Source organism: Belnapia mucosa, from assembly GCF_016775475.1.
GTDB classification, from domain to species: Bacteria; Pseudomonadota; Alphaproteobacteria; order Acetobacterales; family Acetobacteraceae; genus Belnapia; species Belnapia mucosa.
This window is the reverse complement of sequence record NZ_JAEUXJ010000001.1, coordinates 606,350-715,471: the sequence shown is the minus strand read 5'-3', so window position 1 is coordinate 715,471 and position 109,122 is coordinate 606,350. Positions and strand designations below refer to the sequence as shown.

The window sequence follows — 109,122 nt, the reverse complement described above, 5'->3', positions numbered from 1 at the left end:
ACCAGGCGGCGGGGCCGAGCTGTGGGACGAGGCGGGGGGGTAGTGTCATGCGCCGCAGCCTAGCAGCACCGGGCGGCGAAGGCGCCCCATGGACGTAAAGCCCTGGCGGCCGCAGGCTGCGCCTCCCGGAACCCGGAGAGATGCCCGATGGACCAGCCAGTGCTCGACCTGCCCTTCGATGCCGAGGCCATGCTGCCCGGCCTCCGTACCTGGGTGGAATGCGAAAGCCCCACCTTCGACGCAGCCGCCGTGGCACGGATGATGGAGCTGGCGTCGCGCGATCTGGCGCTGATGGGCGCGCGGATCGAGACCATTCCCGGCCGCATGGGCTACGGCCCCTGTGTCCGCGCCACCTTCCCGCACGCGAATCCGGGCATGCCCGGCATCCTGGTGATGGGGCATCTCGATACCGTCCATCCGATCGGCACGCTGGAGCCACTGCCCTGGCGCGTCGAGGGCAACCGGGTCTACGGCCCCGGGGTCTATGACATGAAGGGCGGCAACTGGATCGCCATCGAGGCCATCCGCCAGCTCATCCGCGCCGGCATCGCCACCAGCCGGCCGGTGACGGTTCTGCTGACCAGCGACGAGGAGGTCGGCAGCCCCTCGACGCGGGACCTGATCGAGGCCGAGGCGGCACGCCATGCCGTGGTGCTGGTGCCGGAGCCGGCGCGGCCGGATGGCGGCGTGGTCACCGGCCGCTATGCCATCGCCCGCTTCAACCTCCGCACCACCGGCCGCCCGAGCCATGCCGGCGCCCGCCTCGCCGATGGGCGCAGCGCCATCCGCGAGATGTGCCGGCAGGTGGTGGCGATCGAGGCGCTGACCTCCGATGCGGTGACCTATTCCGTCGGCGTCATCCATGGCGGGCAATGGGTCAATTGCGTGGCGACGCATTGCGACGCCGAGAGCCTGTCCATGGCCAAGCGCCAGGAGGATCTGGATGCGGCGGTCGAGACCATGCTCTCGCTGCGGCCGACCGGAAACGATGTGCAGCTGGAAGTCCGGCGCGGCGTGACCCGCCCGGTCTGGGAGCCGGATGCGCGCGGGATGGAGCTGTACGGCACCGCGCGGCGGATCGCCCAGAGCATCGGCTTCGACATCAACCACCAGAGCGCGGGCGGCGGCTCGGACGGGAATTTCACCGGCGCGATGGGCATTCCGACTCTGGACGGGCTCGGCGTGCAGGGTGCCGGCGGGCATACGCTGGAGGAGCACCTGCTGCTCGACAGCCTGGTGCCGCGGGCGAAGCTGCTGGCGGGGCTGCTGCAGACCGTCTGATCAACGGCCGCCATCGACGCTGAGGACCTGGCCGTTGATGAAACCGGCCCGGTCACTGGCGAGGAAGAGCACGGCATCGGCGATATCCGCGGCCGTGCCCAGGCGCTTGAGCGCGATGCGGTCAAGCGTGCGGCGCTGGCCTTCCTCGCCATAGCCTTCCCACTGGGCGATGCTGGCGGGGTTGGAGAGCATCAGCCCCGGCGCCACGCTGTTGACGCGGATGCCATGCGGCCCAAGCTCCCTCGCCAGCTGCTTGGTCAGCCCGACCAGCCCATGCTTCGCGGCCGTATAGGCCTGGATGCCGGTGAGGCTCGGCTGCAACCCGGCGCCGCTGCTGGTGGTGATGATGGCGCCCTGCCCTGCCGCCTTCATCGCCGGCGCCGCGGCGCGGACCAGCAGGAAATGGGCATGCAGGTTGATGCCGATGACGGCGTGCCAGTCGGCTTCGGGCACCTCCTCCACCGGGCGCATGGTCTGGCCGCAGACGCCACCGGCATTGCTCGCCAGCACGCCGATGGCCCCGCCCGTCGCGCGCTCGATCCCCTGCACCCAGGCCGCGGCGGCGCCGGGGGCGGTGAGATCGAAGGCCGCGGTCTCGATGCGTGTGCCGGTGGCGGTCTCGGCCAATTCCGCTTCGGAAAGGTCGCAGGCGAAGACGCGGGCGCCGAGCTCCGCGAAGCGCCGGGCGATTTCGCGGCCAAAGCCATGGCCGGCGCCGGTGACGGCGACGGTGGTGCCGTCGAAACGGATCTGCATGGGCTCCCCCGGGGCTCAGGCGATGATGATGTGGTCGGTATAGGCGCCGGACGCCTCGGTGGAGTGCAGGATGCCGTGAGCGCCCAGACTGATGGCTGCAGAGCCAAGGTAGATCCATGAGCCGCTTGCCACCAGCGTGCCCGATGCGACAGCGCCAGCATTGGAAACGATCGTGCCCATCGTCGAGCCGGCCGGTGCCCCGAGGATAGAATTGCTGAGGACGACCGACCCGCCGCTCGGCACTGTCAGGATTGGAATGCCGGGATTGGATGGGGCCGCTACCGGCGCCGTCAGATCGACCGATGGGGCAGTGATGACGAGGTCCGCGGCCAGCAGGCTGCCTTCCAGCTGCAAGGTCCCACCAGCCTCGATGCGCAGGCCGCCGTCGATGACCGTGATCTCCCCGGGATGCCCGGCCTGCTCCGTGCCGGCGCCGGTGAAGCGCAGCCCGTCCGACAGCAGCGCGCCGCCGGCATCGCGGAAGCGGATGACGGCCTCGCTACCCTCCCAATGAAGCTCGACGGCGGCGAAACCCTCGAAGAGCAGCCGGTCTTTGGCCGGGTTGTAGTCCAGGATCCGATCGACGCCGCTGCCGGGGGCGAAGCGGAACAGGTCCGGCCCGGCGCCACCGCCCAGCATGTCTGCGCCGCCCCCGCCATCCAGCGTATCGGCGCCGGCCTCGCCGATGAGCCAATTCGCCCCGGCATCGCCGGTCAGGGCATTGTCCAATGCGTTGCCGAAGCCATGGGTCGCCGTGCCCGCGAGGATCAGGTTCTCGATCGTCTTCGGCAGACGGTAGGCCTGGCCGGCGAGGTCGGCGATGACCGTATCGATGCCGCCGGCTTCGATGATCAGATCGGCGAGGCTATCGATGCGGTAGGTATCATTGCCCATCCCACCGAGCAGCAGGTCGTCGCCGGCACCGCCATCCAGGCTGTCATCGCCCGCGCCACCGAACAGCCGGTCGGTGCCGACTCCCCCGTCGAGGGAATCGTCCCCCGCCCCGCCTTTCAACAGATCCTGGTTCCAGCCACCAGCCAAGCTGTCGCTACCATGGCTGCCGGTCAGCGTGTCGTTGCCGTCGGAGGTCGCGACGGAACGGACATCGATCAGGCTGTCCGCCTTGCCGGAGAACAGGTTGACCGCCGTCCCAGCCTCGAGATCGATGCGGAAGTCCGCATAGAAGCCGGTGTAGTCCACGGCGACCAGCCCGCTGCCCCGGCCTTCGATCCGGTCATGGCCAAGACCGGCGCGGAAGGTCAGCACCTCGCCCGCGCCGGGGGCGCCGATCAGCGTGTCGTCGCCGGTGGTGGCGTCGATCACCGCGATGCCGGTGAAATGCTGCACATCGCCCTCGGGCGAGACCGCGGCGCCGGAGCGCGGGCCGCTGAGGGTGATCAGCATCCCCGCCTGCCCGACGCGGTTCAAGGGATCGTAGAAAAGCTGGTCGGTACCGCCTCTGCCGATGATCGTGTCGTCCCCGCCGCTCAGGTAGAAGATCTCGTTCGCGCTGCTGCCCGTGATGCTGTCATTCCAGGCCGAACCGAAGACCGAGCGGATATGGCTCAGATGGTCGGTGCCGCCGAAGCCGTCCTGGGCGAGGCCGCCGGCGAGGTCCACCACGACGCCGGTGGGGCTGCCGGTATAATTCACCGAGACAACCTGCTCCGCCCCACCATCGATGCTGTCGTCCCCGGCGCCGCCGATCACGACCGGATCGTCCATCCGCATCTGATAGTGATAGACGGTGGCGGCGTAGCGCCCGCCGATGCCGCTGAAATGGCCCTCGACCGTGAAGCTGTCGGCCCTGCCGCTCAGCACGAAATACTGGAAGGCCCCCAGCAACGTATCCGAACCGAGGGCAAACTTATCGACCTTTGCCGCCCCCGTCGGCCCGTCCTGGACGATGGCGACGGGACCGGCCAGGAGGAAATAATCGATGCCGTCGCCCTCGCCATAGATGCCGCCACCGGAGCCGTTCAGCGTATCGCGGCCGGGCGAGCCGTAGAAGAGTTCGTAATGGTTGGGCGAGGTCCAGCCGCCATAGACTCCGGGCGAGGCATAGCCCGGCGAGATGAGGTCGTTGCCGGCGGTGCCGAAGTTGGTGGTCAAGCCATAGTCGAGAACGGGCAACCCGTAGCGGTATATCAACTGCAGCCTCGTCTGGCCGGATGACAATGCAGCCTACAGGTTTTTCAGACGCTTTCCATTCGTTTCAGGGCCGCCTCCAGCGGCGCCGGGTCGAAGCCGAAATCGCGGTAGCCCTGGCGCAGTCGGCCGACATACTCGGCCGAGGGCGGACCGGGGCGGAACTTGATCTCGTGATAGACCCAGGCCTCGCCGCCATCCGGCAGCGCCAGGCGCGACCGCTCATAGGTATGCGGCCCTTCATAGCCATCGAGGGCGCGGAGATGCTCCTCCGTCACCTGCCAGAGGCCGATCGGGCAGATGGAATGGGGGGCGGGCTCAATCAGGGCGAATTTGCGCAACACCAGGCGCCAGCCGGGCAGCAGCAGCGCTGCGGCCACCGTCGCGCCAGGGCAGCGCGCCTGCATCTGCGCATGGGAGAGGTTGCTGCCATAGGCGGCATAGAGTTCGGGCATGGGCGAAGCCTCGCGGCCCGTCCGGCATGGCGCAAGGGGCGCGGCACGGATAGAAGCGGTGCATGAGCGACATGGCCGGCATCAGCCCCAAGGAGACCACCCGCCCCGACTGGTCCCGCGCCGAGCGGGCGCTGCGGCGCCACCCCGTGCTCAAGCCCGTCATCAAGCAGATCGGCCCCTGCACGCTGGAGCCGGTGATGCGCGAGCCCTATGAGGCGCTGGTCCGCGCCATCGCGCATCAGCAGGTGCATGGCCGGGCGGCGGAGGCGATCCTCGGCCGGCTGCTGGCGCTGCATCCGAACCACCCCTTCCCGCCACCCGAGGCAATCCTCGCCATGGAGGTGGAGGCGATGCGGGGCTGCGGCTTCTCCGGCTCCAAGGTCGCCGCCATCCGCGACATCGCCGAAAAGGCGGCGGGCGGGCTGGTGCCGACACGGGAGGGCTGCGGGCGCCTCGACGACACGGCGCTCATCGAGCGGCTGGTCGCCATCCGCGGCGTCGGGCGCTGGACGGTGGAGATGCTGCTGATCTTTACCCTCGGCCGGCCGGATGTGCTGCCGGTGGATGATTTCGGCGTGCGGGAGGGCTGGAAGGTCGCGGCCGGGCTGGAGACCCAGCCGAAGCCGAAGGAGCTGGCCACGATCGGCGAGGCCTGGGCGCCCTGGCGCAGCGTCGCCGCCTGGTATCTCTGGCGCGCCGCCGATGCGGCGAAGCGCACCACCTTCAAGCCGCAATAGCCGCGTTCAGCGGGCGGCATCCTCCCGCGCCATGCGCCCCCGCGCCTCGCCGGCGACGCCGGTGCCCTCCATCACCGGGGCATAGAGCGAGCCGGTGGTGGGCGGGGCGGGCGGGGCGGTCTCGATCTGCACCCGATGCACCACATTGCCGGCGATATGCTCGGCGAGGCCCGGCCAGATCCGGTGGCCCAGCACCGCGCCATTGGCCTTCCAGCCCACCGCCAGCTCCTTCTGCGGGTGGATCGAGACCCGGATGATGGCCCGCACCACCTCCTCCGGCCCATCCATCGTCACCATGCGCGGGGTGCCGCCGCTGTAATTGGCGGTATGCTGCCAGAAGGGCGTGTCCACCGCCCAGGGCAGCACAGTGGAGACGGCGATGCGGTTCTGTCGCGCCAGCCGCAGCTCCTGGTTCAGCGCCGCGCCGAGGCCGATGATCGCATGCTTCGTCGCCGCATAGCTCGCATGGTAGGCGAGCGGCACGCGGCCCTCGACCGAGGCGATATTGACCAGCGTGCCGAAGCCCTGGCGGCGGAACTGGCGCAGGGCGGCATGGCTGCCATGGATCACGCCCTTCAGGTTCACATCCACCACGCGGTCGTGGTCCTCGACCGGGATCTCCTCGAACCGGCCGATTGCGGCCACCCCGGCATTGTTCACCCAGGCATCGATCCGGCCGAATCGGCCGATGGCGGCGGCGGCCAGGGCCTCGACCTGATCGGCCCGGCTGACATCGGTCGGGACCACCAGGGCCTCGCCGCCCGCGGCGCGAATCTGGGCCGCCACCTCCTCCAGCACCTGGGCACGGCGGGCGGCCAGCACCACATGCCCGCCCTGGGCACCGAGGCCGAGGGCGACGCCGCGGCCGAAGCCGCTGGAAGCACCGGTGACGACGAAGCTGCGGCCGGCGATCTCCGGCCGGCCGGGCTGGGCCGCGCAGGCGCCGAGACACAGGAGTGCGAGCAGGATCGAGGGGCGCAAGGCGGCCGGCTCCAACCGAGAGGGGGATGGGACCGCAACGCGGCAGAACGGGCAGCGACTTCATGCTTTGCTTGAAGCGCGACCCGTGTCATTCGGGCGCCGCAGGTCTTTCGCATTCCGGCAAGGATGCATCGCCTAGGCTGAGGCCGCACCCGCAGGGCGCGGAGAAGGGACAGAGTTGGGCATGATCGGTGACGCAGCGGCTTATGCCGGGACGGCGGGGGTGCAGACCCTGGCGCGGGTGGCGCATCCCGGACGTGGCCGGCGGCGGCTGCTCGGCTGGCTGGGCGGCGTCGGGGCCGGGCTCGGCGGCGGCCCCGCTTTCGGGGCCGTGCCGGAGCGGGAGCTCGCCCTGGTCCGCCATCGCCTGGCGCCGGCAAGCTGGCCGCGCGGCCTGCCGCTCTCGATCGCCCTGATCGCCGACCCCCATGCCGGCGGGCCGCAGACCCCGCTGGAGCGGCTGCACCGCGCCGTTGCCCTGACCAATGCGCTGCGTCCCGATCTCGTGGTGCTGCTGGGCGACTACCTGGCGGATGGCCGCTTCCATGCCGACCGGCCCAGCATGCGGCAGGTGGCGGAGATCCTGGCCGGGCTGCAGGCGCCGCTCGGCGTGCATGCGGTGCTCGGCAACCATGATTGGTGGGAATGCCCAGCGGCGCAGTCCGGCGCCCGCCCCCTGCCCGAGGCCGCCGAGGCCTTCGCCGAGGCCGGCCTGCCCATCATGCATAACGAGGTGCGCCGGCTGGAGCATCGCGGCCAGTCCGTCTGGCTGGCCGGGCTCGGCAGCCAATGGGCCTATCGCCGGCGCGGCGCCATCCACGGCGCGCATGACCTGGAGGGGACGCTGGGCGCCATCCCGGCCGGCGCGCCGACCCTGCTGGTGGCGCATGAGCCTGACATCTTCCCGCAAGTGCCGGACCATGTGGCGGTGACGCTCTCGGGCCATACCCATGGCGGCCAGATCCGCGTCCGCGGCTATTCCCCCCTGGTGCCGAGCCGCTACGGCAACCGCTACGCCTATGGCGCGGTGCAGGAGGATGGGCGGCACCTGATCGTTTCGGGCGGCATCGGCAATTCCATGCTGCCCGTCCGCTTCGGGATGCCGCCGGAAGTCACGATGGTGGAGCTGGGCTAACCCTCCTCGACCAGCAGTGCCTCGACGGTGATGCAGACCGGGTTCTCGCCCGCGCGCAGCACGCCCTCATGCACCCGGCCCCCCATATCGGCGAGGGCGATGCCGAGGCCGTCGCCGGAGAAGAGCATCTCGGTCGCGTAATCCTCGACCAGGCCGCCCCCCTCGAAGCGGGCGCCGATCAGGCTGCCGAGGCTGCCGCGCAGCCTGGCCCCGCGGAGGCCGTGCCGCGCCGCGGCCAGGGCGGCTGGGGCGTCCTCGTTCGGCCGGATGCGCAGCGCGACCGCCCGTGCCGCCCCGGCCGGCGCGGTATCCTCGGTCGGGACAGGATGGAAGATGGTGAAATTGGTCTCCGCATCCGGCTCCGACACCAGGGCGATGCCCGTCAAGCCCCAGGCGCGTGCCGCGATGGGAGCGGCGAGGATCGTCTCCTCCGGCAGCACATGCCCACCGCGGCGGCCTGAGGCCTCCTGCCAGACCGCATGGCAATGCAGCCAGGGCTGGCCGGCGCGGCGGCCGAAACTGATGCAGGCCCGCTCCAGCCGGGCGCCGCCGGGCGGGGTATGCGTCGCGCTGTAATAGGCGGCATGGGTCGCGTCCGGCGCCGGGGCCGGCAGCACGTAGGAGAAGGGGCCGAAGCCGCCGCCCGCCAGTTCCAGCGTCGCGCTGTCGAAACCCGCCGCATGGACGGCGCGGGTCACGGCCTCGAGCAGCGACAGGCCCGCCGCCAAGGTCAGCTCAAGCGGCACCGCATGGCCGGCGACGCACTCGATGCGCGGATTCAGCGCCGGGCCGGGCTGCCTCAGGTGGCGCGGGCTCATGCGAGGGGCAGCAGGCCGCGGGCCTCCATCTCCTCCCGCACCATCTTCTTGGTGATCTTGCCATAGCCCGAGCGCGGCAGCGCATCCCAGGCGAAGACGCGCTTCGGCATCTTGTAGCGGGCGACCCGGCCGTCGAGCCAGGCGAGCAGCGCCGCCTCCTCCACCGTCTCGCCCGGGCGGGGGACGACGATGGCGACGCCGACCTCGCCCCAATGCCGGTCCGGCACGCCGAGCACCGCGACCTCGGCGATGCCGGGATAGCGCAGGATCAGCTCCTCGATCTCGCGCGGATAGACGTTCGATCCGCCGGAGATGTACATGTCGGAGGCCCGGCCGGTGATATAGAGGAAGCCCTTGGCGTCCATGTGGCCGAGATCGCCGGTGCGGAACCAGCCGTCGCGGAAGGCCTTGGCATTGGCCTCGGGGTTGTTCCAGTAGCCGGCGAAGACGGCGGGGCCGCAGACGCAGATCTCGCCCTGGGTGCCGGGCGGCACCTCCCTGCCCTGCTCGTCCTGGATCTGGATCTCGATGCCCGTCCGGGCATAGCCGCAGGTGCCGATGCGCGCCGCTGGGCCATCCTCCTCCTCATGCAGGCCAGCGGGCAGGACGGTGATGTTGCCGGTCACCTCGCCCAGGCCGAAATACTGCACGATCACCTTGCCGAGCTTCCGCAGCGCGTATTTCTGGTCCTCGCGGTACATCGGCGCGCCGGCATAGATGACATGGCGCAGCGAGGCATGGTCGTGCTGATCGACCGCCGGATGCTCGACCAGCATCTTCAAGATGGTCGGCACGGTGAACATGTTGCTGATGCGATAAGCCTCGACCAGGCGCCAGGCCTCGGCCGCGTCGAAGCGCTCGCCGGGGAGGAGGATGCTGGCCGCGCCGCGCGCCACCTGGGTCAGCCAATGGATGCCTGCCCCATGCGAAAGCGGCGCGACCACCAGCGAGGCATCCGCTTCGGTGGTGCCGGGCAGCAGGTCGCAGAGATGGTTGGTGATGACGAAGGCGAGCTGGCCATGGGTCAGGACCGCTGCCTTCGGCCGGCCGGTGGTGCCGGAGGTGAAGAAGAACCAGCAGGGATCGTCATACTCCACGCCGGCGATGGGGCAAGGCTGGCTCTCTCCCGCTGCGATCAGCGCTTCATGGTTCGTCTGGCCGAAGGCGGCCTCGCCGATGCTCGCCAGCAGCCGCAACTCGGGCAGCGCCGCGGCAACAGCGGCGGCATGCTCGGGGAAGACGGATTGACAGAGGAAGGCGCGGGCGCCGGAGGCCTCGGCGAGATAGGCCACCTCCTCCGGCACCAGCCGAACATTGGTCGGCACCCAGACGGCGCCGAGGCGGAAGGTGGCGTACATCGTCTCCAGGATCTCGTTGCCGTTCCTGCAATGGACCAGCACCCGGTCGCCCCGTCCGATTCCCCGCGCGGCGAGGCCGGCGGCCAGGGCGGCGCTGCGGCGCTCGAATTCCCGCCAGCTCCAGCGCCGCTCGCCCCAGGCCAGCGCCAAGTGGTCTGGCAGCCGCCGGGCGGTCTGGGCCAGGAAGCCGGCTAGGTTCATCACCCGGCGGGAGACGGGCAGGCCTTGCGGCGGGGTCATGCGGGCGGTCCCTCCTTCGTTGCCGGGGAAAATACTGCCTCCCCGGCCCCGGCGACATGGCCTATGAGCGGATCGAAGGACCTATCCGGCCAAGACCGGAATGGAGGGAAGAGATGATCCAGTTCCATCGCCGCAGCTTGCTGGCCGCCGGCGTGCTGGCTGCCCCCGCGATCCGGCTGCGCCCGGCCCATGCAGCGGAGTTCAGCTACAAATATGCGAACAACCTGCCGCTGACCCATCCGATGAACCAGCGTGCGAAGGAAGCGGCGGAGGCGATCGCCAAGGAAACGGGCGGGCGGGTCGAGATTCAGATCTTCCCGAACAACCAGCTCGGCTCCGACACCGACATGCTGAGCCAGGTGCGGAACGGCGCAATCGAGTTCTTCACCCTGTCGGGGCTGATCCTCTCCACCCTGGTGCCGGCGGCTTCGATCAATGGCGTGGGCTTCGCCTTCCCCAATTATGCCGCGGTGTGGAAGGCGATGGACGGGGCGCTCGGCGCGCATGTGCGGGCGCAGATCGGCAAGGCCGGGCTGATCGTCATGAACAAGATCTGGGACAACGGATTCCGGCAGATCACGTCGTCGTCCAAGGCGATCACGACGCCGGAGGACCTGCGGAACTTCAAGATCCGCGTGCCGGTGAGCCCGCTCTGGACCTCGCTCTTCCAGGCCTTCGGCTCGGCGCCGACCAGCATCAACTTCGCCGAGGTCTATTCGGCCTTGCAGACGAAGGTGGTGGATGGACAGGAGAATCCGCTGGCCATCATCTCCACCGCCAAGCTCTACGAGGTGCAGAAGCACTGCGCGCTGACGAACCACATGTGGGACGGGTTCTGGATGCTCGGCAATCGCAGGGCCTGGGCAGCGCTGCCGGCGGATGCGCAGGCCGTGGTGGCGAAGCACTGGAACGAGGCGGCGCTGGCCGAACGCGGTGATGTCGCGGCGCTCAATGCCAGCTTGCAGGCGGAACTGGCGAAGCAGGGCCTCACCTTCAACACGGTCGATCCGACGCCCTTCCGCGAGGCGCTGAGGAAGGCGGGCTTCTATACGCAGTGGAAGCAGCGCTATGGCGATGAGGCCTGGGGCATCCTGGAACAGGATCTGGGCAAGCTGACCTGAGCCATGGCGGATATTGGGGTGGTCGAGCGGCGCCCGGAGGGCCGGGTGGAAGCCTTGCTCGGTGGCGCGCTGGAATTGGTCGCGGCGGCGCTGGTCGCGGTGGAGACGGTGCTGCTGCTGGCCGGCATCATCGCCCGCTACGTCTTCCATAGCTCGCTGGTCTGGTCGGATGAGCTGGCCTCGGTGCTGTTCCTCTGGCTCGCCATGCTGGGGGCGGTGGTCGCCTTCCGCCGCGCCGAGCATATGCGGATGACGGCGCTGGTGACGATGGCGCCGGCCCCGCTGCGCGGCTTCCTCGAAGCGCTGGCGGTGGCGGCACCGATCCTCTTCCTGCTGCTGCTGCTGCATCCCGCTTATGACTATGCGGTCGAGGAGAGCTTCATCGTCACCCCGGCGATGGAGATTCCGGGCAGCTGGCGCGCGGCGGCGCTGCCGGTCGGCCTCGGGCTGATGCTGCTGGTGGCACTGGTGCGGCTGCCGCGGGTCGCCGGCTGGGGTCGCGGGTTGGCAGCGCTCGCGCTGGTCGCGCTGGTGGCGGCGGGGTTCTGGTGGGCGGGGCCGGCCTTCCGCCCGCTCGGCAACCTCAATCTTGTCATCTTCTTCGTCGGGCTGGTGGCGGCGACGGTGCTGGCCGGCGTGCCCATCGCCTTCTGCTTCGGACTTGCTACCTTCGGCTATCTGGCGCTGACGACGCGGGTGCCGGTGATGGTGGTGGTCGGGCGGATGGATGAGGGCATGTCGCATCTCATCCTGCTCGCCGTGCCGCTCTTCATCTTCCTCGGCAGCCTGATCGAGATGACGGGCATGGCACGGGCGATGATCCGCTTCCTCGCCAATCTGCTCGGCCATGTCCGGGGTGGGCTGTCCTATGTGCTGGTGGGGGCGATGTATCTCGTCTCCGGCATATCAGGCGCCAAGGCCGCCGACATGGCGGCCGTCGCGCCGGTGCTCTTCCCTGAGATGCGCCAGCGCGGGGCGAAGCCTGGAGAGCTGGTGGCGCTGCTTTCGGCAACCGGCGCGCAGACCGAGACGGTGCCGCCCTCCCTCGTCCTCATCACCATCGGCTCGGTCACCGGCGTCTCGATCGGCGCGCTCTTCACCGGCGGGCTGCTGCCGGGGGCGCTGCTCGCGGTGGTGCTCTGCCTCGTGGTGTGGTGGCGGCATCGCGGGCTGTCCCTGGCTGGCGCGGCCAAGCCCGGGGCGGGCGAGATCCTGCGCAGCCTCGGCATCGCCCTGCCGGCGCTCGCCCTGCCCTTCCTGATCCGCGCGGCGGTGGTCGAAGGCGTCGCCACGGCGACCGAGGTCTCGACCATCGGCATCGCCTATGCCTTCATCGTCGGGCTGGTCTTCTACCGGCAGTTCGACTGGTCCCGGCTGCGGCCGATGCTGGTGGATACGGCGGCGCTCTCGGGCGCCATCCTGCTCATCATCGGGGCGGCGACGGGGATGGCCTGGGCGCTGACGCAATCCGGCTTCTCCCGCCAGCTCGCCGCCGCCATGGCGGCGCTGCCGGGCGGGCAGGCCGGGTTCCTCGCCGTCTCCATCCTCGCCTTCGTCGTGCTCGGCAGCGTGCTGGAGGGGATTCCGGCCATCGTGCTGTTCGGCCCCCTGCTCTTCCCCATCGCGCGCGACATGGGGGTGCATGAGGTGCATTACGCGATGGTGGTGATCCTCTCGATGGGGATCGGGCTCTTCGCCCCGCCCTTCGGCGTCGGCTACTACGCCGCCTGCGCCATCAGCCGGATCAGCCCGGATGAGGGAATGCGGGCGATCTGGGGCTATATGCTGGCGCTGCTGGTCGGCACCGCCGTCATCGCCGCCATTCCCTGGATCTCGATCGGCTTCCTCTAATCCAGGAAGGGATCGACCAGCGCGAGGAAGCCGGCCGGGTTCTCCGCATGCACCCAGTGGCCGACGCCCGCGACGGTGGCGAAGCGTGCGGCCGGGAAGAGCGCCTGGAAGCGCTGATGCAGGTCGAGCTGGATATAGCTCGACCGCTCGCCGTTAATGACAAGGGTCGGGCCTTCGTAGCGGCCCGGCAATTCCGGGAAGCCCTCGATCACCGGCATGGCGGCGGCGATCTCCTCGAGGCCGAGGCGCCAGCGCGGCGGGTCGTCCTGCATCCGGAGGTTCTGCACCAGGAAGGCGCGGATGCCCGGCTCCGGGATCGTGCCCGCCAGCGCCGCATCCGCCTCCCGCCGGGTCAGGCCGGACCGCAGCGGCACCGCCTGCATCGCCGCCACATAGGGGCGCAGCGCCGGCGGATAGGCGATCGGCGCAATATCCACGACGCCCAGGCGCGCCACCAGCGCCGGCTCTGCCAGAGCCAGTGCCATCGCCACCTTGCCACCCATGGAATGGCCGATGACTGCTGCCGGCGCCACCCCCAGCGCCCGCATCGTCTCCGCCACGTCGGCCGCCATGGCCGGATAGTCCATCTCGGCCGCGCGGCGGGAGGCGCCATGGTTGCGCAGGTCCAGCGCCAGCACCCGGTGCCGGGCCGCCAGGTGCCGCTGCACCCCGCCCCAATTCTGCGCCGAGCCGAACAGCCCATGCAGCAGGATCACCGGCGGCCCGTCCCCCGCCTCGACGCAGTTGAGCCGCATCCGTCCTCCCCTTCTCAGCCCCGGGCTGCCAGCAGCAGGCTGGCCGCGATCAGGATGCCACCCAGCACCACATCCCAGCCCAGCGCCTCACCGAGCCAGAGGTTCGAGATCAGGACGCCCAGCACCGGCACCACCAGGAAGCCGACCGAGGCGCGGATGCCGGACAGGCGCCGCCCCGCCTCGATGGTGGCCCAGGTGCCGATGGGGGCGGCGACCGCGCCGATGAAGGCGGCATGCGGCCAGGCCGGGCGCCCGATGCCGCCTCCCGGCTCCCGCCACAGCGCCAGCGGCAGCAACATCAGCGCGGCCAGGCCGAAGCACCACGGCAGCAATTCCAGCACCGGCCGCCGCGGCGGCAGGCGGCGCGTCACCAGGATCGACAGGCTCCAGAACAGGCTGCAGCCGAGCAGCATGAGGTAGCCCGGCAGCGCGTCGAGGCCCGCGCCGCCGATCATCGTCCAGGGCTGAATGAGCACAAATACGCCGAGCAGCCCGATCCCGACCGCCCACCATTGCGGGCGTGACACCCTTTCCCCCAGCACCCAGACCGAGAGTGGGATCAGCCAGAACACCGTGACATTGGTCAGGATCGCCATCCGCCCGGCCTGGATCCAGCCGAGCGCGATATGCGCCAGGGCGAAGAACCCGCCCAGCTGCAGCAGCCCGATCGCCAGGATGCAGGGCAGGTCCGACCGCACCGGCCAGCGCAGCCGCCGCATCGCCGCCAGCAGCAGCACCGTGACCGCCGCCGCCATGGCGCAGCGGTTGAAGGCGAACCAGAGCGGCGTCGCATGCGCCAGCGCATGCTTGGTGACCGGCCAGACGCCGCCGAACAGCAGGACCGAGACCGCGAGATAGCGGAACCCTTCGAGCGCACCCGCCCGTGGCGGATCGCTCAATCGGCGACCTTCAGCATGATCTTGCCGATATGCGTGCTGCTTTCCATCAGCGCATGGGCCTTGCCTGCCTCAGCCAGAGGGAAGACCTGGTGGATCGGCGGCGCGACCTTGCCGGCTTCCAGCAACGGCCATACCTTCTCGCGCAGCGCCGCGGCGATCTCGGCCTTCTGCGCCGTGGTGCGCGGCCGCATGGTGCTGCCGGTGACGGTCAGGCGCCGGGTCATGATCGGCCGCAGATCCGCCTTCGGCACCTCAAACCCGCCGAGGAAGGCGATGATGACCAGCCGCCCATCCATGGCGAGGCAGCGCAGGTTCCGGTTGAAATAGTCGGCGCCCACCATGTCGAGCACGACATCGAGCAGCTTGCCGCCGGTGATCCGCTTCACCGCCTCAACGAAATCCTCCGACCGGTAGTCGATCGCATGATCGGCGCCGAGATCGAGGCAGGCCTTGCACTTCCCGGCACTGCCGGCGGTGGCGATCACCCGGGCGCCGAAGGCCTTGGCGAGTTGGATCGCGGTAACGCCGATGCCGCTGGTGCCACCATGGATCAGCGCCGTCTCGCCGGCAGCCAGCCGGCCATGGCCAAAGAGGTTCGCCCAGACGGTGAAGAAGGTCTCCGGCAGGGCGGCGGCGCGGATGGCGTCATAATCCTTCGGCCAGGGCAGGCATTGCGTCGCGGGCGCCGTGCAATATTCCGCATAGGCGCCGCCATTGGTCAGGGCGCAGACCCGGTCGCCGACCCGCCACTGCGTCACCTCGGCGCCGAGCGCCACGACCTCGCCCGCGGTCTCGAGGCCGATGACCGGGCTGGCGCCGGGCGGCGGCGGATACTCGCCTTTGCGTTGCGCGACATCGGGGCGATTCACCCCGGTCGCCATGACGCGGATCAGCACCTCATCCGCGCGGGGCTGCGGCACCGGCGCGGTGGCGGGGACCAGCACCTCGGGCGGGCCGCCCTCGCCATGGGCGATGACGGTCATGCTCTGCGGCAGGCTGGCCATGGCGCTGTCCCCTTCCTTGGGCGCGCAGGTTCCGCGCGGGGCCCCGGCACGTCAAGCCGGGCCTTGCCATGCGCGCGGGGCATGCGATGAATCCGCCGCCGCGAAAGGAAACCCATGCCGAGGATCGCCCGCCGCCCGCTGCTTGGCGGCCTCGCCGCCCTGGCCGCGCCCTTGGCCGCGCCGCCTTCGCTGCGCGCGCAGGGTACGGCGTCGGCGAATGAGCTGCGGCTCGGCGCGCTCTTCCCGCTCTCGGGCGGGCTTGCGGTGCTGGGCGATGAAAGCTTCCGCGGGCTGGAACTGGCCGCCGAGGAGCGCAACGCTGCCGGTGGGCTGCTCGGCCGGCCGATCCGGCTGGTGAAGGGCGATGCCAGCAATGCCGACCAGGCCGCGGCCGAATTGCGCCGGCTGCAAGGGGCGGAAAAGGTGGCGGCCGCCTTCGGCACCACTGCCTCCCACCTCTCCTTCGCCGCGAGCCAGGCGGCAGAGCTGGTGGGGCTACCTTATTTCGAGCTCGGCGCCGTCGCCGACCCGATCACCGAGCGCGGCTTCCGCAACCTCTACCGGCTCTGCCCGCGGGCCAGCGACCTGGCCCGCGATTCGGTGGCGGCGATCCCGGATGCGCTGGCCGGCGCCTGGTCCGCCCCGCCCGACCTGCTGCGCATCGCCATCCTGCATGAGGACGGGCTCTACGGGCAGACGGTCGGCGGTTTCCAGGAAGGCCAGCTCAAGGCGCGTGGCCTGACGCAGGTGGAGCGCCTGGCCTATCCGGCGCGCAGCGTCGACATCCCGCCCATGCTGCAACGCCTGCGTGCGGTCGGCGCCGATGTGGTGCTGCATACCGGCTACCAGAACGACATCGTGCTGCTCTATCGCGGTATGAAGGAGGCCGGCTGGCGCCCGCGCATGGTGATCGGCACCGGCGCCGGCTACAGCCTGACCGATACGGCGCGCAGCCTGGGCCCGGAATTCGACGGCACGCTGGATATCGATTTCACCCAGTTCGCGGTGCAGGAAACCGTGGCGCCCGGCATCCCGGCCTTCATCGATCTCTACAAGCGGCGCTATGGCAGCGACCCGCGATCCGGCCATTCCCTGGCGAATTACGTCGGCGCCAAGCTGGTGCTGGAAGCGATGCAGCGCGCCGGCGGGCTGGAGCGGGACAAGCTCCGCGCCGCCCTGCTGGCGACCGATGTGGCGGAAGGCACGACCGCCACCGGGTGGGGCGCGCGCTTCGACGAGAAGGGGCAGAATCTCCGCGCCCGGCCATTGCTGGCGCAATGGCAGGGTGGGCGTCTGCTGACCGTGGCACCAGCCGAGGCAGCCGTCGCGCCGCTGCGGCCGGTGATGGGGGCGGTCGGTTAATCCACCTTGATCCCCGCATCGCGGATGATCGTCTCCCATTTCATGATCTCGTCCTGCAGCCAGCGCGTCGCTGCCTCGGGCGTGGTATCGCTGCGGAGCGTCATGGTGAGATCGGTCAGGCGGCGCTGCACGCTCTCCTCGGCGGCAGCCTTGTTGAAGGCGGCGTTGATCGCCTGGACCACCGGTGCGGGCGTGCCGGCCGGGGCGAAGACCATGTGCCAGGTATAGCTCTCGGCATTCGGCACACCGGCTTCGGCGAAGGTCGGGATGTCCGGCGCCTGGGGCAGCCGCGCGGCGGAGGAGATGCCGAGCGGCCGCGCATCGCCGCGCCGCGCATAGGGCAGGCCGCCCGCCGCCACATCCATGAACATCGCCAGCCGGCCCGAGAGCAGGTCCGGCATCCCCGCCGCCGAGCCGCGATAGGGGATGTGGTTCACCCTGAGATCGCCAGCCCGCTTCAGCAGTAGCTCCGTCGCCAGATGCACGGCGCCGCCGACGCCGCTGCTGCCATAGTCGTACTGCCCCGGCTTGGCGCGGCACAGTGCCACGAATTCCTGCAGGGTCTTCGCCGGCAGGTCCTTGTTGACCAGCAGGATCATCGGAATCACGCCGAGCAGCGCGACCGGCTGGAAATCCGCCACCGGATCGAAGGAGAGGCGCGGGAAGAGCGGGCGCAGCACCGAATGGGCGATGGTGCTGTAGAGCAGCGTATGGCCGTCTTTCGGCGCGGTCGCCACCGCCTCCGTGCCGACGACCACGCCGGCACCGGTGCGGTTCTCCACCACCACCCGCTGCGGCAGGATCTTCGAGACCTCCTCGGCGAAAAGACGGGCCGGGATATCGGTCGGGCCGCCGGCGGCGAAGGGGACGATCAGGCGGATGGGCTGGTTCGGCCAGGCCGGCTGCGCCCGCAGGCTGGTGGCGGGCAGGATGGCGGCGGCGGCAAGCAGGCTGCGGCGATTCATGGATGTCCCCCGGCGGGCTTCGATACCCTTGCGGGTCATCTTGGCCCCGGGAGGTTAGGGGTCAAGCCGCTTGCCGGTGGCGCCATCGAAGACGTGCAGCGCCGGTGCGGGAAAGGCCACCGGCAGGCTACCGGCATCCGGCGCCGGGCCGCCGAGCTTCACCACCAGCGCCTCGCCGCCCGGCAGCCGGCCGTGCAGCACGGTCTCGGAACCGAGCGGCTCGACCAGATCGAGCGGCAGGGCGATCCCGCCCTCGGCCACCTCCACATGCTCTGGCCGGATGCCGATCGTCACCGGCATCCCCTCTCCGCCCGCCCGTGGGCCATCGGCAAAGCGCAGCACCGGGCCCGCCTTCAGCGCCACGGCCTGGCCGCCCTCGGCGAGGGTGCCCTCCAGGAAATTCATCGCCGGGCTGCCGATGAAGCCGGCGACATAGGTATCGGCCGGGCGGGCCCAGATCTCCATCGGCGTCGCGATCTGCGCCGCATGCCCGGCATGCATCACCACCAGCCGGTCGCCGAGGGTCATCGCCTCGGTCTGGTCATGCGTCACGAAGAGCGAGGTGACGCCGAGGCGGCGTTGCAGCCGGCGGATCTCGGCCCGCATCTGCACGCGGAGCTTGGCATCAAGGTTGGAGAGGGGCTCGTCGAAGAGGAACAGCTTCGGCTCCCGCACGATGGCGCGGCCCATGGCGACTCGCTGGCGCTGGCCGCCCGAAAGCTGGCGCGGGCGACGCGTCAGCAGCGGCTCGATCCCGAGCAGCCCGGCGGCCTCGGCGACGCGGCGGGCGATCTCGGGCTTCGGCAGGCCGCGGATCTTCAGGCCATAGGCCATGTTCTGCTCGACCGTCATATGCGGGTAGAGCGCGTAATTCTGGAACACCATGGCGATGTCGCGCTCGGCCGGCTCCAGCGCCGCGACCTCCCGCCCGGCGATGCGGATGCTGCCGGAACTCGCGGTCTCGAGCCCCGCCACGATCCGCAAGAGCGTCGACTTGCCACAACCCGAGGCGCCGACGATGACGATCATCTCGCCATCCTCGACGGCGAGGTCGATCCCGTGCAGGACATGGGTGGCGCCGAAGGACTTCGTCAGTCCGGAGACCTCAAGGCTCGCCATTACTTCTCGGTCTCCGTCAGGCCCTTCAGGAACCAGCGCTGCATGAAGATGACGACCGCGACGGGCGGCAGCAGCGCCAGCACCGCCATGGCCATGATGACGTTCCATTCATTCTGGGCATCGCCCGTGCCGATCATCTTGGCGAGGCCGACGACGATGGTCTCGAGGCTCCGGTCGTTCACCACCAGCAGCGGCCAGAGATACTGGTTCCAGCCATAGATGAAGAGGATGACGAACAGCGCGGCGATATTCGTCACCGAGAGCGGCAGCAGGATGTCGCGGAAGAAGCGCATCGGACCGGCGCCGTCCATCTTCGCCGCCTCGACATACTCCTCCGGGATGGTGAGGAAGAATTGGCGGAACAGCAGCGTCGCAGTGGCCGAGGCGATCAGCGGGATGGTCAGCCCGGCCATGGAGTTGAACAGATCGAGGCTGACGATGACCTGGTAGGTCGGGATGATGCGGACCTCGACCGGCAGCATCAGCGTCATGAAGATGGTCCAGAAGGCGATCATCCGCCCGGGGAAGCGGAAGAAGACCACCGCATAGGCCGAGAGCAGCGAGATGACGATCTTCCCGACTGCGATGCACAGCGCCATGATGGTGCTGTTCAGCAGCATGCGGGAGGCCGGCGTCACCGTGAAGCGGCCGGACCCGCCGCTGACCCAGGCGGCGGTGTAGTTCTCGACCGTATGCGGCCCCGGCAGCAGCGGCACGTCGCCCCGCCCGATGGTCGAGGCATCATGCGTCGAACCGATCAGGGTGATGTAGATCGGCGTGGCGAAGACCAGCACGCCGAGCAGCAGCCAGAGATGGGGCCAGGTGCGCCGCATCAGTAATGCACCTTCCGCTCGATGAAGCGGAATTGGACCGCCGTCAGCGCGATGACCAGCACCATCAGAATGACCGACTGGGCGGAGGAACTGCCGAGGTTCACATTCTGCACGCCCTCGACATAGACCTTGTAGATCAACGTCTCGGTCGCCTTGCCCGGACCGCCGCCGGTCAGCGCATGGATCACGCCGAAGGTGTCGAAGAAGGCATAGACCAGGTTGACGACCAGCAGGAAGAAGGCGGTCGGCGACAGCAGCGGCAGGATGATGGTCCAGAAGCGCCGCACCGGCCTGGCGCCGTCAATCGCCGCCGCTTCCAGCACGCTGCGCGGGATCGATTGAAGGCCCGCCAGGAAGAAGATGAAATTATAGCTCACCTGCTTCCAGGCGGCGGCGATGATGACCAGCAGCATCGCCTGGTTACCGTTCAGCTTGTAGTCCCAGGCGATGCCAGCCTGGTTCAGCGCCCGCCCGACCAGCCCGATCGAGGGGTGGAAGAGAAACAGCCAGAGCACGGCGGCGACAGCCGGCGCCACTGCATAAGGCCAGATCAGCAGCGTGCGGTAGAGATTGGCGCCGCGGATCGACTTGTCCGCCTGGACCGCGAGGAAGAGCGCGGTGCCCATGGCGAGCACGGCGACGGAGGTGGAGAAGATCAGGGTATTGTAGGCGGCGCCGCGCCATTCCGGCTCCGCCAGCACTTCCGTGAAGTTGCGGAGCCCGACGAATTGCGAGCTCATGCCCCAGGGATCCTCCTGCAACAGGGACTGCCAGATGGCAGCCCCCGCCGGCCAGAGGAAGAAGATGCAGGTGATGAGGAGCTGCGGCGCGATCAGCAGCAGCGGCAGCGCCGTGCCCTTGAAGATGGTCTTGCGCACGGCGTTTCCCTGATCAGCCGCGGTTCTGCCGCTCGAAATTCCGCAGCACGGTATTGGCGCGCTGGGTCACGGCCTCCATCGCCTGCTGGCCGTTCTGCTGGCCCTGGAAGGACTTCTCCATCTCTTCCTGGATGATGTTGCGAATCTCGACATAGCCGCCGAGGCGGATGCCGCGGGTGTTCGGCGTCGTCTCGCCGCCGCGCAGCAGCTGCTCAATCGCCACTTCGGTGCCGGGATTCTTCTCATAGAAGCCCTGCGACTTCGCCACCTGGTAGCTGGCGCGGCGGACCGGAACGTAGCCGGTGTCCATATGCCACTTGGCATCGATCTCGGGCTGGCTGAGATAGCGGTAGAATTCCGCGACGCCCTTCCACTCGGCGGCACTGCGCCCGCCCTGCGGGCCGCGGTTCAGCGCCCAGAAGCTGGCGCCGCCGATGATGCTGTTGCGCGGCGCGCCGGCGACATCGCCGTAATAGGGCAGCATGGCAGTGCCCCAGGCGAAGCGTGCCTCCCGCAGCAGCCGGGCGCGCAGGCTGGAGGACCCCATGGTGATGCTGACCTCGCCGGCCGGGAGCAGCGAATCCGCCGCATTGTCCCGCCCGCCATATTTGAACAGCCCATCCCTCTGCCAGGCGATCAGGTTGTTCATATGCCGGACCATCAGCGGGTTGTTCACCTGCATGCTGGCGCCGAGCCCGTCGAAGCCGTTGCCGAGGCTGGCCAGTGGCATGTTGTGGATGGCCAGGACCTGCTCCACCTGGACCCAGGCGGGCCAGGAGGTGGTCATCGGGTTGGCGATGCCGGCCGCCTTCAGCTTCTTCAGCGCCTCGCCCAGCTCCTCCCAGGTCTTGGGCGCCACCTCGGGATCCAGTCCGGCCCGCTTGAAGCTGTCCTTGTTGTAGAACATCGTCGCGGTGGAGCTGTTGAAGGGCATGCTCATCTGCCGCCCATCGGAAGCCTGGTAGTAGCCGCGCACCGCCGGCAGATAGTCGTTGAAATCGATGCTGACGCCGGCCTCGGACAGCAGTTCATGCACCGGCTTCACCGCGCGGCCGGCGGCCATCATCGTGCCGGTCCCGACCTCGAACATCTGCACCACATGCGGCGCGGCATTGGCGCGGAAGGCGGCGATGGCGGCCACCATCGTCTCGGGATAGGAGCCGCGGAAGGACGGCACCACCTTTACCGCGCTCTGCGAGGCGTTGAAGCCGGCGACGATCTCCTCGAGCTGGCCGCCGAGCGGCTGCGCCAGGCCGTGCCAGAACTGGATTTCGACCGGCGCCTGGGCGGCGGCGGGACGGGTACGGGTAGCGGCAATGGCCGCGGCGGCCAGGCCGGCCTGGGCCAGGAAACGGCGCCTCATGGCGTGAACTCCCCCAAATGCGATGTCGTTGCCGGGCGCGCCGTTAGCGGCGCCAGGTTGCGGCTCCGTGCCAGTATTGTGACAGATAGATGAAGCCCGCGCAGGCCGGCAAGCGGCAGGGCCCGTCAGACCTGCGTCAACTTCGCATAGAGCTCGGGATCGGTCGCGCCTTCGGTGCCGAAGACCAGCACCCGGCTGTCCTCGCCGAGGCCAAGCGCCGTGCGGGCGAAGGGCTCCCGTGCCGCCAGCAGCAATCCGGCCAGGCCGGCCACCGCACTCTCGCCCGCGACCACCCTCGGCCGCCGCCGCGCCAGCAGGCGCATGCAATCGATGGCGCTGGCATCGGGGATGGCCATGAAGGCGAAGCTCGCCCGCTCCAGCTCCTGCCAGGCGAGCAGGCTCGGCTCACCGCAGGCCAGGCCGGCCATGATGGTATCCAGCTCGCCCTCGACCGAGACCGCCTCGCCGGCTTCGGCGCTCGCCATCAGGCAGGCGGCCCGCTCCGGCTCGACCACCACCAGCCGCGGCCCGTCCAGCCCGTAGCGGGCGCGCATCTGGACCGAGACGGCGGCGGCCAGCCCGCCGACTCCGCCCTGGATGAAGACATGGGTCGGCGGCGCCGGGATCGAATCCGCCGCTTCCTCCGCCATCAGCCGGTAGCCCTGCATTACGTCGCGCGGCACCTCCGTATAGCCGGGATAGGAGGTGTCGGAGACGACGAACCAGCCCCGTTCCGTCGCCTCGCGCTGGGCGGCGCGGACGGCGTCGTCATAGGTGCCGGGCACCACCCGGATCTCGGCGCCATAGGCCGCGATCGCGTCGCGGCGGCCCTGGCTGACACCCTCATGCACGAAGATCACGCAGCGGGCGCCGAAGCGCTTGGCGCCCCAGGCCACGCTCCGGCCATGGTTGCCATCGGTCGCGCAGGTCACGGTGATGGCCTGGGCGGCCTCCCGGTATTGGCCCGCGGCCAGCTCGGCGCCGGTCGCGTTGTTGGCCACGCCCCCCCGCGCCAGCTCGGCCTGGAGCAGCCGCAGCACGGCATAGGCCCCGCCCAGCGCCTTGAAGCTGCCGAGGCCGAATCGCCCGCCTTCATCCTTCCAATGCAGCGCGCCGATGCGGGCGGCGGTCGCCAGCTCCTCCAGCGGCAGCAGCGGCGTCGGGGCGTAGCCGTCCCAGCCGGTGATCTCCTCGCGGGCGCGGCGGAAGCCGCCCTCGGGCAGGACGGTGACGCCGGGGGTGCCGAGATGGCGGTTGAGGATCAGGCGGAAGGGGCGGTTCGGGATGCTCATGATGCCGGGTTATCGCCTGCCCACCGCGCGCCCGCCACTGGCGCCTTGCACGGGACGCCCCGCAGCGCGACATCATCCCGGGCAAAATCGGGAGAGCGCCATGCAGATCACGATCCTGGGTGGGGGCGGGTTCCTCGGCCGCAAGCTGGCGGCGCGGCTGGCCCACGACGGCGCGCTGGGTGGCGAGGCCGTCACCGGCCTCACCCTCTTCGACCTGCAGGAGCCCCCTGCCCCCTCGGCGCCCTTCCCCGTCCGCTGCCTCGGTGGCGATGTGGCCGACCCGGTGCAGGTGGCGAAGGCGATCCCGCCCGGCACGCGCGTCGTGGTCCATCTCGCCGCCGTCGTCTCCGCCCAAGCGGAGGCGGATTTCGATCTGGGCCTCAAGGTGAACCTGCACGGGACGCTGGCGGTGATCCAGGCCTGCCGGACGCTGGCCGCGCCGCCGCGGGTGGTCTTCACCTCCTCCGTTGCCAGCTTCGGCGGCGGGCAGGAGGCGCGGCTGGAGGATGATGCCCGGCAGATTCCGGGCAACAGCTACGGGGCGGAGAAGGCGGCGGCGGAGCTGCTGCTGCAGGATGCCAGCCGCCGCGGCTTCCTCGATGCGGTGAATATCCGCCTGCCGACGGTCATCATCCGCCCGGGCCGGCCGAACAAGGCGGCTTCTTCCTTCGTTTCGGCGATCCTGCGGGAACCGCTGCTCGGCCTTTCGACCGACCTGCCGGTGCCGGAGGATTTCGCCGTCTGGATCTGCTCGCCGCGCCGGGCGATCGACTGGTTCCTGCATGCGATGACGATGGACACCGCGCCGCTCGGCCTCGACCGCGGCATCAACCCGCCGGGACGAAGTGCGACCGTCGGTCTGATGCTCTCGGCCCTGGAAAGCGTCGCCGGGCCGGAGGCACGGGCTCTGGTGCGGCATGCGCCGGACCCGGGGATCCAGGCCATCGTCGAGGGCTGGCCGGCCAGCTTCACCGCCGAACGGGCGCGCCGGCTGCTCGGCTTCTCCGAACAGGAATCGCTGGAGGAGATCATCCAGGGCTTCATCGAGGACGACCTGGCCGCAACCCGCGCTGAGCGGGGCCTGTAGCCCTATTCCTCCCGCGCCCCCTGCTCGATCAGCCGGGCGCGGATGGCGGGCGGGATCGGCGCCTTCTCCCCGCTGCCATTGACGACGATGACGAGAAGGGTGCGACAGGCGAAGACCAGCCCGTCCTTCCAGACCGCGTAGTCATGGGTGAAGCTGCTGCGCCGCAGCGTCGCCGGCCGCAGGGTGACCGCCACCGCATCGTCGAAGGCCAGCGGCCGGTGGTACCGCGCCTCGAGCTGGGCAACGACCGGGCCCGGCTCCCCCGGCTCAAACCGTCCGCCGAGCGAGAGCCAGTGCGAGACGCGGACATCCTCGCAGAGGGTCAGGTAGGCGGTGTTGTTGGCGTGGGCGTACTGATCGCATTCCGACCAGCGGATTCGGTGCCGGCGGAGCATCGCCCAGTCGCCTTCGATTCCGAATTCCGCCCGTTCCGCACTGTCCATGGCCTGCCCCCTGCCTCCGGCGCAGTCTGGCTCGCCCGCAGCCCGGCGGGAAGCAGCGGCCCGTCCGCGAATAGACCACAGTGTTGTATTCTTGCAACGCCATGGCTTAGCCGCCAGGCGAGGTTGATTTTGGCGGATTTCCGCCATTTCTGAACAGCGCCGAGCCCTGGATGCCCTCCGCATCAGCCCGAAGGCAACGGATCACGCCCGAACCGGCCCTATGCAAACCATTAGGTTGAAATTACACTTCAGCTCTTCGCGATTGAACAGGGGTCACAGGTGGCTGTTCGGGATCTCCGGGCGCGGGACGATGCGCCTGCCGGCCTGATCTCCGCGTCAGCGGACCCTCGCCTGGCCGAGGCCAGGCGGCTTTCGCCCGTCCAGCCGCGGACCATGGTGGAGCAGGCCGCGGAGGCGATCGTCGCTGCCGCCGCCCGTGGCCTTTTCCTCCCCGGCGACCGCCTGGTCGAGGCGGAAATCGCCCGCGACCTCGGCATCAGCCGCGTGCCGGTGCGGGAAGCCCTCCGCCTGCTGGAGAGCCAGGGCATCGTCGTCAGCACGCCCTATAAGGGCATGCGGCTGATGCAGGTAACCAATGCCGGCGTCGCCGCGCTGATGCGGGTGCGCCTCGCGCTCGAGATGCTGGCGGTGCGGGAGGCGCTGGCCCAGCCCGGCGGACCGGAGCGTTTCAACGGACTCGCCGCCGCCGCCGCCACCTATGCCCATGTCGCCCAGCTCGGCGACCCGGCGCTGATCGTCGTCGCGGACGGCGATTTCCATGCCGAGCTCTGTCGCGCTTCCGGCAATGCCCCGTTGCTCGCGCTCTGGCAGAGCCTCTCGCGGCAACTGGCTGTGGTCTGGGGCCTGGCGCAGCAGACCGGTCCCGTCCGCACGCCCGAGGCCGAGCATCGCGCGCTGATCGAGGCGCTGGTCGCCGGTGACGAGGCGACCGCCCTCGCCCGGCTGGAGCAGCATGTGAACTGGAACCTCTCCTTCGATTTCGAGCGGGTCCTTGCCGAACGGCGGAAGCTGCCCGCCGGTCTCTGACACGGCGGGGCTTGCCGCCCCGGCGCGGCGGCGGGACGATGCCCGCCTGACCCGACGCCGGAGCACAGGCCACCATGCCGGATAGCTTTCCCCTCCCCCAGCACGACACGCAGAACTGGTCCATCCGCAAGCCGGGCGCCCAAGGCGCCGGGGGGATGGTCGTTTCCCAGGTGAAGGTCGCGGCGGAGGCGGGCGCCGCCATGCTCCGTGCCGGCGGCACCGCGGCCGATGCGGCCGTCGCCACCGCCTTCGCGCTGGCCACGCTGGAGCCCTGGAACAGCGGCCTCGGCGGCATCGGCTTCGCCCAGGTGATGAAGCCCGGCATGTCCCCCGCGGAAACCGTGGATTTCGGCCCGGTCGCGCCGGCGGGACTCGATGCCTCCGCCTTCCCGCTGACCGGGCGGATGAAGCAGGACCTGTTCGCCTGGCCGGAGGTGGAGGGCGACCGCAACATCCATGGGCCGCTCTCCTTCGTCATCCCCTCGGCCGTCGCCGGCTATGCCCTGCTGCATGAGCGGCATGGTCGCCTGCCCATCCGCGAGGTGCTGGCCCCGGCCGTTGCGCTCGCGAAGCGCGGCCTGCCGGCCGATTGGTACACCACGCTGAAGGTCGCCTCCTCGGCCAGCGTACTGCGGCTCTATCCCGAGAGTGCCCGAATCTACCTGCCGAACGGGCTGCCGCCGGTCGCGCCCTATCAGGGCTCGCCCGGCTTCTTCACCCTCGGCAACCTGCCGGCGACGCTGGAGCGGCTGCAGCATGCGGGGCTGCGTGACTTCTACGAGGGCGAGATCGCGGCCCAGATCGCCGCCGATGTGAAGGCGATGGGCGGCATCCTCTCGGCGGCCGATCTGGCGAATTGCCGTGCCCGGGTGCTGCCAGCCAAGCCTGTGCCCTGGCGTGGGCGGACGCTGATGCTCTCGAATGGGCTGACCGCCGCCCCCACCATGACCCGGGTGCTGGAGCTGATGGCGGATGCGCCGATCGACGGCGCAACACCCTCGGCCGAATGGTACGGCCGGCTGGCGCGGGCCATGCAGGCCGCCTATGCCGAGCGCCTGGCCGGCCTCGGCGATGCCGAACCGAAGGGTGCCGAGACCTGCACCACCCATCTGACCGCCTGCGACAAGGACGGCATGATGGTGGCGATGACGACGACGCTGCTCTCCTCCATGGGCTCGCGCGTCGTGCTTCCGACCTCCGGCGTCTTGATGAACAACGGCGTCATGTGGTTCGACCCGCAGCCGGGCACGCCGAATGCCATCGCGCCGGGCAAGCGGCCGCTGACCAATATGTCGCCGATCATCCTCGCTGCCGGCGATCAGCCGGAGATTGCGGCGGGTGCCTCGGGCGGGCGGCGGATCATGGCGGCGGTGTTGCAGCTGCTCTCCTTCGTCGCCGAATTCGGCATGGAGCCAGAGGCGGCGGCGCATCATCCGCGGATCGATGTCTCCGGCCCCGATGGCGTCACCGCCGACCGGCGCCTGCCGCCCAAGGTGCTGGCGGCGCTGCCCGGCGAGCCGGAACTGGTCGAGCATTCGGTCATGCCGTTGAACTTCGCCTGCCCGAACCTGATCCGGCGTGGGCCCGGCGGAACGCTCACTGGCATCAGCGATGCGATGAGCCCCTGGAGCGGCGCCGTCGCGGCATAGGGATTGCGTGACCGAGGGTGAGGCTCCGCCGGCTGAACCACGGATGCTGCCGCTGCGGCATCCTTGGGCAGGCCGGCGGGGACGCTGCCCTGACGGAGCGCATTCATGCATCGCCGCCATCTGCTTGCCCTCGCCGCCGCCACCCTCGCCAGCCCGGCCCTTGCCCAATCCGGTGCCTGGCCTGGCCGGCAGCAGGTCCGGATCGTCATCCCCTTCCCGCCCGGCGGCTTCGCCGACAGCGTGACCCGGGTGATGGTTCCGGCGATGACCGAGGCGATGGGCCAGACGGTGGTGGTCGAGAACCGGCCCGGCGCCGGCGGGACCATCGGCGCCGATGTCGTGGCGAAGGCGGCGCCGGATGGCTACACGCTGGCGGTCAGCCATGCCTCGCCGCATGGCATCGCGCCCGGCGTCTATCCGCAGCTTCCCTATGACCCGGTCAGCGACTTCGCCCATCTGACCCTGATCTGCGAGACGCCGACCGCGCTGATGGTGCAGCGCAGCTCCGGCATCGCCACGGCGCAGGACTATCTCGCCCGGGCGCGGGCCACCGGCATCCGCTTCGGCACCTCCGGCATCGGCTCCATCGGCCATCTCCAGGGCGAGGTGCTGGCGCGCGAGGCAGGCGGGGCGAAGCTGGAGCATGTCCCCTATCGCGGTACGGCGCCGGCCTTGCAGGACCTGCTGGCCGGCGCCATCGAGAGCATCTTCGAGCCGATCGCCGGCCTCGTGCCGCAGATGCGGGAGGGCGGGCCGCTGCGACCGCTGGCGGTCAGCACGCCGCGCCGCATCGCCGTCCTGCCGGATGTGCCGACCCTGGCCGAACTCGGCCTGGGCGAGGCGACGGCGACGGCCTGGATGGGCTTCTCCGCCCCGAAGAGCCTGCCGCCCGCGATCGGCGCCCGCATCACCGAAGTGGCGCAGGCCGTGCTCGGCCGGCCCGAAGTCCGGGCGCGGATGGAGGAGCTGGCCGTCTTCCCCGCCGAGCCGCCGCTGACCGGCCCGGCCTATGCCAACTTCATCGAGACCTATATGCGCAAATGGACCGGCGTCGCCCGCGGCGCCAATATCGTGGCGAGCTGAGGCGCCTCAGCCCGCCTGGTCCTTCACATATTGCGCCACCTCGGCATGGGTGGCGAACCAGACATCGCCCTTGGACCGCATGTATTCGATGAGCCGGTCCAGCAGGGCGATGCGGCTGCGATGGCCGATGACATGCGGGTGCATCGTCAGCAGGAACATCCCGCCTTCCGCATGGGCGCCGTCGAATTCGGCGCGGAAGATCTCCTCCACCGCCGAGGGTGCGGTATAGGGCCGGAGCGCGCTGAAGCGAACGAAGTTGAAGTAGGGTGCGTCGTCGCGGATCCATTCGGGCGGCAGCTCGACGATGCCGGTCGGCAGCCCCTGGTCGAGCAGCTCATAGGGATCGTCATCGGCCATCAGGCTGCTGTCATAGAGCAGGCCGAGCTCGCGGATGATCGACAGGGTATCGGTCGAGAAATCCCAGCTCGCGGTCCGGATGCCGACCGGGCGGCGGCCCGAGAGATGTTCCAGCGTATCGGCGGCGCGCAAGGTGAGCTCACGCTCGACCTCCGGCGGCAGTGCGGTGTTCGCCTCATGGATCCAGGAATGGATGCCGATCTCATGGCCCTCATCGGCCACCGCCCGAATCTCCTCCGGATGCAGCAGGCCGGAGACGGCGGGATAGAAGAAGCTGGCCCGGAGGCCGTGGCGGGCCAGCAGGGCGCGGATGCGCGGCACGCCCTGGCGGCTGCCATATTGCCCCTGGCTGATGCGCATCGGGCTGCTATCGGCATCGCGCAGCGGAATGGTCTCGTGATCCGCATCGAAGGAGAGGGTGACGCAGCAGCGCGCCCCGCCCGGCCAGGCGCGCGGCGCGAGGCTCCGCCCGGCGCGGGCATTGCCGACCAGGCGCCGCCAATGCGGCTCGGACCATTCCCAGGGCTTCTCCGTCATCGTCATCGCTCCCCCTCCTGGCATGCCGATTGCTGCGCCGAATGCCGCTGCGCAACAGGGGCGAAACCATGGATATCGGCGTCTTCATCCCGATCAACAACAATGGCTGGCTGATCTCCGCCACCTCGCCGCAATACATGCCGAGCTTCGAGCTGAACCGGCAGGTGGTGCAGAAGGCGGAAGCCTATGGCCTCGATTTCGCGCTGTCGATGATCAAGCTCCACGGCTTCGGCGGGCCGACCGAGTTCTGGGACCATGGGCTCGAAAGCTTCACGCTGATGGCGGGGCTCGCCTCCGTCACCTCGCGGATCAGGCTCTATGCCTCGACCGCGGTGCTGACGATCCCGCCCGCCATTGTCGCCCGGATGGCGACCACCATCGACAGCATCTCGGGCGGGCGGTTCGGGGTGAACATCGTCTCCGGCTGGCACAAGGTCGAATACAGCCAGATGGGCCTCTGGCCCGGCGATGCGCATTTCGCCAAGCGCTACGACTACAGCACCGAATATGTCCGGATCCTGCGGGAGCTGTGGGAGACCGGGACCAGCGACCTCAAGGGCGAGTTCTTCCAGATGGACCAGTGCAAGCTGAGTCCCCCACCCTCGGTCCCGATCAAGCTGGTGGCGGCGGGGCAGAGCGATCGCGGCATGGAATTCGCCGCCCGCTATTGCGACTTCAATTTCGCCCTCGGCGAGGGCGTGAACGCACCGCGCCAATGCATCGACGTGCCGCGGCGGATGCTGGCGGCGGCGGAGAAGACCGGGCGCGATGTCGGCTCCTATATCCTCTACATGGTCATCGCCGACGAGACGGACGAGGCGGCGTTGGCGAAATGGGATCTCTACAATCGCGGCGCCGACCGCGAGGCGCTGGCGCATCTGCTCGGCCATGCGGCCGCCGATGTGAATACCGAGGCGACCTCCATGGCGGCGGCGATCCAGCGCTCCCCCTCGCCAATCAATTTCAACATGGGCACGCTGGTCGGCTCCTATGCCAGCGTGGCGCGGATGCTGGACGAGGCGGCGACGATGCCGGGGGTGAAAGGCATCATGCTGACCTTCGACGATTTCCTGGCCGGCATGGATAATTTCGGCCAGCGCATCCAGCCGCTGATGACCTGCCGGAGCCATGTGCGGCTGGCCGCCTGAGAAGCACCAACCGGCGGCGTGAAAGGCTTGACGGCCCGCCGCGCCGCCGCGCAAGGATGGCCGGCCGATAGAACCAGCAGGCTGCCATCATGGACAATGCCCCGGCGGGACGGGTCGTATTCTCCCAGCTCTTCAACGAGTCTGAAACCTTCCTCCAGCCCTGCATCGAGACTTTCCTCGCCTATACCGGCCCGGAATCCGTCCTGGTCCTGAACCTGCCGCAGGGGCGGGCGATCGACCCGGCGCTGCATGCTCTCAGCGACCGGGTCTTCCTCATCAATGGCGGCTTCCAGCGCCGGCTCTGGGACCACACCATCCTGGCCGGGCATCTGGAGAGCTTCGGCTTCGCGCTGGAGCATGTGCCGGACTTCAGCCATTTCTCGGCCCTCGCCTCCAACAGCCTGATGGTGCGGCGCTTCGACCTGCCGGCGGCGCTCTCGGCCCTTGCCGCGAGCCATAACGAGACGCGGCTCGACCTCGAGGATCTGCCGAAGGAATGGCACTGGCGCTTCGTTCGGCAGATGCCGGAGTATATCGGCCTGCTGAAGCGCGAATGGGGTATCACCCACGCCACCAGCAACCAGATCGAGGGGCTTTTCGCCGCGCGGTCCGACTGGGCTCTGCTGCATGACCGCCTGGATGCGCTGGCCCGGCTCGGCGCCACGATGCGACCGGATCTGCCGGTGCCGATCGAGGAGGTGCTGCCCGGCACCTGCTTCGCCAGCCTCGGTTCCGGCCGCTACACCTATGTCTGCCATGTCTTCTGGGACCGCCAGGTGCCGTCCCAGTCGCGCAGCAGCAATGTCGATTTCGCCGACATCCTGACCATGGCGCAGCATTTCCCGCCGCATATCTGTGCCTTCAAATGGTTCGAGCGCAGTCCGCAGGCGATCGAGACCGCGGCGGTGGTGCAGCCCTGGAGCCGCGCCCTGCTGGCCGAGCTCGCCGATGCCGTCGCGGCCGGCGACCAAGACCGGATGCTGGTCCAGCGCGGCCTGCTGGAACGCCTGGCGGCGACGCTCCGGGCGCGGGAGGCCTGGCGGCCCTTCACGGCCCGCTGGTGGGGCCAGGGCGCCAGCCGAAGCGGCAGCCTTCCCGATCAGGTGATCGAGGCCACCGGCCAGAAGCTGCCGCTCGAGGACATCGGTGCGCCGGCCGGTGCCGCCTTCCTGATGATGGAGAAGACCGGTGCCAAGCTGCGCCTCGGCTTCGACATCACCGAGGACGGGGGCGCCACGCGCCTCCGCCTGCGCTGCGCCGGTCCGGCCGGTGATGGGGCACTGCAGGGTTTCCTCTATCTCGACCCACAGGTTCCGGGCCGGCTCCGTACCCTGCGCGTCCGGCTGGCCCAGGCCCGGGTGGCGGCGGAGGAGGAGGCGGTCCGGGCCTTCCGCTTCACCGCCGATACCGGCTACTGCCCCCCGGCCCGGCTGCGCTTCACCTTCGACACCGCCACGCATCGGGCCTACCATTTCCGCGAAGAAGGCTGGCACCCGACTGAGATCGGCTGGTACGGCATCCCCATCCTGCCGGGGATGGAGCTGGACCTGCTGCTGGAGATGCCGGCCGATGGGGAGGCGGCCGCGTCATGACCATCCAGGCGCTGGGCTATGTCGGGATCGAGGCCACGGCGCCTGAGGATTGGGTCGCCTTCGGCACCCGGCTGCTCGGCCTGCAACTCGCCGAGCGGGGCGCCGGCGGCTTGGTCTTTCGCATGGATGACCGCCGGCAGCGGCTGGTGGTGGTCCCGGGCCGCGGCAACGGCGCCCGGTTCTTCGGCTGGGAGGTGGCGGATGCCGCCGCACTCCAGGCCCTGGCGGCGCGGCTGGATGCGGCCGGGGTCGCGGTGGCCTGGGGTGATCCCGCGCTGGCGGCCCAGCGCCGCGTCGCCGGGCTGGTCGTCACCCAGGATCCGCTCGGCAACCGGGTGGAGATCCACCATGGCGCCGAGCGCAGCGACGAGCCCTTCCGCCCCGGCCGCTGCATCAGCGGCTTCCGCACCGGGCCGCTCGGCATGGGGCATGCGGTGCTGACCGTGCCGCGGATGGCGGATGCCCTGCCCTTCTACCGCGACCTGTTGGGCTTCGGCGTCTCCGACTACGTCACCAACCCCTTCCACGCCACCTTCCTGCATGTGAATCCGCGCCACCATTCCCTGGCGCTGATCGAGACCGGCCGTGCCGGGCTGCACCACCTGATGCTGGAACTGTTCAGCCTTGACGATGTCGGCCAGGGCTATGACTTGGCGATGCTGGAGGAAGGCCGGGTCGCCACCAGCCTCGGCCGCCACACCAACGACTTCATGACCAGCTTCTACGCCGCGACGCCGGGCGGCTTCATGGTCGAATATGGCTGGGGCGGCCGCGCCATCGACCCGGCGAGTTGGCAGGCTGTCGAGATGACCTCCGGCCCCAGCCTCTGGGGCCATGAGCGGCGCTGGGGCTCGCCCGAGATGCGGGCCGAGGCGCGGCGGCTGCGGCTGAAGGCCGCGGCCGATGGCGAGAGGGCCCCGGTGCAGGTGCTGCCGGGCAACCACCAGCTCATGCCCGGCGAATGCGCCTGGTGGGATGGACTGCGCGCCGCCGAATAGGATCATGAGGGAAGGATTGCCGATGCCCCGCCCGCCCCGCCGCCTGCCGAAGTCCCACGCCATGATCGTGGCGCCGCAGCCCGAGGCGGTGGAGGCCGGCGCTACCATGCTCGCCGCCGGCGGCAATGCACTGGATGCGGCGCTGGCCTGCGCCCTCGCCCAGGGTGTGGTCGATCCGCTGATGTGCGGCATCGGCGGCATCGCCACCTTGCAGATTCTCGACCCCGCCAGCGGCACGCATCTCGTCATCAACGGCCTCGGCACCTGCCCGGGCGCGGCGCGGCCGGAGATGTGGGCCGCGGACTTCCTCGGCGAATGCCCGGACGGCTTCGGCTACCGCGTGAAGGGCTATGTCAATGAATGCGGCGCCCAGGCTGTGACGGTGCCGGGCGCGGTCCGTGTCTATGCCGATGCGCATGCAAGGCTGGGGCGGAAGCCCTGGGCCAGCCTGTTCGACGGGGCGATCGGCTTCGCCGAGGAGGGCTGGATCATCCGCCCGCATGTCCATGCCATGCTGACGCTGGACGAGCGTCCCTATGGCCGGATGAGCTACCCGGAGAAGCTGGCCACGACCGAGGACGGAAAGCGGCTCTACCTGCGGCCGGACGGCACGCCGAAGCGGCTGGGTGAGACCGTGCGCAACCCGGAACTCGCCGCCACGCTGCGGCGGCTGGCCGCGGGCGGCGCCGAGGAATTCTACCACGGCAGCATCGCCCGGCAGATCGTGGCGGCGATGGAGGCGCGCGGCGGCCTCATCACCGCCGCGGACCTGGCCGGCTTCCGTCCCGCCATCGCGCCGCCGCTGCTGGTGCCCTATCGCGGCTACACCCTCGCCCTGCCGGAGCCGCCGGCGGGCGGCGTTGTGGTCGGGGAAATGCTCCGCATCCTGGAGCGCTTCGACCTCACTGCCCTCGGCCACAACACGCCCGACTATATCCAGGTGGTGGCGGAGGCGATGAAGATCGCCGGGATCGACAAGGAAGCCCATGTCGGCGACCCGGCCTTCCAACCCGTGCCGGTGGAGCGCCTCCTCTCCGACGCGCATGCCGATGCGGCCGCTGCGCGCATCCGCCGCGGCGAGCGGGCGAGCCTCAGCCGTGCCACCACCGATGCGCCGAACACCACCCATGTTTCCTGCGTCGATGCCGACGGCATGATGGTTTCGATGACGCATACGCTCGCGGTGCCTTCCGGCCTCATCCCGCCCGGCAGCGGCTTCATGCTGAACGGGGCGATGAACTGGATGGACCCGCGGCCGGGCCGGCCGGGTTCCATCGCGCCGGGCAAGCGGCGCTATTCCTCGATGACGCCGACCATCGTGCTGGAAGGCGGGCAGCCGGTGGCGACGCTCGGCGCGCCGGGCGGGGCCTGGATCACGGTCGCCGTCGCGCAGGTGCTGCTCAACCTGCTCGACTGGGGGATGGGCATGCAGGAGGCGGTGATGGCGCCGCGCTTCTCGGCGACCAGCGAGACAATCGACCTGTCCAACCGCATCCCGCGCGCCACCGAGCGCGCCCTGCAGGCCATGGGCTACCCGACCAAGCGCAGCTACCAGAGCTACGCCTTCGCCGGCGTCCATGGCATCACCCTCTGGGATGGCACCGCCGAGGGCGGCGCCGATCCGCAGCGGGACGGCTACGCCGCAGGGGTCTGACCCTTCAAGGGGCCCCCGCGACGGCGCGTAGCGACGTCGTGGGGATTACCGATACCCCGGATCGCTGAGATTGGTCAGCGGGAAGGCGCTGTGGACATGCGGCTGCACCACCGGCGCGACCGGGTGGAGGTAGCTGCCATCCAGCTCCCCGAAGCGGGTGACGCCGAGCAGGCCGAGCACCTCATGCACCTCGCTCTCGAGGATCTGGAACATGCGGGCGACGCCGGCCTCGCCCGCCGCGGCGAGGGCATAGCAATACATCCGCCCCATGCCGACCAGCTCGGCGCCGAGGATAATCGCCTTCACCACATCCGTGCCGCGCACGAAGCCGCCATCGACCCAGACCTTGGCCTTGCCCTCAACGGCCTTCACCACCTCCGGCAGCACGGCGATGGAGCCGCGGCCATGGTCGAGCTGGCGGCCGCCATGGTTGGAGACATAGACGACCTCCACCCCATGCTCGACCGCGAGCACCGCATCATCGGCGGTGGCGATGCCCTTCAGCGCCAGCGGCGTGTTGGGGAAACGGTCCTTCCAGCGCTTCACGTCATTCCAGTTCAGCGCCGCCTGGAAATGCTGACCGGTGGCGCGCACGCGCCAGGGCTTGATGAAGCGCTTGGCGATGTCGCGTTCGCGCCGGCTATAGATGGCGGTATCGACCGTGAGGCAGAAGGCGTCGTAGCCGGCATCGATGGCGCGCCGGGTGATCTCCTCGATCCAGGCCCAGTCGCCTCGGACATAGAGCTGGAAGACCTTGGGCCCCTTTCCGGCCTGCGCCATCGGCTCCAGCCCCGGCATGGAGACGGAGGAGACCATGATCGGCACGCCATATTCCGCTGCCGCCCGGGCCGCCGGCGCGCCGCCCTCGGGATCGAAATTCTCGAGCCCACCAACAGGGGCCAGCATGACCGGCAGGGTGATCTTCCGGCCAAGGAAGCGGCCGGAGCAATCGATATTGGAGACGTCGCGGAGCACGCGCGGGCGGAAGGCGAGGCTGTCGATGGCGGCGCGGTTGCGCATCATCGTCGTCTCGGTCTCGGTCGCGCCGACCAGGTAGTCCCAATTGCCGGGGCTCAGCCTTCCCTTCGCTTCCTTGACGAATTCATGCAGCGTCTGGAAGGGGCTTTCCGCCGCGTTCGACATGGCTCAGTTTCCTCCGAGAAAATCCTTGGTCCAGCGCTTGTAGTCGGCCTCGCGCGTGACGCGGCCCATCAGCCCGCCGGTCGGCAGACCGGGCAGGTCGGCGGGCTGCACGCCCTCGCGCAGCGCCTTCAGCGTGGTGTAGATGGCCTGTTGCGCCGCCATGATGGGCTGATGCCCCTGCAGCGCGATGCGGACGCCGCGGGCAGCGAGATAGTCGCGGTCCTTCAGCTCCGTGCCCTCGATCCCGCCGAGGATGATCGGGCGGGTGGCGACGGCGGCGACGGCATCGAGCTCGGCGCGGGTCTTGATGCCGGTGTAGAACAGCGCATCGGCGCCGCTGGCGGTATAGGCCCGGGTGCGGGCCACCGCATCCTCCACCCCATTGACCGAGACGACGCCGCTGCGGGCGACGATGACAAAGGAGGGATCGTCGCGCGCCGCGAGCGCCGCCTTGACCTTGCCCAGGCCTTCCTCGATCGGGATCAGCGTGACCTTGCCGTCGCCGTAGGGGCGCGGGAGGACGGTATCCTCCAGCGTCATGGCGGCGACGCCGGCATTCTCCAGCTCCTCCACCGTGCGCATCGCGTTGAGCGCATTGCCATAGCCATGATCGGCATCGACCAGCAGCGGCAGGGTGCGCACGGCGCGGCAGATGCGGCGGGCCTGCTCGGCGAATTCACTGAGCGTCAGCACGATCAGATCCGGCGCACCGAGCACGGTGAGCGAGGCGGTGGAGCCGGCATACATGCCGACCTCGAAGCCCAGCTCCTCGGCAATGCGGGCCGACATGGGGTCAAAGACCGAGCCGGGATGAACGCAGACGGGGCCGTCGAGGACATTGCGGAAGCGCAGGCGGCGGTCGGTGACGGAGTTCACGGCTTCATCCCTCCAGGGCGGGCAGGCTGACCCAGCGCCGCGCCGCATGGCTCTCATGGCAGGCCTCGATCAGCTGCAACCCGCGCGCGGCCTGGAGGAGCGAGGCGGTGTTCGGCGCATCCTCCGCGACATGGCGGAGGAAGAGTTCCCAGGCTTGGCGGTAGCTGTTCTTGAACGGCAGCATCTCCGGCACTTCCGCCCACTGGCTGCGGAAATCCATGGTCTGTGGCGCCTGCACCGGGAAGACGGGCTTTGGCGTATTGGCTATAGACTGCGTCCAGCACTGGTGCAGCGTGGCGACGGCGCTGCCCTCCGTACCCTCGGCCGTGACGGTCAGCATGTCGTCGCGGCGGATGCGGGTGGCCCAGCTGGAAAAGACCTCGCCCACCAGGCCGGCAGGGAATTCGAGGATGGCGCGGGCCTCGTCCTCGACATCCACGTCATAGGGCCGGTGCTGCTCGTCCCAGCGCTTTGGCTGGGCGGTGCGCATATGGCAGGTCAGCGCGGTCGGCGCGCCGAAGAGGTGGTCGATGACGTAGCGCCAGTGCGGGAACATATCCAGCACCAGCCCTCCCCCCGTCGCCTTCTTGTAGTTCCAGGAGGTGCGCTGGGCCGGGATGTGCTCGCCATCGAAGACCCACCAGCCGAATTCGAGCTTCATCGAGAGCAGCCGGCCAAGCGTGCCAAGGTTCAGCACCGTCTTCAGCTTGACCAAGCCCGGCAGGTGGATCTTGTCCTGCATCACCGCATGCTTGCGGCCCGCGGCCTCCGCAGCCTCGCGCAGGGAGAGCACCTCCGCCATGCTCTCGGCGACCGGCTTTTCCAGATAGATATGCTTGCCGGCCGCGAGCGCCCGCCGCGCCAGCTCTACCCGGCCGCCGCCATAGGCGCATTCGAAGAAGAGCTCGTCCTCAGGATCAGCCAGGGCGGCATCGAGATCGGTGGTCCAGCGGCTGAGGCCGAAGCGGGCGGCGAGTGCGGCCAGCTTCTCCGGCGTGCGGCCGACCAGGATGGGGTCGGGCATCAGCCGGTCGCCATTGGCCAGCGGCAGGCCGCCCTCGGCGCGGATCGGCACCAGGCTGTTCAGCAGGTGCTGCGTGGTGCCGATGCGGCTGGTAGCACCATGCATGATGATGCCGATGCGGCGCGTGGCCATGGCGTTTCCTCCGTTACGGCCTGTGTAGCACCACCGGCTGCCGCGTGAAGCTGCGCCGGCCGCGCTTGAAGGCGGCGAGCGTCGGCGCGACCTCCCGGATGGCTGCAACCGGATCGGGCGCGTCGATCAGCACCAGGTCGGCGGGCTTGCCGACCGCGATGCCGTACTCGCCGCGGCGCATCAGCCTGGCGGACTCCGTAGTGAACATCGCCCAGGTCTCGCGCAGGTCGTCCGGCATCGCGTGCTGGGTGACATTGGCGTAGAGATTGGCCATGCGGATGAGCTGCCCGTCGCCCAGCGGGGTGAAGGCGTTCAGGATGTTGTTCGAGGAGATGGAGCAGGTGACGCCGAGCCGGTGCAGCCGATTGGCATCCGCCACGCTGCGCTCGATCCGGTGGTCCTTGTCCCGCCCACCCAGATAGAGGTCGGTGGCGGGGAGGACGGTCAGCGCGACGCCGGTACCGGCCATGCGCTTCGCCATCTCATCGAGTTCCGGCAACGGCATGACCGAGAGCTTGGTCAGATGCCCGCAGGCGACGCGGCCGCCCCAGCCATAGCGCTCGGTCAACTCACAGACCAAGCGGGTGTCGAGCTGCGTGGCGGAGGAGCCGCTATCGACATGCATGTCGATATCCACGTCGAATTCCCGCGCCAGTTCGAAGACGCGACGGATCTGCCCGGCGGGGTCGCTGTCATAGGTCGGCGCGGCGCCGATGACGCGGGCGCCGCTGCGCAGCGCCGCCACCATCAGCTCCTCGGTCCCGGGATTGTTGAGCATCCCCTCCTGCGGCATCACGCAGATCTCGATATCGATGGCCCATTTATACTGCTCGACCAGGGCCTTCACGCCCTCGAAGCCGCGCAGTCCGACCTTCGGATCGACCTCGGCATGGGTCCGCATCAGGGTCGTACCGTGGCTGATGCATTTCTCGAGCGTGCGGCGGGCGCGGGAGGTGACGTCCTCGACCGTGAAGGTGTGCTTGATGGCGCTGGTCCGCTCCATCGCCCGGTGCGGGAAGCGAGCCGTCTCGCAGGCGCAGCGGTCGATGGTGCAGGTCTTGTCGAGATGGATATGCGTCTCAACGAAGCCGGGCGAAACCAGCCGGCCGCCGCAATCCAGCACCTCCGCCGCATCGCCCTGGAGATTGGGGCCGAGCGCCGCGATCAGCCCGCCAGCGATGCCGATATCCGTCGCGGTGCCATCCGGCAGGCGGGCATTCCGCAGCAGCAGATCGAACCCCATCACAGCTTCTCCGCGGCGGTCGCATAGGGAATGTTGCGCCCGCCATAGCGGCGGACGCGGATATTGGCCTGTTCGGCATGGCCGGCGAAGCCTTCGAGCATGCAGAGGCGCGAGCAGGCCTCGCCGATGGCGGCGCTCGCCTCATCCGTCAGCACGCGCTGATAGGTGCAGGTCTTGAGGAATTTCCCGACCCAGAGACCACCCGTATAGCGCGCCGCCTTCTGGGTCGGCAGCGTATGGTTGGTGCCGATGACCTTGTCGCCATAGGAGACATTGGTGCGCGGCCCGAGGAAAAGCGCGCCGTAATTGGTCATGCGGGTCAGGAACAGGTCTTCGTCCCGCGTCATCACCTGCACATGCTCCGAGGCGATGCGGTCGGCCTCCCGCACCATCTCCTCCAGGCTGTCGCAGACGATCACCTCGCCATAGTCGCGCCAGGACTGGCGGGCGATCTCGGCAGTCGGCAGGATGCCGAGCAGCCGCTCCACCTCGGCCATTGTCTCGCGGGCGAGTTTTTCGGAGTCGGTCAGCAGGATGGCGGGGCTGGTCGGGCCGTGCTCCGCCTGGCCGAGCAGGTCGGTGGCACAGATCTCCGCATCCACCGTCTCATCGGCGATGATCAGCGTCTCGGTGGGGCCGGCGAAGAGGTCGATGCCGACCCGGCCAAAGAGCTGGCGCTTGGCCTCCGCGACGAAGGCATTGCCGGGGCCGACCAGCATATCGACCGGGGCGATGCTCTCGGTGCCGAGCGCCATCGCGCCCACCGCCTGCACGCCGCCGAGGCAATAGATCACATCGGCGCCGGCCATGTGCTGCGCTGCGACGATGGCCGGTGCCGGCTTGCCCTTATAGGGCGGTGCGCAGGTGACGATGCGCGGCACGCCCGCCACCTTCGCCGTCACCACCGACATATGTGCCGAAGCCAGCAGCGGGTATTTCCCACCCGGCACGTAGCAGCCGACCGAGTTCACCGGAATGTTCTTGTGGCCGAGGACGACGCCCGGCAGCGTCTCCACCTCGATATCGCGCAGCGCCGCCTTCTGATGCTCGGCGAAGTTGCGGACCTGGGTCTGGGCGAAGCGGATATCTTCCAAGTCCTGGCCGGTGAGCTGGCCGAGGCAGTCCTGGATCTCGGCATCGGTCAGCCGGTAGTCGGCGCGGTCCCAGCCATCGAATTTCTGCGAGTACTCGCGCACCGCCGCATCGCCGCGGGCCGCGATATCGGCCAGCAGCCCCTCGACGATGCCGCGCACCTTGGTATCCGCATCGGCCTTGTCGGCGGCGGAGATGCTTGTCTTGAGCCAGCGGGCCATTGCGGCATTTCCCCTATTCGGCGGTCCAGCCGCCATCGATCACCATGGCCGATCCGGTCATCAGGGCCGAGGCCTCGGAGGCGAGGAAGACCACCGCCCCCATCAGATCCTGCACCTGGCCGACCCGGCCGAGCTTGATTTTCGAGAGGACCCAGTCGGCGAATTCCGGCCGTTCGAAAAAGGGCCGGGTCATCGGCGTCTCGATGAAGGTCGGGCCGATGGTATTGGCGCGGATCCCCAAGGGGGCGAGTTCCAGCGCCATCGCCTTGGTCCAGCCTTCCATCGCCCATTTGCTGGCGCAGTAGACGCTGCGATTCGGCCCGCCCACATGCCCCATCTGGGAGGAGATGTTGATGATGGAGCCGCGCACCCCCTCCGCCGCCATCCGCCGCGCCACCGCTTGGGCGGCGAAGAAGCAACCGCGCAGGTTCAGCGCCAGCACCGTGTCGAAATCGGCCTCGGTCACCTCGAGGAAGGGGGCATGCCGGGAGGTGCCGGCATTGTTGACGAAGGCGTGGTAGGCCGGCCGGGCGGCGATCGCCGCCTGCATCGCCGGCACATCGGCCACGTCCACCACCAGCGCATCGGCCGCCCCGCCGGCGGCGCGGATCGCCTCCGCCGCCGCCTCGATCTCACCGGCGCTCCGGGCGGCGAGGGTCACCGCCGCCCCGGCCCCGGCCAGCGCCGCAGCCGCCGCCAGGCCGATGCCCCGACCGGCTCCGGTGACGAAGGCACGGCGGCCATCGAGGCGAAAGCTCGGGGTCTCGGGCAGCGTGATCATGGCGGCAGGCTACACGGCTCGGCGGCGCGGTCCAGGCCCCCCTTGCCAGCGGGAGCGGCCTTGCCGACCATGCCGCCACCACCGCGCACTGCGCGGCAAAGGGAGGAAACCACGATGAAGCCCTTGTTCACCGCCCTGGCCGGGGCGGCGCTCTGCCTGTTCGCCCAATCCGCCGGCGCCCAGACCCGCTGGGTCATGGCGACCCCCTATGCCGAGGCGAATTTCCACACCCGCAACGTCCGCGCCTTTTTGGCGGATATCGAGCAGGCCACTAGCGGGAAGCTGACCGTCCAGGCGCATCACAACGGCACGCTGCTGCCGATGCCGCAGATCAAGCGCGGGGTGCAGACCGGGCAGGTTCAGCTCGGCGAGATCCTGCTTTCGGCCTATGGCAACGAGGATCCCTTCTTCGAGGTGGACAGCGTCCCCTTCCTCGCCGATACGGTCGAGGCCGCCGCCAAGCTGCACCAGGCGACCGAGCCCTATATCCGCACCCGGCTGGAGCGGCAGGGGCTGACCCTGCTCTACATGGTCAATTGGAACGGCCAGGGCTTCTACACCCGCACGCCCCTCACCTCGGTCGAGGAGCTGCGTGGCACCCGGCTGCGGGCCTTCAACAACCTGACCTTCCGCTTCGCCGAGCTGCTCGGCGCCCAACCGGTGACGGTGCAGGTGCCGGAGATCCCGCAGGCCTTCGCCACCAATGTGGTGAACGTGCTCTTCACCTCGGCCCAGACCGGGGTGGATGCCAGCGCCTGGGACTTCGCCCGGAATTTCACCGATGTCGGCGGCATGCGGCCGCGCAATGCCATCTTCGCCAATAGCCGGGCTCTGGCCGCGCTGGACCCCGCGACGCGCCAGGCGGTGCTGGATGCGGCGAAGCGGGCCGAGGCGCGCGGCGCCGAATATTCGCGCGAGGCCGAGGTGGAGATGGTGGAGAAGCTCCGCAGCCACGGCGTCCAGGTCGCGGCGGCGCCATCCGCCATGCAGGCTCAGCTGCGCGGGATCGGGGAGAAGCAGACCCAGGAATGGGTCACCCGCGCCGGCAATGACGGCGGGCAGATGCTGGAGCGCTACCGCGCCCTGTCCAGCCGCTGAGCCTCGCGCCATACTGCGCCGCAGCATGATGCAGGAGGCGGCGATGGTGGCCCTGGTGACCGGCGCACAGCAGGGAATCGGGCGCGCCTGCGCCATCGCCCTGGCCGCAGCCGGCTATGACGTGGCGGTCAACTGGCTGGACGACCGGGCGGCGGCCGAAGCGGTCGCCGCCGAGATCCGGGCGCTCGGCCGCCAGGCCGCCTTGGTCCAGGGCGATGTCGGCGCCGGCGCCCCGGCCTGCGCCGCCATCGTCGAGGCCGCCGCCGCGGCGCTCGGCACGCCGACGGTGCTGGTAAACAATGCCGGCATCTTTCCCCGCGCCGATTTCCTGGCGATGCAGGAGGCGGAATGGGACCGGGTGCTGGCGGTGAACCTGAAGGGCAGCGCATTCACCGCCCAGGCGGCCGCCCGGGCGATGGTCGCCGCCGGGGTTCCGGGCTGCATCATTAATCTCGCCTCCGCCGCCGTGCGGGGCACGCCGGTCGGGGTGCATTACAGCGCCACGAAGAACGGCGTGGTCGGCATCACCCGCTCCATGGCGCTGGCCCTGGCGCCGCATGGGATTCGGGTCAACGCCATCGCCCCCGGCCTGACCGACACCGCCCAGCCGCGTTATGGCAATACGGATGATGAGGTCCGGGCGATGGGCGCCGCCCTGCCGCTCGGCCGGCTCGGCCAGCCGGAGGATATCGCCGCCATGGCGGTGTTCCTGGCCTCAGCCGGGGCGGGCTGGATTACCGGGCAGGTCTATCACGTGAATGGCGGCGGCTATATGCCGTGACTATTCCAGCAGCAGCTCCCTGAGCCGCCCGAGCCGCGCCGCATCCAGCCCCAGCCCCCGTTCCAGCAGCAGGGGCATGGAGCCGCCATGCGCCTCGACCGCCGCATCCAGCGCCGCCTCGAGCAGCTCCGGATGGGTATCGTAGAGCGCATCCGCCAGCGGCTTCGGCGTCCCCGGCGGCATCGGCAGGTCGCGGCGCCAGATCCGGTCGGTGGCCCGGTAATCCTCCATCACGGTCTGCCGCGTAGCGCCGAGCGCCGTCAGCACCAGCGCAGCGCCGAGCCCGGTGCGGTCCTTGCCGGCCGAGCAGTGGAACAGCAGCGCATGCCGCGCCGGGTCCAGCAGCAGCTCGAACAGGTCGCGATAGGCGCCGATGAAGCGGGTCCCGTAATCGAGATAGGCGCGCCGCAGCAGCGCGACCACATCCTCGCCGGTCGAAAGCTCCCGCCGCATCAGATCGGCGAGGGAGGCGCCGACCGTTGGCTCGATCGCCAGATGGACCCGCTCCGCCCCCTCCGGCAGGCGGGAGGGGCGATGCGCCGCCTCCTCCACCCCGCGCAGGTCGCAGACGGTCCGGAGTCCGAGCCCGGCGATGGTCGCCACGTCCCGTTCCGTCAGATGCGCCAGCGTCGCCGAGCGGTAGAGGATGCCGCGCCGCACCCGGCGCCCATCCGCGACCGGCCAGCCGCCGAGGTCGCGCAGGTTCGAGGCACCATCGAGCGGCACGGCATGGGGTAGCTCAAGGGTCACGGCTGCGGCTCCTGCGGCAATGGTCGACCCGTTCTAGGCCGGGTTGACGCCGGACAAAACCGCTGCGGACAATCACCGCCAACAACCCAGGAGGAACGCCCCATGGCTTCGTCTTCGCTTTTCGACCTCAGCGGCAAGGTGGCGATCGTCACCGGCGGCTCCCGCGGCATAGGGCGCGCCATCGCCGAACGTATGGCGGAGCATGGCGCCAAGGTCGTCGTCTCCTCCCGCAAGCTCGATGCTTGCCAGGAGGTGGTGGACGGGATCACCGCCAAGGGCGGCGAGGCCTTCGCCATGGCCTGCAATATCGGTCGCAAGCCGGAGCTCCAGGCGCTGGCGGATGCGACCATCGCCCGCTGGGGCGGCGTCGACATCCTGGTCTGCAATGCGGCGATCAACCCGCATTTCGGCCCGGCGATGGGCATCCCGGACGAGGTCTTCGACAAGATGATGGCGACCAACATCAAGTCGAATATGTGGCTGTCGCATATGTGCATCCCGAGCATGGAGACCCGCGGCGGGGGCGCCATCGTCATCATCTCCTCGATTGGCGGGTACCGCGGCTCGGTCAATCTCGGCGCCTATGCGATCACCAAGGCGGCCGACCTGCAGCTGGCGCGGAACCTGGCCTGCGAATGGGGGCCGAAGAATATCCGGGTGAACTGCATCGCCCCCGGCCTGGTGCGGACCGATTTCGCCCGGGCGCTGTGGGAGGATCCGGTGAACTACAAGAAGCGCACCCGGGACACCCCGCTGAAGCGGATCGGCGAGCCGGACGAGATCGCCGGCGCCGCGATCTTCCTCGCCTCCCCGGCCGGAAGCTTCATGACCGGGCAGAGCATCATCATCGATGGCGGGGTGACCTGCGGCGTGCCGGCCAATAGCGAGGATTAGGCCGAGGCTGTGGCGCATGGTTTGCATAGAAATGCGGCGGTGATGCCGAAAGGCAACAGGCCGTGGGCGTTCTTCGCCCCGGCCGCCTCACCGTTGCGTGGCAAAATGTTACAGCAAGAAATCACGGTCTGCGGAGTGCAAGCCGTTTCTGTTGCTGCACGGCCATGAACCGCGACAGACGCCGCAACAGCCCAATGTTGAAGCTGGGCCGCACACAGCTTCGGCATAACTTGGCGTACCAGCCAATGGTTGGGCGCAGCCGGTCGGCCCCGCCCATGCTCCGTTTGCCGTGATTTGCAATCTACACGAGCGCAGTGCGCCGCAGCAATAAAAGTTTACCGCAGCGGTGCGTGCCATTCCCCACACTGTCTGCGTTGCCATCTGACTGGCAGCGCTTGCAGGGGCGGCCGATGAACAGCATGCAGGACATCTTCGCCGATTACGCCCGGACATATGAGTCTCGGCGCGAAACAGACATGTCCATCCAGGAATACCTGGACGCCTGCAGAACCGATCCGAGTGTCTATGCCAGCGCTCCGGAGCGGATTCTGAAGGCGATCGGCGAGCCGACAGTCGTGGATACCGCCAAGGATTCCCGGCTTGGCCGAATATTCCTGAACCGAACCATCCGCATCTATCCCGCCTTTTCCGAATTCTTCGGGATGGAGGAGACGATCGAGCGGATCGTCGGCTTCTTCCGCCATGCGGCCCAGGGCCTGGAGGAGCGGAAGCAAATCCTCTACCTCCTCGGCCCGGTCGGCGGCGGCAAATCCTCCCTCGCCGAGCGCCTCAAGGCGCTGATGGAGGCGGAGCCGATCTATGTGCTGAAGGCCGGGGACGAGATGAGCCCGGTTTTCGAAAGCCCGCTCGGCCTCTTCGACCCCGAGCGCATGGGCCCGTTGCTGGAGGACCGCTACGGCATCCCCCGCCGCCGCCTGACCGGGCTGATGAGCCCCTGGGCACTCAAGCGGCTAGATGCCTTCGGCGGCGACATCTCGCAGTTCCGGGTGGTGAAGGTGCGGCCCTCGCGCCTGCGGCAGATCGGCATCGCCAAGACCGAGCCGGGCGACGAGAACAACCAGGACATCTCCTCGCTGGTGGGCAAGGTCGATATCCGCAAGCTGGAGATGTTCGGCCAGAATGACCCGGACGCCTACAGCTTCTCCGGCGGGCTGAACCGCGCCAACCAGGGCATCCTCGAATTCGTCGAGATGTTCAAGGCGCCGATCAAGATGCTGCACCCGCTGCTGACCGCGACGCAGGAGGGCAACTACATCGGCACCGAGAATATCGGCGCCCTGCCCTTCCAGGGTATCATCCTGGCCCATAGCAACGAGTCGGAGTGGCAGAGCTTCAAAAACAACAAGAACAACGAAGCCTTCATCGACCGCATCTACGTCATCAAGGTCCCCTACTGCCTCCGGGTGACGGAGGAGCAGAAGATCTACGAGAAGCTGGTCTCCACCTCTGAGCTTGCCCGGTCGCCCTGCGCCCCGGCGACGCTCGAGATGCTGGCCCGCTTCACCGTGCTCTCGCGCCTCAAGAAGCACGAGAATTCCAACGTCTACGCCAAGATGCGGGTCTATGACGGCGAGTCGCTGAAGGAGACCGACCCGCGCGCGAAGAATATGCAGGAATACCGCGACGCCGCCGGACCGGATGAGGGGATGGAGGGTGCCTCCACCCGTTTCGCCTTCAAGGTCCTCGCCGCCGCCTTCAATTACGACACGACCGAGATCGCCGCCGACCCGGTCCATCTGATGTATGTGCTGGAGCAGACCATCCGGCGCGAGCAGCTCCCGGACGAGGTGGAAAAGCGCTACCTCGAATTCATCAAGGGCGAGCTGGCGCCGCGCTACGCCGAGTTCATCGGCAACGAGATCCAGAAGGCCTATCTCGAGTCGTACAACGATTACGGCCAGAACCTCTTCGACCGCTACGTCGCCTATGCCGATGCCTGGGTCGAGGATATGGACTTCAAGGACCCCGATACCGGTCAGATGATGAACCGGGAGCTGCTGAACCAGGAGCTCACCAAGATCGAGAAGCCGGCCGGGATCGCCAACCCGAAGGACTTCCGCAACGAGGTCGTGAAATTCGCCCTTCGCGCCCGGGCCAACCGGGGCGGGCGGAACCCCTCCTGGACCTCCTATGAGAAGATCCGCGAGGTGATCGAACGGCGCATGTTCAGCCAGGTCGAGGACCTGTTGCCGGTGATCTCCTTCGGCTCGAAGAAAGATGGGGAGACTGAGAAGAAGCACGGGGAGTTCGTGCAACGCATGATCTCCCGGGGCTATACGGAGAGACAGGTTCGCCGGCTTGTCGAATGGTATATGCGCGTCAAGCAGGCCGGCTGACCCCGAAACGGATCGCGAGGCGCCTGCTCGATGCAGATCCTTGACCGCCGCCTGAACCCAAGCGGACGCAGCCTGCCGAACCGGCAGCGCTTCCTGCGCCGGGCCAAGTCCCTGGTGCAGGAGGCAGTCCGGGACGCCTCCGCCAAGCGCGACATCCGCAGCGCCGACGAAGGGGGCGAGGTCTCGATCCCCCTCCACGGCATCCGGGAGCCGAGCTTCCATCATGGCGGGGGCGGCACCCGGGACCATGTGTTGCCGGGCAATAAGGAATACCGCGAGGGCGACGAGATCCAGCGGCCGCCGAGCGGTGGCGGCGGCGGGGGCTCCGAGGGCTCGCCCGATGGCGGCGGCGAGGATGCCTTCCGCTTCGTTCTCTCGCGGGAGGAATTCCTCTCCCTCTTCCTCGACGACCTGGAACTGCCCGACCTGGCCAAGCGGCGCCTGGTCGAGGGATCGGACCCCGCCTGGCACCGGGCCGGCTATTCGGTGGCGGGCACGCCCTCCAACCTGTCGCTGGCTCGCACCATGCGGAACAGCCTCTCCCGGCGCATCGCGCTGAAGCGGCCGAAGCCGGAAGCGGTGGCCGCGCTGGAGGCGGAGATCGCGGCGCTGGAAGGCCAGCCCGGCACCGAGGACAAGATCGCCGCGCTGAAGGCCGAGCTGGAGATCCAGCTCCGCCGCAGCCAGCGCATCCCCTGGATCGACCCGATCGATGTCCGCTACCGGCGCTTCGAGCCGGTCCCCCGCCCGGTGGCGCGGGCGGTCATGTTCTGCCTGATGGATGTCTCGGGCAGCATGACCGAGGAGATGAAGGACCTCGCCAAGCGCTTCTACACGCTGCTCTACATCTTCCTGCAGCGGCGGTACAAGCATGTGGAGATCGTCTTCATCCGCCACACGCATGAGGCCTCCGAGGTCGATGAGGAGACCTTCTTCCACAGCCGGGAGACCGGCGGCACGCTGGTCTCGACCGCGCTCGAGGAGATGCGGAAGGTCGTCGCCGATCGCTACCCGCCGAGTGATTGGAACATCTATGCCGCCCAGGCCTCGGATGGCGACAATGCCGCCGGCGACAGCCAGCGCACCGCACGGCTGCTGATCGACGAGATCCTGCCGGCCTGCCAGTACTATGCCTATATCGAGGTCGGCCGCGACGGCGAGCACGGCATGCCCGGCTTCCCCCGCGGCCCGACCGATCTCTGGCGCACCTATGAACAGCTCGTCAGCGCCGGCGCCCCGATGGCCATGAAGAAGGTGCGGAACCGGCGGGAGATTTTCCCCGTATTCCGCGAGCTCTTCGCCAAGCGCGGGTTGCTGGAGGAGGCCAAGGCATGAACGCGCCCGTCTCGACGGCCCAGCTCCTCTATGAAGGGGCGGATTGGGACTTCAACACCCTCATGCGCATCCATGATGCCTGCGAGGTGGTGGCGGTCCGCGACCTGGGACTCGACTACTACACCAACCGCATCGAGATCATCAGCGCCGAGCAGATGCTGGACGCCTATGCCAGCACCGGCCTGCCGCTGTTTTACCGGCACTGGTCCTTCGGCAAGCAATTCGCCCAGCACGAGGCGCTATACCGCAAGGGGCTGCGCGGCCTCGCCTATGAGATCGTCATCAACTCCGACCCCTGCCTCTCCTATGTCATGGAGGAAAATACCGCAACCTTGCAGGCGCTGGTGATTGCCCATGCCGCCTTCGGTCATAACCACTTCTTCAAGAACAACCGGCTTTTCAAGGAATGGACGGATGCCAAGGGCATCCTCGACTACCTGGAATTCGCCAAGGGCTATATCGCCGACTGCGAGGACCGCTATGGCGAGATCGCGGTGGAGCGGGTGCTGGATTCTGCTCATGCGTTGATGAATTACGGCGTCCACCGCCACCACCGCCGCGCCATCGATCTGCGCTCGGAGGAGTTGCGCGAGCGCGAGCGGCGGGCGCATGACGAGCAGATGTACAACGTGCTCTGGAGCACCCTGCCGGAGCGCAGCGCCGGTGCCTCCGCCGTTGCCAACGATGTCGAGAAGCGGCGCGCCATGCTCCAGCTGCCGCATGAGAACATCCTCTACTTCCTCGAGAAGTCGGCCCCGCGCCTGGCGCCCTGGCAGCGCGAGGTGCTGCGGATCGTCCGCAACGTCGCGCAGTATTTCCATCCGCAGCGCCAGACCAAGATGATGAACGAGGGCTGCGCGACCTATGTCCATCATCGCATCCTGAACACGCTGCATGCCGAGGGGCAGATCACCGATGGCGCGCTGCTGGAGGCGCTGCATTCCCATAGCAGCGTCATCATGCAGCCGGATTTCGACGACCCACGCTATTCCGGCATCAATCCCTATGCGCTCGGCTTCGCCATGATGGAGGATATCGAGCGCATCTGCCGCGAGCCCACGGAGGAGGACCGCGAGTGGTTCCCCGACTTCGCCGGCTGCGGCGACCCGATGCCGGTGCTGCGGCATGGCTGGGCGGAATTCCGCGACGAAAGCTTCATCCTGCAATTCCTCAGCCCGCATCTAATGCGGAAGTTCAAGCTCTTCCATCTGCAGGACGATGTGGCGCAGCCGGTGCTCCGGGTCGATGCCATGCATGACGAACGCGGCTATCGCCGCCTCCGCCGGGCGCTGGCCAAGCAATACGACCCGGCCTGGACCGATCCGGATATCCAAGTGGTGGATGTGGATCTCTCCGGCGACCGTCGCCTGGTGCTGGAACACCGGGTTGCCGCTGGCCGGTTGCTGGAGGAGCAGGAGGCGCGGCAGGTGCTCCGCCACCTCGCCAGCCTCTGGAGCTATGACGTGCTGCTGCGGGAGATCGATCCGCAGACCGGCGCCAGCCTCCGGGAACACGCGGTCTCGCCGCCGCGCTGAGCCGGCCTTGTGGCGGCGACGGCAAAGCCGTTAGCTTCGCCGCCACCAGGACCGGAGGGCCCGTATGCAGACCGAGACCCGCACCGACAGCTTTGACCTCGTCCTGCTGATCGGGCGCATTTTCCTCGTCGCGATCTTTCCGATCAGTGCCTATTTGAAAATCACCGGCTGGCCGGGGATCGTCACCACCCTGACCCAGCAGGGCGCGCCGATTCCCTATCTCGGCGGGATCGTGGCGACAGCGGCGGAGGCGGTGCTGCCGATCCTCGTCCTCCTCGGCATCCAGACCCGCTGGGCGGCCTTCGGGCTCATCCTCTACACGCTCGGCACCAGCATCATCGCGCATCGTTTCTGGGAATTCACCGGCCCGGCGCAGGTCGGCCAGATGTTCAGCTTTTTTAAGAATCTGGCGATGATTGGCGGCTTCCTCATCCTCGCCTGGACCGGGCCCGGCCGCTACGCGGTGCAGCCGCGGCCCTGATCGGGCAGCCGCGCCGCTAGCAGGATCGGCACGGCGAGGCCGGCGATCAGCCGTCCCGTCGCGGCATCGGCCTCCTCATACCAGCCGGCGCGGTGGAGCAGGTTGACCGTGCCGATGGTGCGCCCCCGCCAGCGCACCGGCAGGTTCAGCACGCTCTCGCAGCCCAGCGAGAGGATCAGCGCATGGTCGCGGAAATTCGCCCGGATATCGCCGGCGTCGCGGCCGATGAAGGGTCGGCCTTCGGCGAACAGCCGCGTCGTCCAGGGCGTCTCCACCACCGCCTTGCGGCCGCCCGGCGGATAGGCGGCCGGCTGGTTGGAATAGAGCCGAGCATTCTCCCGCCGCGCCGCGTCGTGCAGCAGCACGGTGAAGAGGATATGGCCGATGGCGCTGCCGGCGGCCTCCTCCAGCGCGGCGAAGCCGGCAGCGGGCTGGTCCTTGGCCTCCAGCGCGGCAGCCAGCCGGGCGAGATGCGGCAGCGGATCGGGGCGGCTCATAGGGTGCTCCCATGGCCCGGCGAGGGCCGGCTTATGGCGGCAGAATGGCGGGGTGCAACCGGCGCGTAACCGGCGCTCGCTGCGCATTTCACCGGCCGCACGCACGGGCGCAACCCCGATCCGCCTAACCTCCATTCGTGGCGCTGGTCCGGTCCCGGACCAGCCTAGGACAAGAAGGTCATGCGGAAGCTCATTCCCCTCCTCGCCGCCGGTGCCCTCAGCCTCGGCGCCGTGCTGGCCAGCCCGAACCAGGCGGCGGCCCAACCCATGCCGGCCCATTGGGGCTATGGCGGCGGTCATGGTGGCGGCTACTACGCCCCGCCGCCTCCTCCGCCGCCCTATTACGGCCGGCCCCATTGGCATCGCCCCTATGGCGGACCGCCGCCCTGGGCCTATGCCCCGCCGCCGCGGCCCTATTGGGGCGGGGCTGGCGGCTATTACCGCTACTGAAGCGCGGCGCGGACCGCCGCCATGAAACCGTCAAGCTTGGTCTGGTCCACCCAGCGCAGCACGGCGGTGATCCCCAGCTCGGGATCGACCCAGGTGATGTTGCCGCCGGCGCCGGAGAAGCACCAGCTTCCGGCGCTGGCCGAGGGCCAGCGGGTCCGCCCGGTATTGAGCCACCAGAGCAGGCCGTAATGCGGGTTGAGGGCGCAGGGCGTCGCGCATTGCCGCACCCAGCCCTCGGGCAGCAGGCGGTGCCCGTCCCAGACCCCGTCCTGGAGGGTGAGCTGGCCGATCCGCGCCTGGTCCTCGGCATGGATGAAGACGCCGCCGCCCCAATGCCCGCCACCGGAGACGCTTTGCATCCGCCGGCCGTCCACCTCCACCCAGGAGGTCTCATAGCCATGCCAGCGCCAATCCTCCGAGGCACCGATCGGCCGCATGATCCGCTCGGCGAAGACCTCCGGCAGCGGCCGGCGGAACAGGCGGAGCAGGGCGAGGGAAAGGCGGTTCACCCGGACATCGTTGTATTCCCAATAGGTGCCGGGGGCGTGCAGCGGCCGCGCCAGGCCTTTCCGCCCTTGCCCCTCGACCGTCAGATTGCGGCCGCGGTCGATGACATCCGACTTGCCGAAGAGCGTGCCCTCCCATTCGGAGGTATTGGTCAGCAGGTGCCGCCAGGTGATGCTGGCATTCTGTGGCTCCTCGAAGCCGCCATCATCGACCAGCGCACGGACCGGCGCGTCGAGATCGGGGATCAGCCCGTCGCCATGGGCGAGGCCGGCGAGCATGGCGAGGTAGGATTTGGCGACCGAGAAGGTCATGTCCACCTGACGGGTGTCGCCCCAGCGCGCGACCTCCTGCCCCCTGTGCAGGATCAGCCCGTTCGGCCCGCCGCGTGGGGCAACGGGGCCGAGGATGGCGTTGTCCGGCGGCGGCTCGAAGAAGCCGGATTCGATATGGGCGCGGATGTCGCGCGGCCAGGGGGATTCGTGCGCCAGCGCATAGGCGATGGCGGAGTCGAAGCGGTTCGGCATGGGCGAAGGCTAGGGCGGCCGCCGGGCGCGCGCCAGATGCCGTGATCCGCATTCCCCAACCGGTGCAGCCGGCCTACAAGGCCCGCTCCGCGGCCGCCGGCCGCGCTGCCGGAATCCGTCCCGATGCCCCCAGCCTCCCGCCCCAGCACCCTAGCCCGCCTCGGGGAGGTGTTGCGGCCCCGCCGCCGCCTCGTCCCGCTGGCCCAATTGGGCGGCCCCCCGGGCCCGGCGCAGGCGGCGGTCCGCGCCATGGCCCAGGCGGTGCCGATGGGAGGCGACACCCTGCTCGTCCGCAGCCTCGGCCGGCACAAGATGCTGGTCGATTCCCGGGACTTCACCCATGCGCCGCATCTGGCCATGGACGGATTCTGGGAATGGTGGACGACCCGTTTCCTGGCCGAGCAGCTACGGCCGGGCCAGACCGTAATCGATGGCGGCGCTTGCTACGGCTATTTCAGCCTGCTCGCCGGCGAACTGGTCGGCCCGAGCGGCAAGGTCATCGCCATCGAGCCCAATCCCCGCTCCGCCGCGCTGCTGCGGCGCAACCTGGCGCTCAATGGGATGGAGGGGCGCGCAAAGCTCGAGGATGTGGCCCTGGCCGGGCCGAATTCCGGCCGGGTCATGCGCCTCGCCTTGCCGGAGGGCAGCCCGATGAACGCGCATCTGCTGCCGGAGGACCTCGCCGGCACCAGCGGCCCGCAGCTCGCAAGCCGTGGCCCGGATGTCGCCCTGGTCTCCACCCGGCCGCTCGACCGCTATGCCTCGGAACGCCCGGATTTCGTGAAGCTCGATCTCTGCGGCGCCGAGGAGGCGGCCTATGCCGGGATGCAGGCGATGATCGAGGCCAATCCGGCCATCAAGCTGTTGCTCTGCTTCAACCCGCAGCGCTGCGCCTCGCCGGCCGGATTCCTGGAGCAGCTGGCAGGACGCTTCCCGCTGCGCCGCCTGGTCGAGGACGGCACGGCGCAGCCCTGCAACGCCACGGAGACGCTCCAGGGCGGCGACGTGATGCTTTACCTCGCGCGTTAGCGGCGCCTAGCCCGCCGCTGCCCGCTGCTGCGGCTTGTTCGCGGGCGGCCCCGGCAGCTCGATCTCGATCGCCAGCGTGGACATGTCCCCGCCGCGGTCGAGGTCGAGCTTCACCTTGCCGGGGTCGATCGCCACGTAGCGCGCCACGACCGCCACCAGCTCCTGCTGGAGCTTCGGCAGGAAATCCTCCCGTGTGCGGCCGATCCGCTCATGCGCGAGCACGATCTGCAGGCGCTCCTTGGCGGCGGAGGCGCTGGGTGGCGGCTCGTCCTTGCGGGCCGCGCGGAAATAATCGAGCCAGCTCATTACGCGGCCCTCCCCCCGAACAGGCGCTTGAAGAGGCCCGGCTTCTTCTCGGGCTCCAGGAAGCGATGCGGCAGATCCTCGCCGAGGAAGCGGCCGACCGCATCCTTGTAGGCTTGGCCGGCAACGCTTTCGGTATCCATGATCACCGGCGTGCCGGTGTTGGAGGCCTTGAGCACGCTCTCATTCTCGGGGACGACGCCGAGCAGCGGGATCGCCAGGATCTCCCGCACATCCTCGAGCTTCAGCATCTCGCCGCGCTCGACCCGGTTCGGGTCGTAGCGGGTGACGAGGAGATGCTCCTTCACCTTGTCCCGCTTCTCCTCCGCCCGCTTCGACTTGGACTGCAGCACGCCAAGGATGCGGTCGGAGTCGCGGACCGAGGAGACTTCCGGATTGGTCACCACGATCGCCTGGTCGGCGAAATAGAGGGCGAGCAGCGCCCCCTTCTCGATCCCGGCCGGGCTGTCGCAGAGGATGTAATCGAAATCCGCCGAGAGCTCCTCGATGATGGTCGAGACGCCCTCGCGGGTCAGCGCATCCTTGTCGCGGGTCTGGCTGGCCGGAAGGATGGCGAGCGTGTCCACCCGCTTGTCGCGGATCAGCGCCTGGTTCAGCCGCGCCTCGCCCTGGATGACGTTGACGATGTCGAACACCACGCGACGCTCGACGCCCATGATGAGGTCGAGGTTCCGCAGCCCCACGTCGAAATCGATCACCACGGTCTTCTTGCCGCGCTGCGCCAGGCCTGTGGCGAAGGCGGCGCTGGTCGTCGTCTTGCCGACGCCCCCCTTGCCGGAGGTGACAACGATCACTTGCGCCATGGACGCATTCCCCTTGCCCAGAAACCCATACCCCTACCCCAGCGGTGCGAACCGCATCTCCTCGCCTTCCAGCCGCACCTGCACGGCGCGGCCGATCGGCGCATCCCCCAACCCCTCCCGCACGGCGTAGAAGCCGGCGATGGCGACCAGTTCGGGGTCGAAATTCAGCGCGAAGATCCGCGCCGTCGCATCATCGGCGGCGCCGGCGACCGCCCGGCCGCGCAGCGCGCCATAGACATGAACATTGCCGTCGGCGATCACCTCAGCACCCGGATTGACCGTCGCCGTCACGATCAGGTCGGCGCCCTGGGCATAGATCCGCTGGCCGGACCGCACCGGCTCCGTCACCAGCATGGCGGCGCGGCCGGAGCCCTGGAATTCCGGCGCGACCGGTGCCGCGGCCACCGGCTGCGGCGCGGGCGGCGGTGCCTCGGCTGCGGGGGCCGGCACGGGCAGGTCGGTCTCTGCCTCCTTGCCGCCGACGGGGCGCAGCGGCGGCAGGCCGGCATGCTGCGCCGCCTGCTTCATCGCCTGGGTGCCGCCGGTGGTGCCGATAGGCACGATCTCCAGCGCACGCAGCCCCTGAACCAGGCCGCGGAAATCCATCGCCTCCGGCGCCACTTCCAGATCATCGAGGCCGATGACGATGGGCGCGAAGCGCAGGAATCCCGGCGCGCGGCGGAACTGGTCGCCCAGCGCCGGCAGCACGGCCTCGGGCCGCGGATCCAGCAGCCGGAGGACGAGCAGGTTGAAATTGCCGGCGCGGAGGCGGAATGCTTCAGGAAGCGTCTGGCTGCTCAAGGCGCTCTCGGACCTGCCGCGGCGGGCAAAGGGGTTGTCGGGAAGGGCAGCGGCTGCCGCCCACGCCATGGTCTATAGCGGCCACGGGACGGGGGGCGAAGCCCGAATGCACATTTCCGCCACGGATTGGCGCGCCGCGTGACCTTGCCATAATGGCCGGATCTCACCCCCGGAGGGCGCCTTGCCGAAGCTGACCCTGATCGAGCCCTTCCGCGCCCTGTTCTATGCGCCCTTCTACCTGGCCGAGGCCCGCGGCCTGTTTGCCGCCGAGGGGCTGGAGCTGCGGATGGTCACCGCTGGCAGCACCGATGCCGCGGCCGAGATGCTGCTGGCCGGAGCGGCCGACTTCGCCTGGTCCGGCCCGATGCGGCCCATGCTGCTGCGCAGCCGCGACCCGGCCTGTACCCTTCGCAGCTTCTGCGCCGTGGTGATGCGCGACCCCTTCCTGCTGATGGGTGCCACCCAGAGGCCCGGCTTCACCCTGGCCGAGCTGCCGCGCCTCCGCCTCGGCCTGGTCTCGGAGGTGCCAACCCCGGTCTGGTGCCTGAAGGGTGACCTCGCCCGGGCCGGGCTGGCGCCGGATACGCTCGGCGCCCCGGCCGGGCCGGGCATGGCGGAGAATGCCGCGGCACTGGCCGAGGGGCGCCTCGACGTCGCGCAGATGTTCGAGCCTTTCGCCTGCCGGGTGGAGGATGCCGGCGGGCATCTGCTGCACGCTCAGGCCAGCCGGGGCCTCACCGCCTATACCGCCTTCTATGCAACCGAGGCCGGCATCGCCGCCCAACGCCCGGCGCTGATGGCGGCGATCCGCGCCATGGATGCGGCGCTGCGCCTGATCCGCACCGCCCCCGCCGCCGAGATCGCCGCGCTGATCGCCCCGCGCTTCCCCAATATGCCGGAGGCGCACCGGACCCGCGCCATCGCCCGCTACCAGGGGCTCGACCTCTGGGGCGCTGGCCCGCGCTTCCCGCGCGAGGCCTTCGAGACGCTCGGCGCCGCCATGCTGGCCGCCGGCGCCATCACCCATATTCCGCCTTTCGAGGATTGCGTGGACGAGGCCATCGTCGCGGAGGCCCTGGCATGAGCCGCCCGCCCCGCGGCACCCGTGCCGAGTACCGCTGGTTCACCACCATCCCGACCCGCTGGATGGACAACGACGTCTACGGCCACGTCAACAACGTCACCTATTACAGCTGGATCGACACCGCGATCGCCCTGTTCCTGATCGAGAACGGCGTGCTCGACTTGGCGACAAGCCCCGAGGTCGGGCTGGTGGTCGAAACCGGCTGCCGCTACCACGCACCCATCGCCTTCCCCGACATCGTCACCTGCGGGGTGCGCTGCGCCAAGCTCGGCACCTCCTCCATCCGCTACGAGGTCGGCATCTTCCGCAATGAGGAGGAGCTGGCCGCGGCGGAGGGGCATTTCGTCCATGTCTATGTCGCCCGCAGCGAGCAGGGCCGGACCGTCCCCCTGCCCGCCCGGCTGCGCGAGGCCGCGAGCCAGCGCCTGCTGGCCGCCAATTCCTGAAGGAAACGCCCCGATGCCCGCACTGACCCGCCTCGCCATCCTCGACGACTATCAGGGGGTGGCGCTGACCCGCGGCCCCTGGGACCGCCTGCCGGAGAGCCTGACCATCGAGGTCTTCCGCGACACGGTCACGGACCCCGAGGCACTGGTCGCCCGACTCGCCCCCTTCGATGCCATCCTGATGATGCGGGAACGCACCCCCTTCCCGCGCAACCTGCTGGAACGCCTGCCCAATCTCCGTCTGCTGATCACCACTGGCGCCCGCAACCGCAGCATCGACCTGGAGGCTGCCGCCGCGCGCGGCGTCACCGTCTGCGGTACACCAAGCTTCGGCAACCCGACGGTCGATCTCACCTGGGGGCTGATCCTCTCGCTGATGCGCCGCATTCCGGAGCAGCAGGCCTCGCTGCGCGCCGGCGGCTGGCAGATCGCCCCGGGCGGCAGCGTCGGCACCACGCTGGAGGGCCGGGTGCTGGGCTTGGTCGGGCTGGGCAATCTCGGCAGCCGGGTTGCCAAGGTGGGCGCCACCTTCGGCATGCAGATCATCGCCTGGAGCCAGAACCTCACCGCGGAACGAGCCGAGGCGGCCGGCGCAAGGCTGGTTTCGAAGGAGCAGCTGATGGCGGAGGCCGATGTCATCAGCCTCCACCTGATCCTCTCCGACCGGTCGCGGGGGATCATCGGCGCCGAGGATCTCGGGCGGATGAAGCGCAGCGCGGTGATCGTGAATACCAGCCGCGGCCCGCTGATCGACCAGCCGGCGCTGATCGCGGCGCTGACCGAGGGCTGGATCGCCGGCGCGGGCATCGATGTCTTCGACCAGGAGCCGCTGCCGCCGGGCCATCCGCTGCTGGCCGCGCCGAATACGGTGCTCACGCCGCATCTGGGCTATGTGACCGAGGAGAACTACGCGCAGTATTTCCTCGGCGCGGTCGAGGCCATGGAAGGCTTCCTCGCTGGCAAGCCCATCCGCGAGCTGCGCGCCGGCTAGGCAGCCTGCCGTAAATCCGGGCGGCCCATCAGGCGGGACGGCCGGAGGCGGATGCGCAGGCACGGCACGGGCATTGCATATCCGGCGGCAACATTCCCGCTGGAGGACCGCCCCATGGCCCTTGCCCGCCGCGCCCTGCTGGGTGCCGCATCCGCCGCCCTCGCCGCCCCTGCGCTCCGTGCCCAGGAGGTGGTGGTGAAGATGGGTGCGCTGCGCCTGATCCACTCCATCGCGCCCTATCTCTATGAGCGCTTCCAGCCGGCAGGGATGCGGATCGAGGTCATCCCCTTCGAGAGCCCGACCGAGGGCAAGAATGCCGTGGTGACGAAATCGGTCGATTTCGGCGCCTTCGGCATCGCCGCCGGGATCCTCGGCGCCGCGGCGCGGGAGCCGGTGGTGGTGGTCGGCTCCTGCTGCGACCGCGGCATGGCGGTGGTGGCGAAAAAGGACGCCGGCATCCAGAAATTGGCCGACCTGCGCGGCAAGCGCGTCGGCATCTGGCCCGGCTCGACCCAGGAGGTCTTCATCCTGGAGCGCCTCAGGATGGAGGGGATGACCATCCGCGACGTGCAATCCGTCCGCGTCTCCTTCTCCGAGATGCCGATCGCGCTGGCCCGCGGTGATGTTGATGCCTATGTCGGCGCCGAGCCCGGCCCCGGCGTCTCGCTGGCCGCCGGCATCGGCAAGATCGTCGAATATCCCTATTCGACGCCGATGGGCTCGCTGAACATGATCTTCGCCACCCATCCGGACACGGTGGCGCAGCGGCCCGACCTCGTGCGCAGCATGCTGAAGGTCCATCGCCAGGCGAGCGAGTTCGGCATGGCCAACCGCGACGCCACCATCGAGACGGCCGTGGCGAAGCTCGGCATGCGGCGCGACGCGCTGGAGATGAGCCTGCCCAATGTCGAGCTGAACTGGCAGATGACGCCCGAGATGGTGACGCGCGCCAGGACCTATGCCGAGCAGATGCTGAGCCTGAAGCAGATCCGCGCCCTGCCCGACTTCGCCACCTTCTTCGAGCCGAAATTCTCCGACGAGCTGGCGAAGTCCGCGGCATGACGGCGCTTGCCGCGCGGCTGGGTTCGCCACGGCAGGCGCTGCTCGCCGTTGCGGCGCCGATCCTCGGCATCCTCGCCTGGCATGTCGCGACCAGCGGGCCGGGCTACCACCTGATCCCGCCGCCCTGGGATGTGGCGGTGCAGTGGTGGGACCTGGCCTTCGGCGGCATCTGGGACGATCTCTATTCGGCGACGCTCGGCACCCATGCGCTGGCGAGCGTGATGCGGGTCTATGGCGGCTTCGCCCTCGCCGCGCTGGTGGCGCTGCCGATGGGGATGCTGATCGGGCGGATCCCGGTGGTGCGGGACCTGCTCGATCCCTCCTTGCAGATCCTGCGGCCGATCCCGGTGACGGCCTGGCTGCCGCTCGCCATGATCGTCTTCGGCATCGGCCCGCGCAGCGCCTTCTTCCTGGTCTTCCTCGGCGCCTTCTACCCCATCCTGCTGAACACCATCTTCGGCGTCCGCAGCGTCGAGGGCCGCCTGTTCGAGGCGGCGGCGATGCTCGGCGTCTCGCGGCAGGCGGTGTTCTGGAAGGTGGTGCTGCCGGCCTCCCTCCCCTCCATCTTCACCGGGCTGCGGCTGGGCCTCGGCTTCGCCTGGGTGGTGATCGTGGTGGGCGAGATGACCGGGGTGCAGACCGGGCTCGGCGCCATCATCATGGAGGCCCGGCAGCTCTCCCGCACCGAGATCGTGATCAGCGGCATGGTGACCATCGGCGTGCTCGGCTTCCTCTCCGACCGCGCCGTGCAGCTCCTCGGCCGCCGCCTGCTGCGCTGGAGTCCGCAACATGGGTGAGACGATGCTGGCCCCCACCCCTGCCCCTGGCCCGGCGGCGGAGACGATGCTGCCGATCCTCGACATCCGCCATGTCGGGAAGCGCTTCGCCTTCGGCGGCGAGACCATCACCGCCCTCTCCGATGCCTCGCTGCGGATCGAACGGGGCGAGTTCATCTGCCTGATCGGCCCCTCCGGCTGCGGCAAGTCGACGCTGCTGCGCATGGTGGCGGGGTTCGAGACGGCCTCCGAGGGCCAGTTGCTGATGTGGGGCAAGCCGGTGGCGGGGCCGGGGCCGGACAGAGGGATGGTGTTCCAGGATTACGGCCTCTTCCCCTGGCTCACCGTCAGCCAGAACATCGCCTTCGGCCCCATCGCCCGTGGCCGGCCGAAATCCGAGGCGGCGGCAACGGCGCGGCGCTTCGTCGAGATGGTCGGTCTGACCCGCTTCGCCGATGCCTATCCGCACCAGCTTTCCGGCGGAATGAAGCAGCGCGTCGCCATCGCCCGGGTGCTGGCCAACGATGCCGAGGTGGTGCTGATGGACGAGCCCTTCGGCGCGCTCGACGCGATGACGCGCGAGCGGCTGCAGGAGGAGCTGCTGGAGATCTGGGCCAAGGCGCGGCTCAGCATCATCTTCGTCACCCATGCGATCGAGGAGGCGATCCTGCTCGCCGACCGGGTGGTGGTGATGTCGCCGGGGCCGGGCCGGATCATCGCCGATGAGCGCATCGCCCTGCCGCGGCCGCGCGACCCGACGGGGGTGGAGTTCAACGCGCTCCGGCGGCATCTTTCGGGGCTGCTCGGCAGCCTGCACTGAGGATTCCGCCCATGCCCCATGATCCGCTGCCCGCCTTCTGGGCCGGCGCCAGCCCGGCCGAGCGCAGCGCGGCCTATGACAACACCAATGCGGTGAAGGACAGCGCGGCCCTGATCGCCGCCCGCAATGCCGAAGCCACGCCCTTCCGCGCCGCCCATGCCGGGCATCTCGACCTCGCCTATGGTGCCGGCCAGCGCAATGCCTGGGATCTCTTCCCCGCGGCCGATCCCGCTGCGCCCTGCCTGGTCTTCATCCATGGCGGCTACTGGCAGCGCAACCGGCGGGAGGATTTCGGCGCCTTCATGAAGGGCGCGCTGGAGGCGGGCTGGTCGGCGGCGCTACCCGGCTACAGCCTGGCGCCTGAGGCCTCGCTGACGCAAATCGTGGCCGAGATCCGCGCGGCGCTGGACTGGCTGCAGGCGAATGGCCCGGCGCATGGCATCGCCGGCAAGGTGGTGCTGTCGGGCTGGTCGGCGGGCGGGCATCTCACCGCCATGGCGCTCGACCATCCGCTGGTCGCCGCAGGCCTCGCCATTTCCGGCATCTTCGAGCTGGCGCCGATCCGGGACACCGACCTGAACGAGAAGCTGTCCCTGACCGAGGCGGAGCTGGCGGCGCTGTCGCCCATGCGGCTGCCGGTGGTGCCAAAGCCCCTCGCCATCGCCTATGGCACGGCGGAGCTGCCGGAGCTCTGCCGGCAGTCGCGCGACTTCCATGCGCTGCGGGCGGCGGCACATGCGCCGGGGCCGCTGATCCCGGTGCCGGGCGCCGACCATTTCCGTATCCTCTCGGCCTTGCAGGCGCTGGACGGGATGCTGCTGCGTGCGGCGGCGGCGCTGCTGTGAGCATGGCGCTCCTCTTCCCCGGCGGCCCGGTCGCGGCAGCCGAGGCGGCGCTCGCCCGTATCGCGGCGCATGACGACCCGGCCCTGTTCCTCGCCCGCATCCTGGCGGAGGCGGTGCGGGCCAGGGCTGCGGCGCTGGCGGCGGAGGGGCCGCAAGGGCGCCGGCTTTACGGCCTGCCCTTCGTGGTGAAGGACAATATCGAATGCGCCGGTCTGCCGACCACTGCCGCCTGTCCGGATTACGCCTATACGCCCAGCGAGGATGCGCCCGTCGTCGCCCGGCTACTGGCCGCCGGCGCCATCCTGCTCGGCAAGGTCAATCTCGACCAGTTCGCCACCGGCCTGAACGGCACCCGAAGCCCCTATGGCACGCCGCGCAACCCGGTAGCGCCGGACTGCATCCCGGGCGGGTCCTCCTCCGGCTCCGCCACCGCGGTCGCGGCGGGGATCGCGGCGTTTTCGCTCGGGACGGACACGGCCGGCTCCGGCCGCGTCCCGGCCATGGCCTGCAACATCGTGGGGCTGAAGCCGAGCCTCGGCCTGGTGCCGACGCTCGGCGTGGTGCCGGCCTGCCGCTCGCTCGACTGCGTCTCGGTCTTCGCCCTGACGGTCGAGGATGCCTGCCGGGTGCTGGAGGTGATCGCCGGACCGGCGCCCGGCGACCGCTATGGCCGCGCCGCCCCCGCTGGCTGGCGCGCCGCACCGGCGCCGCAGCCGCATTGGCGGTTGGCGGCCCCGCTGCCGGACCAACTGGTCTTCGACAGCCCGGCCGAGGCGGCTCTGTATGAGGCAGCGCTGGCCCGGGCCGGCGGGCCCATCCAGCGGGTCGATATCGCGCCCTTCCTCGCCATTGCGCAGCGCCTTTATGACGGCGCCTGGGTCACCGAGCGCAGCGCCGCCCTGCGCGGCTTCCTGACCGAGCGTCCCGGCAGCCTGCACCCCGTCACCCGCTCCATCCTGGAAGCCGGGCTCGATAAGCGGACCATCGATGCCTGGGACGACTTCCACGCCGCCGCCGAGGCGCGGCGGCTGGCCCGGCTGCTCTTCGAAGGCGTCGATGCGCTGATCCTGCCGACCGCGCCGGGCCTGCCGAGCCTCGCCGATCTGGCGGCGGAGCCGGTGGCGGCAAACAGCCGGCTCGGCACCTACACGAACTTCGTCAATATCTGCGATCTCTCGGCCCTCGCCGTGCCGGCCGGCTTCCGGCCGGATGGGCGCCCCTTCGGCGTCACCCTGGTCGGTCCGGCCTTTGCCGAGGCGCGGCTGGCGGGTCTCGGCGCGGCGTTGCATGCCACGGCCGGGGTCGGGCTCGGCGCGATGGGCGGCACGGTGCCGCCGCCGCCGGCGCCGCCCGAGCTTGGGCCCGGCGAGCTGCCGCTGCTCGCCATCGGCGCCCATATGGCCGGCCTGCCGCTGAATCCGCAATTGCTGCGCCATGGTGGCCGCTTCCTGGCCGAGGTGCGGACGGCGCCGCTCTATCGCCTCCATGACCTCGGCAGGCGGCCCGGCCTGGTGCGGGTCGAGCAGGGCGGCGTCGCGGTGGCCGGAGAGGTCTGGGCCCTGCCGGCCGCCTCGGTCGGCCCCTTCCTGGCCGAGATTCCGCCGCCGCTCGGCTTCGGCCGGGTGACGCTGGAGGATGGCACGACGCCGCTTGGCTTCCTCTGCGAGGCGGCGGGGGCGACGGGCATGCCGGATATCTCGGCGACCGGCGGCTGGCGGGCCTATATGGCGGTGAAGGAGCGTGCGTGATGGAGGTCGATAACCCTGAGGCACTGGCGGAAATGCGCGCTGCCTTCGCCGAATACGAACGCGCCCTGGTCTCGAACGACGTGCCGGTGCTGCAGGCGCTGTTCCGCTGCGACCCACGCACCCTGCGCTACGGTCCGGCGGAGAACCTCTATGGCTGGGACGCCATCGCCGCCTTCCGCAGTGCCCGCTCGCCGGTGGGGCTGGCGCGGGAGCTGGAGAATACCGTCATCACCACCTATGGCCGCGACTTCGCCGTGGCCAATACCGAATTCCTCCGCGGTGGGAATCGCGGCCGGCAGAGCCAGAGCTGGGTGCGCTTCCCGGAGGAGGGCTGGCGCATCGTCGCCGCCCATGTCTCCCTGATGCCTTAGAACGCCTAACCAAACCCGATCTATCGCGTTGGGGGCAATGGCGAAGCCCCTTGCCACCGACGATCTCTGGGGGCTGTGGAGCCGCTGCTACCGCCCGAGCGACCGAAGCCGAAGGGCGGGCGTCCGCGTGCATCGGATCGAGCGGCGCTGGCGGGGATCATCTTCGTGCTGAGGACCGGGATCCCGTGGGAGTACGTGCCCCGCGAGATGGGTGTCTGCGGGATGACCTGCTGGCGGCGGTTGCGGGACTGGCAGGCGGCAGGGGTCTGGGCCGCCCTGCACCGTCTGGAGCCGGGCCTCGCTGGACAGCGCTTCTGTCCGGGCGAAAGGGGGGATCGGCGACCGGCCCGAACCCGACGGATCGCGGCAAGCCGGGAACAAAGCGCCACGTCGTCGTAGATGGCGAGGGCACACCAGTCGGACTGACGATCAGTGGCGCCAACCGCGACGACGCCAAGATGCTCGCACCCACCCTGGATGCCGTGCCGCCAGTCCGCGGGCGTCGAGGCAGGCCGCGCAAGCGCCCGGACAAACTCCACGCCGACAAGGGCTACGATCACCGCTTCTGCAGCCGGGCGTGTCGCGCCCGCGGCATCATCCCGCGCATTGCCCGCCGCGAAATCGAGGACAGCAACCGCCTTGGGCGGCACAGGTGGAAGGTCGAGCGCACCCTCGCTCGGATGGCCCGCTTCCGGCGCCTCACCGTCCGCTACGAGCGCCGGGCTGATATCCACCTCGCCCTGACCACTCTCGGCTGCGCCCTCGTCTGCCTCAACCAGATCAGACGCCTCCGGCCGCACCCGCCCGGAGCTGCTTCTCGAACGCGAGGTCGTCGTTGAGACACCACTGCTCGGCTACCAGCCCGGCCTCGATACGGAAGATGGACATCTCGTCCACCCGGATGCGTGCCCCGGACGCGGCGGCCCCGAGGAAGGGGGCGCCGGTGTGGGTCGCCGTCGAGACGTAGCGCACGGCCGCCCGGTCGCCCTCGATGACGAGATCTTCGACCTCCTCCCGCCAGTCGGGGAAGGCGGCCCGCAGCCGCAGGATGGCCCCCGCGATCCCCGCATGCCCGTCGCGGCTCGGCGCGCCGGCGCCCCAGCCCTTCGGCATGTGGGCGGCGAAGCGTGCGGCGTAGATGCGCGGCACGTCCGCCAAGTCGCCGCCGCTCCAGAGCCGGTGTAGGTCCTCGATAAGGCGCCGGATGTCGTCGCGTGTCATCGCCCTCTCCCTCAGAGGAGCATCGTCTGGAGAAGCGCCACGAGCAATCAGGTCATCAATCGTGACCGAGTCGCCCGCGCCTAGCAAAGGTTTCGTTAGGTGCTTTTAGCCCTTCAGGTAGATCTCCGCCCCATCCGCCAGCACCTGGCAGCAAAGGGCGAGATCCTCCTCCTTCGTGTCCTCCGCCCAATGATGGCTGATGCCGCCGATGGAGGGGGTGAAGAGCATCGAGACCGGCATGACGCGGGCGATATATTGCGCGTCATGGCCCGCCCCGCTCGGCATCCTCTGCCAGAGGCCGGGCGCATGCCGCTCCGCCGCGGCATCGAGGGCGGCCATCATCGCCGGGTCGCAGGGGGCGGGCAGCGACTTGCTGACATTGGCCAGCGTCACCGTGCACCGCTCCCGCCGGTTCATCTCCTGGACGCAGGCGCGGAGGCAGCGCTCCATGCGGTCCAGCGTCGCCACATCGATGTCGCGGAACTGGAAGAGGATGTCAGCGCGGCCGGGGATGATGCTCGGCGCCCCCGGCTCCAGCACGATCCGCCCGGCGGTCCAGGTGCTGCGCTCGCCGCAGGCCTTGGGCATCTCGGCATCGAGCATCGCCAGCAGGCGCACCGCGGTCAGCCCGGCATCGCGACGCTCCGCCATGGTGGTGCCGCCGGCATGGTCCTGCATGCCCTCGACGGTGATGCGCCACTGCCAGATGGCGACGATACCGGTGACCACGCCGACCCGCAGCCCGGCCGATTCCAGCTGTGTGCCCTGTTCGATATGCATCTCGAAGAAGCCCTTGTGCCGGCCGGGCCCGAGCTGCATGCGCGGCAGGCCGGCGAGGCCGGCGGCGGCCAGCGCACCCCGCAGCGGGGTGCCGTCGTTGCGGCTGCGGCTGCGGTCGATCTCTTCCTCCGACAGGGCGCCGATGATCGACTTGCTGCCGAGGAAGCCGCCCTCGAAATGCCCCTCTTCATCGGCGAAGGCGGCGACATCCACCGGCAGTCCGGCCCGGGCGAGCGCCAGCGCCGCCATCACGCCGAGCGCGCCATCCAGCCAGCCAGCCTGGTTCTGGCTCTCGATATGGCTGCCGGCGAGGAGATGCGGCCCTGGCCCGCGATGGCGGCCATAGACATTGCCGATGCCGTCGATGCTGGCCTCGAGACCAACCTCCTCCAGCCGCGCCATCAACCAGCGGCGGCTTTCCATGTCCTGCGGCGAATAGGTCGGGCGGTGGACGCCGGTCTTGTATTGCCCGATCTGCCGCAGCTCGTTCAGGTCCTTGAGGAAGCGGTCGGCATCGATCTTCGGCATGGCTAACCCCTGGTTGCGGCGCAGCATGCTCTCCGCGAAGCGCCAATCACGCAACCACCCCTGGCGCATTCCTTGCTAGGCTGCGCCGGGCAATCAGGAGCGCGAGGGGTGCCGCAGCCAGGGGATCAGGCCGTGTTGCCGGGTATCGCGCCCGCCCTGCTCGGCCTCGTCTTCACCGCCAACCGGTTGATGTCGCAGGAAGCGCTGCGCATCGTGCCGGAGGTCGAGCTGACGCCGCCGCAATTCCGCATCCTGAATTTCCTGCTGAACAACCCTGGGTGCTCGCTCTCCGACGTTGCCACCAGTCTCGGCGTCAGGCTGCCGACCGCCTCGGTGATGCTGGTGCGACTGGGGGCGGATGGGCTGGTCAGCCGCAGCCGGGACCCGATCTCCCGCCGCCGCATGCAGCTTGCCCTGACCGAGCATGGGCGGACGGTGATCCTCGCCGTGCGGCGGGCACTGTTCGCGCGGATCGAGGCCCGGCTCGAGGGCATCTCGGAGGAGGAGAAGGCCGCGCTGCACCGGGCCCTGCCGGCGCTGCATCAGCTCTTCGCCGAGGCCTAGACCGGCGGCAGCATCTGCCGCCGATGCAGGCAATCGGCGCCGCATCCCCCGTCTTTACCCCTGCCGCGCCCCTTGCTGCGGCGCCACGCGGCCGCGACCATCCCGGCGCCGCAACCGGAGATCGCCATGCCGCAGAGATTGACGCGCCGCGCCAGCCTGGCGCTGCTCGCCACGCCGTTTCTTGCCCCCGGCCTCGCCCGCGCCCAGGCGGGCTGGGTGCCGACCCTGCCCGTGCGTGTCATCATCCCCTTCACCCCGGGCGGCACGATGGATCCGGTGGTGCGCATTGTGCAGACGCTGCTGAGCCATTCGCTCGGCCAGCCGGTGGTGATCGAGCATCGGCCGGGCGGCGCCACGGTGATCGGCACGCAGGAGGTGGCGCGCTCCGCCCCCGATGGCCACACCATGATCATGATCGCCAACAGCTTTGCGGCCAATGTCACCCTGCGGCCGAGCATGCCGTACAAGCCGCTCGCGGATTTCGCGCCGCTGGTGATGGCGACGGTGGTGCCGCATATACTGGTGGTGCATCCCTCCGTCGCGCAGGATTTCGCCGGCTTCCTCGACGCGGGACGGAAGCCGGGGGCGGGCCTTGCTTTCGGCTCTTATGGCATCGGCACCTCGAACCATCTCGGCGGCGAGCAATTCCGGGAGGCGGCGCGGATCAACGCGACCCATGTGCCTTATAACGGCGCGCCGCAGGCGATGACCGACCTGATGGGCAACCGGCTGCAATTCATGTTCGCCAACCTGCCCGACGTGATCCAGCCGGTGCAGCTCGGCCAGATGCGCGCCATCGGCATCTCGGCCGAGCATCGGGTGAAGGAGCTGCCGAATGTGCCGACCATGGCGGAGCTCGGCTTCCCGCTGGTGCTCTCGGATAGCTGGTTCGGCCTGTTGATGCGTGCCGATGTCCCGCCCGCCGCCCGCGCCCGGCTGGAAGCCGCCTGGATCGAGGCGCTAAACCGCCCCGAGGTGCGCGGCCGGCTGGAGGAGCTGGGCTTCACGGTGCTGGCCAAGCCCGGCGCGGAATTCGCGCAGGAGATTCGGCGCTATACCAATACCTATGCGGAGGTGATCCGCAGCAACGGCATCAAGGTGGAATAGCGATGGAACCCCTGGAGCACATCTTCCCCGAAGGCCAGCACAAGGTCGCGGCCCCGCTCTCCCCGGCGGTGAAGGTCGGCAACCTGCTCTTCATCTCCGGCATCCCGGCCTATGCGGCGGATGGCACGCTCGCGGTCGGCGACTTCACCGCGCAGATGACCCAGACGATGGCCAATATCACCGGCATCCTGGCCGCGGCCGGCGCCGGCTGGGACCGGGTGGCCAAGGTCAATGTCCTGCTCACGCGGCGGGAGGATTTCGCCGAGATGAACCGGATCTATGCCGAGCATTTCCCGGATGGGAAATACCCGGCACGGACCACGGCCATCGTCTATTCCCTGCCACGGCCGAACTTCCTGCTGGAGATCGAGTGCATCGCAGTCCTTTGATCAGTCCTCGATGATCGCCACCGCCCGCGTCCAGCCGGCGGAGCCGCGATGCACCTTCACCGGGAAGCACACCACCTGGAAGCCGTCCGAAGGCAGGGCTTCGAGGTTGTGCAGCTTCTCGAGATGCGAATAGCCGATCTCCCGCCCGGCCCGATGGCCTTCCCAGATCAGGGAGGCATCGCCGCCCTCGGCGATCTTGCGGCGGGTATGGCTGAAGGGCGCGTCCCAGGACCAGGCATCGGTGCCGACCAGGCGGATGCCCCTCTCCAGCAGCCAAAGCGTCGCCGCCTTCCCCATGCCGCAGCCGCGGTCGATATAGTCATCCTCGCCATAGCGGGCGCCGGCCGCGGTGTTGACGACAACGATCTCGAGCGGCCTCAGCTCGTGGCCAATGCGCTTCAGCTCCGCCTCGACATCGCCGGGCTGGACGACATAGCCGTCCTCCATGTGCCGGAAGTCGAGCTTCACGGCGGGGTTGAAGCACCATTCGAGCGGCACCTCGTCGATCCGCCAGGACGGCTCGCCGCCCGGCACCAGCCGTTCGTTCATGCGGGAGAAATAGTGGTAGGGCGCGTCGAGATGCGTGCCGTTATGGGTGCTGATCTCGACCCGCTCGACGGCGGCATATTCGCCATTCGGCAGGGCCGAGACCGGCACGCCCATATAGCCGGCCATGCGCGGTGCCGACATATGGTGATCGATATAGTCGATTTTCGGCAGCATCTCCGGCGGGTCCGATTTGATCCCGGCCTTGAGCGGGACGGAGATGTCGATGAAGCGGCGCGGCATCCTGGATCTCCTCAGAAGAGCGAATAGCCACCATCGATGACGAAGCTGTCGCCGGTGTGGAAGGCGCTGGCGCGGCTCATCAGATAGACCGCGATGCCGCCGAAATCCTCACCGGTGCCCCAGCGGCGCATCGGCACGCGGGGCAGGACATTGCCGGCGAATTTCGGGTCGGCGACCGAGCGCGCGGTCATCTCCGTCTCGATCCAGCCGGGCAGGATAGCATGCGCCCGGATGCCGTGCCGCGCCTGCTCCACCGCCAGCGCCCGGATCATCGAGACCATGCCGCCCTTCGAGGCGCCGTAATGCTCGTTCCGTGCCGCGCCCTCGATCGCGGCGAGGGAGGCGGTGCCGACCAGCACGCCGCCCTTGTCGCCCGCCTCGCCGCGTTCCCGCATATGCCGCACCGCGGCGCGGAAGGTGAGGAAGGCGCCGGTCAGGTTGACCCGCAGCACGCGGTCCCATTGCTCCTTCGTGCGCTCGACGAAGGGGCCGGAGCGGCCGCCAGAGATGCCGGCATTAGCGAAGCAGCCATCGACCCGGCCCAGCACCCGCAGCGTCTCGGCGAAGCTGGCCTCGACCTCCGCCTCCTCACCCACATCGCAGCGCAGCGCCAGGATGCGACGGCCCGTTTGTTCGAGGCGGGCGCGCGCCGCCTCGTTCTTCTCCGCATTGGTGCCCCAGATGGCGATATCGGCGCCGGCCACGGCCAGAGCCTCCGCCATGCCGAGGCCGATCCCTCCATTGCCGCCGGTGACGAGCGCCACCTTGCCAGTGAGGTCGAAGGGCGCGTAGCCCATGCCGTTTCCTTCCCTGTTGCCGTCTCCGGTCAGGTTGCCCTGCCTGCCCGGCCCCGCCAAGGAGTGCCCGCATGCCGCAGATCACCTTCATCCAGCCCGATGGCCGCCGCCAGGTTCTGGAAGCCGCGGATGCGCCGACGGTGATGCACCTGGCGATCCGCCATGATGTCGCCGGCCTGCCGGCCGAATGCGGCGGCCAGCTCGCCTGCGCCACCTGCATGGTGGATGTCCCGCCGGGCTGGCGCGACCGCCTGCCGCCGGCCAGCCCGGACGAGCAGGACATGATCGAGGACACGATCGGCAGCGTGCCCGAGGGCCGGCGCCTCTGCTGCCAGGTCGCGGTGACGCCGGCGCTGGACGGGCTGGAAGTCGCGGTGCCGGAAACCCAGGGCTAGCGCAGCCCAGGCACCACCGCCTCCGGGTCGACCGCCATCCCCATCGCCAGATAGCCGGCGCGGTTCGGGTGCAGCCGGTCGCCCGGGCCGCCGGTCGTGCTATCCGGCACCATCTCCGGTCGCAGCCCGCCGGTCGCCGGATCGAGCGTCGCCGCGTCGAAATCGATCACGGCGTCGAAGACCCCGCCGCGGCGGATGAAGTCGTTCAGCGCCCGGCGTTTGGCATCCTGCTCGGCGAAGCCATGCGCCCCGGTGCCGCCCCCGGCGCCGAGCGCCGAGGTCACCGTCGCGCCGACCAGCCGGATGCCCGGCAGCCGGGCGCGCAGCCGCCCCGCCACCTCCCGCATTGCCGCCTGCACCGCCTCGACGCTCGCATCCCCGTTGCGGCTGAAGTCGTTGATCCCTTCCAGCCAGACGAAGCTGGTCACGCCCGAGAGGGAGAGCACGTCCCGCTCCAGCCGCTGCCCGGCGGCGGGTCCGCCGGGAAAGGGCTTGTCCGGCCCGTATTCGGCCGGCCCGGCCACCTGGTTGCCGCCAATGCCGGCATTCACCACCGCGACCCGGTTGCCGAAGCGGGCAAAGAGCCGGCGCCCGAACACATCCGGCCAACGGTCGTCGCCATTCATCGTGCTCGCCGTGCCATCGGTGATGCTGTCGCCGAAGGCGACCACCACCGGCGTCCCGGCCGGAGCCATCACATCCAGCGCATCGAGGAAGAACCAGCTCGCGGTGCTGAAGGGAAAGCCCCCCTCGCCCTCCTCATTCCCGATCGCGCCGCTGCCGGGCGGGCTGACATAGGAGGTCTGCAGGGCCTTGGCATGCCAGGTCATCGGCCCGCTCTCGCCCGCGACATGCAGGCTGACCGCGAGCTTCCGCCCGGCCAGCGTCCCGGCCGTGCCCTCCGGCACGAAGGGCAGCGCCACCGGGTCGCTCCAGGCGCTGCCGCCGGGCGGGATCGTCACCGCCTCGCGCCCGGCGAAGCGCACCGGCTGGTTGCTCCCCGGCACCACCGCCGCGCCGCCGAGCTGCAGCCCGATATGGACGCCATCCAGCGCCAGCGGCCGGGTGCCAAAGGCATTGGAGAAGCGCAGCCGCACCTCCTTCCCCCAGAGGCTCGGCCGCAGCACCAGGCGCAGGGTCTGGTCGCGGGCGCCGCGCGCCGGATCGGGGAAGGCGAAGCGCTGGTCCGGCTGGGCGGAGGGATTGCCGACCGGATAGGGACCCTGGACCGAGGCAGCCCAGCTCGTCGCCCAACTCATTGCCGGCTGCGCCCCGGCGGGCAGGCTCAATCCCATGGCGAGCACCATCGCGGCGAACAGGCCCCTCATGACGGCAGCCGCCCGAAGACGGTCTCGGCTTCAATCGCAGCCACATTTTCCGGCCGCGGGAAGGGCGTGGGAGGCAGGGCGCCGGGTTCGCGCGGGCGGCCGATGCGGGCGAAGAAAGTCTCCAGCCCGCCCGGCAGCATCAGCCAGACGAAAGTGAGCGGCCCTTTCCCGGTATTGTGAAAGCTGTGCGGCTGGTTGCGGGGCAGGAAGAAGATCGTCCCCGGCCGCATCGGATGGGTGGCGCCCTCGATCCGCGCCTCGCCTTCCCCCTCCTGCACCAGGATCACTTCTTCATTGGCGTCGTGCAGGTGTTCCCGCACATAGCAGCCGGGATCGACGGTCTGGGTGCCCATGGCGAAGGGCGTCTCCGCCCCGGTCGCGGCGGAATCGAGCAGGCAGCGGACGAAGCCATTGGCCGGGACCGGCTGCCAGAAGCTCGGCGCCTCCTCCGGCTGGCGGACCACCAGCCGGGCATCGGGAATGGGTTGGGGCATGGGCGTCTCCTCGGGGCGATCATGGCCGCCCCGGGGAGACAGCGGCAAGCAGCCTAGCGCCAGCCGCGGCCGTAGCCCCCACCGTAATAGCCACCACCGCCATAGCCACGGCCATAGCCATGCCCCCAGCCGCCGCCGCCATAGGCATAGCGCGGCGCGTGGTAGCCGCCGCCGCCGCCGCGATACCCATAGCCGGCCGGATAGACGGCACAGCCGGACACGCTGCCGACCACGGCGACGAGGGCAACAATCTTCAGGATCTTGCGGGTCATGGCGACCTCCCTTGCGGGAAGGAGGGACGGGATGCCCGACCTCCCCATTGCCCGCATGAAAGCCGCCGGGCATGTCCTCAGCGCGGCCGGGAAAGGGTGGTTTCAGGGCAGCAGGCCTTGATGCCGCCTCAAATCCAGCCGAGCAGCCCCGCTCGCGCCACCGCCAGCCGGTCGCCCAGCCCCCGCGCCGCCGGGACCGCCCGGCCAGCCGCGAGCCGCCGGAGGTCCCGCCGGGCCAGCACCAGCGGCAGCGCGGCGGCGATGGCGGTGCGCGGCGGGCGCGGATGCAGCGCCCGCGCCTCGGCCAGCCCGGACGCCGCCATCGCCGCCACCACCGGCGTGGCAAGATCCGGCTCGGCGATCACCGCCTCGGGCACCAGCTCCCGCTCGGCCAGCCGGTCCAGCGGCAGCAGGCACCGCCCCTGCCCCGCCAGCGCTGGCACGCTGCGCAGGATGCCCGCCAGGCCGAAGACCGCGCCGGCCGCCTGCAACCTGGCCAGCGCCGGCCCCTCCGCACCGAGCAGCCGCCCGGCCGCCACCGCGAAGCCGCCGGCGCTGCCGCGCAGATAGGCGGCGAGCGCCGGCTCGCTCGGGATGCCGCCCTCCTCCGCCTCGGCCTCGCGCGCATCCGCCATGGCCAGCAGGGCATCGGGATCGAGCAGCCCGGCCCCGAGCGCGGCGTGCAGCGGCGCCGCGACCTCATGCCGGCGCGGGGGCTTGCCCGCCACCGCATCGCCAATGGCATCCCGCCACCATTGCAGCCGCATCAGCGCCAGCAGCGGCGTCCGCGCGGCCTCCCTCGCCCGCGCCAACTCATGATTGTAGGCGATCAGCGTGAACAGCGCCTCGCGCCGCTCGGCCGGCGCAAACAGCGCGCAAAGGAAGCGGTCCGGGTCATGCGCGCGGGCGAAGGCGGCGATGGGGGAAAGGGCGTCGGGCATCGCAGGCTTCATGCCCGCTTGCTTGACGGCCGGGAAGCCGCCGCCTAGCTCTGCAACCAGCCCCGGGCCTGTGCCGGGGTGCCCCACCGACATAACGGGAGAGACCCATGGCCTTCAGCCTGCCCGCGCTGCCTTACGACACCAGCGCGCTCGCCGCCCAGGGCATGTGCCAGGAGACGCTCGAGCTCCATCATGGCAAGCATCACAATGCCTATGTCACCGCGCTGAACGGGCTGATCGAGAGCAAGGGCCTCGCCGGCAAGTCGCTGGAGCAGATCGTGGCCGAGGCCGGCAAGGCCGGCGCCGACGGCGCGCCGGTGCTGAACCAGGCCGGCCAGCATTGGAACCACATCCTGTTCTGGCAGGTGATGTCGCCGAAGGGCGGCGGGGACAAGCTGCCGGGCACCCTGGCGGCGAAGATCGACCAGGATCTCGGCGGTCTCGCCCAATTCAAGGAGGCCTTCAAGCAGGCCGGCGTGACGCAGTTCGGCTCCGGCTGGGCCTGGCTGATCGTCGGCGCCGACGGCAAGCTGAAGGTGACGAAGACCCCGAACGGCGCCAACCCGATCTCGACCGGCGAGGGCACCCCGATCCTCGGCGTCGATGTCTGGGAGCACGCCTATTACCTGGACTTCCGCAATGTCCGCCCGAACTACCTCGACAATTTCCTGAACAAGCTGGTCGATTGGGAAGTGGTCGAGACGCTGCTAAAGAATGGCGGCCTGAAGTCCGGCCAGAGCGCCTAATCCAGGGCTCGACGCAAGCTCCCCGCCCTCGTGCGGGGAGCTATTGCCCGACCCGGATGCCGGCGGTGCGGATCACCCCGCCCCAGACCTGCCGGTCGCCGGCGATCTCGGCCGCATAGGCCTCCGGGCTGCCCGGCAGCGGGATCCAGAAGAGCTGCGCCATGCGCGTCTTCATCGCCGGACTCTCCATCGCCCGCTTCACTTCGGCATTCCAGAAGCTGATCCAGCCGGGCGGCGTCCCCGCGGCGGCGACCAGACCATAGCCGACATCGCCGGTGAAGCCCGGCAGCACTTCCCGCACCAGCGGCACCTCCGGCAGGGCGGGGCTGCGTGTCTCGGAGGCGAAGGCGATCGGTCGCAGCTTGCCCTCACGGATGAAGGGCAGCGATTCCGGCAGCAGGCTGAAATAGAGGTCGGAATTCCCGGCCATGATGTCCATTAGCGCCGGCGTGCCGCCGCGATACTGGACCAGCTCCGCCGTAAAGCCAGCCTCATGCGCCAGCCGCGCCGCCAGCAGATGGGTCTGCGAACCAAGGCCGGACTGGCCGATATTCAGCCGCCCGGGATGCGCCCGGGCCCAATCGATCAGCGCCGGCAGGGTGCCATAGGGCGCATCGGGACGGCCGACCAGCAGCATCGGCACGCGGATCAGGTTGGTCACCGGCAGCAGCGCGCGGTCGGGATCGATCGGCATCGCCATCCCCGGCAGCACCGGCGCATTGGCCAGCACGGCGGTGGAAGCAATGCCGAGCACATGCCCGTCCGGCGGCGCATTCGCCACCGTCTGCATGGCGATGAAGGTGCCGGCGCCGCTGCGATTCTCGACGACGATCGACCGCCCGCCGAGCCGCGGCCCGATCGCATCGGCCAGCAGCCGGGCCAGGAGATCGACCGTGCCGCCAGGCGTATAGGGAACGATCAGCCGGACATCCCGGGTGACGGTCTCGGCGCGCGGCGCGACCGGCAGCGCGAGCAGGAGCAGAAGGACGAGGCTGCGGCGGCGCATGCGGCGTCTCCCATCGGGGCAGCCCGAGCTTAGGCACCGATGCTGCACCGCAGCAACAAGGATTGGTGTGTTTGCGCAGCGGCGGCCTGCGCTACTCACGCGGCAAGACCCGATCGGAGGAAACCTGGATGCCAACCCGCCGCAGCCTGCTGGCCGCGCCGCTCGCCCTGCCGGCCCTCATCCCCATGCGCCACGCCGCGGCCGAGACGCGCTGGGATCCGACCCGCCCGGTCACCATGCTGGTCGGCTTCGCCCCCGGCGGCGGCACCGACATCATTGCCCGGCTGCTCTCCCCGGCCATCCAAGCCGCGCTCGGCGCCGCGGTCGCGGTGGAGAACCGGCCCGGCGCCAGCGGCACCATCGCTGCCCTGGCCGGCAGCCGCGCCGCACCCGATGGCTATACGGTCTATATGAGTACCGTCAGCGCCTCGGCCGTGGTACCGCCGCAGATGAACCCGCCGCCCTTCGACATCCATCGCGACCAGACGGCGATCGGCCTCGCCGCCACGGTGCCGCTTGTGGCGGTGGTGCCGGTTTCGGCGCCGGAGCGCGACCTCCAGGGCCTCATTGCCCGGGCGAAGGAGAAGCCGGGCGCGCTGAACTACTCCTCCTCCGGCGTCGCCACGCAGCAGCACCTGGCGGCGGAGCTGCTCTCCATGGCGGCCGGCATCCAGATGACGCATGTGCCCTTCCGCGGCACCGGCCAGGCGGTGAACGAGATCCTGGCGGGGCGCATCGACCTCGCCATCGACACCTTCCCCACCTACCTGCCGCATATCCGGGCCGGCCGGGTTCGGGCGCTGGCGACCACCATGCCGGAGCGGATCGACTGGCTGCCCGATCTGCCGACCGTCGCCGAGAGCGGCTTCCCCGGCTTCGACGCCAATGTCTGGTACATGCTGATGGGCCCACCCAACCTGCCGGAGCCGGTGCTGTCGCGCTGGTCGGCGGCGCTGAACACGGCGCTCCAGGACCCGGTGCTGCGGCCGCGCATCCGCGAGGCCGGCTTCATCCCGGGGGGCGGCAGCCCGGCCGATGCGGCCGCGCTGCTGTCCCGCGATGCCGAGCGCTATGGCACATTGATCCGCCAGGCCGGCATCCGGATCGAATAGCCACCCGCCGCGCGGCGGTGCAGCATGGGCGGTCTGCCGGAGATCGCCCGATGCGCCGCCGCCCGCTGCTGCTTGCTGCCCTCGCCGCCCCTGCTTTCGCCCGCGCCCAGGGCTTTCCCAGCCGGCCGGTGCGGCTGGTGGTGCCCTTCGCGGCCGGGGGCATCATCGATGTCGTGGCCCGCATCCTGGCGGAGCCGATGAGCCGAAGGCTGGGCCAGCCCGTGGTGGTGGAGAACCTGCCGGGCGCCGGCTCCTCGATCGGCGCGCGGGCGGTGGCGCGGGCGGCGCCGGATGGGCACACGCTGCTGCTCTCGGGTGCGGCGCATGCGGTGCTGGCGCCGCTCTATCCCGATCTCGGCTTCGACCCGCTGGCGGATTTCGCGCCCATAGCCTTGCTGGGCGATCAGCCCTTCGTGCTGGCGGTGCATCCCGGACTGCCGGCGCAGGATGTGGCGGCGATGCTGGCCTGGCTGCGGGCACGGGGCGAGGCGGCGAATTTCGCCACCACCGGCATCGGCGCCGCATCCCACCTTGCCGGGGAATTGCTGAAATCCCTGGCCGGCGTCGCCTTCACCGTCGTGACCTACCGCGGCACGCCGCAGGCGGTGACCGATCTGGTCGCGGGACGTGCCGATTTCATGATCGATAGCCAGACCCTGCTGGCGCCGTTGGCGCGGGAGGGCAAGGTGCGGGCGCTGGCGGTGACGACACCGCGTCGGTCCCGGCTGCTGCCCGACCTGCCGACGCTGTCGGACTCAGGGGTCGCGGGCTATGCTGCCTCCTCCTGGCAATCACTCCAGGCGCCGGCCGGAACGCCAGCGCCCATCCTCACCCGCCTCGCTGAAGCCGCCACGGCGGCGCTGGCCGAGCCCGCGGTGCAGGCCCGCTATGCCGAGGCGGGGGTGGAGCCCCCGCCTGCCGGCGATGCCGGCGCCTTCATCCGTGCCGAGGCCGCGAAATGGGCGCCCATCCTCCGCGCCACCGGCGCGCGGGCCGGCTAGCTCAGCTCTCGCGCTCCACCATCATCTGCTTGATCTTGCCGATGGCCGCGGCCGGGTTCAGCCCCTTCGGGCAGGTCCGGGCGCAGTTCATGATGGTGTGGCAGCGATAGAGCCGGAACGGGTCCTGCAGGTTGTCCAGCCGCTCGCCCGTCGCCTCGTCGCGGCTATCCGCGATCCAGCGATAGGCCTGCAGCAGCACCGCCGGGCCGAGATACCGGTCGCCATTCCACCAATAGGAGGGGCAGGCGGTCGAGCAGCAGAAGCAGAGGATGCATTCCCAGAGGCCGTCGAGCTTCGCCCGCTCGTCCTTGCTCTGCAGCCGTTCGCCATCCGGCGGCGGCGGCGTCTCGGACTTCAGCCAGGGCTCGACGCTGCGGAGCTGGGCGTAGAGCTGCGACAGATCGGGGACCAGATCCTTCACCACCGGCAGATGCGGCAGCGGGTAGATCTTCACATCGCCCGTGCTGTCCTCGATCGGCTTGAGGCAGGCGAGGGTGTTCAGGCCGTCGATATTCATCGAGCAGGAGCCGCAGATGCCCTCCCGGCAGGAGCGCCGGAAGGTCAGCGTGGTGTCCACCTCGTTCTTAATCTTGATCAGCGCGTCGAGGACCATCGGCCCGCACTTCTCGAGATCGATCTCGTAGGTGTCGGTGCGCGGGTTCTCGCCGCTATCCGGGTCCCAGCGGTAGATCTTGAAGGACTTGACGTTCTTCGCCCCGGCCTCGGCCTTGAATGTCTTGCCGGGCTGGATCGTCGAGTTCTTCGGCAGCGTGAAAGTAGCCATAGGGGGTGCGGTCCTTCAGTACACGCGCGCCTTGGGGGGGAAGACCTGGACCTCATTGGTCAGGGTCCGCATCTTCACGTCGCGGTAGTCGAGCTTCACCGCGCCATCCTCGCCGACCCAGGCCAGGGTATGCTTCATCCATTCGGCGTCGTCGCGCTCGGGGAAGTCCTCATGCGCATGGGCGCCGCGGCTTTCCTTGCGCGCCTCGGCCCCGACCACGGTGGTGATCGCATTGCCGATCAGGTTGTCGAGCTCCAGCGCCTCGACCAGGTCGCTGTTCCAGATCAGGCTGCGGTCGGCGACGCGGATATCCGCATAGCCCGCCTGCACCTTCTTCATCTTCTCGACGCCCTCGGCCAGCAGGTCCGAGGTGCGGAAGACCGCCGCATGGGTCTGCATGGTGCGCTGCATATTGCCGCGCAGCTCGGCCACAGCGGTATTGCCCTTGGCGTTGCGGACGCGGTCGAAGCGGTCGAGCGCCTTCTCACCGGCGCGGACCGGCAGCGGCGGCTGGGCAGCGCCCGGCTTCAGCGTATCGGCGGCCCGATGCGCCGCGGCGCGGCCGAAGACGACGAGGTCGAGCAGCGAGTTGGTGCCGAGCCGATTGGCGCCATGGACGGAGACGCAGGCCGCCTCGCCCACCGCCATCAGGCCGGGAACCACGCGGTCCTGGTCCTGCGCGGTCGGATTCAGCACCTCGCAATGGATGTTCGTCGGGATGCCGCCCATGTTGTAATGGACGGTCGGGAGCATCGGGATCGGCTCCTTGGTCACGTCCACGCCGGCGAAGATCTTCGCCGTCTCGGAGATGCCCGGCAGCCGCTCATGCAGCAGGTCGGCGCCGAGATGCTCGAGATGCAGGTGGATGTGATCCTTCTGCGGCCCGACGCCGCGGCCCTCGCGGATCTCCATCGACATGGCGCGGGAGACGACGTCGCGCGAGGCGAGGTCCTTCGCCGTCGGCGCATAGCGCTCCATGAAGCGCTCGCCCTCGGAGTTGGTCAGGTAGCCGCCCTCGCCGCGCGCGCCCTCGGTGACGAGGCAGCCGGAGCCGTAGATGCCGGTCGGGTGGAACTGGACGAACTCATTGTCCTGCAGCGGCAGGCCGGCGCGCAGCACCATGCCGCCGCCATCGCCGGTGCAGGTATGGGCGGAGGTGCAGGAGAAATAGGCCCGGCCATAGCCGCCCGTCGCCAGCACCGTGGTCTGGGCGCGGAAGCGATGGATCGAGCCATCCTCGAGGCACCAGGCGGTCACGCCGCGGCACGCGCCTTCCTCATCCATGATGAGGTCGAGGGCGATGTATTCGACGAAGAACTCGCAATTGTGCTTCAGCGACTGCTGGTAGAGCGTATGCAGGATGGCATGGCCCGTCCGGTCGGCCGCGGCGCAGGCGCGCATGGCCGGGGTCTTGCCGTAATTCTGCATATGGCCGCCGAAGGGTCGCTGGTAGATCTTGCCATCCTCGGTGCGGGAGAACGGCACGCCGTAATGCTCCAGCTCGATGATGGCCGGGATCGCCTCGCGGCACATGTATTCGATCGCATCCTGGTCGCCGAGCCAGTCCGACCCCTTCACGGTGTCGTACATGTGCCAGCGCCAGTCATCCTCGCCCATATTGCCGAGCGCGGCGCCGACGCCGCCCTGGGCGGCGACGGTGTGGGACCGGGTCGGGAAGACCTTGGTGATGCAGGCCGTCTTCAGCCCTGCCGCGCCCATGCCGAAGGTGGCGCGCAGCCCGGCGCCGCCGGCCCCGACCACCACCACGTCATAGGTGTGGTCGACAATCCGATAGGCGCCGCGGGAGGGCCCGATCGGGTCCTTGTTGATCGCGTTCATCGCTCTCGATCCATTCTTGTCCGGTGGGCGCCGCTCAGACCGCGATCTTCAGGACCGCGAGCGCCGAGGCCAGCGCCAGCAGCACACAGATGGCCTTGACCGCCAGAATGCCACCCAGCTTGACCCATTCCTGGTTCGCATAATCCTCGAGGATGACCTGCACGCCGGAAGCGAGGTGATGGAAGGTCAGCCCAATGGTCACCAGCAGCAGCACGGCGTTCCAGGGGCGGCCGATCCAGGCCACGGTCTCGACATAGGAGGCGCCGGCGAGAGAGGCCGCGGCGAGCGCGAACCAGATCGTCAGCGGCAGCAGCGCCATCGAGGTGACGCGTTGCATCCACCAATGATGGGTACCGCCCTTGGCGGAACCAAGCCCCCGCACCCGGCCGAGCGGGGAGCGCATGGTGGTGTTCTGGGCATATTCGTTGGCCATGGCGACGCGCTCCTCAGGCCCAGGCGATGATGGCGATGAGCCAGGTGAGCACGGTGGCGACCGCCGTGCCGATCAGGACCCAGCGGCCGGTCCGGTAGGTGTCCTGGATCTGGTAGCCATAGCCGGCATCCCAGGCGAGGTGCCGGACGCCGTTCAGCGTGTGGAACCAGGCCGCCGCGGTCAGGCCGAACAGGCCGAGCAGGCCGAGCCAGGAGGACATGAACCACTGCACCTGGGCGAATGCCGCCGGGCCCGCCGCGGCGGCGACCAGCCACCAGACCATCAGCAGGATGCCGACCGACCAAGCAATGCCGGTGATGCGGCCGCTGATCGACAGCGCGCTGGTCAGCTGCAGCATATCGTACACCTGCAGGTGCGGCGAAAGCGGCCGTTTCACCGGCGAGCCGTCCGAGCGGCGACCGGCCATGGTCGCCTCGCGCGAATCCTGCATGATCGACATCGGGTCATTCACTCCGGGAGTGCAGGCGCCGCAAAGGGGGTGCGGCGCGTCTCGTCTGCGGGTTATTATTGTGCCCTGCGGCATAGCGTCAATTGCACCACCGGGTTCATCGCGGACTCCCATCCGGCTTCTAGGAATGATATCCTAGAAACATGGTCGATTCCCAGCCTCCCCCGCCGCCCCGCCGGCCGCTCTCGCAGCGCCTGCAGCCCTGGGCGGAGTTTCTCTACAAGATGATCGTCGCCAGCGCGGCGGCGATCGCGATCTGGAAGGGCCTGCGCTAGACCATGATCCGCGATCATTGGATCGCGGATCATGGTTCAGGCTTTTATTTTGTCGCATGATTCACGCCTCCGGCCGTTCCAGCCTCCGGCGATCACGCTCCAGGCACCTTCCTTCAGGCAGATGCCTTCAGCCCCGCGACTCCGGCGAGGATGAGGGCGAGGCACAGGATCCGGGCGGCGGTCGCCGGCTCCCCCTCCACCGTCATGCCCCAGAGGGCAGTGCCGGCGGCCCCGATCCCGACCCAGACGGCATAGACCGTGCCCATGGGCAGCACCTGCAACGCGCGGGACATGCAGTAGAAGCTCACCCCCATCGTGGCGAGGGTGGCGATGCTCGGCAGCGGGCGGGTGAAGCCCTCGGTGTATTTCAGCAGCACCGCCCAGACCACCTCGAAGCCGCCGGCGATCGCCAGCCAGGTCCATGCCATGATCTCTCCTCAACCCGCCGGCGCCGGCTCGGCCACACCGAATTGGGTACGCACCAGCCGGGCATAGAGACCATCCGCCGCCATCAGCGCCGCATGGCTGCCCTGCTCCACCGCCCGGCCGTCCTGCATCACCACGATCCGGTCGGCCTCGCGCACTGTCGCCAGCCGATGGGCGATGACCAGCGTGGTCCGTCCCTGGCGCAGCCGGGCCAGGGCGGCGGCAACCAGCGCCTCGTTCTCGGCATCGAGGGCACTCGTCGCCTCGTCCAGCAGCAGCACCCGCGGGTCGCGCAGCAGGGCCCGGGCCAGCGCCACCCGCTGCTTCTGCCCGCCCGAGAGACGCCCGCCGCCGGTGCCGAGCGACGTCGCATAGCCTTGCGGCAGGGCAGCGATGAAGTCATGCGCCGCTGCCGCCCGCGCCGCCGCCTCCACCTCCGCCTGCGTCGCCCCTGGGCGGCCGCAGGCGATATTGGCGAAAGCGGTGTCGTCGAAGATCACCGCATCCTGGCCGACATAGGCGATGGCGTCGCGCAGGCTGGCGAGCGTCACGCCACGCACATCTGCGCCATCCAGCCGCACCGCCCCCGCCGTTACGTCATGCAGCCGCGGCACCAGGGCGAGCGCGGTGGACTTGCCGGCACCCGAGGGCCCAACCAGCGCGACCGTCTCGCCCGGCTCGGCGGTGAAGCTGAGGCCGGCGAGGGCGGCATCGGCGCCGCCCTCATAGCGGAAGCCGACTGCATCGAATTCCACCCGCCCGCGCCCGGCCGGCAGCGCCACCGCGTCCGGCGCTTCCTGCACCCGGCGCGGCCGGTCCATCACGGCGAAGACGCGGGAGAGGCCCGCCAAGCCTTCCTGGAGGGCGGCATTCAGCGACCCGAGCGCCCGCACCGGGCGGGAGGCGATGAGGAGCGCGGCGACGAAGCCGGTGAATTCGCCCACCGTCCCCTGCCCCGCCGCCACCCGCCAGCCGACAAAGGCCAGCACGGCGGCGACGGCGAGGCCGCCCAGCGCCTCCAGCATCGGGTCGAGGCTGGCCCGGGTCCGGGCGATGCCATACAGCGCCTCCCGCAACCCGGCGAAGGTGCGGGCGGCGCGCGCTTCCTCCTGCGCCTCCAGGCGGTAGGCGCGCACCACCCGGGCGGCGCCGAAGCTCTCGGCAAGTTGCGCGGCGGTTTCGCCCATCCTCTCCTGCATGCCGCCCGAGGCGCGGCGGATGCGCTTGCCGAGGCGGAGGATCGGCACCACCGCGATCGGATACATCACCGCCGCGATCAGCGACATCTGCCAGTCCAGCCACACCATGGAGGCGATGAGGCCGATCACGGTCAGGATATCGGCCGCGCCGTTGATGGATTTGGTCAGCGCCTCGCGGATGGCCGCCGCATCGACGGTGAAGCGGCTGGCCTGGCGGGCCGGCGCCTCGCCGGCGACGCTCGCCAGGTCGGCGCGGGTCAGGGCGTGGAACAGGTCATTCTGGAGGCCCTCGATCACCCGCAGCACCACCGCCTGCACCGCCACCGCCTGGCCGTATTGCGCCAGCGCCTTCAGGCAGGTGACGGCGATGATGACCGGCGGGATCAGCCAGGCGATCGAGGCATCGCCGCGGGAGAAGCGGTCGAAGCCCTGCTGGATGACGATCGGGTAGAGGGCGGTGAGCCCGGCCAGCAGCAGGGTGCAAAGGATGGCGAGCACGATGCCGCGCCGGTGCCGGACGAGATAGTCCCGCGCCAGGCGGTGGATCAGGGCGCGGGAGGAAGCGTCGAGGGCCATGGCCGGCGGTTTACCCGCTCGGCCCCGCCGCAGCCAATTGCCGCAGATGGCCGAGGCAGGCCGCATGGTCGGCGAGGCAGCCGCCGGCCAGCCACCAGTCACGGGTGGCGGCGAGCAGCCTCCCCATGGAGGGCCCCGGCGCCACCCCGGCCGCCAGCGCATCCCGGCCCTGGAGCGGGAAGACCGGCCGGGGTTCCGCCGCGATCCGCTGGCGCAGCCCTGGCCAGCCCTCGCCGCCCATCGCCGCCTCGGCCAGCCAGGCACGGTCGAGGACGGAGGCAGCGTCGCGCGCCGCGAGCAACCGACGGAGATCGTCATCGGACGCGCCGGGCTCGGGCCGTGGCTGCCGGGCCATGTCGAGCAACAACGCCCGCTCCTCGCCCGAGAGGCGGAGCCGGGCTGCCAGCCGCTCCGCCGCATCGGCGGGAACGAGGGCGGCGATGCGGAGCAGCGGCGCGGCCGGGGCGTCGGCCGCCACCAGCCGGTCCAGCCGGGCAAGGTCCGCCCCCTCCGGCAAGACGGCCGGCAGCACACCGGTCGCCGCCATCAGCGCCAGCGCCGCGCGCGGATCGGGCGCGGCCAGCAGCCGCTTCAGCTCCATCCAAACCCGCTCGGGCGAGAGCCGTGCCAGGCCCGGCACTGCGGCGCGAATCGCGGCGATGGCCACCGGATCGGGCTCGCCGCGGCCATAGCGGGCCTGGAAGCGGAAGAAGCGCAGCGCACGGAGATAGTCCTCGGCCAGCCGCGTCGCGGCCTCGCCGACGAAGCGGACCCGGCCGGCCGCCAGATCCTCCCGCCCGCCGAAATAATCCCAGAGCTCGCCCTTGGCCGAGAGCGACATGGCATTGATGGTGAAGTCGCGCCGCGCTGCGTCCTCGCGCCAGTCGGTGGTCCACTCCACCTCGGCATGCCGGCCATCCGTGGCGACATCGCGGCGGAGGCTGGTCACCTCCACCGGCTCCCGCTCCAGGACCGCGGTGACGGTGCCATGCGACAGGCCGGTCTCGAAGACCTTGAGCCCGGCGGCGCGGAGGCATTCGGCAACGGCGTCCGGCGGCAGCGGGGCGGCGACATCCACATCCTGCACCGGTCGTGCGGCCAGCAGGTCCCGCACCGCACCCCCTACCGCCCGCGCCCCGGGCAGGGCGGCGAGCACGGCGGCCGGGGCGCCCCGCGCCAGCAGCGCCGGCGGCGGGATCCGCGCGGCGGGCGGGTCGGCCATGGTCACGGACGCGGCTCCGCACCCGAGGGCAGAACCCGGCCGTCCGGGCCGAGCCGGGCCGGGACATAGACGGTGCCGGGCTCCAGGCTCACGCTGAAGCCATACCAGACGGCACCGGCCATGCCGCAGATCACCCCGGCCAGCAGCAGCCAGACCGCCGCCGCCGGCACCACCGGCCCCGGCGACAGCCGGCGCCACAGCGCGAAGAGGAGGAAGGGCGCCAGGACCAGAAGGATTTCGACGAGATAGGGCAATTTGTCTCCAGCCTCGGGCGCGGCCAGCTCAGCCCCGCAGCACCTTCGCCAGGTTCACCAGGATCGCCGCCGTAGCACCCCAGATATAATGCCGCTCATGCGGCCAGACCCAGAATTCCCGCGCCCGGCCGCGGAACTCGGCCTGCCGCCGTTCGGGGGCCGCGGGGTCCAGCACAATGGACAGCGGCAGCTCGAAGGCTTCCTCCACCTCGCCAGGCTCGGGCGTGAGGTTGAGTGGCGGCAGCACCAGCCCGACCACCGGGGTGATGCGGAAGCCGGTGCCGGTCGCGTGATGCGGCAGGCGGCCGAGCAGCTCCGGCAGGCGGGGATCTAGTCCCACCTCCTCCGCCGCCTCCCGCACTGCCGCCGCCTCCGGCGTCTCGCCGGCCTCGATGCGGCCGCCGGGAAAGCTCACCTGCCCGGCATGGGAGGACATCTTCGCGGCGCGCAGCGTCAGCAGCACCGTCGGCTCGGGATGCAGCACGATCGGCACCAGCACCGCGGCGCTGATCATCCGGTCCGGCCGCAGCCCCTCCGAATCATCCGAGGCGGTAACACCGGCCCGGGCCAACGCCGCCGGGTCGGTCATGCGGGCCGCAATCTGGGCCGGACTCATGCCGCCATGGTCACTCGGCCGCTGCCTCCAGCGCCTGCACCTCGTCGATCGGGAAGAAGACGCCCTCGGACCAGACGCCCAGCATCTCCCGCCCACCGATCATCTCGGTCTGGCCGAGCGCCACGAGTTCGTAGAAGACGGCACGGCTGATCTTCGCCTCCAGCCCCGGCCGGATCGTGACGTAGGGCCGCGGCTCGCGGGTCACCGGGCAGAGATGCACCCGGATCGGATGATCGGCATCCGCGGTCACGATCTCGTCGAGGCTGGTGCGGAAGCTGAGGCATTGCCGCGGCGTGCCATCGCCGCAATCGCAATCCTTCCAGCACATCTCGACCGCGACGAAGGGAACGTCCTCGACCTCGATCCGGCCGCGCTCCACCGGCGTCTCCAGCCAGTAGCTGCCATCCGCCTCGCGCCTCAGGACGCTGGCAAACAGGCAGACCAGCTCCTTCCGGTTGATCGGACTGCCCTGGTAGTACCAGGTGCCGTTGCGGTCGATCCGCATATGGAGGTCCTGGGGCTGCGGTCGAGGCCGCCCCGGCTTCGATACCTTGCCCGTCGCCACGCGCTTCGCGCACCCGGCGTCCTGCATCGCGGCCCGGCCGATCACTCCGTCCTGCACGCCGCCCTCCCATTCACCGCTTTGTCCGCGCCCTGCGACACCATAGGCTACTGCCGCTCCCTGTCCGGAGACGCGTCGTCTCGACGCATCGTCTCCTGGAGTGCCTCGTCTCCGAGGCACTGGGGGCCATATAGGGATCATGCCCGGGATGATTGAAGTGGCGGATACAGGATTGGGTAACCCTTCGACGGATCCCGCCCATCTGGTCGCGGAGGTGGAAGCGCTCGGCGAACGGCTGCGCCTGGTCCGCGACTCGATCGGCCGCGTCATTTTCGGGCAGCAGGCAGTGGTGGACCACACGCTGATCACCCTGCTCTCGGGCGGCCATGCGCTGCTGGTCGGCCTGCCCGGCCTCGGCAAGACCAAGCTGGTCGAGACGCTGGGGGCGGTGCTCGGGCTGGATGCCAAGCGGGTGCAGTTCACGCCCGACCTGATGCCGGCCGACATCATCGGCTCCGAGGTGCTGGAGGAGAGCGAGGCCGGCCGCCGCGCCTTCCGCTTCCTCCCCGGCCCGGTCTTCTGCCAGCTGCTCATGGCGGATGAGATCAACCGCGCCAGCCCGCGCACCCAATCCGCCCTGCTCCAGGCGATGCAGGAACAGCGCGTGGCCGTGGCCGGCGTCGTCCACCCGCTGCCCGCCCCCTTCCATGTTCTCGCGACCCAGAACCCGATCGAGCAGGAAGGTACCTACCCCCTGCCCGAGGCGCAGCTCGACCGCTTCCTGCTGGAGGTCGAGATCGGCTACCCGGACGAGGCGGCCGAGCGCGCCATGCTGCTGGCCACCACCGGCGCGCGGGAGGCGAAGCCCGTCCAGGCTCTCAGCGGCGCCGAGCTGATGGCCGCCCAGGCGCTGATCCGCCGCATCCCTGTTGGTGAAAGCGTGCTCGACGCCATCCTCCGCCTCGTCCGCAATGCCCGGCCGGAGGGCACGCCGATCGAGAGCCTCCGACGCCAGCTCGCCTGGGGCCCGGGCCCACGCGCCGCCCAGGCGCTGATGCTGGCGACCCGCGCCCGCGCCGTGCTGGATGGCCGCCTCGCCCCCTCGGTCGAGGATGTGCTGGCCCTGGCCGAGCCGGTGCTGCGGCACCGCATGGCCCTCACCTTCTCGGCCCGCGCCGATGGCGTCCAGATCGCCGAGGTGATCGAGACGCTGAAGGGACAGATCGCCTGAACCCCTCCGGCAAGGTCCCCGGGACGCTCCGCGCCGAGGCACTCGGCGCGCATCTGCCGCCGCTGGTGGTGGCGGCCGACCGGGTGGCGGCGACGGTGCTGCAAGGCGTGCATGGCCGCCGCCGCTCCGGCCAGGGCGATGCCTTCTGGCAGTTCCGCCCCTTCCTGCCCGGCGACCCCGCCACCCGGATCGACTGGCGGCAGAGCGCCAAGTCGGACCGGCTTTTCATCCGTGAGACGGAGTGGGAGGCGGCGCAGACCGTCGCCCTCTGGAGCGATGCCTCCCGCTCCATGGAATGGCGCTCCGCCCCCGACCGGGTCTCGAAGCGGGAACGCGCCGACCTGCTGCTGGCGGCGCTCGCCGCCCTCGTGCTGCGAGGCGGGGAGAGGGTGCGGCTGATCGGAGGCAGTGGCCGCAGCCATGCCGGACGGGCCGGGCTGACCAGCCTGGTCGATACCGTCTCGGCCATCGGCAAGTCGCGTTCCCTGCCGCCCCATGATCCCGGCCTGCCGCGCCATGCCCGGGTGGTGCTGATCGGCGATTTCCTGGCCCCGCTCGAGGAGATCCATGCCGCCATCGCTGCGCTCGCCGCCCGGCCGGTGCGCGGCCACATCCTCCAGGTGCTCGACCCGGAGGAAGAAACTTTGGGCGAGGGCAACCGGGCCTATAGCGGGCGCGTGTTGTTCGAATGGCAGGGCGACGGGTCCGTGCTGGTGCCGCGGGTGGAGACGGTGCGCAGCCTCTATGCCGAGCGGCTGCGGCAGCACCGGGAGGGGCTGGCCGGGATCGCCGCCACGGCCGGCTGGGGCTTCCTTACCCACCGCACGGACCAGCCGCCGGCACGCGCCTTGCTGGCGCTCTGGCAGGCCCTCGCGCCGGGCTGAGGGCGCACCACATGGGTGGAGAGATGCCGTGCCACCTTTCCTAGGGCCCCGATGCTGAGTCTCGGCCCCCTCGCCTTCGCCGCGCCCTGGCTGCTGCTGGCCCTGCCGGCGCTGCCGGTTCTCTGGTGGTTGCTGCGGGTCACGCCGCCGGCGCCGCGGCGCATCGCCTTCCCGGCGCTCCGCCTGCTGCGTGACCTGCCACCCGCCGAGGAGACGCCGGCCCGCACCCCCTGGTGGCTGCTACTGCTGCGGCTTGTCGCGGCGGCGCTGGTCATCCTTGGCTTGGCCCAGCCGGTGCTGGGGCCGGGGGCCTCGGCCGGTGGCGACGGGCCGCTGCTGCTGGCGGTGGATGATGGCTGGGCCGCCGCCGCCGACTGGCCGGCGCGCATGGCCGCTGCCGCCGGGGCGCTGGACCGCGCCGGGCGCGAGGGCCGCCCTGCCGCCCTGCTCGCCACCGCGCCGTCCGAGACCGGTGAGCCGCCGCGGGTCATCGGCCCGATGCCGGCCTCGGATCTGCGCAGCCGGCTGGCGGCGCTCCGGCCGAAGCCCTGGGCGCCCGACCGCGCCGCTGCCCTGGCCGCCTTCCAGGCCTGGCGCACCGCCCGTCCCGGCCCGGTCGCCAGCCTCTTCCTCAGCGACGGCGTCGAGCATGGCGGGGATGCGGCCGGCCCCTTCCAGGCCGCACTCGCCGAGGCCGGGGCGCTCACCCTCGGCCAGGCCGAGGCGCAGCCGGTGCGGCTGCTGCCGCCGCCGGTCGCCGAGGCGGACCGGCTGCGCCTCAAGCTCCGCCAATTGCCGCTTTCGGTGGCGACCGAACCGGCGGTCCTGGCCCGCACCGGCGATGGGCGGACGCTGGCCCGCGCGGTGCTGCCCATGCCGGCCGGCGCGCGGGAGGCCGAGGCCTCGCTCGACCTGCCGATCGAGATCCGCAACCAGGTGGTGCGGCTGGAGCTGGAGGATGCGCCCGGCGCCGGTGGCGTCGTGCTGCTGGATGAGCGCTTCCGCCGCCGTCCGGTCGGGCTGCTGCCCGGCGCCGAGGAGAGCGCCGACGCGCCGCTAATCGGCGACCTCTTCTATCTCGACCGCGCCCTCGCCCCGACCGCCGAGTTGCGGCGCGGGCCGCTGGACCGGCTGCTGGCACGCCCCATTGCCGTGCTGGCGCTCGCCGACCGGCCGGTCGCCGAGGGGCCGGAGCGGGAGGCGCTGGCCCGCTGGGTCGAGGCGGGCGGCACGCTGATCCGCTTCGCCGGGCCGCGCCTCGCCGAGCATCCGGATGGGCTACTGCCGGTGGCGCTCCGGGCGGAGCGGCAGCTTGGCGGCTCGCTTTCCTGGGAACAGCCGCAGCATCTGGCACCCTTCCCCGAAACCTCGCCCTTCGCCGGCCTGCCCATCCCGGGCGAGGTGATGGTGGAGCGGCAGGTGCTGGCCGAGCCCTCGCCCCGCCTCTCGGGCCGCATCTGGGCGCGGCTGACCGATGGCACGCCGCTGGTCACCGCCGAATCCCGCGGCCAGGGGCGGATCGTGCTGTTCCATGTCACCGCCAATGCGGAGTGGTCGAACCTGCCGCTCTCCGGCCTTTTCGTGCAGATGCTGCGGCGGATCGTGGCGCTCTCGGCCGGCATCCAGGGCGCCGAGGGCGAGGCGCCGCTGGCGCCGGTCGAGACGCTGGACGGCTTCGGCCGCCTCGGCCCCGCGCCGCCCGCCGCTGCCGCCGTCCCGGCCGCGGAGATCGACGCCGCCACCCCCTCGCCGCGGCATCCGCCGGGCTGGTACGGCATGGCGGGCGGCGATCCCTCGGCCATCGCCTATCGCCGGGCGCTCAATCTCGGCGGTGCGGTCGCGGAGCTGCGGCCGGCACCGGCGCCACCGCCGGGGGCCGGGCTGCTCGGCATCGGTGGCGTCCCGGCCGAGCGCGATCTCGGCCCCTGGCTGCTGGCCATGGCGCTGCTGCTGCTGGCCGCCGACCTCCTGATCGGGCTGCGCCTGCGCGGGCTGCTGCGGCCGGTGCTGCCGCTGCTGGTGCTGCTGGCCCTCGCCGCGCCGGCACGGGCGGCGGATGATCCGGCGCCGGCCCTGGCGACCCGCCTCGCCTATGTCGCGACCGGCGATGCCGCCATCGACGACGTGCAGCGGATGGGGCTGGTCGGGCTGTCGGATTTCATCAACCGCCGCTCCGCCGCCGCTCTGGCCGATCCGGCGGCGGTCAATCCGGGCAGCGACGACCTCTCCTTCTTCCCGCTGCTCTACTGGGTCATCACCGCCGAGGCGCCGCAGCCGGACGCCCAGGCCGTCGCGGCGCTGAACGCCTTCATGCGCAACGGCGGCATCATCCTCTTCGACACCCGCGACGAGGGCTCGGGTGAGGGCTTCGCCCCCGGGGCGCGGGCGGCGCTGCGGCGGGTGACGCGCGACCTCGCCATCCCGCCCCTCGCCCCGGTTGGCGAGGACCATGTGCTCAAGCGTTCCTTCTACCTGCTGCCGGACCTGCCCGGCCGCTTCGCCGGCGGCCAGGTCTGGGTGGCGCGGGACCAGGACCGGGCGAATGACAGCGTCTCCCCGGTGATCATCGGCGGGCATGACTGGGCCAGCGCCTGGGCGATCGATGCGCGCGGGCAGAACCCCTTCGCCACCATTCCCGGCGGCACGCGGCAGCGCAGCCTGGCCTATCGCTTCGGGATGAACCTCGTGATGTACGCCCTGACCGGCAACTACAAAGGCGACCAAGTCCATGTGCCGGCCATCCTGGAAAGGCTCGGCAATTGATGCGCCAGGCGCTCTCGGGCCTCGACTTCGCGCCGGTTCTGCCGGTCTGGATCATCGCCGCGCTGGCGGTGCTGGCCGTGCTGGCGCTGGTGCCGGCCCTGCTGCGCCGGGCGCGCGGGGCCGCGCTGCGGGCCGGGACCTTCGCCCTGCTGCTGCTGGCGCTGGCCAATCCGCGGCTGGTCGAGGAAACCCGCGAAACCCGGCCCGATATCGCGCTGCTGGTGGTGGACCGCAGCGACAGCGCCCACGTCGGCACCCGGGCCGCGCAGATCGAGGCGGCGCGCACGGCCATCGAGGCCCGCGCCGCCCGCCTGCCCGATCTCGAGCTCCGCACGGTCGAGGTGCCGGAGGGCGGCAACCAGGGCACCCGGCTGTTCACCGCGACCGAGCAGGCGCTGGCCGATATTCCGCGCGCCCGCCTCGCCGGGGTCATCGCCCTCACCGACGGGCAGGTCCATGACACCCCCGCCACCGCCCCCATCGAGGCGCCCTTCCACGCCCTCCTGCCCGGCCGCCCCGGCGAGACCGACCGGCGGCTGCGCGTGGTGGAGGCGCCCGGCTTCGGCATCGTCGGGCGGCAGGTGGAGCTGCGGGTAGCGATCGAGGATCTCGGCGTGCCGAACGCCACCGGCGCCGCCCGGCTCTCGATCCGCCGCGACGGCGCCCCGGCGCGGATCGAAAGCGTCCCCGTGGGCCGCGAGCACCGCATCGCCATCCCGATCGAGCGCGGCGGCCCGACCGTGGTGGAACTCGCCGCCGAGGCACGGCCGGGCGAGGTCTCGGAGCTCAACAACCGGGCCGTGGTCAGCATCACCGGCGTGCGCGACCGGCTGCGCGTGCTGCTGGTGAGTGGCGAGCCGCATGCGGGGGAGCGCACCTGGCGCCGCCTGCTGAAGGCGGATCCGGGCGTCGACCTGGTACATTTCACCATCCTCCGCCCACCGGAGAAGGACGACCTGACGCCGCTGAACGAGCTGGCGCTGATCGCCTTCCCGGTGCGGGAGCTGTTCCAGGTGAAGCTGCGGGACTTCGACCTGATCGTCTTCGACCGCTTCGCCAATCGCGGCATCCTGCCGCCCGCCTATCTCCGCAACATCGCGGATTACGTTCGCGGCGGCGGGGCGCTGCTGATGTCGGTCGGGCCGGAATTCGCCGGCCCCTCCAGCCTCGCCGCGACGCCGCTCGGCGCCGTGCTGCCGGCGCGGCCAGCCGCGGGCGCCGGGCAATCCGCCGCGGCCGAGGGCGCCTTCCGCCCGCGCGTCACCACTCTCGGGGCCCGGCATCCGGTGACCGAGGGGCTGACCGGGGCCAATCCGGATGAGCAGCACGAGGCGAGCTGGGGCCGCTGGTATCGCAGCATGCGGGCCGATCAGCGCGGCGGCGCGACCGTGATGGAGGCCGCCGGCGGCGCGCCGCTGCTGGTGCTCGACCGGGTTGGCGAGGGGCGCGTCGCGCTGCTGCTCTCGGACCATATCTGGCTCTGGTCCCGCGGCCATGACGGCGGCGGGCCGCAGGCCGAGCTGCTGCGCCGCGCCGCCCACTGGCTGATGCGCGAGCCGGAGCTGGAGGAGGAGGAGCTGACCGCCCGCATCGAGGGCGGCCAGTTGCAGATCGAGCGGCGCAGCCTGGAGGCCGGGCCGCCGCCCGAGGTCACCGTCACCGCACCCGACGGCACCAGCCAGCGCCTGCCGCTGCAAGCCGGTGCCGGCGGCCATGCCGCGGCCCGCCTGCCGGCCGAGCAGCCCGGTGTCTGGCAGGTGAATGACGGCCGCCGGTCCGCCTTCGCCGCCGCGGCCGCGGCCAATCCGCTTGAGGTCGCCGATCTGCGCGCCGATCCGGCCCGGCTGGCGCCGCTTCTCGCCGGGACCGGCGGCGCGGCGCGCTGGCTCGGCACCGGGCCCGAACCTGTTCTGCCGGAGCTGCGCCGGGTCGGGCCTGGCCGTGATGCGCATGGCGGCGATGCCCAGACCGGCTGGATCGGCCTGCGCCGCAATGGCGACCACACCGTGACCGGCATTGCCGCCCTGCCGCTGCTGCCGCCCTGGCTGGCCCTGCCGCTGGTCCTCGGTCTCGCGGTGCTAGGCTGGCGGCGGGAGGGACGCTGATGTCCAGACGCCTATCATGGCTGCTGCCCCTGCTGTTGCTCGCCGCCTGCGCCATCGGGCCGGGGATCGAGGAACGGATGGCGGCCCAGATCGGCCGGAGCGAAGTGCAACTCGTCGAGGCGCTCGGCGTGCCGACCCGGACACATGAGGCGGATGGGCTGCGCTTCCTGCAATATGAGCAGCGGCGCCAGGTGCTGCACCAGCTCGACCCCTATTGGGGCCGGCCCTATGGCCGCTTCGCTCCGCTCTCCCCGGCCGCGCCCATCCTGCTGACCCGGTCCTGCGACGTGACCTTCACCATCCGCAGTGACCGGGTGCAGTCCTTCACCCTGCGCGGCGATGACTGCCGCTGACACGGGCCATCCGCCGGGCTAATCAAGGGGAATGCGCCACCTTGCCCTGCTCCCCCCGCTTGCCCTCCTGGCCACCCTCGCCCTTCCGGTGCCGGAGGCGGTGGCGCAATTCGGCCGCAACGGCCGCGCCGGCGGCATGAGCGACCCGGCGCAGGAGGCATCCCGCCCGCCACCGGCCGCCCTGCCCGGGCTGCAATACCGCCGTGCCCCGGAGCCGATCCCGGCCGACCCGAACCAGAATCTCTCGCCCAATGCGGCACTGTTCGACGCCATCAACCGCGGCGACATCGCCTCGGCGCGGGAGGCGGTGGGGCGCGGCGCCGATACCGAGTCGCGCAACGTGCTTGGCCTGACGCCGATCGATGCCGCGGTCGATCAGGGCCGCAACGACATCCTGTTCTTCCTGCTCTCGGTCCGCGCCGGCAGCCGGGGCGGGCCACCGGCCGCGGGCGAGACCCAGGCCGCCGCGCCGCCCGCACGCCCAGCCCCGCGCCGCGCCGACGCGACCCCGCCGCCGGCGGCGCCGGTGGAGCGCGCCGCCGCCGCGACGCCGGTGGCTCCGCCGCGTCAGGCGCCCAATCCACGGCTCTGGGCCGGGGATGGTGGCGCCGCCAATCCGGGGATCGGCTTCCTCGGCTTCGATGCCGGGCGGCCGGCCGATGCCATGCCGCCGGCCGTCGAGCACAGCGCCCCGCCGCGCCGCGCCGGGCGCGGCTGAGCGATCAGCCGCGCGAGGCGGGCAGGCTGCGCAGCCCCGCCTCGAAGGCTTCCAGCGTCCGCGCCTCGTCGCGCCGCTCATGCGCGGTCGAGAGGTAGTATTTGCTCTCGCCCTTCAGGATCCCGCCGGCCCGCAGCGTGGCATTCACATGCCGCTGCACCGCCGCATCGCCGCGCTGCATGCTGCGATAATCGCGCGGCGCCTCGGCGGTGAAGACGAGGTCGAAGAGCGGCGGCTCGCCGAGGGCGAGGCCGGGCACGCCATGCCGGCGCAGCATCCCCTCCATTTCGTCCATCATCCGCCGGCCCATGGCGAAGACGCCGTCATAGGCGCCGGGCCGGCGCAGCACCTCGAGCGTGGCGAGGCCCGCGACGGCGGCGATCGGGTTGCCGGAAAGCGTGCCGACCTGCATGAGGAAGCCGTCATCGCCGACCAAGCCGCGGTCGAAATGCGCCATGATATCGGCCCGGCCAGCGATGGCGGCCAGGGCGAAGCCGCCGCCGACGATTTTTCCGAGGGTGCAGAGATCGGGGGTCACGCCGTAGTAATTCTGTGCCCCGCCGTAGCAGAAGCGGAATCCGGTCACGACCTCGTCGAAGATCAGCGGGATGCCGTACTCGGTCGCCAGATCCCGCATGCCCTGGAGGAAGCCCGGTGCCGGCGGGATGAGCCGCTGGAAGGGCTCCAGGATGATGGCGCCGAGCTCGTCATGATGCTCGGCGATCAGGCTCCGCGCCGTCTCCAGGTCGTTGAAGGGTGCGACCAGGACCTCGTCCCGCACACTCTTCGGAATGCCGGCGGAATCCGGCACGGCGACGGGGAAATTGGCCAGCTGCCTCGGCGCGAGGCTCATCAGCCCCCAGTCCGACATACCGTGGTAGCCGCCCTCGAATTTCAGGATGCGGTCGCGCTTGCGGAAGGCGCGGGCCACCCGCAGCGCATACATATCGGCCTCCGAGCCGGAGGAGACGAAACGTACCTGCTCGGCGCAGGGCAGCGCCTCGACCAGCGCCTCGGCCAGGCGGATGCCATGCTCGTTGGTGGCGAAGAAGGTGGTGCCGCGCGGCAGCTGGTCCTGCACCGCCGCCAGCACCTCCGGATGCCCATGGCCGAGGAACATCGGGCCTGAGCCGAGCAGGTAGTCGACATATTCCCGCCCGGCCACGTCCCAGACCCGGCCGCCATGCCCCTCACGCAGGATGACCTCGGGGGCGAAATTGCCGAAGCCGCCGGCCGGCATCACGCGCCGTGCCGATTGCGCCAGCGCCGCTTCGGAATCGCTCGGGGGCAGGATGTCCATCGCCATCACTCCTTCGGCAGGGAGAGGTCAGCCTAGGTGCTCCGCGATCCCGGGGCCAGACCGGTGCGGGTCGTCGGCGGGGAGGATCGGGCGGATATAGTCGCGCGACTTCCATTCGGGCGGCACCTGGCTGCCATCCGGCCGCGGCAGATAGGCGGAGGGTTCGCCGGCAGCGAGGTCGGGGATGTAGCGCGGGCAATTGGGGAAGATATCGGTCACCGCCACCCGCACCAGCCGCCGCGCGCCGGGAATGGCAGCGAGGCGGTCGGGGTCCTCGACCAGCACCGCCTGCCCGCGCAGGCGGAGCCGCAGCGAGCGCCCGTCGAAGGCCATGAAGAGCAGCCCGACCGCCGGGGCGAGGGCGATGTTGCCGAGGCTGAGATACATGGAATTCCCATCATAGTCGGGGAATTCCAGCTCGGCCGGGCCGGTGACGCGGACGAAGCCGGGCGGCCCGCCCTTGAAGCTGCAATCGGCGATGCCCTCGGCGGCGGTGGCGAGGAAGAAGAAAGGCGCTGCCTCGATCATCGCCACATGCTCGGGCAGGAAGGTGTCCCGGCGGCGGCGGGCCTCCAGCGCATCGGCCACGCGGCGGCCGTCGAAGCGGTCTTGCAGGGCGCGGTTGCCCGTATGGAACAGGCGCGACATGGGCGTCTCCACATTCTTTCCGAGGGAGCCTAGCGCCCCTTGCCACCCGGCGCAGCCCGACCCTACCATTGCGGATGCTGCGCTACTCTGCCTTCCGGATCGCTGCCGAGGGACTCCGCGGCAATCGGGGCTGGACACCCACCTGGCGGAAGGCCAAGCCGAAGCCGCGCTACGATGTCATCGTCATCGGCGGCGGCGGGCATGGGCTGGCCACCGCCTTCTACCTCGCGGAGGTGCATGGCATCCGCAATGTCGCGGTGCTGGAGCGCGGGCTGATCGGCCAGGGCAACACCGGCCGCAACACCACCATCGTCCGCTCCAACTACCTGCTGCCCGAGAACAACCGCTTCTACGAGCATTCGCTGAAGCTCTGGGAAGGGCTGGAACAGTCGCTCGGCTACAATGTGATGATGAGCCAGCGCGGCGTGGTGAACCTGTTCCACAACGACGCGCAGCGCAATGCCGCCATCCGGCGCGGCAATTCCATGCGCCTGTCCGGCATCGATGCCGAGCTGGTGGACCGCGAGGGCGTGCGGGCGCTCTGCCCCCTCGTCGATCTCGACAACAGCCGCTATCCGGTGATGGGCGGGCTGCTGCAGCGGCGTGGCGGCACGGCGCGGCACGATGCGGTCGCCTGGGGCTTCGCCCATGCAGCCGATGCCCGCGGCGTCGATATCATCGAGCATTGCGAAGTCACCGGCCTGCTCATCGAGGGCGGCGCCATCGGGGGCGTGCAGACCACGCGGGGCGAGATCCGGGCGCCGAAGGTCGGGCTGGCCGTCGCGGGGCATACGACCACCCTCACCGACATGGCCGGCTTCCCGCTGCCGATCGAGACGCATCTGCTGCAGGCCTTCGTCAGCGAGGGGCTGAAGCCGCTGATCGACTGCGTCGTCACCTTCGGCGCCGGGCATTTCTATATCAGCCAGTCGGACAAGGGCGGCCTGGTCTTCGGCGGCGGGCTGGATGGCTATAACAGCTATGGCCAGCGCGGCACCCTGCGGGAGGCGGAGCATGTCTTCGCCGCCGGGCTCAGCATGATCCCGGCGCTGGGACGGCTGCGGGCGCTGCGGTCCTGGGCGGGGGTGATGGACATGACGCCGGACGGCTCGCCCTTCATCTGCAAGACGCCGGTGCATGGCTTGTACATGACGGCGGGCTGGTGCTATGGCGGCTTCAAGGCGACGCCGGGCAGCGGCTGGTGCCATGCCTGGACCATCGCCAAGGACGAGCCGCATCCGCTGAATGCCGCCTTCACGCTAGAGCGTTTCCGCGAAGGCCGCGCTCTCGATGAACGGGGCAATGGCCCCTATCCCTGGGCCCAATAGCGCATGCGCATCCCCTGCCCCCATTGCGGCCCGCGCGACGAAGCCGAATTCGCCTATCGCGGCGATGCCACGAAGCAGCGCCCGGCGCCCGATGCGGGGATCGAGGCCTTCCACGACTATGTCTATCTCCGCGCCAATCCCAGGGGCTGGCACGAGGAATGGTGGCAGCATGCCGCCGGCTGCCGCGCCTGGCTGCGTGTCCGCCGCCATACGGTGACGCATGAGATCGCGGCGGTGACCCCGGCATGAGCCAGACCCATCGCCTGCCGGCCGGCGGCCATGTCGAGCGCGGCGCCACCCTGACCTTCCGCTTCGACGGGCGCAGCTATCAGGGGCATCCGGGCGATACGCTGGCCGCGGCGCTGCTGGCCAATGGCGTGCGGCTGGTCGGGCGCAGCTTCAAGTATCACCGGCCGCGAGGGATCTTCTCGGCCGGCGTCGAGGAGCCGAATGCGCTGGTCGAGCTCCGCAGCGGGGCACGGCGGGAGCCGGATACGCGGGCGACGATCGCCGAGCTGTTCGACGGCCTGGTGGCCGAAAGCCAGACGCGGCAGGGGTCCTTGGCCTTCGACCGGATGGCGGTGAGCGGGCTCGCCGCGCCCTGGCTCGGCGCCGGCTTCTACTACAAGACCTTCATGTGGCCGCCCCGCTTCTGGGAACGGGTCTATGAGCCGCTGATCCGCCGCGCCGCCGGGCTCGGCCGGGCAAGCGGCCTGCCCGACCCGGACCACTACGAGAGCGCGCATGCCCATTGCGACGTGCTGGTGGTGGGCAGCGGCGCCGCCGGCCTCGCTGCGGCGCGGGCGGCCGGCGCCACCGGCGCGCGGGTGATCCTCGCCGAGCAGGATTTCCTCCTTGGCGGCGGGTTGCTGGCGGAGCCGGCGCAGGAGGGCTGGCGGCGGACCGCGCTCGATGCCCTGGCGGCGATGCCGGAGGTGACGGTGATGCCCCGCACCACCATCTTCGGCTTCTACGACCATGGCGTGCTGGGCGCGGTGGAGCGCGTGGCGGACCACCTGCCGGAGCCGCCGCCCCATACTCCGCGCCAGCGCTTCTGGACCATCCGCGCGGCGGAGGTGGTGCTGGCGACGGGTGCGCATGAGCGGCTGATCGCCTTCCCCGGCAATGACCGGCCGGGCGTCATGCTGGCTGGCAGCGCCGCCGCCTATGCCCGGCGCTGGGCGGTGCGGCCGGGCGGGACAGCGGTCCTCTTCGCCACCCATGACGCGGCCTATGACAGCGCCCTTGCGCTCGCCGAGGCTGGCACCCGCATCGCCGCCATCCTCGACCCGCGCGAGGACAGCCCGGCCATGCAGCACGCCCGCGAGGCAGGCTTCACGGTGCGCGCCGGCAGCGAGATCTGCGACACCATCGGTGGGCTGGCCCTGCGCGGCGTGCGCTTCCGCAACCACGGCGGCGCGGGGCAGGAGGCGGCGTTGCCGGCCGATCTGCTGCTGGTCTCGGGCGGCTGGAATCCGGCGGTGCATCTGGCCAGCCAGTCCGGCGCGCCTCTGGTCTTCGACGAGGCGTTGCAGGCCTTCCTCCCCGGCCCGCCGGTGCAGCGGGAGCGCAGCGCCGGCGCCTGCCGCGGCATCCATGGCATCGCCGCCGCCGCGGCGGATGGCGCCGAGGCCGGCCGCGCCGCCGCCGAGGGCGCCGGCTTCCCCTCCGGCCCCGCCGCGCCGCTGCCCGAGGCGGCGGATGCCAGCCACGCCCCCTTCCCGCTCTATGAAGTTCGCGCCCGCGGCAAGGCCTTCGTCGATCTCCAGGACGACGTGACGGCCGAGGATATGCGCCTCGCCCATCGGGAAGGCTTCACCCATATCGAGCATGCCAAGCGCTACACCACCCATGCCATGGGCACCGACCAGGGCAAGAGCGGCGGCATCGTCGGCGCCGCGGTCCTGGCCGAGGCGCGAGGCGAGCCGCTGGGTGTGGTCGGGCTGCCGCGCTTCCGTCCCTACACCACCCCAGTCGCCTGGGGCGCCATGGCCGGCGAGGCAGTGGGCCAGCATTTCCAGCCCACCCGCCGCACCCCCCTGCATCGCTGGCACGAGGAAGCCGGCGCCGTCTGGATGGATGCCGGGATCTGGAAGCGCCCGGCCTATTACCCGCGACCAGCCGATGCCGATGCCTGGGCCAGCGTCATGCGCGAGGCGCGGGCGGTGCGGGAACGGGCCGGCATCTGCGATGTCTCGACCCTCGGCAAGATCGACATCCAGGGGCGGGACGCGGCCGCCTTCCTCGACCTCGTCTATGCCAATACCTTCTCCACCCTGGCCGTAGGCCGCGCCCGCTACGGGCTGATGCTGCGGGAGGACGGGATCGTCTTCGACGACGGCACCACCAGCCGCATTGGCCCCCAGCATTTCTACATGACCACCACCACCGCCCAGGCCGGGCCGGTGATGCAGCACCTCGAATTCCACCTGGCGAGTTGCTGGCCCGACCTCGATGTCAGCCTCGCCAGCGTCACCGATCAATGGGCAACCATGTCCATCGCCGGCCCGCGGGCGCGGGAGGCGATCGCGCCGGTGATCGGCGGGCTCGACCTCTCGGATGCCGCTTTCCCCTTCATGGCGGTCGGCGACTGCACCGCGGCCGGCGTTCCGGCACGGCTCTTCCGCCTCAGCTTCTCCGGCGAGATGGCCTATGAGATCGCGGTGCCGGCCGGCTATGCCGACCGTGTCTGGCGCGCGGTGATGGCGGCCGGCGCGGCCTATGGAATCGAGCCCTATGGCGTCGAGGCGCTCGGCCTGCTGCGGATCGAGAAGGGCCATGTCGCGGGGCCGGAGCTGAACGGCCAGACCACCGCCGCGGATTGCGGCCTCGGGCGGATGCTCAAGAAGCGCGGCGACTTCATCGGCCGCGCCCTGGCCGGGCGGCCTGGCTTGCAGGACCCGTCGCGCCCCCGGCTCGTCGGCATCCGCAGCGTCAGGCCCGAACAGCAGATCCGCGCCGGCAGCCATCTGCTGGAGGCCGGCTCCAGCGAGAGCCTCGGCTGGGTCACCAGCGTGACGCGGGGCGTGGCACGGCCCGGCTGGCTCGGCCTCGCCATGCTGCGGGATGGGGAGGCGCGGATCGGCACCACCCTCACCGCCGCCAACCCGCTCTTCGATGAGGCGGCGCCGGTCGAGATCGTCAGCCCGCACCATTACGACCCGGAGAATGCCCGTGTCCGCGGTTGAGCCCCTGCATCCGCTGGCGGGGCTGATGCCGGCGCCCCTGCCCGGCCCCGATCCACTGCGCCTTGGTCTGCCGCGGCGGGAACTGGTGCAGGTGACGGCGCGGCACGGCGCCGATCCCACCGGCCTCGGCTTCGCCCTGCCGGGGCCGGGCGAAAGCGCCGAGACAGCGGGCATCACCGCGCTCTGGATGCAACCGCGCGGCTGGCTGCTCTCCGCCCCCTGGGATGGCGAGGGCGCGCTGCTGACCCGCGCCGCGCCTCTCGCCCCCGCCGCGGCGCTGGTCGATCAGAGCCATGGCCGCTGCACCATCCGCCTCGCGGGTGCCAAGTCGCGCGCGGTACTGGCCAAGCTCTGCCGCATCGACCTGCATCCGCGCATCTTCGGCCCGGGCCGCGTTGCCGCCACCCAGGTCGCGCATCTCGCCTGCCTGCTGCACCAGGCCGAGCCGGAGGCTTTCGAGCTGATCGTCTTCTCGACGCTGGCGGCGAATCTGCTGGACGCGCTGGCCTCCGCTGCGGCCGAATACGGTTATGCCCCCGGCTGAAGCCGCGCCGCTGCTCGCCGTGCGCGAGCTGGCGGTCCATATCCCCGACCCGCCGCATCTGCTGCGCGCGGTGGACGGCATTTCCTTCGACCTCGATCGCGGCGAGACGCTCGGCCTGGTCGGCGAGAGCGGCAGCGGCAAGACCATGACGGCGATGGCGCTGATGCGCCTGCTGGAGCCGCCCCTCTCCCGCCTGCCCACCGGCGAGGTGCTGCTGGACGGCGAGGATCTGATGCGCCTGCCGGAAGGCGCCATGGCGGCGCTGCGCGGCCATCGCCTCTCGATGGTCTTCCAGGAGCCGATGACCTCGCTCAACCCGGTGATGCGCATCGGCGCGCAGATCGCCGAGCCGCTGCGGCGCCATCTCGGCCTCTTCCGCGCCGAGGCGGCAGCGCGGGCGGAGGAAATGCTGCGCCTGGTCGGCCTGCCCGACCCCGCACGCCAGGCCCGCGCCTGGCCGCATGAGCTGAGCGGCGGCATGCGGCAGCGGGCGATGATCGCCATCGCGCTGGCCTGCCGCCCTGCCCTGCTGATCGCCGATGAGCCGACCACCGCCCTCGACGTCACGGTGCAGGCGCAGATCCTCGAATTGCTCCGCGAGTTGCAGCGGGATATGGGGACGGCGGTGCTGCTCATCACCCATGACCTGGCGGTGGTGGAAGAGAATGCCCATCGCGTCGCGGTCATGTATGCCGGCCGCATCGTCGAGACCGGGCCGGTCGAGGCGATCTTCACCGCGCCGCGCCATCCCTATACCGCCGGCTTGCTCGCCAGCCTGCCGCGCATCCGGGAGGAGCCGGAGCCATGGCTGCCGGAGATTCCCGGGATGGTGCCCGGCGCTGGCGACCGTCCGCGCGGCTGCGCCTTCGCCCCGCGCTGCACCCGCGTCATCTCCGGCTGCGTGGCGGAGGCACCGCCCCTGCTCGGTGAGCCCCATGCGGCGGCCTGCTGGAACCCGCTGCATGACTGAGCCGCCGCTGCTCGAGGTCGCTGGCCTCCGGGTGCATTTCCGCGGCCGCGGCGGCGGGATGGTGCGGGCGGTGGATGGCGTGGATCTGAGCCTCGCCCGTGGCGAAACCCTGGCCATCGTCGGCGAGAGCGGCTGCGGTAAGACCACCACCGGCAAGGCGATCCTGAAGCTGCTGGAGCCGACCGAGGGCAGCATCCGCTTCGACGGGGTGGAGATCGCGCGCCATTCGCAGCGGGCCATGGCGCCCTTCCGCCGACGCATGCAGATCATCTTCCAAGACCCCTATGCCAGCCTCAACCCGCGCATGACGGTGGCCGGCATCCTGGAGGCCCCCTTCGCCATCCATGGCATCGGCACGCGGGAGGACCGGCCGGACCGCATCGCCCGGCTGCTGCGCCTGGTCGGCCTGCCGGAAGCGGCGGCGCGGCGCTACCCGCATGAGTTCAGCGGCGGCCAGCGCCAGCGCATCGGCATCGCCCGCGCCCTGGCCCTCGACCCGGAACTCATCATCGGCGACGAGCCGGTGAGCGCCCTCGACGTCTCCATCCAGGCGCAGATCGTCAACCTGCTGCGGCGGCTGCAGCAGGAGATGGGCCTCTCCTACATCCTGATCTCGCACAACCTGGCGGTGGTCAGCCATGTCGCGGACCGGGTGGCGGTGATGTATCTCGGCCGGGTGGTGGAGACGGCGCCGCGGGCCGCGCTGTTCTTCCAGCCCCGGCATCCCTATACGCGCGCCCTGCTCTCGGCCGTGCCGGGCCAGGGCGTGCAGCGGCAGGTGCTGGCCGGCGACGTGCCGGACCCGGCGCACCCGCCGCGCGGCTGCGCCTTCCACCCGCGCTGCCCGATCGCCATCCCGCTCTGTGCCGAGGCGGCGCCGGAACGCCGCGATCTCGGCGGCGGCCACAGCGTTGCCTGCCACAAGGTGGACGCATGATCCGCTTCATCCTGCGCCGCCTCGCCCAGGCCGTGCCGCTGCTGGTCGGCGTCTCGCTCATCGGCTTCGGGCTGATGCATCTGGCGCCGGGCGGGCCACTTGCGATCTACACGCTGAACCCCTCGATCCAGGTGCAGGATATCGAGCGCATCAAGGCGGTCTTCGGCCTCGACCAGCCGGTGCCGGTGCAATACCTGAAATGGGCGACGGGTCTCGCCACCGGCGATTGGGGCACGACCTTCTTCGGCGGCAGGCCGGTGCTGGCGACGATCCTGGAACGCCTCCCGGCGACGCTGCTGCTGATGGGCAGCGCGTTGGCCATCGCCATCCTGCTCGGCCTCGGCATCGGGCTGCTCGGCGCTGTGAGGCGCTACAGCGTCTTCGACGCGCTGGCGACCAGCGGGGCGCTCTTCGCCCTCTCCTTTCCGACCTTCTGGTTCGGGCTGATGGCGATCTGGATCTTCGCCATCGAGCTGCGCTGGCTGCCCTCGGGCGGCATGTATGAACTGGGCGAGGAGGGCGATCCGCTTTCCCTCCTGCGGCATCTGGTGCTGCCGGTGATGGTGCTGGCCCTCGTCATCACCGCGACCTGGAGCCGCTATGCTCGCAGCGCCTTCCTCGAAGTGCTGGGCCAGGACTTCATGCGGACGGCGCGGGCCAAGGGCATGCCGCTGCGGGCCCGGCTGCTGCGCCACGCCCTGCCCAATGCGGCGAAGCCGCTGATCGCGCTGCTCGGCGTCGAGCTGCCTTTCCTGTTCTCCGGTGCGCTGGTGACGGAGACGATCTTCGGCTGGCCGGGGATGGGACGGCTTTTCGTCGATGCGCTGGGGATGAAGGAATACCCGGTGCTGATGGGGCTGATGATGTTCACCGCCCTCTTCGTCATCGCCGGCAACCTGATTGCCGATATCGCCATCGCGGCGGTCGACCCAAGGGTCAGGCTGTGATGCGGGGGGGCGCTTGGCGGCGCTTCCGACGGCATCGGTTGGCCCTGGCCGGGGGCTTGGTCGTAGCGCTGCTGCTGGCCGCCGCGCTCTTCGCCCCCTGGGTCGCGCCGCAGGACCCGACGCTGCTCGATACCAGTGCCCGCTTCCTGGCGCCCTTCGCCCGCCCCGCCTTCCCGCTCGGCACCGATGAGCTGGGGCGGGACACGCTCTCACGCCTGCTTTATGGGGGCCGCGTCTCGCTGACGGTCGGCATCGTCGCCATGGTGACGACGGTGCTGACCGGCGCCCTGATCGGCATCCTGGCCGGCTATCTCGGTGGCTTCATCGACACGCTGCTGATGCGTTTCGTCGATACCATGCTCTGCTTCCCGCAGGTCTTCCTGCTGCTGGTGGTCGCCGCCTTTGTCCCGCCGACGCTGCTCTCGATCTCGCTGGTCATCGGCCTCACCTCCTGGATGGAGGTCAGCCGCATCGTCCGCGCCGAGATCCTGCAGTTGAAGGAGCAGGATTTCATCGCCGCCGCCCGGGCGCTCGGCGCCTCCCCGGCGCGGATCATGCTGCGGGAGCTGCTGCCGAATGCCGCCGCGCCCATCCTCGTCGCCGCGACGCTGAAGGTGGCCAGCGCGGTGCTGATGGAGAGCTATATCAGCTATCTCGGCTATGGCGTGCAGCCGCCGCTGGCGAGCTGGGGCAATATGCTGACCAATGCACAGGGCTATCTCGATACCGTTCCCTGGCTGGCGATCCTGCCGGGCGCGGCCATTACGCTCACGGTGATGGGGTTCAACTTCCTCGGCGACGGGCTGCGCGACGCGCTCGACCCGCGCCTGCGCATGGACCGTTAGACCGCTGTTTTGTCGCGTGAGTCACGCTTTAACGGGAGACAGGGCATGACAGGGTTCATTCTGCCGCGCCGCGGCCTGTTGGTGACAGGTGCCGGCCTGCTCGCCGCGCCGGCGATCCAGGCGCAGTCCCTGAACCGGGACCGCGTCATCCTGGCGATGACGCAGGAGCCGGTGCAGTTCAACCCGCTGCTCTACGTCAATGCCGGCACGGAGAACGTGCCGGAGGCCTGCCTCTTCGATGCGCTGTGGGACGTGAACGAGCGGGGCGAGTTCATCCCGAACCTCGCCGTGCAGGTGCCGAGCCGCGCCAATGGCGGCATCTCGCCCGATGGCCTGACCTGGACGGTCAACCTGAAGCGGGACGTGAAGTGGAGCGACGGGGCGCCCTTCACCGCGAAGGATGTCGAGTTCACCTACCAGACCATCATGAACCCGGCCGTCGCGGTGCGGTCGCGCTCCGGCTTCGACCTCATCAAGGCTTTCCGGGTCAGGGACGACTTCACCATCGAGATGGAGCTGTCGAAGCCCTTCGTGCCCTTCCTCTGGGCCTGGCAGAACATGCATATCGTGCCGATGCACATCCTGTCGAAGGAGGTCTCGGTACAGACGGCGGCCTTCAACGGCAACCCGGTCGGCACCGGGCCCTACCTGCTGCGCAGCCGCACCGCCGGCAGCCACATGGTCTATGAGCGCAACCCGAACTACCATCGCGGTGCCCCGCGGATCCGGCAGTTCATCCATAAATTCGTGCCCGACCAGCAGGTGGCCTATGGCCAGGCGCGCACCGGCGAGGTGGACCACTTCGCCCTCTCCGGCGTGCCGAATGATCGCTGGCCGGAGGCGCGCGCCCTGCCGGACCGCGACTTCTTCAGCTTCCCGACGCCGAACGTGCAATTCGTCTACTATAATTGCGGCAAGCCGCAATTCAGCGACCCGAGGGTACGCAAGGCGCTGACCATGGCGCTGGAGATGCAGAAGTCGATCGACGACATCTATTTCGGCACCTGGCCGCGCAGCCTGTCCTACCTGCAGCCAACCCACTGGGCCTACAACACCGAGCTGAAGGACTACACGGCCGACCCCGCCGGCGCCGAGCGGCTGCTGGACGAGGCCGGCTGGCGCCGCGGGCCGGATGGCATCCGCCAGAAGGATGGCGTGGCGCTGAAATTCACCATGTCCACCACCGCCGGCAACATCGCCCGGCAGGGCTGCCAGGCGCTGTTCCAGCAGAATTGGAAGCGCATCGGCGTGGAGATGGAGATCCGCAACATGCCGGCCTCGGTCGTCTGGGGCGAATACACCACGCAGAGCCGGTTCGACACGCTCTTCGTCGCCTGGGACCCGACGGTCGGGCTCGACCCGGACTACACCGCCCGCACCCATTCGCGGATGATCCCGGCCAAGCACAGGCAGGGCAGCAATTACGTCCAGTACGAGAACCCGGAGGTGGACCGCCTGCTCGAACTCGGCGTCACCCAGACCGAGCAGGCCGACCGTGTCGCCACCTATCGGCAGATCCAGGCCATCCTGCATGAGGAAGTGCCCTTCGCGGCGCAGGGCGGCTCCGTGCAGGGGCACCTCAAGCGGAAGCAGCTCCAGGGGCCGGTGGCGAACCAGTATGTGACGGATATCACCTGGAACGTGCAGAGCTGGAGCTGGGCATAGCCCTGGCTATAGCGGCAGGGCCTCCCAGCCCTGCCGGGCGCGCCAGTCGAGCGGCAGGTTGCCGAAGCGGGCGGCCTTCAGCTGCGACAGGTCGGCGAAGTCGCATGCGCCCTGCGCGACCAGCTGGGCGATGGCGCGCCCTGAAGCAGGCGAGAGGCCGAAGCCGACCGAGGACATGGTCGCCACCACGACATTGTCCGGGTCGGTCAGCCGGTCGAGGATAGGCCGCCCGTCCGGCGTGTTCTCGATGATGCCGCCCCAGCTACGGATCACCCGTGCATGGGCGGCGCCGGGGAACATCTCGGCCAGGCGACGGGCGAGGCTGGCAACGACCGGCGTGTTCACCGCGCGCGGCGTCGCATCGCCATCGAGGTCGAGCCATTCATGCGGCCCCCCGCCATAGGCGAGGTTGCCGCGCAGCGTCTGCCGGCCATAGAGCCCGTTGCCGTCGATCCCGCCATGCGCCAGCAGCGGCAGGGGCTCCGTCACCATGATCTCGGCTCGGGCCGGTGCGACCGGGATGCGATGGCCGAAGCGTTCTGCAAGCTGCGCCGTATGTGGCCCGGCGGCCAGCACCACCGCATCGCAGCCGATCTCGCCGGCGCTGGTTTCGACCGCGACGGCACGGCCGCCCGCCAGCCGCAGGCCGGTGACGGTGGTGTGTTGCAGGATGCGCCCGCCCTGCCGCTCCACCGCCCAGGCATAGGCCTGGGAGGTGCGCTGCGGATTGGCGTGGCCGCCATAGCGCCAGAAGATGCCGCCGATCGCCGCCGGGCCGACCCAGGGGCAGAGCTCCCGCAGTTGCGCCCGGTCCAGCGCCTCCGCCGCGAAGCCCTGGTCGGTGGCGAGGCGGGTGCTTTTCCAGAGGCGGTCGAGCTGTCCCTCATCCAGCGCCACCTTGATGCGGAAGGGCCGCCATTCGGTCGGGTGGCCCAGCATCTCGTCCATCATCGGCCAGAGGCGCTGCTCCTCGCGGAAGAGCGGGCTGTAGGGATGGGTGCAGCCGCCGCCATTCCGGCCGCTCGCCTCCCAGCCGAGGATGCCCTTCTCCACCACCGTCACCGGATGGCCCTGGCGCGAGAGCCAGAAGGCGGTGGAGAGGCCGGTGACGCCGCCGCCGACAATGACGATCATTTCCCGGCATCCTCGGCCGTCAGCCGGCCGCCGATGAATTCCGGATGCTCCGGCACCGGCTCCCAATGCGGCAGCCATTGCGCGGCGATGCCGAACCAGCCGGTCCAATTGGCCCGCAGCGCCGGGTCTTCCTCCAGCGCCGCCAGGACCGAGAGCGGCAGCGGCCGCAGCGGTGCGCGGTGGCTGGCATGCGGCGCCACCCGCTCCGCCGAGACCAGCGCATGCACTGCATCGCGGCAGCGCCGCCCCTGACAGGCGCCCATGCCGGCGCGGGTCAGCCGCTTCACCTGGTCCTGGTTCAGCGGCCCGAGCGCGGCCAGCCCCGCCTCCGGCCCCTCAGCGCCCAGATAGCGTGGCGGGCGGAGCGCGCGGAGGTCGCCGGCCAGCACCTCCTCGCAGGCGCAGACAACCGCGTGCGGCTCGGCCAAAGCGGCCGCCATCCAGCCGGCGCGCGCCATGGGCGCCGTGCCGGCGGCATCGCCCACCACCTGCACGCCCGGCATCGCCTCCGGCACGAAGCCGCCGCGCGCCGGGTCCCAGCGGATCGGGCAGCCGAGCAGGTCGGGCAGTTCGAGATTGGGGACCGTATCGATGGCCATCACCACCGTGTCGCAGGCCGCCTGGCGCCAGGCGCCGCCCTCCTGCCAGGCGATGCCCTCCACCTCCACCGCGCCCTCGATGCGGAGCGGCGCAGCCGCGCAGATCTCCGCCGCGATCCCGATCCCGGCGGCACGGGCGGCGGCCGCCACGCCGGCGGCCAGCACGCCGCCACCCAGCACCGCGATCCGCTGCCCGGCGAAGGCGCCATAGAGCCGCAGCGCCGCGTCGAAGCCGCGCGCGCCCATCACCCCAGGCAGGGTCCAGCCCGGCAGCGGCACCACCACGTCGCGCGCGCCGGTGGCCACAACGATCCTCTCGAAGCCGACCAGCCAGGCGCTGCGCCTATCGGCCAGCCCCAGCATCGGCCCGGCCAGCGCCCGGCTCGATGCGCTGCGGAGGAAGCCGCCCCAGGCGGAGGTGCCGAGCGCCACCTCCACCCCCGCCGACATTGCCGCCTCCAGCCCCGGCCGAGCGGCGACGATCCGCTCCTCCATCCGCGCCTGGTTCTGCACGGCGGCATCCAGCCGGCCGCCGAAGAGCCAGGGGATGTCCATGCCCATCAGCCCCGGATCGAGCGGATGCTCATCCACCAGCAGCACCGATTGCCCCGCCTCGGCCGCGGCCAGGGCGGCGGTGATGCCGGCCTCCCCGGCGCCGACCACCACGGTGGCGAAGCGCCCCCGCAGCGGGAATTCCTTGCCGGCGAGGGAGGTCGGATCGCTGCTCATGCCGGCATGCTGCGCCACCTGCGACCGTTGCGGCTAGAGGTCCAGTTCATTGCCGAGATCGGAGAGCAGGAAACCGGCCAGCCGCGCATCCGCCCCCGGCGCGCCGGTCAGCAGCGCCCCGACCGGCAGCGCACCATCCATCCCGGCCCGCAGCGTGGCGATCGGCCCGCCGAGCGCGGTGAGCGGGATGACGAAGGAGGGATCGCCCGTCGTCTCCGGCCCCGGCGCCACATCCGGTGCGGCCGGCAACAGCAGCAGGTCCTCCGCCCCGAAGGAGGACCAGAAAGCGCGGCGGAATTCGGCCAGCCGCCGAAGACCAGCGAGGTAGTCCGCTTCGGCGAT

The 109,122-nt window shown here is 70.3% G+C and carries 109 protein-coding genes and 1 pseudogene (2 of these 110 only partly in view); 56 read left to right on the top strand and 54 right to left on the bottom strand.

Going from position 1 to position 109,122, the window contains the following annotated elements; all coding sequences use genetic code 11:
- Positions 1-49, bottom strand: the start of a protein-coding gene (locus JMJ55_RS03465; RefSeq protein ID WP_202824076.1) for a TauD/TfdA family dioxygenase. 794 nt of this gene lie to the left of the window's left edge; only the first 49 of its 843 coding nucleotides appear in the window; its start codon is at positions 47-49; the stop codon falls past the left edge of the window.
- A gap of 98 nt (positions 50-147) precedes the next feature.
- On the opposite strand from JMJ55_RS03465, the gene JMJ55_RS03460 reads away from it, so the two are divergent.
- A complete protein-coding gene (locus JMJ55_RS03460; protein ID WP_202824075.1) occupies positions 148-1,281 on the top strand; it encodes a M20/M25/M40 family metallo-hydrolase in 1,134 nt (377 codons plus the stop codon).
- Here the strand turns inward: JMJ55_RS03460 and JMJ55_RS03455 are convergent, their stop codons facing one another.
- Genes JMJ55_RS03455 through JMJ55_RS03445 form a run of 3 tightly spaced genes read right to left on the bottom strand, consistent with a single transcriptional unit; the run spans position 1,282 to position 4,640 of the window.
- Positions 1,282-2,037, bottom strand: coding sequence for an SDR family NAD(P)-dependent oxidoreductase (locus JMJ55_RS03455; protein ID WP_202824074.1), 756 nt, complete (start codon positions 2,035-2,037; stop codon positions 1,282-1,284).
- A gap of 15 nt (positions 2,038-2,052) precedes the next feature.
- Positions 2,053-4,188 (bottom strand): calcium-binding protein, encoded by a 2,136-nt coding sequence (locus tag JMJ55_RS03450; RefSeq protein WP_202824073.1) that lies wholly within the window; start codon positions 4,186-4,188, stop codon positions 2,053-2,055.
- Positions 4,189-4,232: 44 nt separating this feature from the next.
- Complete coding sequence (locus JMJ55_RS03445; protein ID WP_202824072.1) at positions 4,233-4,640, bottom strand: gamma-glutamylcyclotransferase family protein; 408 nt, start codon at positions 4,638-4,640, stop codon at positions 4,233-4,235.
- Between the two features lie 62 nt (positions 4,641-4,702).
- Between JMJ55_RS03445 and JMJ55_RS03440 the strand changes: the two genes are divergently transcribed.
- On the top strand, positions 4,703-5,377 hold the full coding sequence (locus JMJ55_RS03440; protein ID WP_236033337.1) for a DNA-3-methyladenine glycosylase family protein: 675 nt from the start codon (positions 4,703-4,705) through the stop codon (positions 5,375-5,377).
- Between the two features lie 6 nt (positions 5,378-5,383).
- Here JMJ55_RS03440 and JMJ55_RS03435 read toward each other — a convergent pair whose 3' ends face one another.
- Positions 5,384-6,358 carry an SDR family NAD(P)-dependent oxidoreductase gene (locus tag JMJ55_RS03435; RefSeq protein ID WP_236033336.1) on the bottom strand — a complete coding sequence of 325 codons (975 nt, stop codon included), beginning with the start codon at positions 6,356-6,358 and terminating at the stop codon, positions 5,384-5,386.
- A 184-nt stretch (positions 6,359-6,542) separates the two neighbouring features.
- Between JMJ55_RS03435 and JMJ55_RS03430 the strand changes: the two genes are divergently transcribed.
- Positions 6,543-7,493: a metallophosphoesterase gene (locus JMJ55_RS03430; protein ID WP_202824070.1), complete on the top strand. Its 951-nt coding sequence runs from the start codon at positions 6,543-6,545 to the stop codon at positions 7,491-7,493.
- Here the strand turns inward: JMJ55_RS03430 and JMJ55_RS03425 are convergent.
- Both JMJ55_RS03425 and JMJ55_RS03420 read right to left on the bottom strand, forming a co-directional pair.
- Positions 7,490-8,311: a PPC domain-containing DNA-binding protein gene (locus JMJ55_RS03425; RefSeq protein WP_202824069.1), complete on the bottom strand. Its 822-nt coding sequence runs from the start codon at positions 8,309-8,311 to the stop codon at positions 7,490-7,492. The two genes, JMJ55_RS03430 and JMJ55_RS03425, sit on opposite strands and share 4 nt — an antisense overlap.
- The gene (locus JMJ55_RS03420; RefSeq protein WP_202824068.1) at positions 8,308-9,909 is read right to left on the bottom strand and encodes an acyl-CoA synthetase; all 1,602 of its coding nucleotides are present in this window, start codon (positions 9,907-9,909) and stop codon (positions 8,308-8,310) included. Before JMJ55_RS03420 ends, JMJ55_RS03425 begins: the two co-directional genes overlap by 4 nt.
- A 113-nt stretch (positions 9,910-10,022) precedes the next feature.
- Between JMJ55_RS03420 and JMJ55_RS03415 the strand changes: the two genes are divergently transcribed.
- Positions 10,023-11,030 carry a TRAP transporter substrate-binding protein gene (locus JMJ55_RS03415; RefSeq protein WP_202824067.1) on the top strand — a complete coding sequence of 336 codons (1,008 nt, stop codon included), beginning with the start codon at positions 10,023-10,025 and terminating at the stop codon, positions 11,028-11,030.
- 3 nt (positions 11,031-11,033) lie between these two features.
- A complete protein-coding gene (locus JMJ55_RS03410) occupies positions 11,034-12,881 on the top strand; it encodes a TRAP transporter large permease (RefSeq protein WP_202824066.1) in 1,848 nt (615 codons plus the stop codon).
- Here JMJ55_RS03410 and JMJ55_RS03405 read toward each other — a convergent pair.
- From JMJ55_RS03405 to JMJ55_RS03395, 3 genes are read right to left on the bottom strand one after another with little or no spacing between them, the layout of a single operon-like run.
- Complete coding sequence (locus JMJ55_RS03405; protein WP_202824065.1) at positions 12,878-13,636, bottom strand: alpha/beta fold hydrolase; 759 nt, start codon at positions 13,634-13,636, stop codon at positions 12,878-12,880. The genes JMJ55_RS03410 and JMJ55_RS03405 overlap by 4 nt on opposite strands.
- Positions 13,637-13,650: 14 nt before the next feature.
- Complete coding sequence (locus JMJ55_RS03400) at positions 13,651-14,535, bottom strand: DMT family transporter (RefSeq protein ID WP_202824064.1); 885 nt, start codon at positions 14,533-14,535, stop codon at positions 13,651-13,653.
- Positions 14,532-15,539 (bottom strand): NAD(P)H-quinone oxidoreductase, encoded by a 1,008-nt coding sequence (locus tag JMJ55_RS03395; protein WP_202824063.1) that lies wholly within the window; start codon positions 15,537-15,539, stop codon positions 14,532-14,534. The genes JMJ55_RS03400 and JMJ55_RS03395 overlap by 4 nt, the downstream gene beginning before the upstream one ends.
- A 114-nt stretch (positions 15,540-15,653) precedes the next feature.
- Here JMJ55_RS03395 and JMJ55_RS03390 point away from each other — a divergent pair, with 114 nt between their 5' ends.
- Entirely contained in the window at positions 15,654-16,901 is a 1,248-nt protein-coding gene (locus tag JMJ55_RS03390; protein ID WP_202824062.1) for an ABC transporter substrate-binding protein, read from the top strand.
- Here JMJ55_RS03390 and JMJ55_RS03385 read toward each other — a convergent pair.
- The 6 genes from JMJ55_RS03385 to JMJ55_RS03360 all read right to left on the bottom strand — a co-directional run bounded on the left by JMJ55_RS03385 (position 16,898) and on the right by JMJ55_RS03360 (position 23,351).
- Positions 16,898-17,866 carry a Bug family tripartite tricarboxylate transporter substrate binding protein gene (locus tag JMJ55_RS03385; RefSeq protein ID WP_202824061.1) on the bottom strand — a complete coding sequence of 323 codons (969 nt, stop codon included), beginning with the start codon at positions 17,864-17,866 and terminating at the stop codon, positions 16,898-16,900. The genes JMJ55_RS03390 and JMJ55_RS03385 overlap by 4 nt on opposite strands.
- Positions 17,867-17,920: 54 nt before the next feature.
- Positions 17,921-18,985, bottom strand: a complete 1,065-nt coding sequence (gene ugpC, locus JMJ55_RS03380; RefSeq protein ID WP_202824060.1) for a sn-glycerol-3-phosphate ABC transporter ATP-binding protein UgpC — start codon at positions 18,983-18,985, stop codon at positions 17,921-17,923.
- Entirely contained in the window at positions 18,985-19,818 is an 834-nt protein-coding gene (gene ugpE, locus JMJ55_RS03375; RefSeq protein WP_202824059.1) for a sn-glycerol-3-phosphate ABC transporter permease UgpE, read from the bottom strand. The genes ugpC and ugpE overlap by 1 nt, the downstream gene beginning before the upstream one ends.
- Entirely contained in the window at positions 19,818-20,696 is an 879-nt protein-coding gene (gene ugpA / locus JMJ55_RS03370; protein ID WP_202824058.1) for a sn-glycerol-3-phosphate ABC transporter permease UgpA, read from the bottom strand. Before ugpA ends, ugpE begins: the two co-directional genes overlap by 1 nt.
- A gap of 13 nt (positions 20,697-20,709) precedes the next feature.
- Positions 20,710-22,059: a sn-glycerol-3-phosphate ABC transporter substrate-binding protein UgpB gene (gene ugpB, locus JMJ55_RS03365; RefSeq protein ID WP_202824057.1), complete on the bottom strand. Its 1,350-nt coding sequence runs from the start codon at positions 22,057-22,059 to the stop codon at positions 20,710-20,712.
- Between the two features lie 125 nt (positions 22,060-22,184).
- Positions 22,185-23,351, bottom strand: a complete 1,167-nt coding sequence (locus JMJ55_RS03360; protein WP_202824056.1) for a diaminopropionate ammonia-lyase — start codon at positions 23,349-23,351, stop codon at positions 22,185-22,187.
- A 100-nt stretch (positions 23,352-23,451) separates the two neighbouring features.
- On the opposite strand from JMJ55_RS03360, the gene denD reads away from it, so the two are divergent.
- Positions 23,452-24,438 carry a D-erythronate dehydrogenase gene (gene denD / locus JMJ55_RS03355; RefSeq protein ID WP_202824055.1) on the top strand — a complete coding sequence of 329 codons (987 nt, stop codon included), beginning with the start codon at positions 23,452-23,454 and terminating at the stop codon, positions 24,436-24,438.
- A 2-nt stretch (positions 24,439-24,440) separates the two neighbouring features.
- Here the strand turns inward: denD and JMJ55_RS03350 are convergent, their stop codons facing one another.
- A complete protein-coding gene (locus tag JMJ55_RS03350) occupies positions 24,441-24,881 on the bottom strand; it encodes an acyl-CoA thioesterase (protein ID WP_202824054.1) in 441 nt (146 codons plus the stop codon).
- Positions 24,882-25,274: 393 nt separating this feature from the next.
- On the opposite strand from JMJ55_RS03350, the gene JMJ55_RS03345 reads away from it, so the two are divergent.
- The 3 genes from JMJ55_RS03345 to JMJ55_RS03335 all read left to right on the top strand — a co-directional run bounded on the left by JMJ55_RS03345 (position 25,275) and on the right by JMJ55_RS03335 (position 28,660).
- Complete coding sequence (locus JMJ55_RS03345; protein ID WP_202824053.1) at positions 25,275-25,928, top strand: GntR family transcriptional regulator; 654 nt, start codon at positions 25,275-25,277, stop codon at positions 25,926-25,928.
- A gap of 74 nt (positions 25,929-26,002) precedes the next feature.
- Complete coding sequence (locus JMJ55_RS03340; RefSeq protein ID WP_202824052.1) at positions 26,003-27,577, top strand: gamma-glutamyltransferase; 1,575 nt, start codon at positions 26,003-26,005, stop codon at positions 27,575-27,577.
- A 105-nt stretch (positions 27,578-27,682) separates the two neighbouring features.
- A complete protein-coding gene (locus JMJ55_RS03335) occupies positions 27,683-28,660 on the top strand; it encodes a Bug family tripartite tricarboxylate transporter substrate binding protein (RefSeq protein WP_202824051.1) in 978 nt (325 codons plus the stop codon).
- Positions 28,661-28,666: 6 nt separating this feature from the next.
- Here JMJ55_RS03335 and JMJ55_RS03330 read toward each other — a convergent pair whose 3' ends face one another.
- Positions 28,667-29,560: a polysaccharide deacetylase family protein gene (locus JMJ55_RS03330; protein ID WP_456237065.1), complete on the bottom strand. Its 894-nt coding sequence runs from the start codon at positions 29,558-29,560 to the stop codon at positions 28,667-28,669.
- Positions 29,561-29,622: 62 nt separating this feature from the next.
- Here JMJ55_RS03330 and rutA point away from each other — a divergent pair, with 62 nt between their 5' ends.
- The 4 genes from rutA to JMJ55_RS03310 all read left to right on the top strand — a co-directional run bounded on the left by rutA (position 29,623) and on the right by JMJ55_RS03310 (position 34,946).
- Positions 29,623-30,702, top strand: coding sequence for a pyrimidine utilization protein A (rutA, locus tag JMJ55_RS03325; RefSeq protein WP_202824050.1), 1,080 nt, complete (start codon positions 29,623-29,625; stop codon positions 30,700-30,702).
- Positions 30,703-30,791: 89 nt separating this feature from the next.
- Entirely contained in the window at positions 30,792-32,294 is a 1,503-nt protein-coding gene (locus JMJ55_RS03320) for a hypothetical protein (RefSeq protein ID WP_202824049.1), read from the top strand.
- A complete protein-coding gene (locus JMJ55_RS03315) occupies positions 32,291-33,292 on the top strand; it encodes a VOC family protein (RefSeq protein ID WP_202824048.1) in 1,002 nt (333 codons plus the stop codon). The genes JMJ55_RS03320 and JMJ55_RS03315 overlap by 4 nt, the downstream gene beginning before the upstream one ends.
- A gap of 22 nt (positions 33,293-33,314) precedes the next feature.
- The gene (locus tag JMJ55_RS03310) at positions 33,315-34,946 is read left to right on the top strand and encodes a gamma-glutamyltransferase family protein (RefSeq protein ID WP_236033335.1); all 1,632 of its coding nucleotides are present in this window, start codon (positions 33,315-33,317) and stop codon (positions 34,944-34,946) included.
- Between the two features lie 45 nt (positions 34,947-34,991).
- Here the strand turns inward: JMJ55_RS03310 and JMJ55_RS03305 are convergent, their stop codons facing one another.
- The 6 genes from JMJ55_RS03305 to JMJ55_RS03280 are packed head-to-tail and all read right to left on the bottom strand — an operon-like array spanning position 34,992 to position 41,458.
- Complete coding sequence (locus JMJ55_RS03305) at positions 34,992-36,089, bottom strand: alpha-hydroxy acid oxidase (protein WP_202824047.1); 1,098 nt, start codon at positions 36,087-36,089, stop codon at positions 34,992-34,994.
- Between the two features lie 3 nt (positions 36,090-36,092).
- Positions 36,093-36,965: an isocitrate lyase/PEP mutase family protein gene (locus JMJ55_RS03300; RefSeq protein ID WP_202824046.1), complete on the bottom strand. Its 873-nt coding sequence runs from the start codon at positions 36,963-36,965 to the stop codon at positions 36,093-36,095.
- Positions 36,966-36,969: 4 nt separating this feature from the next.
- Positions 36,970-38,121, bottom strand: coding sequence for a Gfo/Idh/MocA family protein (locus JMJ55_RS03295; RefSeq protein WP_202824045.1), 1,152 nt, complete (start codon positions 38,119-38,121; stop codon positions 36,970-36,972).
- A gap of 13 nt (positions 38,122-38,134) precedes the next feature.
- The gene (locus JMJ55_RS03290) at positions 38,135-39,364 is read right to left on the bottom strand and encodes an amidohydrolase family protein (protein ID WP_202824044.1); all 1,230 of its coding nucleotides are present in this window, start codon (positions 39,362-39,364) and stop codon (positions 38,135-38,137) included.
- Positions 39,364-40,677, bottom strand: coding sequence for a histidinol dehydrogenase (gene hisD / locus JMJ55_RS03285; protein ID WP_202824043.1), 1,314 nt, complete (start codon positions 40,675-40,677; stop codon positions 39,364-39,366). The genes JMJ55_RS03290 and hisD overlap by 1 nt, the downstream gene beginning before the upstream one ends.
- A 13-nt stretch (positions 40,678-40,690) precedes the next feature.
- Positions 40,691-41,458, bottom strand: a complete 768-nt coding sequence (locus tag JMJ55_RS03280) for an SDR family NAD(P)-dependent oxidoreductase (protein ID WP_202824042.1) — start codon at positions 41,456-41,458, stop codon at positions 40,691-40,693.
- A 114-nt stretch (positions 41,459-41,572) separates the two neighbouring features.
- Between JMJ55_RS03280 and JMJ55_RS03275 the strand changes: the two genes are divergently transcribed.
- Together JMJ55_RS03275 and JMJ55_RS03270 are read left to right on the top strand one after the other, a co-directional pair.
- Positions 41,573-42,556 carry a TRAP transporter substrate-binding protein gene (locus JMJ55_RS03275; protein ID WP_202824041.1) on the top strand — a complete coding sequence of 328 codons (984 nt, stop codon included), beginning with the start codon at positions 41,573-41,575 and terminating at the stop codon, positions 42,554-42,556.
- Between the two features lie 43 nt (positions 42,557-42,599).
- On the top strand, positions 42,600-43,337 hold the full coding sequence (locus JMJ55_RS03270; protein WP_202824040.1) for an SDR family NAD(P)-dependent oxidoreductase: 738 nt from the start codon (positions 42,600-42,602) through the stop codon (positions 43,335-43,337).
- Here JMJ55_RS03270 and JMJ55_RS03265 read toward each other — a convergent pair whose 3' ends face one another.
- The gene (locus JMJ55_RS03265; RefSeq protein WP_202824039.1) at positions 43,338-44,087 is read right to left on the bottom strand and encodes a tyrosine-protein phosphatase; all 750 of its coding nucleotides are present in this window, start codon (positions 44,085-44,087) and stop codon (positions 43,338-43,340) included.
- Between the two features lie 102 nt (positions 44,088-44,189).
- On the opposite strand from JMJ55_RS03265, the gene JMJ55_RS03260 reads away from it, so the two are divergent.
- From JMJ55_RS03260 to JMJ55_RS03240, 5 genes are all read left to right on the top strand, one after another.
- Positions 44,190-44,981: an SDR family NAD(P)-dependent oxidoreductase gene (locus JMJ55_RS03260; RefSeq protein ID WP_202824038.1), complete on the top strand. Its 792-nt coding sequence runs from the start codon at positions 44,190-44,192 to the stop codon at positions 44,979-44,981.
- 410 nt (positions 44,982-45,391) lie between these two features.
- Complete coding sequence (locus JMJ55_RS03255) at positions 45,392-47,338, top strand: PrkA family serine protein kinase (protein WP_202824037.1); 1,947 nt, start codon at positions 45,392-45,394, stop codon at positions 47,336-47,338.
- Between the two features lie 30 nt (positions 47,339-47,368).
- Positions 47,369-48,673 carry a YeaH/YhbH family protein gene (locus JMJ55_RS03250; protein WP_202824036.1) on the top strand — a complete coding sequence of 435 codons (1,305 nt, stop codon included), beginning with the start codon at positions 47,369-47,371 and terminating at the stop codon, positions 48,671-48,673.
- Positions 48,670-50,208: a SpoVR family protein gene (locus JMJ55_RS03245; protein WP_202824035.1), complete on the top strand. Its 1,539-nt coding sequence runs from the start codon at positions 48,670-48,672 to the stop codon at positions 50,206-50,208. Before JMJ55_RS03250 ends, JMJ55_RS03245 begins: the two co-directional genes overlap by 4 nt.
- Before the next feature lie 64 nt (positions 50,209-50,272).
- Complete coding sequence (locus tag JMJ55_RS03240; RefSeq protein ID WP_202824034.1) at positions 50,273-50,689, top strand: DoxX family protein; 417 nt, start codon at positions 50,273-50,275, stop codon at positions 50,687-50,689.
- Here the strand turns inward: JMJ55_RS03240 and JMJ55_RS03235 are convergent.
- Complete coding sequence (locus tag JMJ55_RS03235) at positions 50,665-51,186, bottom strand: GAF domain-containing protein (protein WP_202824033.1); 522 nt, start codon at positions 51,184-51,186, stop codon at positions 50,665-50,667. The genes JMJ55_RS03240 and JMJ55_RS03235 overlap by 25 nt on opposite strands.
- Before the next feature lie 180 nt (positions 51,187-51,366).
- Between JMJ55_RS03235 and JMJ55_RS03230 the strand changes: the two genes are divergently transcribed.
- Positions 51,367-51,636 (top strand): hypothetical protein, encoded by a 270-nt coding sequence (locus JMJ55_RS03230; protein ID WP_202824032.1) that lies wholly within the window; start codon positions 51,367-51,369, stop codon positions 51,634-51,636.
- Here JMJ55_RS03230 and JMJ55_RS03225 read toward each other — a convergent pair.
- Entirely contained in the window at positions 51,630-52,667 is a 1,038-nt protein-coding gene (locus tag JMJ55_RS03225; RefSeq protein ID WP_202824031.1) for a serine hydrolase domain-containing protein, read from the bottom strand. The two genes, JMJ55_RS03230 and JMJ55_RS03225, sit on opposite strands and share 7 nt — an antisense overlap.
- A gap of 123 nt (positions 52,668-52,790) precedes the next feature.
- On the opposite strand from JMJ55_RS03225, the gene JMJ55_RS03220 reads away from it, so the two are divergent.
- Entirely contained in the window at positions 52,791-53,696 is a 906-nt protein-coding gene (locus JMJ55_RS03220) for an FkbM family methyltransferase (protein ID WP_202824030.1), read from the top strand.
- A gap of 6 nt (positions 53,697-53,702) precedes the next feature.
- Here the strand turns inward: JMJ55_RS03220 and minE are convergent, their stop codons facing one another.
- Genes minE through minC form a run of 3 tightly spaced genes read right to left on the bottom strand, consistent with a single transcriptional unit; the run spans position 53,703 to position 55,624 of the window.
- Positions 53,703-54,002 carry a cell division topological specificity factor MinE gene (minE, locus tag JMJ55_RS03215; RefSeq protein WP_202824029.1) on the bottom strand — a complete coding sequence of 100 codons (300 nt, stop codon included), beginning with the start codon at positions 54,000-54,002 and terminating at the stop codon, positions 53,703-53,705.
- Positions 54,002-54,823: a septum site-determining protein MinD gene (gene minD, locus JMJ55_RS03210; protein WP_202824028.1), complete on the bottom strand. Its 822-nt coding sequence runs from the start codon at positions 54,821-54,823 to the stop codon at positions 54,002-54,004. The genes minE and minD overlap by 1 nt, the downstream gene beginning before the upstream one ends.
- 33 nt (positions 54,824-54,856) lie before the next feature.
- Entirely contained in the window at positions 54,857-55,624 is a 768-nt protein-coding gene (minC, locus tag JMJ55_RS03205) for a septum site-determining protein MinC (protein ID WP_236033334.1), read from the bottom strand.
- Between the two features lie 181 nt (positions 55,625-55,805).
- Between minC and JMJ55_RS03200 the strand changes: the two genes are divergently transcribed.
- The 10 genes and pseudogenes from JMJ55_RS03200 (at position 55,806) to JMJ55_RS03155 (ending at position 64,606) form a co-directional block, all read left to right on the top strand.
- Positions 55,806-56,708 (top strand): ABC transporter substrate-binding protein, encoded by a 903-nt coding sequence (locus JMJ55_RS03200; RefSeq protein ID WP_202824026.1) that lies wholly within the window; start codon positions 55,806-55,808, stop codon positions 56,706-56,708.
- Entirely contained in the window at positions 56,705-57,154 is a 450-nt protein-coding gene (locus tag JMJ55_RS03195) for an acyl-CoA thioesterase (RefSeq protein ID WP_202824025.1), read from the top strand. The genes JMJ55_RS03200 and JMJ55_RS03195 overlap by 4 nt, the downstream gene beginning before the upstream one ends.
- A 13-nt stretch (positions 57,155-57,167) precedes the next feature.
- The gene (locus JMJ55_RS03190; RefSeq protein WP_236033333.1) at positions 57,168-58,145 is read left to right on the top strand and encodes a D-2-hydroxyacid dehydrogenase family protein; all 978 of its coding nucleotides are present in this window, start codon (positions 57,168-57,170) and stop codon (positions 58,143-58,145) included.
- 114 nt (positions 58,146-58,259) lie between these two features.
- Positions 58,260-59,207: an ABC transporter substrate-binding protein gene (locus JMJ55_RS03185; protein ID WP_202824024.1), complete on the top strand. Its 948-nt coding sequence runs from the start codon at positions 58,260-58,262 to the stop codon at positions 59,205-59,207.
- On the top strand, positions 59,204-60,004 hold the full coding sequence (locus tag JMJ55_RS03180; protein WP_202824023.1) for an ABC transporter permease: 801 nt from the start codon (positions 59,204-59,206) through the stop codon (positions 60,002-60,004). The genes JMJ55_RS03185 and JMJ55_RS03180 overlap by 4 nt, the downstream gene beginning before the upstream one ends.
- Positions 59,997-60,803 (top strand): ABC transporter ATP-binding protein, encoded by an 807-nt coding sequence (locus JMJ55_RS03175; protein ID WP_236033332.1) that lies wholly within the window; start codon positions 59,997-59,999, stop codon positions 60,801-60,803. Before JMJ55_RS03180 ends, JMJ55_RS03175 begins: the two co-directional genes overlap by 8 nt.
- An 11-nt stretch (positions 60,804-60,814) precedes the next feature.
- A complete protein-coding gene (locus tag JMJ55_RS03170) occupies positions 60,815-61,648 on the top strand; it encodes an alpha/beta hydrolase (RefSeq protein WP_202824022.1) in 834 nt (277 codons plus the stop codon).
- A gap of 2 nt (positions 61,649-61,650) precedes the next feature.
- The gene (gene atzF, locus JMJ55_RS03165; RefSeq protein ID WP_236033405.1) at positions 61,651-63,396 is read left to right on the top strand and encodes an allophanate hydrolase; all 1,746 of its coding nucleotides are present in this window, start codon (positions 61,651-61,653) and stop codon (positions 63,394-63,396) included.
- On the top strand, positions 63,396-63,767 hold the full coding sequence (hpxZ, locus tag JMJ55_RS03160) for an oxalurate catabolism protein HpxZ (RefSeq protein ID WP_202824020.1): 372 nt from the start codon (positions 63,396-63,398) through the stop codon (positions 63,765-63,767). The genes atzF and hpxZ overlap by 1 nt, the downstream gene beginning before the upstream one ends.
- Positions 63,768-63,804: 37 nt before the next feature.
- Positions 63,805-64,606: pseudogene (locus tag JMJ55_RS03155) on the top strand (IS5 family transposase).
- On the opposite strand, the gene JMJ55_RS03150 reads toward JMJ55_RS03155, so the two are convergent.
- Both JMJ55_RS03150 and JMJ55_RS03145 read right to left on the bottom strand, forming a co-directional pair.
- Positions 64,548-64,988 carry an ester cyclase gene (locus JMJ55_RS03150; protein WP_202824019.1) on the bottom strand — a complete coding sequence of 147 codons (441 nt, stop codon included), beginning with the start codon at positions 64,986-64,988 and terminating at the stop codon, positions 64,548-64,550. The pseudogene JMJ55_RS03155 and the gene JMJ55_RS03150 overlap by 59 nt on opposite strands.
- A gap of 105 nt (positions 64,989-65,093) precedes the next feature.
- Positions 65,094-66,296, bottom strand: a complete 1,203-nt coding sequence (locus tag JMJ55_RS03145) for a Zn-dependent hydrolase (protein ID WP_202824018.1) — start codon at positions 66,294-66,296, stop codon at positions 65,094-65,096.
- A 135-nt stretch (positions 66,297-66,431) separates the two neighbouring features.
- Here JMJ55_RS03145 and JMJ55_RS03140 point away from each other — a divergent pair, with 135 nt between their 5' ends.
- The 3 genes from JMJ55_RS03140 (at position 66,432) to JMJ55_RS03130 (ending at position 68,356) form a co-directional block, all read left to right on the top strand.
- Entirely contained in the window at positions 66,432-66,860 is a 429-nt protein-coding gene (locus tag JMJ55_RS03140; protein WP_202824017.1) for a MarR family winged helix-turn-helix transcriptional regulator, read from the top strand.
- 126 nt (positions 66,861-66,986) lie between these two features.
- Positions 66,987-67,967, top strand: a complete 981-nt coding sequence (locus tag JMJ55_RS03135; RefSeq protein WP_202824016.1) for a Bug family tripartite tricarboxylate transporter substrate binding protein — start codon at positions 66,987-66,989, stop codon at positions 67,965-67,967.
- A 2-nt stretch (positions 67,968-67,969) separates the two neighbouring features.
- Positions 67,970-68,356: a RidA family protein gene (locus JMJ55_RS03130; RefSeq protein WP_202824015.1), complete on the top strand. Its 387-nt coding sequence runs from the start codon at positions 67,970-67,972 to the stop codon at positions 68,354-68,356.
- Here the strand turns inward: JMJ55_RS03130 and JMJ55_RS03125 are convergent, their stop codons facing one another.
- Together JMJ55_RS03125 and JMJ55_RS03120 are read right to left on the bottom strand one after the other, a co-directional pair.
- Positions 68,357-69,145, bottom strand: coding sequence for a cyclase family protein (locus JMJ55_RS03125; protein WP_202824014.1), 789 nt, complete (start codon positions 69,143-69,145; stop codon positions 68,357-68,359).
- Positions 69,146-69,156: 11 nt separating this feature from the next.
- Entirely contained in the window at positions 69,157-69,942 is a 786-nt protein-coding gene (locus JMJ55_RS03120; protein WP_202824013.1) for an SDR family NAD(P)-dependent oxidoreductase, read from the bottom strand.
- A gap of 71 nt (positions 69,943-70,013) precedes the next feature.
- Between JMJ55_RS03120 and JMJ55_RS03115 the strand changes: the two genes are divergently transcribed.
- Positions 70,014-70,337: a 2Fe-2S iron-sulfur cluster-binding protein gene (locus JMJ55_RS03115; RefSeq protein WP_202824012.1), complete on the top strand. Its 324-nt coding sequence runs from the start codon at positions 70,014-70,016 to the stop codon at positions 70,335-70,337.
- Here JMJ55_RS03115 and JMJ55_RS03110 read toward each other — a convergent pair.
- The 4 genes from JMJ55_RS03110 to JMJ55_RS03095 form a co-directional block, all read right to left on the bottom strand.
- Positions 70,334-71,665 (bottom strand): GDSL-type esterase/lipase family protein, encoded by a 1,332-nt coding sequence (locus JMJ55_RS03110; protein ID WP_202824011.1) that lies wholly within the window; start codon positions 71,663-71,665, stop codon positions 70,334-70,336. The genes JMJ55_RS03115 and JMJ55_RS03110 overlap by 4 nt on opposite strands.
- On the bottom strand, positions 71,662-72,159 hold the full coding sequence (locus JMJ55_RS03105) for a cupin domain-containing protein (RefSeq protein ID WP_202824010.1): 498 nt from the start codon (positions 72,157-72,159) through the stop codon (positions 71,662-71,664). Before JMJ55_RS03105 ends, JMJ55_RS03110 begins: the two co-directional genes overlap by 4 nt.
- 53 nt (positions 72,160-72,212) lie before the next feature.
- Positions 72,213-72,431, bottom strand: coding sequence for a hypothetical protein (locus tag JMJ55_RS03100; protein ID WP_202824009.1), 219 nt, complete (start codon positions 72,429-72,431; stop codon positions 72,213-72,215).
- Between the two features lie 128 nt (positions 72,432-72,559).
- Entirely contained in the window at positions 72,560-73,372 is an 813-nt protein-coding gene (locus tag JMJ55_RS03095) for a squalene/phytoene synthase family protein (protein WP_202824008.1), read from the bottom strand.
- 107 nt (positions 73,373-73,479) lie between these two features.
- On the opposite strand from JMJ55_RS03095, the gene JMJ55_RS03090 reads away from it, so the two are divergent.
- Positions 73,480-74,118 (top strand): superoxide dismutase, encoded by a 639-nt coding sequence (locus tag JMJ55_RS03090; RefSeq protein WP_202824007.1) that lies wholly within the window; start codon positions 73,480-73,482, stop codon positions 74,116-74,118.
- Positions 74,119-74,158: 40 nt separating this feature from the next.
- Here the strand turns inward: JMJ55_RS03090 and JMJ55_RS03085 are convergent, their stop codons facing one another.
- Complete coding sequence (locus JMJ55_RS03085; RefSeq protein ID WP_202824006.1) at positions 74,159-75,124, bottom strand: Bug family tripartite tricarboxylate transporter substrate binding protein; 966 nt, start codon at positions 75,122-75,124, stop codon at positions 74,159-74,161.
- A gap of 128 nt (positions 75,125-75,252) precedes the next feature.
- On the opposite strand from JMJ55_RS03085, the gene JMJ55_RS03080 reads away from it, so the two are divergent.
- A complete protein-coding gene (locus tag JMJ55_RS03080; protein ID WP_202824005.1) occupies positions 75,253-76,236 on the top strand; it encodes a Bug family tripartite tricarboxylate transporter substrate binding protein in 984 nt (327 codons plus the stop codon).
- A 50-nt stretch (positions 76,237-76,286) separates the two neighbouring features.
- Positions 76,287-77,237, top strand: coding sequence for a tripartite tricarboxylate transporter substrate-binding protein (locus JMJ55_RS03075; protein ID WP_202824004.1), 951 nt, complete (start codon positions 76,287-76,289; stop codon positions 77,235-77,237).
- Between the two features lies 1 nt (position 77,238).
- Here the strand turns inward: JMJ55_RS03075 and JMJ55_RS03070 are convergent, their stop codons facing one another.
- From JMJ55_RS03070 to sdhC, 4 genes are read right to left on the bottom strand one after another with little or no spacing between them, the layout of a single operon-like run.
- Positions 77,239-78,021 carry a succinate dehydrogenase iron-sulfur subunit gene (locus tag JMJ55_RS03070; protein ID WP_202824003.1) on the bottom strand — a complete coding sequence of 261 codons (783 nt, stop codon included), beginning with the start codon at positions 78,019-78,021 and terminating at the stop codon, positions 77,239-77,241.
- A 15-nt stretch (positions 78,022-78,036) separates the two neighbouring features.
- Positions 78,037-79,860 carry a succinate dehydrogenase flavoprotein subunit gene (sdhA, locus tag JMJ55_RS03065; RefSeq protein WP_202824002.1) on the bottom strand — a complete coding sequence of 608 codons (1,824 nt, stop codon included), beginning with the start codon at positions 79,858-79,860 and terminating at the stop codon, positions 78,037-78,039.
- Positions 79,861-79,894: 34 nt separating this feature from the next.
- On the bottom strand, positions 79,895-80,293 hold the full coding sequence (sdhD, locus tag JMJ55_RS03060; protein ID WP_202824001.1) for a succinate dehydrogenase, hydrophobic membrane anchor protein: 399 nt from the start codon (positions 80,291-80,293) through the stop codon (positions 79,895-79,897).
- A 13-nt stretch (positions 80,294-80,306) separates the two neighbouring features.
- Positions 80,307-80,753 carry a succinate dehydrogenase, cytochrome b556 subunit gene (gene sdhC, locus JMJ55_RS03055; protein WP_202824000.1) on the bottom strand — a complete coding sequence of 149 codons (447 nt, stop codon included), beginning with the start codon at positions 80,751-80,753 and terminating at the stop codon, positions 80,307-80,309.
- 152 nt (positions 80,754-80,905) lie between these two features.
- On the opposite strand from sdhC, the gene JMJ55_RS31505 reads away from it, so the two are divergent.
- Positions 80,906-81,037, top strand: coding sequence for a hypothetical protein (locus tag JMJ55_RS31505; RefSeq protein ID WP_268885226.1), 132 nt, complete (start codon positions 80,906-80,908; stop codon positions 81,035-81,037).
- Positions 81,038-81,150: 113 nt separating this feature from the next.
- On the opposite strand, the gene JMJ55_RS03050 is transcribed toward JMJ55_RS31505, so the two are convergent.
- From JMJ55_RS03050 to JMJ55_RS03025, 6 genes are read right to left on the bottom strand one after another with little or no spacing between them, the layout of a single operon-like run.
- The gene (locus tag JMJ55_RS03050; RefSeq protein ID WP_202823999.1) at positions 81,151-81,465 is read right to left on the bottom strand and encodes a DMT family transporter; all 315 of its coding nucleotides are present in this window, start codon (positions 81,463-81,465) and stop codon (positions 81,151-81,153) included.
- 9 nt (positions 81,466-81,474) lie between these two features.
- A complete protein-coding gene (locus tag JMJ55_RS03045) occupies positions 81,475-83,238 on the bottom strand; it encodes an ABC transporter ATP-binding protein (protein ID WP_202823998.1) in 1,764 nt (587 codons plus the stop codon).
- 10 nt (positions 83,239-83,248) lie between these two features.
- A complete protein-coding gene (locus JMJ55_RS03040; protein ID WP_202824336.1) occupies positions 83,249-84,460 on the bottom strand; it encodes a CCA tRNA nucleotidyltransferase in 1,212 nt (403 codons plus the stop codon).
- Between the two features lie 2 nt (positions 84,461-84,462).
- The gene (locus JMJ55_RS03035) at positions 84,463-84,714 is read right to left on the bottom strand and encodes a hypothetical protein (RefSeq protein WP_202823997.1); all 252 of its coding nucleotides are present in this window, start codon (positions 84,712-84,714) and stop codon (positions 84,463-84,465) included.
- Between the two features lie 28 nt (positions 84,715-84,742).
- The gene (locus tag JMJ55_RS03030) at positions 84,743-85,330 is read right to left on the bottom strand and encodes a CoA pyrophosphatase (protein WP_202823996.1); all 588 of its coding nucleotides are present in this window, start codon (positions 85,328-85,330) and stop codon (positions 84,743-84,745) included.
- Positions 85,331-85,340: 10 nt separating this feature from the next.
- Positions 85,341-85,835: a DUF1285 domain-containing protein gene (locus JMJ55_RS03025; RefSeq protein ID WP_202823995.1), complete on the bottom strand. Its 495-nt coding sequence runs from the start codon at positions 85,833-85,835 to the stop codon at positions 85,341-85,343.
- Between the two features lie 265 nt (positions 85,836-86,100).
- Between JMJ55_RS03025 and JMJ55_RS03020 the strand changes: the two genes are divergently transcribed.
- The 6 genes from JMJ55_RS03020 (at position 86,101) to JMJ55_RS02995 (ending at position 93,946) form a co-directional block, all read left to right on the top strand.
- The gene (locus JMJ55_RS03020) at positions 86,101-87,123 is read left to right on the top strand and encodes an AAA family ATPase (protein WP_202823994.1); all 1,023 of its coding nucleotides are present in this window, start codon (positions 86,101-86,103) and stop codon (positions 87,121-87,123) included.
- 65 nt (positions 87,124-87,188) lie between these two features.
- Complete coding sequence (locus JMJ55_RS03015) at positions 87,189-88,007, top strand: DUF58 domain-containing protein (protein WP_328702562.1); 819 nt, start codon at positions 87,189-87,191, stop codon at positions 88,005-88,007.
- Between the two features lie 51 nt (positions 88,008-88,058).
- On the top strand, positions 88,059-90,770 hold the full coding sequence (locus JMJ55_RS03010; RefSeq protein WP_202823993.1) for a DUF4159 domain-containing protein: 2,712 nt from the start codon (positions 88,059-88,061) through the stop codon (positions 90,768-90,770).
- Positions 90,770-92,875, top strand: coding sequence for a hypothetical protein (locus tag JMJ55_RS03005; RefSeq protein ID WP_202823992.1), 2,106 nt, complete (start codon positions 90,770-90,772; stop codon positions 92,873-92,875). The genes JMJ55_RS03010 and JMJ55_RS03005 overlap by 1 nt, the downstream gene beginning before the upstream one ends.
- Positions 92,875-93,228, top strand: coding sequence for a hypothetical protein (locus tag JMJ55_RS03000; protein WP_202823991.1), 354 nt, complete (start codon positions 92,875-92,877; stop codon positions 93,226-93,228). The genes JMJ55_RS03005 and JMJ55_RS03000 overlap by 1 nt, the downstream gene beginning before the upstream one ends.
- Before the next feature lie 31 nt (positions 93,229-93,259).
- On the top strand, positions 93,260-93,946 hold the full coding sequence (locus tag JMJ55_RS02995; RefSeq protein ID WP_202823990.1) for a hypothetical protein: 687 nt from the start codon (positions 93,260-93,262) through the stop codon (positions 93,944-93,946).
- Between the two features lie 4 nt (positions 93,947-93,950).
- On the opposite strand, the gene JMJ55_RS02990 is transcribed toward JMJ55_RS02995, so the two are convergent.
- Both JMJ55_RS02990 and JMJ55_RS02985 read right to left on the bottom strand, forming a co-directional pair.
- Positions 93,951-95,246, bottom strand: coding sequence for an aspartate aminotransferase family protein (locus tag JMJ55_RS02990; RefSeq protein WP_202823989.1), 1,296 nt, complete (start codon positions 95,244-95,246; stop codon positions 93,951-93,953).
- Positions 95,247-95,273: 27 nt separating this feature from the next.
- Positions 95,274-95,894 carry a pyridoxamine 5'-phosphate oxidase family protein gene (locus JMJ55_RS02985; RefSeq protein WP_202823988.1) on the bottom strand — a complete coding sequence of 207 codons (621 nt, stop codon included), beginning with the start codon at positions 95,892-95,894 and terminating at the stop codon, positions 95,274-95,276.
- Positions 95,895-95,968: 74 nt separating this feature from the next.
- Between JMJ55_RS02985 and JMJ55_RS02980 the strand changes: the two genes are divergently transcribed.
- The 9 genes from JMJ55_RS02980 to JMJ55_RS02940 are packed head-to-tail and all read left to right on the top strand — an operon-like array spanning position 95,969 to position 106,318.
- Complete coding sequence (locus JMJ55_RS02980; RefSeq protein ID WP_202823987.1) at positions 95,969-97,222, top strand: sarcosine oxidase subunit beta family protein; 1,254 nt, start codon at positions 95,969-95,971, stop codon at positions 97,220-97,222.
- Between the two features lie 3 nt (positions 97,223-97,225).
- Entirely contained in the window at positions 97,226-97,471 is a 246-nt protein-coding gene (locus JMJ55_RS02975; RefSeq protein WP_202823986.1) for a sarcosine oxidase subunit delta, read from the top strand.
- Positions 97,468-100,410 (top strand): sarcosine oxidase subunit alpha family protein, encoded by a 2,943-nt coding sequence (locus JMJ55_RS02970; protein ID WP_202823985.1) that lies wholly within the window; start codon positions 97,468-97,470, stop codon positions 100,408-100,410. The genes JMJ55_RS02975 and JMJ55_RS02970 overlap by 4 nt, the downstream gene beginning before the upstream one ends.
- Positions 100,397-100,954, top strand: coding sequence for a sarcosine oxidase subunit gamma (locus JMJ55_RS30815; RefSeq protein WP_202823984.1), 558 nt, complete (start codon positions 100,397-100,399; stop codon positions 100,952-100,954). Before JMJ55_RS02970 ends, JMJ55_RS30815 begins: the two co-directional genes overlap by 14 nt.
- Positions 100,941-101,924: an ABC transporter ATP-binding protein gene (locus JMJ55_RS02960; RefSeq protein ID WP_202823983.1), complete on the top strand. Its 984-nt coding sequence runs from the start codon at positions 100,941-100,943 to the stop codon at positions 101,922-101,924. Before JMJ55_RS30815 ends, JMJ55_RS02960 begins: the two co-directional genes overlap by 14 nt.
- Entirely contained in the window at positions 101,917-102,861 is a 945-nt protein-coding gene (locus JMJ55_RS02955; RefSeq protein WP_202823982.1) for an ABC transporter ATP-binding protein, read from the top strand. The genes JMJ55_RS02960 and JMJ55_RS02955 overlap by 8 nt, the downstream gene beginning before the upstream one ends.
- Complete coding sequence (locus tag JMJ55_RS02950) at positions 102,858-103,808, top strand: ABC transporter permease (RefSeq protein WP_202823981.1); 951 nt, start codon at positions 102,858-102,860, stop codon at positions 103,806-103,808. Before JMJ55_RS02955 ends, JMJ55_RS02950 begins: the two co-directional genes overlap by 4 nt.
- Positions 103,808-104,653 carry an ABC transporter permease gene (locus tag JMJ55_RS02945; protein ID WP_202823980.1) on the top strand — a complete coding sequence of 282 codons (846 nt, stop codon included), beginning with the start codon at positions 103,808-103,810 and terminating at the stop codon, positions 104,651-104,653. Before JMJ55_RS02950 ends, JMJ55_RS02945 begins: the two co-directional genes overlap by 1 nt.
- Before the next feature lie 45 nt (positions 104,654-104,698).
- On the top strand, positions 104,699-106,318 hold the full coding sequence (locus JMJ55_RS02940) for a peptide ABC transporter substrate-binding protein (RefSeq protein WP_202823979.1): 1,620 nt from the start codon (positions 104,699-104,701) through the stop codon (positions 106,316-106,318).
- A gap of 6 nt (positions 106,319-106,324) precedes the next feature.
- Here JMJ55_RS02940 and JMJ55_RS02935 read toward each other — a convergent pair whose 3' ends face one another.
- The 3 genes in view from JMJ55_RS02935 to JMJ55_RS02925 are tightly spaced (at most 33 nt apart) and all read right to left on the bottom strand, a layout consistent with a single transcriptional unit that may run on beyond the window.
- A complete protein-coding gene (locus JMJ55_RS02935; protein ID WP_202823978.1) occupies positions 106,325-107,452 on the bottom strand; it encodes an NAD(P)/FAD-dependent oxidoreductase in 1,128 nt (375 codons plus the stop codon).
- Positions 107,449-108,780 (bottom strand): FAD-dependent oxidoreductase, encoded by a 1,332-nt coding sequence (locus JMJ55_RS02930; protein ID WP_202823977.1) that lies wholly within the window; start codon positions 108,778-108,780, stop codon positions 107,449-107,451. Before JMJ55_RS02930 ends, JMJ55_RS02935 begins: the two co-directional genes overlap by 4 nt.
- A 33-nt stretch (positions 108,781-108,813) precedes the next feature.
- Positions 108,814-109,122, bottom strand: the final stretch of a protein-coding gene (locus JMJ55_RS02925) for an amidase (RefSeq protein ID WP_202823976.1). It continues 987 nt past the right edge of the window; the window shows 309 of its 1,296 coding nt (coding positions 988-1,296); the start codon falls outside the window, past its right edge; the stop codon is at positions 108,814-108,816.

Excerpts from the sequence above, each read along its gene's own strand:
- JMJ55_RS03460 (WP_202824075.1), top strand. The coding sequence starts at position 148 with ATGGACCAGCCAGTGCTCGACCTGCCCTTCGATGCCGAGGCCATGCTG.
- JMJ55_RS03455 (WP_202824074.1), bottom strand. The coding sequence starts at position 2,037 with ATGCAGATCCGTTTCGACGGCACCACCGTCGCCGTCACCGGCGCCGGC.
- JMJ55_RS03445 (WP_202824072.1), bottom strand. The coding sequence starts at position 4,640 with ATGCCCGAACTCTATGCCGCCTATGGCAGCAACCTCTCCCATGCGCAG.
- JMJ55_RS03440 (WP_236033337.1), top strand. The coding sequence starts at position 4,703 with ATGAGCGACATGGCCGGCATCAGCCCCAAGGAGACCACCCGCCCCGAC.
- JMJ55_RS03430 (WP_202824070.1), top strand. The coding sequence starts at position 6,543 with ATGATCGGTGACGCAGCGGCTTATGCCGGGACGGCGGGGGTGCAGACC.
- JMJ55_RS03425 (WP_202824069.1), bottom strand. The coding sequence starts at position 8,311 with ATGAGCCCGCGCCACCTGAGGCAGCCCGGCCCGGCGCTGAATCCGCGC.
- JMJ55_RS03420 (WP_202824068.1), bottom strand. The coding sequence starts at position 9,909 with ATGACCCCGCCGCAAGGCCTGCCCGTCTCCCGCCGGGTGATGAACCTA.
- JMJ55_RS03415 (WP_202824067.1), top strand. The coding sequence starts at position 10,023 with ATGATCCAGTTCCATCGCCGCAGCTTGCTGGCCGCCGGCGTGCTGGCT.
- JMJ55_RS03410 (WP_202824066.1), top strand. The coding sequence starts at position 11,034 with ATGGCGGATATTGGGGTGGTCGAGCGGCGCCCGGAGGGCCGGGTGGAA.
- JMJ55_RS03405 (WP_202824065.1), bottom strand. The coding sequence starts at position 13,636 with ATGCGGCTCAACTGCGTCGAGGCGGGGGACGGGCCGCCGGTGATCCTG.
- JMJ55_RS03395 (WP_202824063.1), bottom strand. The coding sequence starts at position 15,539 with ATGGCCAGCCTGCCGCAGAGCATGACCGTCATCGCCCATGGCGAGGGC.
- JMJ55_RS03390 (WP_202824062.1), top strand. The coding sequence starts at position 15,654 with ATGCCGAGGATCGCCCGCCGCCCGCTGCTTGGCGGCCTCGCCGCCCTG.
- JMJ55_RS03385 (WP_202824061.1), bottom strand. The coding sequence starts at position 17,866 with ATGAATCGCCGCAGCCTGCTTGCCGCCGCCGCCATCCTGCCCGCCACC.
- ugpC (WP_202824060.1), bottom strand. The coding sequence starts at position 18,985 with ATGGCGAGCCTTGAGGTCTCCGGACTGACGAAGTCCTTCGGCGCCACC.
- ugpE (WP_202824059.1), bottom strand. The coding sequence starts at position 19,818 with ATGCGGCGCACCTGGCCCCATCTCTGGCTGCTGCTCGGCGTGCTGGTC.
- ugpB (WP_202824057.1), bottom strand. The coding sequence starts at position 22,059 with ATGAGGCGCCGTTTCCTGGCCCAGGCCGGCCTGGCCGCCGCGGCCATT.
- JMJ55_RS03360 (WP_202824056.1), bottom strand. The coding sequence starts at position 23,351 with ATGAGCATCCCGAACCGCCCCTTCCGCCTGATCCTCAACCGCCATCTC.
- denD (WP_202824055.1), top strand. The coding sequence starts at position 23,452 with ATGCAGATCACGATCCTGGGTGGGGGCGGGTTCCTCGGCCGCAAGCTG.
- JMJ55_RS03350 (WP_202824054.1), bottom strand. The coding sequence starts at position 24,881 with ATGGACAGTGCGGAACGGGCGGAATTCGGAATCGAAGGCGACTGGGCG.
- JMJ55_RS03345 (WP_202824053.1), top strand. The coding sequence starts at position 25,275 with ATGGTGGAGCAGGCCGCGGAGGCGATCGTCGCTGCCGCCGCCCGTGGC.
- JMJ55_RS03340 (WP_202824052.1), top strand. The coding sequence starts at position 26,003 with ATGCCGGATAGCTTTCCCCTCCCCCAGCACGACACGCAGAACTGGTCC.
- JMJ55_RS03335 (WP_202824051.1), top strand. The coding sequence starts at position 27,683 with ATGCATCGCCGCCATCTGCTTGCCCTCGCCGCCGCCACCCTCGCCAGC.
- JMJ55_RS03330 (WP_456237065.1), bottom strand. The coding sequence starts at position 29,560 with ATGACGATGACGGAGAAGCCCTGGGAATGGTCCGAGCCGCATTGGCGG.
- rutA (WP_202824050.1), top strand. The coding sequence starts at position 29,623 with ATGGATATCGGCGTCTTCATCCCGATCAACAACAATGGCTGGCTGATC.
- JMJ55_RS03320 (WP_202824049.1), top strand. The coding sequence starts at position 30,792 with ATGGACAATGCCCCGGCGGGACGGGTCGTATTCTCCCAGCTCTTCAAC.
- JMJ55_RS03315 (WP_202824048.1), top strand. The coding sequence starts at position 32,291 with ATGACCATCCAGGCGCTGGGCTATGTCGGGATCGAGGCCACGGCGCCT.
- JMJ55_RS03310 (WP_236033335.1), top strand. The coding sequence starts at position 33,315 with ATGCCCCGCCCGCCCCGCCGCCTGCCGAAGTCCCACGCCATGATCGTG.
- JMJ55_RS03305 (WP_202824047.1), bottom strand. The coding sequence starts at position 36,089 with ATGTCGAACGCGGCGGAAAGCCCCTTCCAGACGCTGCATGAATTCGTC.
- JMJ55_RS03295 (WP_202824045.1), bottom strand. The coding sequence starts at position 38,121 with ATGGCCACGCGCCGCATCGGCATCATCATGCATGGTGCTACCAGCCGC.
- JMJ55_RS03290 (WP_202824044.1), bottom strand. The coding sequence starts at position 39,364 with ATGGGGTTCGATCTGCTGCTGCGGAATGCCCGCCTGCCGGATGGCACC.
- hisD (WP_202824043.1), bottom strand. The coding sequence starts at position 40,677 with ATGGCCCGCTGGCTCAAGACAAGCATCTCCGCCGCCGACAAGGCCGAT.
- JMJ55_RS03280 (WP_202824042.1), bottom strand. The coding sequence starts at position 41,458 with ATGATCACGCTGCCCGAGACCCCGAGCTTTCGCCTCGATGGCCGCCGT.
- JMJ55_RS03275 (WP_202824041.1), top strand. The coding sequence starts at position 41,573 with ATGAAGCCCTTGTTCACCGCCCTGGCCGGGGCGGCGCTCTGCCTGTTC.
- JMJ55_RS03270 (WP_202824040.1), top strand. The coding sequence starts at position 42,600 with ATGGTGGCCCTGGTGACCGGCGCACAGCAGGGAATCGGGCGCGCCTGC.
- JMJ55_RS03260 (WP_202824038.1), top strand. The coding sequence starts at position 44,190 with ATGGCTTCGTCTTCGCTTTTCGACCTCAGCGGCAAGGTGGCGATCGTC.
- JMJ55_RS03255 (WP_202824037.1), top strand. The coding sequence starts at position 45,392 with ATGAACAGCATGCAGGACATCTTCGCCGATTACGCCCGGACATATGAG.
- JMJ55_RS03250 (WP_202824036.1), top strand. The coding sequence starts at position 47,369 with ATGCAGATCCTTGACCGCCGCCTGAACCCAAGCGGACGCAGCCTGCCG.
- JMJ55_RS03245 (WP_202824035.1), top strand. The coding sequence starts at position 48,670 with ATGAACGCGCCCGTCTCGACGGCCCAGCTCCTCTATGAAGGGGCGGAT.
- JMJ55_RS03240 (WP_202824034.1), top strand. The coding sequence starts at position 50,273 with ATGCAGACCGAGACCCGCACCGACAGCTTTGACCTCGTCCTGCTGATC.
- JMJ55_RS03235 (WP_202824033.1), bottom strand. The coding sequence starts at position 51,186 with ATGAGCCGCCCCGATCCGCTGCCGCATCTCGCCCGGCTGGCTGCCGCG.
- JMJ55_RS03230 (WP_202824032.1), top strand. The coding sequence starts at position 51,367 with ATGCGGAAGCTCATTCCCCTCCTCGCCGCCGGTGCCCTCAGCCTCGGC.
- JMJ55_RS03225 (WP_202824031.1), bottom strand. The coding sequence starts at position 52,667 with ATGCCGAACCGCTTCGACTCCGCCATCGCCTATGCGCTGGCGCACGAA.
- JMJ55_RS03220 (WP_202824030.1), top strand. The coding sequence starts at position 52,791 with ATGCCCCCAGCCTCCCGCCCCAGCACCCTAGCCCGCCTCGGGGAGGTG.
- minE (WP_202824029.1), bottom strand. The coding sequence starts at position 54,002 with ATGAGCTGGCTCGATTATTTCCGCGCGGCCCGCAAGGACGAGCCGCCA.
- minD (WP_202824028.1), bottom strand. The coding sequence starts at position 54,823 with ATGGCGCAAGTGATCGTTGTCACCTCCGGCAAGGGGGGCGTCGGCAAG.
- JMJ55_RS03195 (WP_202824025.1), top strand. The coding sequence starts at position 56,705 with ATGAGCCGCCCGCCCCGCGGCACCCGTGCCGAGTACCGCTGGTTCACC.
- JMJ55_RS03190 (WP_236033333.1), top strand. The coding sequence starts at position 57,168 with ATGCCCGCACTGACCCGCCTCGCCATCCTCGACGACTATCAGGGGGTG.
- JMJ55_RS03185 (WP_202824024.1), top strand. The coding sequence starts at position 58,260 with ATGGCCCTTGCCCGCCGCGCCCTGCTGGGTGCCGCATCCGCCGCCCTC.
- JMJ55_RS03180 (WP_202824023.1), top strand. The coding sequence starts at position 59,204 with ATGACGGCGCTTGCCGCGCGGCTGGGTTCGCCACGGCAGGCGCTGCTC.
- JMJ55_RS03175 (WP_236033332.1), top strand. The coding sequence starts at position 59,997 with ATGGGTGAGACGATGCTGGCCCCCACCCCTGCCCCTGGCCCGGCGGCG.
- JMJ55_RS03170 (WP_202824022.1), top strand. The coding sequence starts at position 60,815 with ATGCCCCATGATCCGCTGCCCGCCTTCTGGGCCGGCGCCAGCCCGGCC.
- atzF (WP_236033405.1), top strand. The coding sequence starts at position 61,651 with ATGGCGCTCCTCTTCCCCGGCGGCCCGGTCGCGGCAGCCGAGGCGGCG.
- hpxZ (WP_202824020.1), top strand. The coding sequence starts at position 63,396 with ATGGAGGTCGATAACCCTGAGGCACTGGCGGAAATGCGCGCTGCCTTC.
- JMJ55_RS03150 (WP_202824019.1), bottom strand. The coding sequence starts at position 64,988 with ATGACACGCGACGACATCCGGCGCCTTATCGAGGACCTACACCGGCTC.
- JMJ55_RS03145 (WP_202824018.1), bottom strand. The coding sequence starts at position 66,296 with ATGCCGAAGATCGATGCCGACCGCTTCCTCAAGGACCTGAACGAGCTG.
- JMJ55_RS03135 (WP_202824016.1), top strand. The coding sequence starts at position 66,987 with ATGCCGCAGAGATTGACGCGCCGCGCCAGCCTGGCGCTGCTCGCCACG.
- JMJ55_RS03130 (WP_202824015.1), top strand. The coding sequence starts at position 67,970 with ATGGAACCCCTGGAGCACATCTTCCCCGAAGGCCAGCACAAGGTCGCG.
- JMJ55_RS03125 (WP_202824014.1), bottom strand. The coding sequence starts at position 69,145 with ATGCCGCGCCGCTTCATCGACATCTCCGTCCCGCTCAAGGCCGGGATC.
- JMJ55_RS03120 (WP_202824013.1), bottom strand. The coding sequence starts at position 69,942 with ATGGGCTACGCGCCCTTCGACCTCACTGGCAAGGTGGCGCTCGTCACC.
- JMJ55_RS03115 (WP_202824012.1), top strand. The coding sequence starts at position 70,014 with ATGCCGCAGATCACCTTCATCCAGCCCGATGGCCGCCGCCAGGTTCTG.
- JMJ55_RS03110 (WP_202824011.1), bottom strand. The coding sequence starts at position 71,665 with ATGAGGGGCCTGTTCGCCGCGATGGTGCTCGCCATGGGATTGAGCCTG.
- JMJ55_RS03105 (WP_202824010.1), bottom strand. The coding sequence starts at position 72,159 with ATGCCCCAACCCATTCCCGATGCCCGGCTGGTGGTCCGCCAGCCGGAG.
- JMJ55_RS03100 (WP_202824009.1), bottom strand. The coding sequence starts at position 72,431 with ATGACCCGCAAGATCCTGAAGATTGTTGCCCTCGTCGCCGTGGTCGGC.
- JMJ55_RS03095 (WP_202824008.1), bottom strand. The coding sequence starts at position 73,372 with ATGCCCGACGCCCTTTCCCCCATCGCCGCCTTCGCCCGCGCGCATGAC.
- JMJ55_RS03090 (WP_202824007.1), top strand. The coding sequence starts at position 73,480 with ATGGCCTTCAGCCTGCCCGCGCTGCCTTACGACACCAGCGCGCTCGCC.
- JMJ55_RS03085 (WP_202824006.1), bottom strand. The coding sequence starts at position 75,124 with ATGCGCCGCCGCAGCCTCGTCCTTCTGCTCCTGCTCGCGCTGCCGGTC.
- JMJ55_RS03080 (WP_202824005.1), top strand. The coding sequence starts at position 75,253 with ATGCCAACCCGCCGCAGCCTGCTGGCCGCGCCGCTCGCCCTGCCGGCC.
- JMJ55_RS03075 (WP_202824004.1), top strand. The coding sequence starts at position 76,287 with ATGCGCCGCCGCCCGCTGCTGCTTGCTGCCCTCGCCGCCCCTGCTTTC.
- JMJ55_RS03070 (WP_202824003.1), bottom strand. The coding sequence starts at position 78,021 with ATGGCTACTTTCACGCTGCCGAAGAACTCGACGATCCAGCCCGGCAAG.
- sdhA (WP_202824002.1), bottom strand. The coding sequence starts at position 79,860 with ATGAACGCGATCAACAAGGACCCGATCGGGCCCTCCCGCGGCGCCTAT.
- sdhD (WP_202824001.1), bottom strand. The coding sequence starts at position 80,293 with ATGGCCAACGAATATGCCCAGAACACCACCATGCGCTCCCCGCTCGGC.
- sdhC (WP_202824000.1), bottom strand. The coding sequence starts at position 80,753 with ATGTCGATCATGCAGGATTCGCGCGAGGCGACCATGGCCGGTCGCCGC.
- JMJ55_RS31505 (WP_268885226.1), top strand. The coding sequence starts at position 80,906 with ATGGTCGATTCCCAGCCTCCCCCGCCGCCCCGCCGGCCGCTCTCGCAG.
- JMJ55_RS03050 (WP_202823999.1), bottom strand. The coding sequence starts at position 81,465 with ATGGCATGGACCTGGCTGGCGATCGCCGGCGGCTTCGAGGTGGTCTGG.
- JMJ55_RS03045 (WP_202823998.1), bottom strand. The coding sequence starts at position 83,238 with ATGGCCCTCGACGCTTCCTCCCGCGCCCTGATCCACCGCCTGGCGCGG.
- JMJ55_RS03040 (WP_202824336.1), bottom strand. The coding sequence starts at position 84,460 with ATGGCCGACCCGCCCGCCGCGCGGATCCCGCCGCCGGCGCTGCTGGCG.
- JMJ55_RS03030 (WP_202823996.1), bottom strand. The coding sequence starts at position 85,330 with ATGAGTCCGGCCCAGATTGCGGCCCGCATGACCGACCCGGCGGCGTTG.
- JMJ55_RS03025 (WP_202823995.1), bottom strand. The coding sequence starts at position 85,835 with ATGCGGATCGACCGCAACGGCACCTGGTACTACCAGGGCAGTCCGATC.
- JMJ55_RS03020 (WP_202823994.1), top strand. The coding sequence starts at position 86,101 with ATGATTGAAGTGGCGGATACAGGATTGGGTAACCCTTCGACGGATCCC.
- JMJ55_RS03010 (WP_202823993.1), top strand. The coding sequence starts at position 88,059 with ATGCTGAGTCTCGGCCCCCTCGCCTTCGCCGCGCCCTGGCTGCTGCTG.
- JMJ55_RS03005 (WP_202823992.1), top strand. The coding sequence starts at position 90,770 with ATGCGCCAGGCGCTCTCGGGCCTCGACTTCGCGCCGGTTCTGCCGGTC.
- JMJ55_RS03000 (WP_202823991.1), top strand. The coding sequence starts at position 92,875 with ATGTCCAGACGCCTATCATGGCTGCTGCCCCTGCTGTTGCTCGCCGCC.
- JMJ55_RS02995 (WP_202823990.1), top strand. The coding sequence starts at position 93,260 with ATGCGCCACCTTGCCCTGCTCCCCCCGCTTGCCCTCCTGGCCACCCTC.
- JMJ55_RS02990 (WP_202823989.1), bottom strand. The coding sequence starts at position 95,246 with ATGGACATCCTGCCCCCGAGCGATTCCGAAGCGGCGCTGGCGCAATCG.
- JMJ55_RS02985 (WP_202823988.1), bottom strand. The coding sequence starts at position 95,894 with ATGTCGCGCCTGTTCCATACGGGCAACCGCGCCCTGCAAGACCGCTTC.
- JMJ55_RS02980 (WP_202823987.1), top strand. The coding sequence starts at position 95,969 with ATGCTGCGCTACTCTGCCTTCCGGATCGCTGCCGAGGGACTCCGCGGC.
- JMJ55_RS02975 (WP_202823986.1), top strand. The coding sequence starts at position 97,226 with ATGCGCATCCCCTGCCCCCATTGCGGCCCGCGCGACGAAGCCGAATTC.
- JMJ55_RS02970 (WP_202823985.1), top strand. The coding sequence starts at position 97,468 with ATGAGCCAGACCCATCGCCTGCCGGCCGGCGGCCATGTCGAGCGCGGC.
- JMJ55_RS02960 (WP_202823983.1), top strand. The coding sequence starts at position 100,941 with ATGCCCCCGGCTGAAGCCGCGCCGCTGCTCGCCGTGCGCGAGCTGGCG.
- JMJ55_RS02955 (WP_202823982.1), top strand. The coding sequence starts at position 101,917 with ATGACTGAGCCGCCGCTGCTCGAGGTCGCTGGCCTCCGGGTGCATTTC.
- JMJ55_RS02950 (WP_202823981.1), top strand. The coding sequence starts at position 102,858 with ATGATCCGCTTCATCCTGCGCCGCCTCGCCCAGGCCGTGCCGCTGCTG.
- JMJ55_RS02945 (WP_202823980.1), top strand. The coding sequence starts at position 103,808 with ATGCGGGGGGGCGCTTGGCGGCGCTTCCGACGGCATCGGTTGGCCCTG.
- JMJ55_RS02940 (WP_202823979.1), top strand. The coding sequence starts at position 104,699 with ATGACAGGGTTCATTCTGCCGCGCCGCGGCCTGTTGGTGACAGGTGCC.
- JMJ55_RS02935 (WP_202823978.1), bottom strand. The coding sequence starts at position 107,452 with ATGATCGTCATTGTCGGCGGCGGCGTCACCGGCCTCTCCACCGCCTTC.
- JMJ55_RS02930 (WP_202823977.1), bottom strand. The coding sequence starts at position 108,780 with ATGAGCAGCGATCCGACCTCCCTCGCCGGCAAGGAATTCCCGCTGCGG.